General features: G+C 57.5%; 109 protein-coding genes (2 of these 109 cut by a window edge). 77 read left to right on the forward strand and 32 right to left on the reverse strand.

From position 1 onward, the window contains the following. Both BXY66_RS14610 and BXY66_RS14615 read left to right on the forward strand, forming a co-directional pair. Nucleotides 1-654, forward strand: the 3' portion of a protein-coding gene (locus BXY66_RS14610) for an ABC transporter permease (protein ID WP_132861133.1). Its footprint begins 84 nt before the window's first position; only the last 654 of its 738 coding nucleotides appear in the window; the start codon falls outside the window, past its left edge; it ends in the stop codon at nt 652-654. A gap of 178 nt (nt 655-832) precedes the next feature. Then, complete coding sequence (locus tag BXY66_RS14615; protein WP_132861134.1) at nt 833-2,146, forward strand: enoyl ACP reductase FabMG family protein; 1,314 nt, start codon at nt 833-835, stop codon at nt 2,144-2,146. A gap of 67 nt (nt 2,147-2,213) precedes the next feature. On the opposite strand, the gene BXY66_RS14620 is transcribed toward BXY66_RS14615, so the two are convergent. The 3 genes from BXY66_RS14620 to BXY66_RS14630 all read right to left on the reverse strand — a co-directional run bounded on the left by BXY66_RS14620 (nt 2,214) and on the right by BXY66_RS14630 (nt 7,266). After that, the gene (locus BXY66_RS14620) at nt 2,214-5,333 is read right to left on the reverse strand and encodes an efflux RND transporter permease subunit (protein ID WP_132861135.1); all 3,120 of its coding nucleotides are present in this window, start codon (nt 5,331-5,333) and stop codon (nt 2,214-2,216) included. Between the two features lie 5 nt (nt 5,334-5,338). Then, nucleotides 5,339-6,442, reverse strand: coding sequence for an efflux RND transporter periplasmic adaptor subunit (locus BXY66_RS14625; RefSeq protein WP_132861136.1), 1,104 nt, complete (start codon nt 6,440-6,442; stop codon nt 5,339-5,341). A gap of 74 nt (nt 6,443-6,516) precedes the next feature. Further along, a complete protein-coding gene (locus BXY66_RS14630; RefSeq protein ID WP_132861137.1) occupies nt 6,517-7,266 on the reverse strand; it encodes a hypothetical protein in 750 nt (249 codons plus the stop codon). 312 nt (nt 7,267-7,578) lie between these two features. Here BXY66_RS14630 and BXY66_RS14635 point away from each other — a divergent pair, with 312 nt between their 5' ends. Next, nucleotides 7,579-7,986, forward strand: coding sequence for a hypothetical protein (locus tag BXY66_RS14635; protein ID WP_132861138.1), 408 nt, complete (start codon nt 7,579-7,581; stop codon nt 7,984-7,986). A 49-nt stretch (nt 7,987-8,035) separates the two neighbouring features. Here the strand turns inward: BXY66_RS14635 and BXY66_RS14640 are convergent, their stop codons facing one another. Further along, a complete protein-coding gene (locus BXY66_RS14640; RefSeq protein WP_132861139.1) occupies nt 8,036-9,568 on the reverse strand; it encodes a hypothetical protein in 1,533 nt (510 codons plus the stop codon). A gap of 268 nt (nt 9,569-9,836) precedes the next feature. Here BXY66_RS14640 and BXY66_RS14645 point away from each other — a divergent pair, with 268 nt between their 5' ends. Beyond that, the gene (locus BXY66_RS14645) at nt 9,837-11,171 is read left to right on the forward strand and encodes a serine hydrolase domain-containing protein (RefSeq protein ID WP_132861140.1); all 1,335 of its coding nucleotides are present in this window, start codon (nt 9,837-9,839) and stop codon (nt 11,169-11,171) included. Nucleotides 11,172-11,389: 218 nt separating this feature from the next. Beyond that, nucleotides 11,390-11,923, forward strand: coding sequence for an outer membrane protein (locus tag BXY66_RS14650; RefSeq protein WP_165929196.1), 534 nt, complete (start codon nt 11,390-11,392; stop codon nt 11,921-11,923). 233 nt (nt 11,924-12,156) lie between these two features. Here the strand turns inward: BXY66_RS14650 and BXY66_RS14655 are convergent, their stop codons facing one another. Then, complete coding sequence (locus BXY66_RS14655) at nt 12,157-14,439, reverse strand: adenosylcobalamin-dependent ribonucleoside-diphosphate reductase (protein ID WP_132861142.1); 2,283 nt, start codon at nt 14,437-14,439, stop codon at nt 12,157-12,159. 180 nt (nt 14,440-14,619) lie between these two features. Between BXY66_RS14655 and BXY66_RS14660 the strand changes: the two genes are divergently transcribed. Together BXY66_RS14660 and BXY66_RS14665 are read left to right on the forward strand one after the other, a co-directional pair. Beyond that, nucleotides 14,620-15,051 carry a DUF1489 family protein gene (locus BXY66_RS14660; protein ID WP_132861143.1) on the forward strand — a complete coding sequence of 144 codons (432 nt, stop codon included), beginning with the start codon at nt 14,620-14,622 and terminating at the stop codon, nt 15,049-15,051. A gap of 126 nt (nt 15,052-15,177) precedes the next feature. Continuing rightward, nucleotides 15,178-15,633: a cupin domain-containing protein gene (locus BXY66_RS14665; protein ID WP_132861144.1), complete on the forward strand. Its 456-nt coding sequence runs from the start codon at nt 15,178-15,180 to the stop codon at nt 15,631-15,633. A gap of 44 nt (nt 15,634-15,677) precedes the next feature. On the opposite strand, the gene hisG is transcribed toward BXY66_RS14665, so the two are convergent. The 4 genes from hisG to BXY66_RS14685 all read right to left on the reverse strand — a co-directional run bounded on the left by hisG (nt 15,678) and on the right by BXY66_RS14685 (nt 19,862). Beyond that, a complete protein-coding gene (gene hisG / locus BXY66_RS14670; RefSeq protein WP_132861145.1) occupies nt 15,678-16,370 on the reverse strand; it encodes an ATP phosphoribosyltransferase in 693 nt (230 codons plus the stop codon). After that, complete coding sequence (locus BXY66_RS14675) at nt 16,367-17,452, reverse strand: ATP phosphoribosyltransferase regulatory subunit (RefSeq protein WP_132861146.1); 1,086 nt, start codon at nt 17,450-17,452, stop codon at nt 16,367-16,369. Before BXY66_RS14675 ends, hisG begins: the two co-directional genes overlap by 4 nt. Beyond that, a complete protein-coding gene (gene hisS, locus BXY66_RS14680) occupies nt 17,449-18,954 on the reverse strand; it encodes a histidine--tRNA ligase (protein ID WP_132861147.1) in 1,506 nt (501 codons plus the stop codon). Before hisS ends, BXY66_RS14675 begins: the two co-directional genes overlap by 4 nt. Nucleotides 18,955-19,058: 104 nt before the next feature. After that, a complete protein-coding gene (locus BXY66_RS14685; protein WP_132861148.1) occupies nt 19,059-19,862 on the reverse strand; it encodes a crotonase/enoyl-CoA hydratase family protein in 804 nt (267 codons plus the stop codon). Nucleotides 19,863-19,964: 102 nt separating this feature from the next. Here BXY66_RS14685 and BXY66_RS14690 point away from each other — a divergent pair, with 102 nt between their 5' ends. Further along, on the forward strand, nt 19,965-20,159 hold the full coding sequence (locus tag BXY66_RS14690; protein WP_132861547.1) for a SlyX family protein: 195 nt from the start codon (nt 19,965-19,967) through the stop codon (nt 20,157-20,159). A 45-nt stretch (nt 20,160-20,204) separates the two neighbouring features. On the opposite strand, the gene dnaE is transcribed toward BXY66_RS14690, so the two are convergent. Further along, nucleotides 20,205-23,726, reverse strand: a complete 3,522-nt coding sequence (dnaE, locus tag BXY66_RS14695; RefSeq protein WP_132861149.1) for a DNA polymerase III subunit alpha — start codon at nt 23,724-23,726, stop codon at nt 20,205-20,207. A 250-nt stretch (nt 23,727-23,976) separates the two neighbouring features. Here dnaE and BXY66_RS14700 point away from each other — a divergent pair, with 250 nt between their 5' ends. Genes BXY66_RS14700 through BXY66_RS14715 form a run of 4 tightly spaced genes read left to right on the forward strand, consistent with a single transcriptional unit; the run spans nt 23,977 to nt 30,335 of the window. Further along, nucleotides 23,977-26,232 carry a pyridoxal phosphate-dependent decarboxylase family protein gene (locus tag BXY66_RS14700; protein WP_132861150.1) on the forward strand — a complete coding sequence of 752 codons (2,256 nt, stop codon included), beginning with the start codon at nt 23,977-23,979 and terminating at the stop codon, nt 26,230-26,232. Continuing rightward, nucleotides 26,229-28,301 (forward strand): S9 family peptidase, encoded by a 2,073-nt coding sequence (locus BXY66_RS14705; protein ID WP_132861151.1) that lies wholly within the window; start codon nt 26,229-26,231, stop codon nt 28,299-28,301. Before BXY66_RS14700 ends, BXY66_RS14705 begins: the two co-directional genes overlap by 4 nt. 30 nt (nt 28,302-28,331) lie before the next feature. Then, the gene (locus BXY66_RS14710; RefSeq protein ID WP_132861152.1) at nt 28,332-29,489 is read left to right on the forward strand and encodes an FIST signal transduction protein; all 1,158 of its coding nucleotides are present in this window, start codon (nt 28,332-28,334) and stop codon (nt 29,487-29,489) included. A gap of 12 nt (nt 29,490-29,501) precedes the next feature. Beyond that, nucleotides 29,502-30,335 (forward strand): adenylate/guanylate cyclase domain-containing protein, encoded by an 834-nt coding sequence (locus BXY66_RS14715; RefSeq protein ID WP_132861153.1) that lies wholly within the window; start codon nt 29,502-29,504, stop codon nt 30,333-30,335. Nucleotides 30,336-30,340: 5 nt separating this feature from the next. On the opposite strand, the gene BXY66_RS14720 is transcribed toward BXY66_RS14715, so the two are convergent. Next, nucleotides 30,341-31,555: a DUF4331 family protein gene (locus tag BXY66_RS14720; protein ID WP_132861154.1), complete on the reverse strand. Its 1,215-nt coding sequence runs from the start codon at nt 31,553-31,555 to the stop codon at nt 30,341-30,343. Between the two features lie 516 nt (nt 31,556-32,071). On the opposite strand from BXY66_RS14720, the gene BXY66_RS14725 reads away from it, so the two are divergent. From BXY66_RS14725 to BXY66_RS14750, 6 genes are all read left to right on the forward strand, one after another. Next, nucleotides 32,072-33,619 (forward strand): ABC transporter ATP-binding protein, encoded by a 1,548-nt coding sequence (locus BXY66_RS14725; protein WP_132861155.1) that lies wholly within the window; start codon nt 32,072-32,074, stop codon nt 33,617-33,619. Beyond that, on the forward strand, nt 33,616-34,695 hold the full coding sequence (locus BXY66_RS14730; RefSeq protein WP_132861156.1) for an ABC transporter permease: 1,080 nt from the start codon (nt 33,616-33,618) through the stop codon (nt 34,693-34,695). Before BXY66_RS14725 ends, BXY66_RS14730 begins: the two co-directional genes overlap by 4 nt. Further along, nucleotides 34,695-35,090, forward strand: coding sequence for a hypothetical protein (locus BXY66_RS14735; protein WP_132861157.1), 396 nt, complete (start codon nt 34,695-34,697; stop codon nt 35,088-35,090). The genes BXY66_RS14730 and BXY66_RS14735 overlap by 1 nt, the downstream gene beginning before the upstream one ends. Next, nucleotides 35,090-36,010, forward strand: a complete 921-nt coding sequence (locus tag BXY66_RS14740) for an ABC transporter permease (RefSeq protein ID WP_132861158.1) — start codon at nt 35,090-35,092, stop codon at nt 36,008-36,010. The genes BXY66_RS14735 and BXY66_RS14740 overlap by 1 nt, the downstream gene beginning before the upstream one ends. Nucleotides 36,011-36,053: 43 nt before the next feature. After that, entirely contained in the window at nt 36,054-37,136 is a 1,083-nt protein-coding gene (locus tag BXY66_RS14745; protein ID WP_132861159.1) for a BMP family ABC transporter substrate-binding protein, read from the forward strand. 150 nt (nt 37,137-37,286) lie between these two features. Continuing rightward, nucleotides 37,287-39,086 carry an amidohydrolase gene (locus BXY66_RS14750; protein WP_132861160.1) on the forward strand — a complete coding sequence of 600 codons (1,800 nt, stop codon included), beginning with the start codon at nt 37,287-37,289 and terminating at the stop codon, nt 39,084-39,086. Here the strand turns inward: BXY66_RS14750 and BXY66_RS14755 are convergent. Then, entirely contained in the window at nt 39,083-39,583 is a 501-nt protein-coding gene (locus BXY66_RS14755; protein ID WP_132861161.1) for a TetR/AcrR family transcriptional regulator, read from the reverse strand. The two genes, BXY66_RS14750 and BXY66_RS14755, sit on opposite strands and share 4 nt — an antisense overlap. Before the next feature lie 87 nt (nt 39,584-39,670). On the opposite strand from BXY66_RS14755, the gene BXY66_RS14760 reads away from it, so the two are divergent. The 3 genes from BXY66_RS14760 (at nt 39,671) to BXY66_RS14770 (ending at nt 41,827) form a co-directional block, all read left to right on the forward strand. After that, on the forward strand, nt 39,671-40,141 hold the full coding sequence (locus tag BXY66_RS14760) for a DUF2269 family protein (RefSeq protein WP_165929197.1): 471 nt from the start codon (nt 39,671-39,673) through the stop codon (nt 40,139-40,141). Between the two features lie 11 nt (nt 40,142-40,152). Then, nucleotides 40,153-40,836, forward strand: a complete 684-nt coding sequence (locus BXY66_RS14765) for a DUF1295 domain-containing protein (protein ID WP_132861163.1) — start codon at nt 40,153-40,155, stop codon at nt 40,834-40,836. Nucleotides 40,837-41,245: 409 nt separating this feature from the next. Continuing rightward, nucleotides 41,246-41,827 (forward strand): VOC family protein, encoded by a 582-nt coding sequence (locus BXY66_RS14770; RefSeq protein ID WP_132861164.1) that lies wholly within the window; start codon nt 41,246-41,248, stop codon nt 41,825-41,827. On the opposite strand, the gene BXY66_RS14775 is transcribed toward BXY66_RS14770, so the two are convergent. Both BXY66_RS14775 and BXY66_RS14780 read right to left on the reverse strand, forming a co-directional pair. Next, nucleotides 41,824-42,057 carry a DUF6552 family protein gene (locus tag BXY66_RS14775; protein ID WP_132861165.1) on the reverse strand — a complete coding sequence of 78 codons (234 nt, stop codon included), beginning with the start codon at nt 42,055-42,057 and terminating at the stop codon, nt 41,824-41,826. The two genes, BXY66_RS14770 and BXY66_RS14775, sit on opposite strands and share 4 nt — an antisense overlap. A gap of 4 nt (nt 42,058-42,061) precedes the next feature. Next, nucleotides 42,062-42,757, reverse strand: coding sequence for an SDR family oxidoreductase (locus BXY66_RS14780; protein WP_425057076.1), 696 nt, complete (start codon nt 42,755-42,757; stop codon nt 42,062-42,064). A 99-nt stretch (nt 42,758-42,856) separates the two neighbouring features. On the opposite strand from BXY66_RS14780, the gene BXY66_RS14785 reads away from it, so the two are divergent. From BXY66_RS14785 to BXY66_RS14820, 8 genes are all read left to right on the forward strand, one after another. Then, nucleotides 42,857-43,711: a LysR substrate-binding domain-containing protein gene (locus tag BXY66_RS14785; RefSeq protein ID WP_132861166.1), complete on the forward strand. Its 855-nt coding sequence runs from the start codon at nt 42,857-42,859 to the stop codon at nt 43,709-43,711. 215 nt (nt 43,712-43,926) lie between these two features. Beyond that, complete coding sequence (locus BXY66_RS14790) at nt 43,927-44,631, forward strand: substrate-binding periplasmic protein (RefSeq protein ID WP_165929198.1); 705 nt, start codon at nt 43,927-43,929, stop codon at nt 44,629-44,631. Nucleotides 44,632-44,811: 180 nt separating this feature from the next. Then, complete coding sequence (locus BXY66_RS14795) at nt 44,812-46,536, forward strand: methyl-accepting chemotaxis protein (RefSeq protein ID WP_132861168.1); 1,725 nt, start codon at nt 44,812-44,814, stop codon at nt 46,534-46,536. Nucleotides 46,537-46,711: 175 nt separating this feature from the next. Next, nucleotides 46,712-47,650, forward strand: coding sequence for an aldo/keto reductase (locus BXY66_RS14800; RefSeq protein WP_132861169.1), 939 nt, complete (start codon nt 46,712-46,714; stop codon nt 47,648-47,650). Further along, nucleotides 47,647-48,723 carry an NAD(P)/FAD-dependent oxidoreductase gene (locus BXY66_RS14805; protein ID WP_132861170.1) on the forward strand — a complete coding sequence of 359 codons (1,077 nt, stop codon included), beginning with the start codon at nt 47,647-47,649 and terminating at the stop codon, nt 48,721-48,723. Before BXY66_RS14800 ends, BXY66_RS14805 begins: the two co-directional genes overlap by 4 nt. Then, nucleotides 48,723-49,382: a DUF938 domain-containing protein gene (locus tag BXY66_RS14810; RefSeq protein WP_132861171.1), complete on the forward strand. Its 660-nt coding sequence runs from the start codon at nt 48,723-48,725 to the stop codon at nt 49,380-49,382. Before BXY66_RS14805 ends, BXY66_RS14810 begins: the two co-directional genes overlap by 1 nt. A gap of 129 nt (nt 49,383-49,511) precedes the next feature. After that, entirely contained in the window at nt 49,512-49,850 is a 339-nt protein-coding gene (locus BXY66_RS14815) for a carboxymuconolactone decarboxylase family protein (RefSeq protein ID WP_132861172.1), read from the forward strand. A gap of 56 nt (nt 49,851-49,906) precedes the next feature. Further along, on the forward strand, nt 49,907-50,305 hold the full coding sequence (locus tag BXY66_RS14820; RefSeq protein WP_132861173.1) for an EF-hand domain-containing protein: 399 nt from the start codon (nt 49,907-49,909) through the stop codon (nt 50,303-50,305). A gap of 69 nt (nt 50,306-50,374) precedes the next feature. Here the strand turns inward: BXY66_RS14820 and BXY66_RS14825 are convergent, their stop codons facing one another. Further along, nucleotides 50,375-52,882 (reverse strand): GcvT family protein, encoded by a 2,508-nt coding sequence (locus tag BXY66_RS14825; RefSeq protein ID WP_132861174.1) that lies wholly within the window; start codon nt 52,880-52,882, stop codon nt 50,375-50,377. 178 nt (nt 52,883-53,060) lie between these two features. Here BXY66_RS14825 and panC point away from each other — a divergent pair, with 178 nt between their 5' ends. Together panC and panB are read left to right on the forward strand one after the other, a co-directional pair. Next, the gene (gene panC / locus BXY66_RS14830; protein WP_132861175.1) at nt 53,061-53,903 is read left to right on the forward strand and encodes a pantoate--beta-alanine ligase; all 843 of its coding nucleotides are present in this window, start codon (nt 53,061-53,063) and stop codon (nt 53,901-53,903) included. Continuing rightward, complete coding sequence (gene panB / locus BXY66_RS14835; RefSeq protein ID WP_132861176.1) at nt 53,900-54,709, forward strand: 3-methyl-2-oxobutanoate hydroxymethyltransferase; 810 nt, start codon at nt 53,900-53,902, stop codon at nt 54,707-54,709. Before panC ends, panB begins: the two co-directional genes overlap by 4 nt. A gap of 53 nt (nt 54,710-54,762) precedes the next feature. On the opposite strand, the gene BXY66_RS14840 is transcribed toward panB, so the two are convergent. Both BXY66_RS14840 and BXY66_RS14845 read right to left on the reverse strand, forming a co-directional pair. Continuing rightward, entirely contained in the window at nt 54,763-55,860 is a 1,098-nt protein-coding gene (locus tag BXY66_RS14840; protein ID WP_243694400.1) for an NAD-dependent epimerase/dehydratase family protein, read from the reverse strand. Between the two features lie 72 nt (nt 55,861-55,932). After that, a complete protein-coding gene (locus tag BXY66_RS14845; protein ID WP_132861177.1) occupies nt 55,933-57,024 on the reverse strand; it encodes an NAD(P)/FAD-dependent oxidoreductase in 1,092 nt (363 codons plus the stop codon). Between the two features lie 86 nt (nt 57,025-57,110). On the opposite strand from BXY66_RS14845, the gene BXY66_RS14850 reads away from it, so the two are divergent. Next, nucleotides 57,111-57,461: a winged helix-turn-helix transcriptional regulator gene (locus BXY66_RS14850; protein ID WP_132861178.1), complete on the forward strand. Its 351-nt coding sequence runs from the start codon at nt 57,111-57,113 to the stop codon at nt 57,459-57,461. Between the two features lie 78 nt (nt 57,462-57,539). Here the strand turns inward: BXY66_RS14850 and BXY66_RS14855 are convergent, their stop codons facing one another. The 5 genes from BXY66_RS14855 to BXY66_RS14875 all read right to left on the reverse strand — a co-directional run bounded on the left by BXY66_RS14855 (nt 57,540) and on the right by BXY66_RS14875 (nt 63,842). Beyond that, nucleotides 57,540-58,814: a serine hydrolase domain-containing protein gene (locus tag BXY66_RS14855; RefSeq protein ID WP_132861179.1), complete on the reverse strand. Its 1,275-nt coding sequence runs from the start codon at nt 58,812-58,814 to the stop codon at nt 57,540-57,542. 186 nt (nt 58,815-59,000) lie between these two features. Next, nucleotides 59,001-60,401: an FAD-binding oxidoreductase gene (locus BXY66_RS14860; protein WP_132861180.1), complete on the reverse strand. Its 1,401-nt coding sequence runs from the start codon at nt 60,399-60,401 to the stop codon at nt 59,001-59,003. 67 nt (nt 60,402-60,468) lie between these two features. Then, the gene (gene ggt / locus BXY66_RS14865) at nt 60,469-62,244 is read right to left on the reverse strand and encodes a gamma-glutamyltransferase (protein ID WP_132861181.1); all 1,776 of its coding nucleotides are present in this window, start codon (nt 62,242-62,244) and stop codon (nt 60,469-60,471) included. A gap of 41 nt (nt 62,245-62,285) precedes the next feature. Continuing rightward, entirely contained in the window at nt 62,286-62,852 is a 567-nt protein-coding gene (thpR, locus tag BXY66_RS14870) for an RNA 2',3'-cyclic phosphodiesterase (protein ID WP_132861182.1), read from the reverse strand. Nucleotides 62,853-62,855: 3 nt separating this feature from the next. Beyond that, nucleotides 62,856-63,842: a 2-hydroxyacid dehydrogenase gene (locus BXY66_RS14875; RefSeq protein ID WP_132861183.1), complete on the reverse strand. Its 987-nt coding sequence runs from the start codon at nt 63,840-63,842 to the stop codon at nt 62,856-62,858. Between the two features lie 96 nt (nt 63,843-63,938). Between BXY66_RS14875 and BXY66_RS14880 the strand changes: the two genes are divergently transcribed. Then, nucleotides 63,939-64,463 (forward strand): SH3 domain-containing protein, encoded by a 525-nt coding sequence (locus BXY66_RS14880; RefSeq protein ID WP_132861184.1) that lies wholly within the window; start codon nt 63,939-63,941, stop codon nt 64,461-64,463. 2 nt (nt 64,464-64,465) lie between these two features. Here the strand turns inward: BXY66_RS14880 and rpe are convergent, their stop codons facing one another. Next, nucleotides 64,466-65,149, reverse strand: a complete 684-nt coding sequence (rpe, locus tag BXY66_RS14885; RefSeq protein WP_132861185.1) for a ribulose-phosphate 3-epimerase — start codon at nt 65,147-65,149, stop codon at nt 64,466-64,468. Nucleotides 65,150-65,461: 312 nt separating this feature from the next. On the opposite strand from rpe, the gene BXY66_RS14890 reads away from it, so the two are divergent. From BXY66_RS14890 to BXY66_RS14980, 20 genes are all read left to right on the forward strand, one after another. Beyond that, on the forward strand, nt 65,462-66,229 hold the full coding sequence (locus BXY66_RS14890) for an urease accessory protein UreD (protein ID WP_165929199.1): 768 nt from the start codon (nt 65,462-65,464) through the stop codon (nt 66,227-66,229). A gap of 4 nt (nt 66,230-66,233) precedes the next feature. Continuing rightward, the gene (locus tag BXY66_RS14895) at nt 66,234-66,536 is read left to right on the forward strand and encodes an urease subunit gamma (RefSeq protein ID WP_132861186.1); all 303 of its coding nucleotides are present in this window, start codon (nt 66,234-66,236) and stop codon (nt 66,534-66,536) included. 17 nt (nt 66,537-66,553) lie between these two features. After that, the gene (locus BXY66_RS20505; RefSeq protein ID WP_165929200.1) at nt 66,554-66,721 is read left to right on the forward strand and encodes a hypothetical protein; all 168 of its coding nucleotides are present in this window, start codon (nt 66,554-66,556) and stop codon (nt 66,719-66,721) included. After that, nucleotides 66,718-67,026 carry an urease subunit beta gene (locus BXY66_RS14900; protein WP_132861187.1) on the forward strand — a complete coding sequence of 103 codons (309 nt, stop codon included), beginning with the start codon at nt 66,718-66,720 and terminating at the stop codon, nt 67,024-67,026. Before BXY66_RS20505 ends, BXY66_RS14900 begins: the two co-directional genes overlap by 4 nt. A gap of 28 nt (nt 67,027-67,054) precedes the next feature. After that, on the forward strand, nt 67,055-67,549 hold the full coding sequence (locus tag BXY66_RS14905) for a hypothetical protein (RefSeq protein ID WP_132861188.1): 495 nt from the start codon (nt 67,055-67,057) through the stop codon (nt 67,547-67,549). Between the two features lie 28 nt (nt 67,550-67,577). Next, on the forward strand, nt 67,578-69,317 hold the full coding sequence (gene ureC, locus BXY66_RS14910; protein WP_132861189.1) for an urease subunit alpha: 1,740 nt from the start codon (nt 67,578-67,580) through the stop codon (nt 69,315-69,317). Between the two features lie 150 nt (nt 69,318-69,467). Further along, nucleotides 69,468-69,695: a DUF1127 domain-containing protein gene (locus tag BXY66_RS14915; RefSeq protein WP_132861190.1), complete on the forward strand. Its 228-nt coding sequence runs from the start codon at nt 69,468-69,470 to the stop codon at nt 69,693-69,695. A 25-nt stretch (nt 69,696-69,720) separates the two neighbouring features. Continuing rightward, nucleotides 69,721-70,212, forward strand: coding sequence for an urease accessory protein UreE (ureE, locus tag BXY66_RS14920; protein ID WP_132861191.1), 492 nt, complete (start codon nt 69,721-69,723; stop codon nt 70,210-70,212). Then, nucleotides 70,202-70,843, forward strand: coding sequence for an urease accessory protein UreF (locus tag BXY66_RS14925; protein WP_132861551.1), 642 nt, complete (start codon nt 70,202-70,204; stop codon nt 70,841-70,843). The genes ureE and BXY66_RS14925 overlap by 11 nt, the downstream gene beginning before the upstream one ends. Further along, a complete protein-coding gene (locus BXY66_RS14930; protein ID WP_132861192.1) occupies nt 70,840-71,250 on the forward strand; it encodes a DUF3995 domain-containing protein in 411 nt (136 codons plus the stop codon). The genes BXY66_RS14925 and BXY66_RS14930 overlap by 4 nt, the downstream gene beginning before the upstream one ends. Before the next feature lies 1 nt (nt 71,251). Further along, a complete protein-coding gene (gene ureG / locus BXY66_RS14935) occupies nt 71,252-71,881 on the forward strand; it encodes an urease accessory protein UreG (protein ID WP_132861193.1) in 630 nt (209 codons plus the stop codon). Between the two features lie 104 nt (nt 71,882-71,985). After that, nucleotides 71,986-73,002 carry a C4-dicarboxylate TRAP transporter substrate-binding protein gene (locus BXY66_RS14940; RefSeq protein WP_132861194.1) on the forward strand — a complete coding sequence of 339 codons (1,017 nt, stop codon included), beginning with the start codon at nt 71,986-71,988 and terminating at the stop codon, nt 73,000-73,002. A 77-nt stretch (nt 73,003-73,079) separates the two neighbouring features. After that, on the forward strand, nt 73,080-73,715 hold the full coding sequence (locus BXY66_RS14945; protein WP_132861195.1) for a TRAP transporter small permease subunit: 636 nt from the start codon (nt 73,080-73,082) through the stop codon (nt 73,713-73,715). After that, nucleotides 73,708-75,135 carry a TRAP transporter large permease gene (locus BXY66_RS14950; protein ID WP_132861196.1) on the forward strand — a complete coding sequence of 476 codons (1,428 nt, stop codon included), beginning with the start codon at nt 73,708-73,710 and terminating at the stop codon, nt 75,133-75,135. Before BXY66_RS14945 ends, BXY66_RS14950 begins: the two co-directional genes overlap by 8 nt. Nucleotides 75,136-75,238: 103 nt before the next feature. Then, the gene (locus BXY66_RS14955; protein ID WP_165929201.1) at nt 75,239-76,210 is read left to right on the forward strand and encodes a TraB/GumN family protein; all 972 of its coding nucleotides are present in this window, start codon (nt 75,239-75,241) and stop codon (nt 76,208-76,210) included. Nucleotides 76,211-76,360: 150 nt separating this feature from the next. Beyond that, nucleotides 76,361-77,035, forward strand: a complete 675-nt coding sequence (locus BXY66_RS14960; RefSeq protein WP_132861198.1) for an energy-coupling factor ABC transporter ATP-binding protein — start codon at nt 76,361-76,363, stop codon at nt 77,033-77,035. Next, nucleotides 77,035-77,631: an energy-coupling factor transporter transmembrane component T family protein gene (locus BXY66_RS14965; RefSeq protein WP_132861199.1), complete on the forward strand. Its 597-nt coding sequence runs from the start codon at nt 77,035-77,037 to the stop codon at nt 77,629-77,631. The genes BXY66_RS14960 and BXY66_RS14965 overlap by 1 nt, the downstream gene beginning before the upstream one ends. Continuing rightward, nucleotides 77,600-78,274 carry a biotin transporter BioY gene (locus tag BXY66_RS14970; protein ID WP_341785813.1) on the forward strand — a complete coding sequence of 225 codons (675 nt, stop codon included), beginning with the start codon at nt 77,600-77,602 and terminating at the stop codon, nt 78,272-78,274. Before BXY66_RS14965 ends, BXY66_RS14970 begins: the two co-directional genes overlap by 32 nt. A 9-nt stretch (nt 78,275-78,283) precedes the next feature. Next, nucleotides 78,284-79,795, forward strand: a complete 1,512-nt coding sequence (locus tag BXY66_RS14975; protein WP_132861200.1) for an AMP-binding protein — start codon at nt 78,284-78,286, stop codon at nt 79,793-79,795. Beyond that, nucleotides 79,770-80,945 carry a thiolase family protein gene (locus tag BXY66_RS14980; RefSeq protein ID WP_207911336.1) on the forward strand — a complete coding sequence of 392 codons (1,176 nt, stop codon included), beginning with the start codon at nt 79,770-79,772 and terminating at the stop codon, nt 80,943-80,945. Before BXY66_RS14975 ends, BXY66_RS14980 begins: the two co-directional genes overlap by 26 nt. A gap of 76 nt (nt 80,946-81,021) precedes the next feature. Here BXY66_RS14980 and ilvD read toward each other — a convergent pair whose 3' ends face one another. The 4 genes from ilvD to BXY66_RS15000 form a co-directional block, all read right to left on the reverse strand. Then, nucleotides 81,022-82,875, reverse strand: coding sequence for a dihydroxy-acid dehydratase (gene ilvD / locus BXY66_RS14985; protein ID WP_132861201.1), 1,854 nt, complete (start codon nt 82,873-82,875; stop codon nt 81,022-81,024). Nucleotides 82,876-83,060: 185 nt separating this feature from the next. Beyond that, entirely contained in the window at nt 83,061-83,384 is a 324-nt protein-coding gene (locus BXY66_RS14990) for a DUF1801 domain-containing protein (protein WP_132861202.1), read from the reverse strand. Further along, entirely contained in the window at nt 83,377-83,781 is a 405-nt protein-coding gene (locus tag BXY66_RS14995) for a VOC family protein (RefSeq protein WP_132861203.1), read from the reverse strand. Before BXY66_RS14995 ends, BXY66_RS14990 begins: the two co-directional genes overlap by 8 nt. A gap of 50 nt (nt 83,782-83,831) precedes the next feature. Continuing rightward, nucleotides 83,832-84,617 (reverse strand): helix-turn-helix domain-containing protein, encoded by a 786-nt coding sequence (locus BXY66_RS15000; RefSeq protein ID WP_165929202.1) that lies wholly within the window; start codon nt 84,615-84,617, stop codon nt 83,832-83,834. 195 nt (nt 84,618-84,812) lie between these two features. On the opposite strand from BXY66_RS15000, the gene BXY66_RS15005 reads away from it, so the two are divergent. The 4 genes from BXY66_RS15005 to BXY66_RS15020 all read left to right on the forward strand — a co-directional run bounded on the left by BXY66_RS15005 (nt 84,813) and on the right by BXY66_RS15020 (nt 88,192). After that, nucleotides 84,813-85,556: a glycosyltransferase family 32 protein gene (locus tag BXY66_RS15005; RefSeq protein ID WP_132861205.1), complete on the forward strand. Its 744-nt coding sequence runs from the start codon at nt 84,813-84,815 to the stop codon at nt 85,554-85,556. Between the two features lie 79 nt (nt 85,557-85,635). Then, nucleotides 85,636-86,601, forward strand: coding sequence for a DMT family transporter (locus tag BXY66_RS15010; RefSeq protein WP_132861206.1), 966 nt, complete (start codon nt 85,636-85,638; stop codon nt 86,599-86,601). 62 nt (nt 86,602-86,663) lie between these two features. Further along, nucleotides 86,664-87,287 carry an HAD family hydrolase gene (locus tag BXY66_RS15015; protein WP_132861207.1) on the forward strand — a complete coding sequence of 208 codons (624 nt, stop codon included), beginning with the start codon at nt 86,664-86,666 and terminating at the stop codon, nt 87,285-87,287. Beyond that, complete coding sequence (locus tag BXY66_RS15020; RefSeq protein ID WP_132861208.1) at nt 87,284-88,192, forward strand: ornithine cyclodeaminase family protein; 909 nt, start codon at nt 87,284-87,286, stop codon at nt 88,190-88,192. Before BXY66_RS15015 ends, BXY66_RS15020 begins: the two co-directional genes overlap by 4 nt. A gap of 5 nt (nt 88,193-88,197) precedes the next feature. Here BXY66_RS15020 and BXY66_RS15025 read toward each other — a convergent pair whose 3' ends face one another. After that, nucleotides 88,198-88,824 carry a TetR/AcrR family transcriptional regulator gene (locus tag BXY66_RS15025; protein WP_132861209.1) on the reverse strand — a complete coding sequence of 209 codons (627 nt, stop codon included), beginning with the start codon at nt 88,822-88,824 and terminating at the stop codon, nt 88,198-88,200. A 174-nt stretch (nt 88,825-88,998) separates the two neighbouring features. Here BXY66_RS15025 and BXY66_RS15030 point away from each other — a divergent pair, with 174 nt between their 5' ends. The 3 genes from BXY66_RS15030 to BXY66_RS15040 are packed head-to-tail and all read left to right on the forward strand — an operon-like array spanning nt 88,999 to nt 91,253. After that, nucleotides 88,999-89,928: an AEC family transporter gene (locus BXY66_RS15030; protein ID WP_132861210.1), complete on the forward strand. Its 930-nt coding sequence runs from the start codon at nt 88,999-89,001 to the stop codon at nt 89,926-89,928. Between the two features lie 37 nt (nt 89,929-89,965). Beyond that, nucleotides 89,966-90,799 carry an S-formylglutathione hydrolase gene (fghA, locus tag BXY66_RS15035; protein ID WP_132861211.1) on the forward strand — a complete coding sequence of 278 codons (834 nt, stop codon included), beginning with the start codon at nt 89,966-89,968 and terminating at the stop codon, nt 90,797-90,799. 4 nt (nt 90,800-90,803) lie between these two features. Beyond that, complete coding sequence (locus BXY66_RS15040) at nt 90,804-91,253, forward strand: YaiI/YqxD family protein (protein WP_132861212.1); 450 nt, start codon at nt 90,804-90,806, stop codon at nt 91,251-91,253. 8 nt (nt 91,254-91,261) lie between these two features. Here the strand turns inward: BXY66_RS15040 and BXY66_RS15045 are convergent, their stop codons facing one another. Then, on the reverse strand, nt 91,262-91,798 hold the full coding sequence (locus BXY66_RS15045; RefSeq protein ID WP_132861213.1) for a PAS and helix-turn-helix domain-containing protein: 537 nt from the start codon (nt 91,796-91,798) through the stop codon (nt 91,262-91,264). Between the two features lie 95 nt (nt 91,799-91,893). Between BXY66_RS15045 and BXY66_RS15050 the strand changes: the two genes are divergently transcribed. The 17 genes from BXY66_RS15050 (at nt 91,894) to BXY66_RS15130 (ending at nt 112,995) form a co-directional block, all read left to right on the forward strand. Continuing rightward, the gene (locus BXY66_RS15050; RefSeq protein WP_207911337.1) at nt 91,894-93,186 is read left to right on the forward strand and encodes an acetylornithine deacetylase/succinyl-diaminopimelate desuccinylase family protein; all 1,293 of its coding nucleotides are present in this window, start codon (nt 91,894-91,896) and stop codon (nt 93,184-93,186) included. 26 nt (nt 93,187-93,212) lie between these two features. Beyond that, complete coding sequence (locus BXY66_RS15055; protein WP_132861214.1) at nt 93,213-94,688, forward strand: ABC transporter substrate-binding protein; 1,476 nt, start codon at nt 93,213-93,215, stop codon at nt 94,686-94,688. Between the two features lie 73 nt (nt 94,689-94,761). Then, entirely contained in the window at nt 94,762-95,169 is a 408-nt protein-coding gene (locus BXY66_RS15060) for a (R)-mandelonitrile lyase (RefSeq protein ID WP_132861215.1), read from the forward strand. Further along, complete coding sequence (locus BXY66_RS15065) at nt 95,170-96,117, forward strand: ABC transporter permease (protein WP_132861216.1); 948 nt, start codon at nt 95,170-95,172, stop codon at nt 96,115-96,117. It abuts the gene before it with no gap. Next, entirely contained in the window at nt 96,114-96,935 is an 822-nt protein-coding gene (locus BXY66_RS15070; protein ID WP_132861217.1) for an ABC transporter permease, read from the forward strand. The genes BXY66_RS15065 and BXY66_RS15070 overlap by 4 nt, the downstream gene beginning before the upstream one ends. After that, complete coding sequence (locus tag BXY66_RS15075; protein WP_132861218.1) at nt 96,932-98,536, forward strand: ABC transporter ATP-binding protein; 1,605 nt, start codon at nt 96,932-96,934, stop codon at nt 98,534-98,536. Before BXY66_RS15070 ends, BXY66_RS15075 begins: the two co-directional genes overlap by 4 nt. Next, the gene (locus tag BXY66_RS15080) at nt 98,523-99,971 is read left to right on the forward strand and encodes an aldehyde dehydrogenase family protein (protein ID WP_132861219.1); all 1,449 of its coding nucleotides are present in this window, start codon (nt 98,523-98,525) and stop codon (nt 99,969-99,971) included. The genes BXY66_RS15075 and BXY66_RS15080 overlap by 14 nt, the downstream gene beginning before the upstream one ends. 15 nt (nt 99,972-99,986) lie before the next feature. Next, nucleotides 99,987-100,730, forward strand: a complete 744-nt coding sequence (locus BXY66_RS15085; RefSeq protein ID WP_132861220.1) for an SDR family oxidoreductase — start codon at nt 99,987-99,989, stop codon at nt 100,728-100,730. A 156-nt stretch (nt 100,731-100,886) separates the two neighbouring features. Then, nucleotides 100,887-101,471, forward strand: a complete 585-nt coding sequence (locus BXY66_RS15090; protein ID WP_132861221.1) for an ANTAR domain-containing response regulator — start codon at nt 100,887-100,889, stop codon at nt 101,469-101,471. Then, the gene (locus BXY66_RS15095) at nt 101,468-102,646 is read left to right on the forward strand and encodes an ABC transporter substrate-binding protein (RefSeq protein WP_132861222.1); all 1,179 of its coding nucleotides are present in this window, start codon (nt 101,468-101,470) and stop codon (nt 102,644-102,646) included. Before BXY66_RS15090 ends, BXY66_RS15095 begins: the two co-directional genes overlap by 4 nt. A 256-nt stretch (nt 102,647-102,902) precedes the next feature. Next, nucleotides 102,903-104,267 carry a CmpA/NrtA family ABC transporter substrate-binding protein gene (locus BXY66_RS15100; protein WP_132861223.1) on the forward strand — a complete coding sequence of 455 codons (1,365 nt, stop codon included), beginning with the start codon at nt 102,903-102,905 and terminating at the stop codon, nt 104,265-104,267. 135 nt (nt 104,268-104,402) lie between these two features. After that, the gene (locus BXY66_RS15105) at nt 104,403-105,485 is read left to right on the forward strand and encodes an ABC transporter permease (protein ID WP_132861224.1); all 1,083 of its coding nucleotides are present in this window, start codon (nt 104,403-104,405) and stop codon (nt 105,483-105,485) included. 5 nt (nt 105,486-105,490) lie between these two features. Then, nucleotides 105,491-107,170: an ABC transporter ATP-binding protein gene (locus BXY66_RS15110; protein ID WP_132861225.1), complete on the forward strand. Its 1,680-nt coding sequence runs from the start codon at nt 105,491-105,493 to the stop codon at nt 107,168-107,170. A gap of 5 nt (nt 107,171-107,175) precedes the next feature. After that, nucleotides 107,176-107,601: a globin family protein gene (locus BXY66_RS15115; protein WP_132861226.1), complete on the forward strand. Its 426-nt coding sequence runs from the start codon at nt 107,176-107,178 to the stop codon at nt 107,599-107,601. Further along, a complete protein-coding gene (nirB, locus tag BXY66_RS15120; RefSeq protein ID WP_132861227.1) occupies nt 107,598-110,042 on the forward strand; it encodes a nitrite reductase large subunit NirB in 2,445 nt (814 codons plus the stop codon). The genes BXY66_RS15115 and nirB overlap by 4 nt, the downstream gene beginning before the upstream one ends. Continuing rightward, nucleotides 110,039-110,374 carry a nitrite reductase small subunit NirD gene (nirD, locus tag BXY66_RS15125; RefSeq protein ID WP_132861228.1) on the forward strand — a complete coding sequence of 112 codons (336 nt, stop codon included), beginning with the start codon at nt 110,039-110,041 and terminating at the stop codon, nt 110,372-110,374. The genes nirB and nirD overlap by 4 nt, the downstream gene beginning before the upstream one ends. Next, complete coding sequence (locus tag BXY66_RS15130) at nt 110,371-112,995, forward strand: nitrate reductase (RefSeq protein WP_132861229.1); 2,625 nt, start codon at nt 110,371-110,373, stop codon at nt 112,993-112,995. Before nirD ends, BXY66_RS15130 begins: the two co-directional genes overlap by 4 nt. A 4-nt stretch (nt 112,996-112,999) precedes the next feature. Here BXY66_RS15130 and BXY66_RS15135 read toward each other — a convergent pair whose 3' ends face one another. The 3 genes in view from BXY66_RS15135 to BXY66_RS15145 are tightly spaced (at most 1 nt apart) and all read right to left on the reverse strand, a layout consistent with a single transcriptional unit that may run on beyond the window. Continuing rightward, complete coding sequence (locus BXY66_RS15135) at nt 113,000-114,067, reverse strand: DUF1513 domain-containing protein (protein WP_132861230.1); 1,068 nt, start codon at nt 114,065-114,067, stop codon at nt 113,000-113,002. A 1-nt stretch (nt 114,068) separates the two neighbouring features. Further along, complete coding sequence (locus tag BXY66_RS15140; RefSeq protein WP_132861231.1) at nt 114,069-115,091, reverse strand: imelysin family protein; 1,023 nt, start codon at nt 115,089-115,091, stop codon at nt 114,069-114,071. Further along, a protein-coding gene (locus BXY66_RS15145) for a di-heme oxidoreductase family protein (RefSeq protein ID WP_132861232.1) crosses the window boundary here: on the reverse strand, nt 115,091-115,343 show its 3' portion. 1,235 nt of this gene lie beyond the right edge of the window; the window shows 253 of its 1,488 coding nt (coding positions 1,236-1,488); its start codon lies beyond the right edge, outside the window — the gene reads right to left on this strand; its stop codon occupies nt 115,091-115,093. Before BXY66_RS15145 ends, BXY66_RS15140 begins: the two co-directional genes overlap by 1 nt.

The following is a 115,343-nucleotide window of genomic DNA, read 5'->3' on the forward strand; positions in this document are numbered from 1 at the left end:
TTCATTCTTCCCGGTCCGGTGCAAGTTGCAGAAACGTGGTGGCAAAACCGCTTAGTGATCGCAGAACACACCTTGGTAACTGCAATGGAGGTGATGATCGGCCTCGCGATTGGCACAGCGCTTGGCATTGTCACCGCAATCCAGCTCGCCACATCCCGCGCGGCGCGGGTTTTGGTGCAGCCCCTTCTTGTCTTTACTCAAGCGCTGCCTGTTTTTGCCCTCGCACCAATCCTGACACTTTGGCTTGGCTTCGGCCTTTGGTCCAAAGTCGCCATGGCCGTATTGATCATCTACTTCCCTGTAACATCTGCCTTCTTCGACGGCCTCATGCGAACGCCACAAGGTTACTTGGATCTTGCCACAACCATGCAAGCCAACCCGCGGCGCGTCCTCTTGCACATCCGAATTCCGGCCGCCTTGCCGTCGCTGGCATCCGGAATTCGCCTCGCTGCCGTTTACGCGCCAATTGGCGCCGTGATCGGTGAGTGGGTCGGTGCTTCGAAGGGGCTCGGATATCTGATGCTACTGGCCAACGGCCGCGCAAAGACCGACTTGATGTTCGCGGCTATGCTGACGCTCGGACTTTTTTCGGTGCTGCTACATCTCGCGATCCGATTTGCCACACGCAACCTTGGCAAGCACGACTCCCAATAGAAAACCCGCCAAAGACCCGATTTCAGGGTCAAATTGTGCATTTCCGGCGATTCATCCGCCTCAAAAGGCGAAAGTTTCTTGGACTTGAGCGCCGATTGAAATAGGAGAGGCAAAAATTTAACAGCCAGACTACGGCAGATGCAGCCCAGAACGGGCGCGGCGCAACCGGAAGGCCAAAATGCAAACTTCGATCCCACTCACCTCTCGTCCCCAAAACACACTCTTCGGCCAAGGCGACATTTTTGTCTTGTTCGGTGAACTGTTCGGTCGTGGCTATGCCACCGGTTTGATTGACTCCGCCAAGGCGGCGGGCATGGAGGTGATTGGCATCACCGTCGGCAGACGGCAGGATGATGGGTCCCTGCGTGCCCTGACTGATGAAGAACTTGCAGAAGCCGAAACCAACCTCGGCGGTCGTATCATTAACATTCCGCTCATGGCTGGCTTTGACATGGATGCACCGGAGGGCGGCGCAACTCCGACTGACATGCTCAAGGACATGACCCTCGAGAACTGGCAGGACTACAAACTCGATTGGGCCGCCGTGGACAACTGCCGCAACATTGGCACGACACGCTTCAAAACCGCGCTGGATCAGGTTCTGGCAGAACTGCAGGGAATGATACCGGCTGGCCGCAACGTGTTTGTTGCGCACACAATGGCCGGAGGCATACCGCGCGCCAAGGCATTCATGGCCATTGCCAACCGCATTTACAAAGGCCGCGGTGCTCGACACCTGTCCAGCCAAGCGCTTCTGGACAGTGATCTGGGTAAACTCATTCTTCAGAACTTTGACGAGGTAACCGCCAACAGTTTTGGTCATCTGCTTGACCAATCTGCGGATTTGCGGACCCATGTCGAGGCTGGAGGCGGGCAAATCCGCTACACCGCATATGGCTATCATGGCACGCGTATTCTAATTGGCGGCAATTACCGTTGGCAGACCTACACCAGCTACACTCAGGGCTACGCAAAAATGCGCCTCGAAGGTTTTGCGCAGTCGGCATGGGACAAGGGGATCAAGGCCACAGTGTTCAACTGCCCGGAAATCCGGACCAATTCCTCTGACGTTTTTGCGGGCATCGAGCTGTCTTTGGTTCCGCTTCTTGAAGCCTTCCGGAAAGAAGGCGGCGGCGCGTGGGCCGATGCTGTTTGGCAGGAATGTCAGGCACTTCTAAAGGACGATGTGACGCTTGAGTCCATCCTTCAAACGGTTGGTGAGTACCAGCAATCCGACGCGATGCAGCCTTTCTATAACTTCGCAGAATGGCCAATGGCGAATTCTGCGGATCAGGTCGAGATGACCGTGGGTACATCGCAAGACATCGTGGCACTGCACAACGACCGCAAGGCGCTCGTCAGCGACGTTCTGAGCCATCATGTTGTGAACGCCACCGGCCAGTTGATCTTTGGCTCCGCCAGCCAGCCGGAAGGCCCGGTGCTTTGGCTGGACCACGATCTGGTCGCACAGCAACTGATCGCAACCAACTGACCACATCGGTTCTGACAAAAAAAAGGCCCGCTGAAAATTAGCGGGCCTTTTTTGTATGACCTGAACTTCAGGTGTGGGCAGTCAACGGATCTGGATCCGAAGACCGTTTTAGCAAACCACGTAGGCGCATAATCAGCACGTAGAGTGGCGCTGTGAAAACGGCCCCGATCAGAACGGCAGTCACCATACCGCCGAAGACCGCTTGACCAAGCGCCGCGAGCGCACCTGCGCCAGCACCGCCTGCGAGCACGAGAGGCGTGGCTCCCAGCACAACGGCCAAAGCCGTCATCAAAAGAGGCCGGAAACGCTGCTGCGCCGCTGTCTTGGCTGCGAGAACCAAGTCTTCTCCCGCATCCACACGCTTCTTGGCAACATCCACAATCAGGATCGCATTGCGTGCTGCCATGCCGATCATCAGCACCAGACCAATCTGTGTGTAAAGGCTAATGTCGCCACCAGCGGCCCACGTGTGCAGGAAGGTGCCCAGCAACGCGGTTGGAACAACCAGCAGGATTGCGAGAGGAGCAGCCCAGCTTTCGTATTGTGCCGCCATAATGAGGAAGGCAAAGAGCATTGCGAGCGCAAAGGCAATTCCTGCTGTGGAGCCGGCCTCAGTCTCTTGGTAAGTCTGTCCGGTCCACTCGAAGCTGAAGCCGTTTCCAAGTGCCGTCGAAGCAATCCGTTCCATCGCTTCGATCGCGTCACCAGATGAAAACCCTTCCGCAGGCTCGCCACTGATCACAACAGACCCATAAAGGTTGTAACTGGTCAATGTTTGCGGCCCTGTCACATCCTTCAGGTCAACAAGGGAAGAAATTGGCACCACCTCTCCGGTTTGGGCACGCACATAGGTGTTGCGCAGGTCCCCATCATCGTTGCGATACTCGGCGTCCGCCTGCACCATGACAGGCACACGTTTTCCGAACATCGTTATGTCGTTGACAAAGTAGCCACCCAGTTGCGCCTGCATGGTCGTGAACACGTCATCCACACGCACACCCGCCATTTTGGATTTAACACGGTCAAGATCCACGAACTTTTGCGGGACTTCCGCACGGAATGTGCTGAACCCATAGGCCAACTCCGGCGCCGCATTGATTTCTGCCAATACCACATCTAAAGCCTCCGCCATTTGAACAGGTGAACGACCTTGCGTGTCCTGCAGGACAAATTCGAACCCTGCCGAGTTGCCCATGCCAGGTATGGTCGGACTCTCGAAAGGCAGAACCAGCGCTTCATCGAAGGTCTCCAGTACAGCAGCCGTCTCGATGAATATTTCGCGCTGGCTTGCTTCCCTTTGGTCCCAGTGCTCCAACGCAACGATCATGATGCCTGCCGAAGGAACGGTTGCGCCCTCGAGCAAGGAGCCACCAGCCAGAGTGATCACGTCACGGACACCGTCTATCGCCCGTACCTCCGCAGCCATTGCATCGACAACCTCTGATGTCCGACCGACCGCCGCGGCGTCAGGTAGCTGGACTTCAACAAAGAACGACCCTTGATCTTCCGACGGCACGAAGCCGGTGGGCATGTTTGTCGCCAGCCCGTAAACCCCGCCGATGAGGCCTGCGTAGAGCACCAAGGCAAGCGGCAGTCTACGGGACAGGCAATCGGACAAGTTGACGTAACCCCTGGTGATCCAGTTCAGCATGTCGTTGAACTTGCGCAGAAAAAGTGGCGGCTGTTTGTGCTCCGCATCCAGAAGCAGCACACACAGCGCTGGCACCAAGGTCACGGCCACGATAGTGGAAATCAGAACCGCCATAGACAAAACAACGCCGAACTGAGCATAGATGATTCCCACCATGCCCGGCATCAGGGACACCGGCCCAAAGACCGCTAGAAGGACGGCGGCTCCCGCAATCAAGGGGCTACCAACGTTCTGCATCGCCTCAAGGGTTGCTGTGCGCACGTCTACCGCCTTCTCTGCCAAGACACGCTCCACGTCCTCCAACACGATGATGGCTGCATCGACCACAACACCGATCGCCAAAATCATGGCCAACAGGCTGATAAGATTGATCGAATATCCCAAAGCCAACATAACTCCGAAGGTCCCGACCAAGGACGGCGGAATTGTCGCCAACGGGATCAATGTCGCACGAAGGTTTTGCAAAAAGACATAGGTGACGGCGGTGACAAGAGCGACCGCAATAAAGAGCGTGATGATGACTTCGTGTATGCTCACCTCGACAAAGGTGGTGGCGTCATACGGCACGTCATATTGCAATCCTGCTGGGAAACTCTGAGAAACAGTCGCCATTGCATGGCGAACACCCTCGGCCACATCCAGAGCATTTGCCCCCGGTTGCTGATAGATCGCCAGCACAGCCGCGGCCTGCCCGTTCACCTTACCGACAGAGCCCGCGAACTCGGCGCCAAGCTCGAACCGCGCCACATCTGACAACATAAGGATTTTACCGTTGGGCTCAGCGCGCAGAACAATTTCAGAGAACTCGTCCGCATTGGCCATTCGGCCCTTTGTCTGAAGCGTATAGGTAAAGTCTTGGTCGGGCGACGGCGCCGCACCGATTGAGCCTGCCGCTGCAACAAAGTTCTGTTCACTCACTGCCGCAATCACGTCTTGTGCCACAACATCGTTGGCATGCATCGCAATCGGATCAAGCCAAATACGCGCGGCATAATCCTGAATGTTCATAATTTCTGCCTTGCCGACACCTGGTACGCGCAGCAGAGCATCGACCACATTGAGGCTCGCGTAATTCGCCAGAAACAGTTCTTCGTGATCGGCTTCAGATGTCACAGTCACAACTTGCAGAATTGTCGGGCTTTCCTTCTCAACGGAAATCCCCTGTCGCCGAACGTCTTCTGGCAGTTTTGGCAAAGCCTTGTTGACCCGGTTCTGTGTCAGGGTCTGGGCTTTGTCAGGGTCTGCACCAACCTTAAAGGTCACCACCAGCTGATAACTTCCATCATTTGACGCTGTTGATTTCATGTAAATCATGTCCTCAACGCCGTTGATTTCGCGCTCCAGAACAACGCCAACGGTGTCCTGCATTGTTGTCGCGTTAGCCCCTGGAAAAGTTGCCGTAACCACCACGTTTGGGGGTACGATGTCAGGGTACTGAGAAACCGGCATGATCGCCGCTGCCAACAACCCCGCGACAGTTACCACAATGGAAATGACGGCCGAGAACCGGGGGTGATCTGTGAAAAACTTGTACATAATCCCTATTCCTCAATGGGGTCGACCTGAGAGCCGGCGCCGATACGTTGCAAATTGCTTGTTGCGATAATTTCACCGGGGGTGAGGCCAGAGCGGACCAGCCACCAGCCATCGACCTGAGGTCCAAACTCAGCGTAACGCGGCTCCACAATGCCGTCCGTTGTTACGACCATCACGTATTGGCCTTGCTGGTCAGTTTGCACAGACTGCGCAGGCACAGCGAGGTGTTCCGCGCCGGCTTCCACAACTTGCACAACGCCAGCCTGACCATGCCAAAGCGTCTTGTCAGGATTATCAAAGATCACCTGAACTCCGACCGTGCCGGTCTTGGCGTCTATTTCGTTGGTCGAGGCCACTACCTCGCCTGGGAGGCCGTAGAGGGAGCCATCCGCCAACGTGAGGCTGACTTCGAACTCCACACCTTGCTCGGCCTGTTGCGTAAGTTGACGGTCAAGTTTTTCGTCGATGTGCACCCAGGCCCGCATCTGATCAATGACATTGAGCGTTCCCAACACAGTGCCCGGTGTTACCAGATCACCAATCGCGTTTCCGGCGCTTGCGACCACCCCGTTGTGTTGTGCTTTGACCACAGCACGAGACAGATCAAGCTCGGCCCGATCAAGCGTCGCTCTTGCGACGGCAGCATTGGCTTCGGCTTTGGCCAAATCAGCGCGGTATTGGTCGAGATCATGCTGGGCAATCCGTCCGGATTCCCCTAGGGTTTCTGCGCGTGCCGCACCAAGGCGCGCGAATTCCAAATCGGCTTCAGCAAGGGCCAAGGCCGCACTGGCCGCGTTTCTTGCGACCTCATAATCGATCGTGTCAATCTCGAAAAGCACGTCACCGGTCTTGGCAAATGTACCGGAATGCGCACGTTTGTTCAGGTGCCCTTGGACGCGCGCGATCATCTTGATGTGCTCATAAGCCCGCAGCTTGGTCGGGAACGTCAGAACAGGCGCTACGTCTTCGATCGCAACAGTATGTGTTTTGACGGGGATGCCCTCCGCGCTCGCGGACCCCAGGAAAACAGCCAAACATGACATCGTACCGGCAACCGTCGCCAGCACTTTGCGGTGTGCTCTGGGGGAAGTAGGGATATGAAAATTCATGGCGTTTCTCTTTTTGTGACAATGTGTTGGAGAAACCGAGGCCTTAGGCCTCGGCGCATAGCGCGTTCCGGAAATCAGTTTCCGAAGAAGTAGTTGATCGAGAATTTGATTTGTCCGTCCCAATCGCCCAAGGCATCGCGATAAACGGCATAGGCGCCGATGGAAGCATCAACGGCGCCACCGTTGCCCTGCACCATCGTTTTGCCGATCGAGACCCCTACCGGGACATTCCAACCGTTGGTCGCTGCCGGTCCGTTGTCGGTGTAGGAAATCGTGTTGTTGTAACCAACGTAGACACCTTCAGCGCTTGGCAGGTTGTAGAAAACGATGGGTTGAAAGGAAGTAACGGAGGTATTCTGCTCGTTCACCATGTGCGAGACAATACCGCCATAGGACCAGTTTCCGGCAAAACCGAACCCGACCGCCGCCGCCCCGATCGCGTTGCCTAGCCCGGCGATGGACTCATGAGTGCGAGTTTTGAGCGAAATCTGAGGGCCAAATCCGAACTTGAATCCGGTCTGGTTGCCCGGCACGTAGAAAGCTTGCAACACAACGTCGCCTACTCCGGCATCTTTGCCGAACTGCAGCGGCACAACCCCCCTCAGGATCAGGTTGCCGTTGTCGCCCTTGATTGTGTGCACAGGTTGCAGCTGAAACTGCGTACCGGACTCGGTCGCGGTGTTGTCTGTCATGATGGCCGTCACCGGTGCGAGCGGATCTTGCGCGTTGCGTGCTGCTTGGCATGCGTCGTCACAGCCATCGTCGGCAGAGGCCATAGATGCTGAAAGCAGTGCGGCAGTAAGAAGTGTGATTTTGCGTGTCATTGGTCTGACCTTGGTAAAGATGTTACATAATTTCATTCATGAGATGTGATTTTTCATCCCTCGAGGCAGAAATGTCGCCACTACTTCATCATTTCAAGAACAATTCATCAAAAAATCTGCATGGCTCCCATGTCAAATCGACATAACAAATTATACCACTGATTTTATTGACTTTTGTGAACTCGCTCACCCTTCTCTTCATTTTGAGGATGAACCCAGCCCCCTCTATTAACAGTAATTAACTGTATAATACCTACCACACCCGTTCCTCCTGACTATATCTTCATTCATACACATAGATGGAGAAATCATATGGAGCATCTTTCCCTGCTAGCAAAAGTCAGAAAACTCTACCCCGCGACCACCGCAGCCGGTCAGGACCTTGTCATGCGGGCAGCCGACCTTAGGTTGTGCCGAGGCTTGCCGTTGGCCGCGACGCCGCACCTCTTGACGGCGGCAAACCGTCGCTTCAACAGCGCATTGGAAGAAACCGCCCGTTGTGCTGCGAGAGAAACAAACGAGCACAATCCCGAAAACCTCATGAAATTTATTGCAGGTTTTCTGGCCAAAGTTGCCATGGTCAGCCCGCAATGGCACGAGGTGTTCCCCACAATCATCGACGCGATGTATCGCGCCAACTTCGCCACGCCTTCACTTTTTGAAAAAGCGATTGAAAGGGAAATTGGCATTGTCCCTGACGCCTACATCATCGCCGCATAAATAGGACAAAGCGCATCTCACCAGGTGCGCTTTCAACGTCTGAAAGGCGCTAAACGACCTTCAATGCACCAATCAATTTATCTGCAAGCGTCTGGTTGATCGGGAGAGACAAAAGTTGCTCTTCGAAGTCGACACCGTGTTGCGAAACCTTGGACAAAGCCTCTTGAGCAAGCCCTTTTTCTCCGGCCAAAGCATGTGCTGCCGCAATCATCAGCCAGTCGTTCGCGCAGTCTCTTGCATCAACGAACCGCAATTTGGTCGAGGCGTCTTCATACCGCTCGTTGGCAATATCCTCCAAAGCCAGAGTGATATTCGTCCAAACTGGCAAAATTGGGTTGTTTTCCGTTGCACGCCGGACCAGATCCGCCCCTTCTTCGGCCTTGCCTAAAATGGCGTACCAACCTCCTGCCATGGCGATCAACAAACTACCGTTGGGATTGACCGAAATCGCTGCATCGGACAGGCGATGAAACCGCGCCCGATCTTTTCTAAGCATTGCATAAACCGCTCCGGCAAACAGGGCTTCCTGCCCTTGTGGCGACAGTGACACAGCGCGTTCCGCGTGATCGCCGCCGGTCCGGAGAACTTCCTGCATTTTGAGGTCTCCGAACAAAAACCTGTCAAGGTACCCCAACGCCAGAAGCGCGTGGGCAAGCCCGCTTTTTGGATTTCCCTGCACCGCTTTGTCGGCGATGTCGACGAACTCTTTCAGGCTGTCCAGCCGGTTCCTCCGCAAGTGCCCATGAAACGCCAGTAGCGCCTCATAAACGCTCGCATCCGACTTATCACGACCCGCATACCGCGCTGCCAGATCATCCCCGACAACGCCGTAAGCATCCACCAATCGGGTGGCACATTGACGGGCGATGTCCTCTTGCACCGAAAAAGCGTCGTCACTGTCCACGGCGAGATCAAACCTCTCCGACCAGACCAGAAGGTTGTCATCTGTGCGCTTCAACTGCACAGTAATGCGCATTCGGGAGCCGGAATCGCGCACGTTCCCGCTCAGAAGGTAGTCACACTGCTGCAAAGCGGAAGCAGTTGCTGGCTGACCGTCGATATCTGCACCCGCGTCCCATCCGGAGTAAACGCGCAAGTTATCAAAACGGGAAAGCTCCATGGCGATCTCTTCGGGCAAACCCTGACGGTACAGTCCAGCCCGAGGTGTCTCACCCCCCTCAAAGTCCCGCACTCCGATCGACGGCATGGCCGAGAGAGTTGCTGGCGCCAACGAGACCGGCTTGTGAGCGACCTTGGCAAACACAGGACGGTATTGCCCCTTGGGAACATCTATTCGCAGCGTGTCCTGAGCACCCGCCGTCAAATAGTAATGTTCAATGGCTTTGCGCAGCTTGGTCGCCTCGATGCGGACAACCGGATCGTTGTTGGAATCAAAATTCCCGCCACGACCGAAAACGTCCATCGCCAAGGCCGTTCCGCGCAATTCCGCGCCTCGGCCTTCGAGCTCTTCGTTCACCAGATGCGAAAAAAACGTCTTCACACGCGGCCCCGCTGTAAAGTCCGGCGAGCCGACCATTCTTGAAAGCTGCGCCAGAATTTCCTCGGAAGCTATTTCCTGCACGTAACCCCTCCAAATGGGTCTTTGGCCCTAAGCAAGCCTAGGACGGCACCAGTTCAAAAACTATGCAACGAAACGCGCGACAAAGTCATCACGCAAGCGCGGCAAGTCGCCGTGCAACGATTTGGCGGTTAGAGCGCCATTTCCAACCCAGCGCAGCCTTACGGCTGGATACTGTAACCTACCGTTGATTACATCCAAACTGGTCACCAAACAGCGCAAGTAATGATCATCGAAACCGGGCGCGCACGCCCAACACCGGAGATCCATTATGACAAACGCGATTAATCTCACCCGCGTAACTACTGCACTGGCGACGGGAGCCCTGACCGCAATGATCGCTCTCGCACCCGTCGCTCACGCACAGGACCGCGACTATTCCACCCATCATGAACTCGGGTTGATGCAAGGCTTCCCACCGACCGCCGACAAGCAAGTGGACAAGAGCAATGCTCTGTTTGGCGTTCCGCACAACCGCTGGTCCTACCAGAATATGAATACCCTATTCCCGTCCGCTTCGATCTCCAACGCCCAGTACCCTGTCGATCTTGTGCGCGCCGTTGACGGCGGCATTGAACGCCTGGATGTGGCTCGCGAAGACGGCAGCAAAGTTGAATTCGACACCTATCTGAAAGAAACCTTCACAGACAGCCTGGTGGTCATCCAGGGCGACAAGGTTGTCTTCGAACGTTACCTGAACGGGATGAACGCCAACCAACCACACCAGATGATGTCTGTGACAAAATCCTTTGCTGGTCTTTTCGGATTGATGGCGGCTCATGAGGGACTGGTGGACGAGAACGATCCCGTGACCAAATACGTACCTGAGCTTGCAGAATCCGGCGCGTTTGGTCAGGCAACATTCAAGCACGCACTGGACATGACCGCGTCCATGGATTTTTCAGAAGACTACGCAGATCCGAATTCCGGCATCTCGGCCTATGCGAAGGTTTTGGGCTTGGTTGAAGCAACTGAGGAAGAACGTGTCGCAGAAACAATCTACGAATTCCTGCCAATGATGCAGAAAGATTCCGCCCACGAAAACGGCGAAATCTTCCACTATCAGACACCAAAAACAGATGTGGTGAACTGGGTCACCAACAGGGCCACAGGCGAAAGCTTCCAGAACAACCTGCAAGACAAGCTTTGGTCCAAACTCGGCACCGACGGAGAGACCTATGTCTTGCTCGACCGCAATGGCACTCTTTTTGCCGGTGGCGGCCTCAATGCGACACCAAATGACCTTGCCCGGTTCGCGACGATGATGCTTAACGACGGCGAATTCAATGGCCAGCAAGTTGTCGCCCCCGAGGTCATTCAGGAGCTCGCGGACGGCGGCAGCATCGAAGCTTTCACCAACGGCACCGAATCCAAAGGGGTTATGGGCGGCAATGACTGGAGCTACCGTGCGCAGTGGTGGGTACGCCACACCCCCGGTCACGAAGCTTTCTCGGCCATCGGTGTGAACGGGCAGTGGATCTACATTGATGTGGAACGTGACATCGCGATCGTCAAACAGTCATCCCAGCCGGAATCGTCCACAAACTACTTCGACGAATACAACATCAACGCCTTTGACCAGATCATCGGTCATCTGACGAAGTAATCGGCGAAAAAAGAGTTCGGTATCCCGGTGCCTGTCACAGGCGCCGGGCTTTTTTGTTCAAAGAACGTCGCTGGGGTTTTGCATGATCAAAGCCCCGCTCACCCAGCCCCAAAAATCGTTCCTTCAGATACCGTATGCAACCGTTGCCTACATCCCGCCGCCGAACATCAGCCGCTAAATCAATTTCACGAACCACAACTTCTAGAAAAGGCAAAAAAATGAACTACTCCTCCCTCAAATCCATGCGCGCCGCTGCGGTGGCCGCTTTGGTCGCGGCCAGCGCCGTGGTCGCTGGTTCGGCCCATGCCGACACTTGGGATGGTGCCTATTTCGGCTTCCAATTCGGTGCCGCAACAACTGACCTCAAGGACAATGACGCCGCTGGCTTGGCTGGATTGCAGGTCGGTCGCGACTGGCAAGTCGGCGACTGGGTAATGGGTGTCGGCCTCGATGCTTCTGCCATGAACGGTAAAACACTGGGCGATGACTTCAAGGCGCTCGGCCGCCTCAAGGTCCGCGGCGGTTATGACTTCGGCCGGACGCTCCTCTATGCCACCACTGGCGCAAGCTATGGCGATCACAACGTCCTGGGCCAAGACTTGGGTTACTTTGTCGGGATAGGAGTTGAACACAAGCTGACCGAAAATTGGAGCATCAGCGGCGAAATCGCCCAGCACAACTTTGGGAACTACAACGGGTCCGGCAAGTTGGAGCCAACCGTTGCCACCTTAGGAGTCAACTTCCGCTTCTAAGCAAGTGTCCTGCGCAGATGGCGTTTCAACTGCGCAGGACCGCCATTGCCACAACTAATTTCTCACCGGTTTTCAAAAGGCATTTTTCAACGACGTTTCACTCCAACAACGAAACGAACGCATTTTCATAATCATTTTTGGGGTCGCACTTTAGCGGGCATTCAAGACAGCCCCGCACAAAAAAAGCCCGCCGTTTTGCAACGGCGGGCGATTTTTTTAAGTCATCAACGTGCTTACCCGCACTTGCTGAACCCACAGCTGGGACACGTCATGCAACCTTCCACCATCTGCAAGCCATATTCGCCACAACTCGGGCACGGTTTGCCACGCGGAGCTTCTCCTACAGCCACGACTTCGGCCTGTGGATCGGACTTTAGCCCCATGCCTTCGCCTTCGATAAATCCGATCGCAATCATGTGGCGCTCAAGTACACCGCCAATGGCTGCCAGAATAGACGGGATGTACTTGCCTTCCATCCATGCGCCACCACGCGGATCAAACACTGCTTTCAGCTCTTCAACAACAAACGACACGTCACCACCACGACGGAACACCGCCGAAATCATACGCGTCAACGCAAGCGTCCATGCATAGTGTTCCATGTTCTTGGAATTGATAAATACTTCGAAGGGTCGGCGGTGGCCGTTGATGATCACATCGTTCACGGTCAGATAGATCGCATGCTCACTGTCCGGCCATTTGAGTTTGTAAGTCGCACCCTCAAGGCTCTGCGGACGCTCCAGTGGTTCGGACATATAGATGACCTCACCGCTGTCTGCCACGTGATCCGCGGGCTTCTCGCCCGGCGCATCCTCAGAGCTTTCAGACACAGCCAAAACGGAGCCGGTAACGTCGTTTGGACGATAGGTTGTGCACCCTTTGCAGCCGGTGTCCCATGCCTGCATATACACATCCTTGAAGTCATCAAAACTGATGTCTTCAGGGCAATTGATGGTTTTTGAAATAGAGCTGTCGATCCACTTCTGGGCTGCGGCCTGCATCCGAACGTGCGCAGCAGGCGCCAGCGTTTGCGCGTTCACAAAATAGCTCGGCAACTCCTTGTCGCCAAACTTGTCGCGCCACATCTGCACGGCATAGTCGACAACTTCTTCCTCGGTACGCGACCCGTCCTTTTGCAAAACTTTCCGCGTGTATGCGTAGGCAAACACCGGCTCGATACCGGAACTCACGTTGCCTGCATAAAGGCTGATCGTACCTGTCGGCGCAATCGAAGTCAGAAGCGCATTGCGAATACCGTGTTCGCCAATCGCCGCTCGCACATCTTCGTCCATGTCCTTGACCATACCACCAGCAAGGTACTTGTCCTTGTCAAAGAGCGGGAACGGACCTTTCTCTTTGGCCAGATCGACAGACGCGAGATATGACGCCCGCGCAATCGCTTTCATCCAGACCTCTGTCTGCTCTGCAGCTTCTTCGGTGCCGTACTCCAGACCCAGCATCAGGAGCGCATCTGCAAGGCCAGTCACACCAAGTCCAATGCGGCGTTTGGCCTGCGCTTCCTGTGCCTGAAGCTCAAGCGGGAACTTGGATGCATCCACGACGTTGTCCATCATGCGCACCGCTGTCGCGACCAGATCAGTCAAAGCATCCTGATTGAGTTCGGCATTGGCCTCAAATGGGTTGCTGACCAGACGCGCGAGGTTGATCGACCCCAGCAGACAGGCACCATATGGCGGCAGAGGCTGCTCGCCACAGGGGTTTGTTGCCGCGATCTCTTCAACGTAGTTCAGGTTGTTGCGCTGGTTGATACGGTCAATGAAAATCACACCAGGTTCAGCGTAATCATAGGTGGATTGCATGATCTTGTTCCAGAGATCGCGCGCTTCAACCGTGTGGTAGACCTTGTCACCAAAGGACAGCTCCCAGGGTCCGTCTGCCTTTACAGCTTCCATGAATGCGTCCGTCACCAGAACCGACATGTTGAACATACGCAACCGCGCTGGATCGGACTTTGCTGTAATGAAGTGCTCAATATCCGGGTGATCACACCGCATGGTTGCCATCATCGCACCGCGGCGGCTGCCTGCGGACATGATCGTGCGGCACATCGCGTCCCAAACGTCCATGAACGACAAAGGCCCAGATGCGTCCGCAGCAACGCCCTTTACGTCGGCCCCTCGAGGACGGATCGTGGAAAAATCGTACCCGATCCCGCCGCCTTGTTGCATCGTCAGCGCCGCTTCCTTCAGCATATCGAAAATACCGGACATGCTGTCAGGCACCGTGCCCATGACAAAGCAGTTAAACAAAGTCACCTGACGCGCGGTACCTGCGCCAGCGGTGATCCTTCCTGCGGGCAGGTATTTGAAATCTTCCAACGCCGCATAGAATTTGTCTTCCCATTTGGCCGGATCTTTCTCGACCTTCGCCAGATCGCGCGCAATCCTGCGCCAGCTGTCCTCCACGGTGATATCGATAGGAGTGCCATCGGCCTCCTTGAAACGATATTTCATGTCCCAGATCTGCTCGGCGATGGGGGCAGCGAAACGACTCATTCTAGATTCCCTGTAGGTTCAGCGCGTTATTGTGAAGAGGCTCCAATCTATAATGAATCGTTACGGCGACACAACTGCGAACCTCGGGGAAGGCACAAAGAAAGCACACCACTGGTTGCGGTTAGGCGCCCATCGCATACTATATAAGGCCTCACCTTGGGACGAATCTGTGGGCAAACTGTGGATAACTACATCAACCTCGTAAAACTCAGCGTCGGCACCGAAAGTGTCGAGAGCCTGACCGCATGGCAGCATATGCGTCGGCAGCAAATGCCAGACGTTTTGCCGCGCCACGTGACTCGGATGTGGCCCAAACGGGAACCGGAGATTCTCAACGGCGGATCGATTTATTGGGTGATCAAGGGCGTCATACAATGCCGCCAGAAAATCCTGCGTCTGGACGAGGTCCGAGGCGAAGATGGCATCCGCCGATGCGCCATCGTGTTGGATCCGGAAATCCACCGGACTGTGGCCGCGCCGAAGCGGGCGTTTCAGGGATGGCGGTATCTCAAGGTGGAAGACACTCCCGCCGACCTGCCAAAGTCTCGGGCCAACGATGACGCTCTACCGGATGAACTCAATCAGGCCCTGGCTGAAATTGGGGTTCTCTAAAGCGCCCCATAGCCCGTGACCTGAGCGAAAGACGCTCCTTACATTTTCGCACACAACCCTCTCTCGCATCGCAAATTTACACAAAAATTCACAGATGGCACTTTGTCTCCAATAAAGGAGACATCTATGCCCACCACCCACACAGCCTACAGCACAGCGGAAACCCTCGACTTTCCGGGGGCAATCACTCTGCGTATCCTTTTGACCGGAGATGACACCGGCGGCGCACAGGAGATTTTTGAGGACATCGTGCAACCGGGCGTGGGGCCGGGGCGCCACATCCACCATGATCAGGATGAAACCTTCTTCTTCCTTGAAGGCGACTTTGTCGTCGAGATCGACGGCGTTCTGCACACCATGTCGCCCGGTGACGTCGCATTCATTCCGCGTGGCTCGGTCCATGCCTTCAAGAACGTTGGAACAACCGAAGGACGCCTGCGCTACGTGTTTTCGCCTGCGCTGAAGATGGAAACAATGTTCCGTGCATTCCACGCAGCCGCTCAGAATGGCGAAATCGAGATGGACGAAATGGCACGCATCGCAGAGGAGAACGGACAGACCTTCGTCGGCCCGCCCCTCTGACACAAAGAGCGACAAAAGAACGCTGGGAAACGTTGGACTTGGACTTAAAGTTCCAACGTTTTCAAAACAGCTTTCATCACGCTGCGCTCTTCGTCCGTCATTTCGGCCACCCGACTGCGGAAAAGGGTCGCCTGCGATTGCAGAACCAACGCGTCATCCAAGATCTTCAGGTGGTTTGCGCGCAACGTGTCACCGGTGGATGTGATATCGGCAATCGCTTCGGCGGTCAGATTTTTCACCGTGCCTTCCGTTGCCCCCTGGCTATCGACCAGTTGGTAGTCGGCAACGCCGGCATCCATCAGGAACTCGCGCACAAGCCGATGGTATTTTGTCGCAATTCGCATGCGGAAACCGTGACGCGCGCGAAAATCGGACGCAGCAGCATCCAGATCATCCAAAGTGTCCACGTCCGCCCAACAACCAGGTACCGCAATGATCAGGTCGGCGTGACCAAAGCCAAGCTCTGCCAATTCCTGAACCTGCTGCTCCCACTGGCCCAGCTTTTCGCGGATCAGGTCGGTACCTGTCACACCCAGGTGAATCCGTCCTGCCGCCAACTCACGTGGGATTTCTCCCGCCGACAACAGCACCAGCTCAACGCCGTCAACGCCTTCCACGGCGCCGGCATACTCGCGGTCGGACCCCGTCCGGCTCAACTGCACGCCGCGCGCGCCGAACCAGTCAAAGGTCTTCTCCATCAGTCGCCCTTTCGAGGGAACACCCAGCTTGATACTCATGCCGCGTCCTCCAGGTTGACCAGAATGCCTGGGCGGATGACACCCCCGACTGCCGGAATTTCGCGACCTTGCCCCAAAACTTGGGTAAGGGCGTCGTACCGTCCTCCGGTGGCCACGGGCGGCAAGTCCGCCCGTCCCTCTGCATAAAACCCAAAGACAAAGCCGTCATAGTATTCCATCGAGGTCCGCCCATAGGATGCTTCGAAGTCGAGGTTCTCGACATCAACACCACGCGCGTCCATCGCCTCGATCCGGTCTCTCAGGCGATAGGCCGCTTCCGAGATCGCTGGCATATCCACGGCAAGATCACGAATGTGTTCCAACGCGTTGGGCACGGTCTCCCGCACATTCAGCAAGGTCTCGATCAAATCGACCTGCATCGCTGAAATCGGCTCTGCCTCGGCATCCGCCCGCAACCACTCGACGCGCGCCGAGACTTCAGCCTGCGTCCGAAGACCGATTTCGGGGAAACCGTGTTGCAATGGTTCTTCTGCGGACAAAAGTCTGACGCGGCTAGCCGGTGTTTCTGCCCGTCCGGAAAACCGGTCAAGAAGGGCCTTGAAACGACGCGGTCGCCAGATATGGCGCGCAAGGGCCTTCTTCCGCCGCTCTGTGGTTTCCAATCCGGCCACAGCCGCCGCGAGAATACCGATGTCGCCCGTTGCGGCCCGCACCGGAACATCTCCAAGCGCGTCTTTCACAACTGCGAACACTTCAGCGTCCGAAGCCGCGGGATTTTCACGGTCAAAGACTTCATAGCCGACCTGCAAATATTCGTTCGCGCGCGCCGCGTCATCCTCCTGGCGACGGAAGACTTCGCCTGCATAAGTATAGCGCGCAGGTTCTGCCCCATGCGTCATGTGCATCTGAACGACAGGCACCGTGAAATCCGGCCGCAACATCTGTTCGCCGCGAAGCGCATCAGAAGTCACATAGGCGCGCCCCCGAATGTCCTCACCATAAAGGTCCAACAAGGCCTCGGCCGGCAACAAGACCGGTGTCTCCACCGGAACCGCACCTGCAGCCTGAAACCGCGCGCTCAGCTCCGCCGCCCGCGCCTTGATCTTGGCTTTCTGGGTCATCCGTCCGCAGACCCCTCGACTTGCGACGCCAAAATTTCACGCACCTTGGCAACAAGCTCACCACGGCCAACTTCAAACTGGCTCGGCCGTTCTTTCCATTCCTCCAGAGTGGCGCTTTCCGCAATCTTGGCGCCAAGGATCAAGTCCTTGATCTGCACCACGCCGCGCTCTTTCTCGTCGCCACCCTCGATGACCGCCACAGGAGAATTGCGCTTGTCCGCGTATTTCAGCTGGTTGCCGAAGTTCTTCGGATTGCCGAGGTAGACTTCGGCGCGAATGCCTGCATTGCGCAGCTCCGCCACCATCGCCTGATAGTCTGCCATCCGGTCGCGATCCATCACTGTTACCACAACGGGACCAACGGATGTTCCGCCCATTCTGCCTTTTTCGCGCAGCGCAGCCAAAAGGCGATCAACGCCAATCGAAAGACCTGTAGCCGGCACAGACTGGCCTGTAAACCGCTTGACCAGATCATCGTACCGGCCACCACCAGAGACCGATCCGAACTGCCGTTTCCGGCCCTTTTCGTCGAAGATCTCGAACGTCAGCTCCGCTTCGAACACGGGTCCCGTGTAATACCCAAGCCCCCGCACGATCGAGGGGTCGATCTCGATCCGGTCACTGCCATAACCACCGGCAGCCAAAAGGTCACCGATCTGCTCCAGCTCGGCGATACCTTCTGCACCGACAGTCGAAGCGCCCACGGCCCCCCGCAGGTTCTCAAACGTCTTCGCGACATCGTCAGCCTTCGATGTCAAAAATGCGATCACCGGTTCGATCTGATCGTCGGACAGGCCCACACCGTCGATATAGGCGCCCGAGGCATCCAAACGGCCCTTACCGAGCAGCTCTCGAACGCCGCTCTCGCCAACCTTGTCGAATTTGTCGATGGTGCGCAGTACGTTGTCCTTGGCCGCTTGGTCCTCGCCAAGCCCCATAACCTCCAGCACGCCGTTCATGACCTTGCGGTTGTTTACCCGCACAAGGTAATCGCCACGCGGAATGCCTACGGTCTCCAACGTGTCCGACAGCATCGCGCAAATCTCTGCATCCGCCGCCATGGACGCCGTGCCAACGGTGTCCGCATCGCACTGGTAAAACTGGCGATATCGTCCCGGTCCCGGCTTTTCATTCCGCCAGACCGGCCCCATCGCGTAGCGGCGATAAGGATTGGGCAGATCGTTGCGGTGCTGGGCATAGACCCGCGCCAACGGCGCCGTCAGGTCATAACGCAACGCCATCCAGTCGCCCTGATCCTTCTCGTCAAATTCCTGCCAGGCGAACACACCTTCGTTCGGGCGGTCCACATCCGGAAGGAACTTGCCCAGCGCTTCAACTGTCTCGACCGCGCTGCTCTCAAGGGCTTCAAAACCGTAGCGATGATAAACCCCGGCGATCTGATGCAGCATTTCGGTGCGCTCAGTCACCTCAACACCGAAATAGTCGCGGAAGCCCTTTGGCGTGATCGCCTTGGGGCGTGGGGCTTTCTTCTGCTTGGCCATCGCTATGGTCCCTGTGAATTAATTACGCCTGTGCCTTTACCCAATGGGCGGCAGAGGGGCAAGGAAAGGGTTTGTAACACGCCTTGGATGCACCAGAAGCGGGGCTAGATATCCTTGAAATCTCCTCCGCGGCCCTTGCCAGAGGCAAACCGCGCGGCTCCCGCAGCGCCTTCCGCTGCGAAGGCCGCAAACGAAGCCCACTCTCGTCGCAATTCACGCGCCAGATTTTCCCCACTCATCCGCCCCGAAAGAAAGTCGGCCCGCATACAAGCCTGCGGGAACTGGACCAACGATTGAGCCAACTCCAAGGCGCCGGACAAAGCGAACCCTTTCGGACAAACGCGATCGGCCAAGCCCATTTGCGCGGCCTCGGCCGCATCAATGCCCCGTCCTGTCAGGATCAGGTCGTTGGCACGTCCCTGACCAATGATCCGAGGCAGCCGCACAGTTCCGCCATCAATCAACGGCACGCCCCACCTTCGGCAAAACACGCCCAGCGTGGATCCTTCCGCGACAACGCGCATGTCACACCACGCCGCAAGCTCGATACCTCCGGCGACCGCCGGACCTTCAATGGCCGCAATTACTGGCTTGGACAGCATCAATCTGGATGGGCCCATAGGCCCGACGATCTGTTCCGATTGTGCGTCTTGCCAGTTTTCGGGGATCTGGACCTTTGCAATCCAGTCACCGCCGTCTGCCACCGCTGCCGCCTTCAGATCAAAACCTGCACAAAAGTAGCCATCGGCACCGGTCAGGATCGCCACGTCCACGGCGTCATCCGCGTCAAACGCCTTGAAAGCATCGAACAGAGCCTGCGCCGTTACTGGATCCACCGCATTTCTTGCCTCGGGCCGGTTTATCTCCACAACCCGCACACGCCCTTCGTCCCGAATGTTCACAGTCATCACTGATCCTCCCTGCAACGATCACATAAGCCCGGCGCCAACTTCACAAGAAAAACCCCACGTCGCTTGACGCGCAGCGGCCTGACGACCTATCTGGACACCATGGAAAAACTCGAAGAACAGATCGCCCACCTGACACGCACCGTCGAGGAACTCAGCGACGTTATCGCCCGTCAGGACGGCGAAATCGCCTTGCTGACCCGCCGTGTGCAAATGCTGCTGGAACGCGAAGCCAGCCGCGAGTCCGATGGCGGCGGCGGTGTGGTCATGGGCGACGAACGCCCGCCGCATTACTGAGGCTGCGTCCAAGCTTAAATCGGAAGTGTGGCGCTCTTACCTGCCTCAGAACTCCTCCACCGCCATCACACCTTCAACAGATTTCAAAGCACCTTTGATCTGCGGATTGACAGGGAATCCGGCACCCGCATCGATTTCCACCTCGCCGGGCAACTCCATGTTGTTGAGGCAGAACATCACGGGTCCCTTTGGGGCTTTCGGGTTGGCTTCCTTGGCGCCTCGCAGGATGTTGGCCACCGGCACCACCGCAGAACTGTCATCAAGATAAATCTTGAGCCCCGAATTGCCTGCATCCGCCGCGATCACGTCCACCGGCGTCATGGACTGCGCCAGCAGCTTGAGCTGGTCGCTCTCCATCTCGGCTTTGACTGTGACCACCACTTTTGAGCCGGTTTCCAGATGCTCCCGACACTTTTCCAGCGTGTCCGAGAATATTGTGACCTCGTAAGCACCGGTCGGATCTGACAGTTGCGCAAAGGCAAACCGATTGCCCTTTGCGGACTTCCTCTCCTGCCGCCCGGAAACCCGACCGGCCAGCTTCGCGACCAACGGTCCGCCTCGTGCCTTTTCGGTCAATTCGTCAAGCGTGAGCACCTGCTTGCGCTTGAGGGCCGGCATATAATCTTCCAACGGGTGCCCCGACAGGAAGAAGCCAATCGCGCGGGCTTCCTCATCAAGTTTCTCTGCGGGCAGCCAGTCGCCCGCAGGCGACAAGCGCGGCTCGGGCAGGTCATCGCCTGCCTCGCCAAACAGGGACACCTGATCGCTGGCTTTCTGATCGTGGATCGCCGCGGAGTAGTTCACCAAGCCATCCAGGCTTTCCAGCACCCGCCGCCGGTTGTTGTCCAGTTGATCAAACGCGCCTGATCGGGCCAGCATTTCCAGTGGACGCTTGCCCACCTTTTTGAGATCAACCCGGCGGGCAAAATCAAACAGCGTCGCAAAGGGTTTGTCGACGCCATCCACCTTACGCCCTTCGGTGACCAGCTTCATCGCTTCGATACCGACGTTCTTCAGCGCACCGAGCGCATAGACCAGAGCTCCGTCGACCACCTTGAACGTCGCATCCGAGCGGTTCACGCAGGGCGGCACATAAGGCAACTTCAGCGCCTTCTTCACTTCTTCAAAGTAAACCGCAAGCTTGTCGGTAAGGTGAATATCGCAGTTCATGACACCGGCCATGAACTCGACCGGATGGTTGGCCTTGAGCCACGCGGTCTGGTAACTCACCACGGCATAGGCCGCCGCGTGCGATTTGTTAAAGCCGTAGTTGGCGAACTTCTCCAGAAGGTCGAAAACCTCACTGGCTTTCTTCGCCGGAACCCCGTTTTCGGCCGCGCCCTTCTCGAACTTCGGACGCTCGGCGTCCATCGCCTCCTTGATCTTTTTACCCATCGCACGACGCAACAGGTCAGCGCCGCCAAGTGAGTAGCCCGCCATAACCTGCGCGATCTGCATCACCTGTTCCTGATAAACGATGATCCCCTGCGTCTCTTCGAGGATATGGTCGATCAGCGGGTGGACGGACTCGATCTCCCTCAAGCCATTTTTGACCTCGCAGTAAACCGGAATGTTCTCCATGGGACCCGGACGATAAAGCGCAACAAGCGCAACAATGTCTTCGATACAGGTCGGTTTCATGCGCTTAAGCGCATCCATCATCCCTGTGGATTCCACCTGAAACACGGCCACGGTTTTGGCTGCAGAATATAGTTTGTACGTCGGATCATCATCCAGCGGGATCGCGTTGATCTCATTCACCGCACCTTCTGGCGGCTCGTAAAGTTGGGTGCCATCCGCGGCAATGTGAATATCGCGTCCGGAACTGAGGATCTGTTCAATGGCATTCTGGATGACTGTCAGTGTTTTCAAACCCAGAAAGTCAAACTTAACAAGCCCGGCCTGTTCCACCCATTTCATGTTGAACTGGGTCGCAGGCATGTCCGAGCGCGGGTCTTGGTAAAGCGGCACCAGCGCATCCAGCGGTCTGTCACCAATCACCACGCCAGCTGCGTGTGTGGACGCGTTCCGAAGCAACCCCTCGACCTGCATCCCGTATTTCAGCAACCGGTCCACAACCTCTTCGTTGCGGGCCTCTTCGCGCAACCGCGGCTCCTCTTTCAGCGAGTCCGCAATTGACATTGGTTTCACGCCCTCGACGGGGATCAGCTTGCTCAGCCGATCCACCTGCCCATAAGGCATCTGCAAAACCCGCCCGATGTCGCGCACAGCGGCTTTGGACAACAGCGCACCAAAGGTGATGATCTGCCCCACCTTGTCGCGGCCGTATTTCTCCTGCACGTAGCGGATCACCTCTTCTCGGCGATCCATGCAAAAGTCGATGTCGAAATCCGGCATCGAAACACGTTCCGGGTTGAGGAAACGTTCGAAGAGCAACGAATATCGCAGTGGGTCAAGGTCGGTGATCGTCAACGCATAGGCCACCAGCGAGCCCGCACCCGAGCCCCGCCCGGGGCCCACCGGAATGCCCTGATCCTTGCCCCACTGGATAAAGTCGGCAACGATCAGGAAGTAGCCTGGGAACCCCATTCCTTCGATAATACCAAGCTCGAAATCCAGCCGTTCCTGATACTCCTCTACAGACACCGCGTGCGGGATCACCGCCAAACGGGCCTGCAGACCTTCGTTTGCAATCCGGCGAAGCTCCGCGACCTCGTCATCCGCAAACTTCGGCAGGATCGGGTCCCGGCGATAGGTTGCAAAGGCACAGCGCTTGGCGATTTCTACTGTGTTCTCAATCGCTTCCGGCAAATCCGCAAACAGGGCAACCATCTCTTCCTGAGACTTGAAATAATGCTGCGCCGTCAGGCGCCGGCGGCCGTCCTGTTGATCGACATATGCCCCCTCGGCGATACAGATCAGCGCATCATGGGCTTCGTACATTTCCGTGTTCGGAAAATACACGTCATTGGTGGCCACGAGCGGAATATCCATGCCGTAGGCCATCTCGACAAACCCACGTTCCGTCAGCCTCTCAGCCTCGGGCTGACCGGTCTCTCCCGGGTGTCGCTGCAACTCGACGTAAAGCCGGTCCCTGTAAATCTCTTGGAAGCGCACCATCATGGCTTCCGCATCGGCCCGATGCCCCTGCTGAAGAAGGCGCCCTATGGGTCCGTCTGGTCCGCCCGTCAAACAAATCAGCCCAGCGCTGTGCGCGGCCAATTGCTCTATTGTCACCTGCGGTGCCTCGCCCCCGTCCTTGTCCACATACAGGCACGAACTCAGCTTCATCAGGTTTTCATACCCTTCTTCGCGCTGGCTCAACAAAACCACCGGCGCCGGTGCAGGCGGCTGCGTGCGTCCTGACGGATCATCGTGCGGCATTTTCACTGACACCTGACAGCCAACGATCGGCTGCACTCCGGCGCCCTGCGCGCCGACTGAAAACTCCAGCGCCGCGAAAAGGCTGTTCGTGTCGGTGATCGCCACCGCAGGCATGCCCATATCGGCGCACATGCCCGGCAGTTTCTTGGTCCGAACGGCACCCTCCAAAAGCGAGTATTCGGTATGGACGCGGAGATGAATGAATCGGGGTTGGCTGCTCATGCGCCCAAGCTATCCCAGCCCATCAGCCGAGGAAACGCCCGTTTCGCCACAAAGCGTCAAGTCACTGAATTAATGACAACAAAACGTCCAATTGATCCGGAAAGCCCAAAATTATGCACCGCAGTGCTTTTTGTGTTAACTTCTTCGCAATACCGGACAGGTTGCGCGCTTTTTACCAACCCGTTCTCCCCCGCACCGCGGTGGGAAAAAATTGCTTGCTTTATACATATTTGAACAGGGCGGACCGGACATGGACGACAGCCAGCATTCCTCGCATATCAAAACTATTCTTGAGAAGTTTCACCAGTACGCCAAAGACAACAACGATCTCGATCTGGCCAATTGCAAAGGCACCCAATCGCTTGCCGGATGGTTCATCGGTCCCATGGGAGAGAACGAAGACCTGATGACCCGTATGGCGCTCAAGGCGGTCCAAGCCAACAGCAACGCGCGCCGTGAATACGGCGACCAATGGGATGATCCGGTTTATGTCACCGACAGGATCAAGGCCGAGAAGGACTACAACGACACAGTTGCCGAGATCGAAAACCAGATGGACAAGATGCTCGGCTATCTGCACGGCTCGATCCCTCTGAGTAGCTACCGCAACCAATCTCACATGTATTGGGACTGCACCCTGCCCGGCTTCGCCGGCTACTTCGCCGCGATGCTGTATAATCAGAACAACGTCGCAGCCGAAGCCTCCCCCGTCACGACCCTGATGGAAATCGAAGTCGGGCGTGATCTGTGCCGAATGCTTGGATATGAAGTGCCCGAAGGCAACGAAAACCCCGACGGCACCCCGGTTCCGTGGGGACATATCACCTGCGACGGTTCCGTCGCAAACGCCGAAAGCATCTGGGCCGCCCGCAACCTGAAGTATCTTCCGGTCTCCTTGTCACAGGCGATCAAGGTTGACCCGTCCATGGCCGCGGCCAAGGACCTTGAGGTTCCTCTCCTGCAAGGTGGTTCCGCGAAGTTGACCGAACTCGACAACTGGAGCCTGCTAAATCTTGGTGTCGACACGGTCATCGGCCTGTCGCCCAAGCTGCAAGCAGACTTTGGCATCTCCTCTGACACCATCCAGGCCGTTCTCGAAAAATACTCGGTCCAAAGCATCGGCCTCGCGGACATGCACAGGACCTATCTGCGCGATGTCTCCGAACTGCCAATCATTCTGGCGCCTTCAACGGCACACTACAGCTGGCCAAAAGGCGCAGCACTAATCGGACTTGGCGCCAATCAGCTTCACAGGGTCCATGTCGATCTGGATGGCCGCATGGAAATGCAGGCCCTCCGCCAAAAACTGGATGACTGTCTCGAAGACAGGCGGCCGGTACTTGAAGTTGTCGCCGTCATTGGCACAACCGAGGAAAGCTCCGTCGACCCACTCGATGAAATGGTCAAAATCCGCGACGAGTACCGCAAAAAAGGCCTCGAGTTCACGTTGCATGTCGATGGGGCGTGGGGAGGCTACTTCGCGTCCATGATCCGCGAAGCCAAAGGCAAAGTGCTCGAAACCGAACCAGGCGCGACCCAGATTACCCCTGCCATGCACATGAGCAGCTACGTCAAACGCCAATACGAGGCCTTCCCGCACGCCGACACACAAACGGTAGATCCGCACAAGGCAGGGTTCATCCCCTATCCTGCGGGCTCGCTCTGTTATCGCAACGGGGCCATGCGCGACCTCATCGCCTTCACCGCCCCCGTGGTTTATCACGGCGGCGTTGATCCGACCGTCGGAGTCTACGGCATCGAGGGGTCCAAACCTGGGGCCGCTGCCGCAGGGGTCTATCTCTCGCACGCCGTCATCCGTCCCGACAAATCTGGCTACGGTAAACTGCTCGGCAAGTGCATCTTCAACTCCAAACGCCTCTATGCACAGCTGCTGGCTCTGAATGCGGATGAACAGCGTGTACGCGTTACACCGTTCCAACGCCTCCCGGCCGAAAAAGAAGGGAAGTCTCCAGAAGAGATCGAGGCGCAGGCGAACTTCATCCGCGAGCAATTCGTGCCGCGCCAGAACAATGACCTGCTGGCCTATCTTGCCGAAAACCGCAAAGCCAACGCACTTTTCCACGAACTGGGCTCTGATCAGAATATCGTCACCTATTCGCTGAACTTCCGCACAGCGGACGGTTGGAATACCGACGTGGATCTGATGAACGAATTCAACACGCTCATCTATCGCGCCCTGAGTATCAGCGAATTTGACGGTGGCGTTGTCCCCTCGGAAGGGATGTTTGTCACGTCCTCCAGCTTTGACGTGCCGACTTATGGTCAAACCTTTGTGGATCATTTCGGCGGCCGCGCCGGACTGACATCAACCAATGGCAAACCGATCAGCTTCCTTGTTTCAACAACACAGGACCCATGGGTTTCGGCCACGGCAGAAGACAACTATTTGCCCAAAGTCATTGCCAAGTTGGAGGAACAAGCGCTTAAGGCCGCCGCCGCTGTGATCCATAAACACGGTTTGACACCGCCGGAGCCCAGCGTATGACCGACAAGACGACGGAAAAATACGGCGCATGGGCGTCACCTATCGCGCCGCAAGCTTTGGTGGCAGGCGTCAAGAAATTCGAGCAAATTCAGCTAGATGACCTTGACATCTATTGGGTTGAGGGACGCCCGGACGAAGGCGGACGGTCGGTGGTAGTCCGCGCTGCGCAGGGTGAGATCGTCAGCGATGTTACCCCCCTCGGATACAACGCTCGCAGCCTCGTCAATTCGTACGGCGGTGGCGCCATGTCGGTCCAGGCCGGAACCGTTTGGTTCACCAATTTTGCCTCCAAGGATTTCCCTGACACCCACGATCAACGCATCTACGCGCTGCGCGACGGTCAGTTTCCGCAACCCGTCACCCCCAGACAGGACGCCCGTTTCTCAGACATGGTGCCAGACCACGATCGTGGCTTGATATATGCAGTGCAGGAACGCGGAGACACCAAACTGCACGGGCAGGCTCAACAGACTCTGGTCGCGCTTGACATGAACGGCAAAGCGCTCCCGCTGACAATCGCGGAAGGCAGCGACTTTTACGCTGCGCCCGCACTTTCGCCAGATGGCCGCCAGTTGGCTTGGATCACATGGGACTATCCTTCCATGCCTTGGGATGGCACACGTCTTCAGCTCGCCGATATTGATGAAGCCGGCAACGCCAGAAATATCCGCACAATCGGCGGCGCTCCTGCCAAACATGTCGACCCCGCCCTCAATCCGGTGCTGCAAAACGCCTTGCGGTATTCCGATGAAGCCATAGCTGAACCACGTTGGGGACCGGACGGAACGCTATATTGCGTGTCCGACAGATTGGAAATTGACGGCACCCGATGGTCAAACCTGCATCGCGTTGACGGCGAGAGCCTCACCGCCATCACCCGTGTCGCCGGTGATTTCACCAGCCCGCTCTGGCGATTGGGTGTATCGTCCTATGGATTCATCTCAGATCAGAAAGCGCTCTGCGCCTTCACCAGTGACGGTGTCTGGTCGCTGGCAGTCGTCGATCTGACCAGCGGAAACATGACCTCGGTGGATCTGCCTTATACGGCGATCTCACAGCTCAAGGTCGGCGACGGGTTCGCCGCTTTCGTTGGCGGCCGGTTTGATGGCCCCTCGGCCATCGTGCGTCTGGACACCGGCGACTTCAGCTTCCACGAGCTTCAAAGCGCCAGCCCCGACATGGACGCCAAGGTAAGAGCCTGTCTGGTGGCGCCTGAAACCATCAGTTTCGACGTAGAAAACCCCGACGGTTCCACCGCGCGCTCGCACGCATTTTATCACGCCCCCAGCAATCCGGGCTTCGAAGGTCCAGCCGACGAACGCCCCCCGCTGGTCATCGTAATTCACGGCGGACCATCCGCATCGGCCAGCGCCGCAGCCTCGCTGGACATAGCGTTTTTCACGTCGCGAGGCTTTGCAGTTCTGGACACCAACTATCGCGGCAGCACCGGCTTCGGGCGCGCCTACCGCCAAAGCCTCTACGGAGAGTGGGGTGTCGTCGATGTGGCCGATTGTGTTGCAGGCGCCAACTACCTCGTTGCCCAAGACAAGGTGGATCGCTACAGGATCGTGTCCCGCGGAGGATCCGCAGGCGGCTATACAACTCTTGCGCTGGCCACATTCGCCAACCTGCTCAGCGCCGGTGCCAGCTACTATGGCATTTCCGATTTGCAAATGATTGCTCAAGACACCGACAAGCTCGAGGCGTACTACGCACCCTTGCTCGTTGGACCTTGGCCCGAAGCGCAAAAAATCTACAAAGCCCGATCGCCGCTTTTCCATGCCGACGAGATTTCTTGCCCTCTCATCATCTTTCAGGGGCTGGATGATCCGGTCGTGCCACCGCCGCAAGCCCACGTGCTGATCGACACGATGGTCAAACGCAAGCTGCCTGTCGCCTGGGAGTTCTACAAAGGCGAAGGCCACGGCTTTAGGCAAAGCGCACATATCACGGGATCGCTCGAGGAAGAGCTTTCGTTTTACGGATCCGTTCTAGGGTTCACACCAGCCGGGCATCTCAAGCAGCCCGACATCAAGAACTGGCCTTTGGGGGACGAAGGCAACGATTAGGAAACTGCAAAATCATCGGGAGGGAAGGCCATGTTGAAAGTAGCGACAGGTTCAAGCGAAGAAACGGACAGCGTCGAAGCTTTTGAAGAAGCATATGAAATCGCAATGGAGGACCTCGGAGGCATGCAACCCAAGGCGGCGCTTGTCTTCGCCGGCATTGATCTCGACCTTTCGGTGGTCGCAGACGAGCTGCGAAAACAGCAGCCCGACATCGTGATTGCCGGATGCACCACAGACGGCGAGGTCGCAACGCCTGAAGGGTTCCTCGAGGACAGCCTCGTCATCACATTGTTTGCGTCCGATGACGTTTCCATTTCAGTCGGCATGGGCGCCAACGCCTCGTCCGCGCCGGAACAGGCGACTGCTGACGCGGTGGCTATGGCAAAAGCAGCGACCAGCGGAACGCCCGCACTTTGTATTGCAATGCCCGAAGGCATCGGCACCAACATCAACAGCATCGTCGAAGGGCTTCGCGATGCGCTCGGGCAGGATTTTCCGATTGTCGGTGGTGCCGCAGGTGACCAACTCCGCTTTCAGGGAACGCACCAGCTTTGTAATGATCAAATGGTTTCCGACGCTGTGGTGGTCATGTTGCTCTCAGGCGACATCACTGTCTCCTGCGGTGTATCAACGGGCTATACGCCGCTCGGATCGGTTCACAAAGTCACCAAGTCCGAAGGATCGGTTATCCAGGAAATCGACGGCCGTCCCGCGGTCGATCTCTACAAGGACTATGTGCAAGCGCAGTCGATCTTTTTCCCTCTCGCAGTGCATGTGCCCGGACGCGAGGGTTTCCTGCTGAGTTCACCGCAGCACTTTGACGAAGAGACCGGCGCAATTCACTTTGTAAATCCCGTTGCCGCCGACCGGGAGGTTCAGATCGCAACCGCGTCTCGCGACGAAATCGTCAGCGCCTCCAGAGCGGCGGTGCAACAGGCCTTCGACAGTTTTCCGGATGACCTTGTGCCAGACGCCGCGCTGGTGTTCTCCTGCGCCGGAAGACGGGCTGCTCTGGGCACGCGCACGGGTGAGGAATACGAAAGCTTCGAGGACATCATCGGAGGCGCGTTCCCCACGGCTGGGTTTTACACCTATGGCGAAATCAGCCCCGTTGGAAAGTCGGGAAAATCCCTGCCCCACACGAATGCATTCGTCGCAGTCTTGCTGGGATCCCCTTCCGCAAGCTAAGCTGGGGTCCGGATGGATCACTCAGACCGGACACGCCGCGCCGGTGACCCCGAACGCCGGTTGCGAAGACTTGAGAAACGCCTGAACAAATCCGAGATGCGCAGGGCCGAGCTCGAACATCTCATGGATGGCGGTCAGGCGTTCCAGCGTCGTGTCATTCAGGAAGTCGAAGACGCCAAGGCCGAAATCGAACGCCTCTATGAGTCTCTGTCGCTGGAGCAGGCCCGCACAAACCAGCTTCTGCGTTCCATTATGCCCGAGGCCGTAGCCGAAGAACTCAAGGAGCGCGGACGTGTCCGCCCCCGCCGAACAAAATCCGCGACCGTAATGTTTGCTGACTTTGTCAACTTCACATTACACACCGAAAACATGGATCCCGTCGCCTTGGTGCGCACTCTTGACCGCTATTACTCCGCTTTTGACGCGATCGCCGCGTCCCACGGGGTGGAGAAGGTCAAGACTATTGGCGATGCCTATATGTGCGTTGCGGGCAATCTGGCCGACGTCCAATCGTCGGAACACGCGGCACAGATGTGCCGCGCGGCAGTGGACATCATGAAAGCCGTCGCCGACTTGCGCAGCGAGGAAACCAACTGGTCAATCCGGATCGGTCTACATTCAGGCCCGATCTCCAGCGGCGTCGTCGGCTCTGAAAGGCTCAGCTATGACATCTGGGGAGATACGGTGAACACGGCGGCGCGCGTCGCAGATGCCACAGGCATCAACGAGATCTTTCTCTCCGAAAGCACACACGCGCTTCTGTCAGATGATCAAGGCACCACCTACCACGGTGAGGTCGAGGCCAAGGGCAAAGGCCTCGTGCGCCTCTATCAACTCATCACCTGACAGCACTAGTCCATGTAGATGGGGAACACAGGCTCCAGAAGGCTGCCCGGCTTGAACGCCTGCTCAATTGAAGGCGCCACATACGGGAAATTCGGGGAAAGACGTTGTGTACTGACGTGCGGCAGGTTCACCCCGTCGGCCGCCACTAGGAACGGGTTCACATCCTGAATGATCCAGTAGATAGCATCTTCGCGCAGGTTTCGCCCGTTGGGGTATCCCGGTGCACTGTTCGGGCTCCAATGGATCACATCCGGCAAATAAGAATCGACCATACCCGCGATATCAGCCGCGCTGACTTCAAGCTGTTCGAAGCGATAGCTGAGCTGAGTGCCATAGTTTTTGCGGTCGTCCTTCGGCGCCGTCGCGTTATAGGCATCGTTGAAATCGCCCACGGTCTTATACTTTGCGCGGTTGCGCGGCAGATAGTATTCGGGGTTATAACCGACAGGCGGATCAACAAAGAAAATGCCCTGCGTGCCAGCGCGCCCCATCCGGTCAACACCCTTGCCACTCTCGTCCGCAACGACAACCCAATACCGCAAATCCGTTTCCGCCAACTCCGGGACCTCCAGCACCACGAGTGTCATATCGGTACGCCCAAACGTCAGTTCAGCCGAGCCTTTCGCCGGCAACCTGTCGCCGCCCGCCAAAGCTTGCTTGATAGCCATGGCCGTCGGTGCATCGACTGTCAGAAAATCAAAAAAGAACGGGTCGCGGCGCGGTCCGACAAACAGCAACTCACCTTTGTCACCTTTGACGATCTCCAACTCACGATTGAGTTTGTTGCTCAGCCCTCCGCCCAGCACATCTCCGTTCCACATATTTGAAACCGCATCGGCGCCCGTGGCCCGACGCAACTCCAGTTTCTGTTGCTGGTTCTCGTTGGGAATATCTGTCGCGCGGACCTTGTAAGCGACATCCGCAACAAGATCGCCATCCAGATCGAGTTTGTAGATGTAGGTCAGCGACGCATCCAGCTTGATGTCGGCGGGCGCGTTGGTACCTTCCGCCCCGCTGCCTGACAGCGGGTTGACCGTAAAGGCCATCGTCAGCCCACCAGTCTGGGGCCCCTTGAAGATAAAAATATCGCCAATATCCGCTTCTGGATGCGCCTGAGTATAGGGGGAATCCTTATGATCGGATGCCAGCGCAGGCAGCACAGCCATCCCTCCAAATCCACCAAGAACAATCGCAACTTTAGAAATCAGTTTCAGTATCATTTCGTTCACTCCCAAGAACAAAAGCCGGTCCGGAACTCACTTAACCTAAGGGCACCCTATCAGACGAACACCCGCTTGAGGATTCAATTCGCATCCGCCTGAATTGCAGCGCCTGCCCTCGCCAGTGGCACATCCGTCTCAAGGCACAAACGGATTCGATAGAAGCAACCGGTCCCGCCGCAACCATCGGTCTGACAGCCTCCCCCCGACTCTTGGAGAGAGCATTGCCCGATGCCAGCTTCACGCACAAAAATTACGCACAAACTCACCGCTAAACTCTGCAAGACTTTCAACAATCCCTTGAAAGTCTTAAGGATGCGACCCTACCCAACCCCTTGTTTTGCATACCTCGGCACACAGCGCACGCCGCACACAAACGTCTCTGGCCCCCTTCCCCTCCCCAAGTTTATCTTGCAGTAACGCCCTGCCGCTCCCTAGGGTGAGCGCGCTCAAAGAACAGGCAAAACGCCTACAGGGCACCAACGCCGCCACACCAAGGGCTTGCAGGGGGACCACATGACCACACCGCTCTTGTCGATCAAGGGACTGACCAAAGCCTACCCGGGCGTGGTCGCCAATGACGACGTCTCTTTCGACATCGGTCAATCCGAAGTTCACGCGCTTCTTGGCGAAAACGGTGCGGGCAAATCCACGCTCGTGAAAATGATCTACGGTTTGGTAAAACCCGACAGCGGTACGATGACATGGCAAGGCCAGCCTTTCACGCCGACCGACCCCAAAACCGCGCGCGCATCAGGCGTCGCAATGGTTTTTCAGCACTTCAGTCTGTTCGATGCCTTGAAGGTGTCTGAGAACGTCGCACTTGGCATGGAAAACCCGCCGCCCATGCGCGACCTCGCCCGCCAGATTCGCCGCGTCAGCGAAACCTACGGCCTGCCTCTTGATCCGAACCGCATCGTAGGGGACCTGTCCGCCGGAGAACGCCAGCGCGTGGAAATCATCCGCTGCCTTCTGCAGGACCCTAAACTTCTGATTATGGACGAACCAACGTCGGTTCTGACCCCGCAAGAAGTTGATATCCTCTTTCAGACACTCAACAAGCTGCGCGACGAGGGCACATCCATCCTCTACATCTCTCATAAACTCGAAGAGATCCGCAAACTCTGCGACCACGCCACGATCCTGCGCCTTGGCAAGAACGTCGGCGAATGTGTCCCGGCAGAGACATCCGCCCGCGACATGGCGGAAATGATGGTTGGCGACACGCTGCAGACCCCGACCCGCACCACCGAAAAGACCGGCGATGTGGTTCTGGATGTTTCCGGCCTGACACTGGAACCTACAAATCCATTTGGCACCACCCTGAAGAACATCCATTTCACCGTCCGGTCCGGTGAAATCCTCGGCATAGGCGGGGTCGCTGGTAATGGTCAGGACGAACTGCTCGCCGCCTTGTCCGGTGAGGCCCTGACATGGCCCGACGCCGTCAAAGTCAAAGGAAAGGATGTCGCCAACCTCGGTCCGAACGCGCGCCGCGAGCGCGGTATTCTCTGTGCCCCCGAGGAACGCCTCGGCCATGCCGCAGCTCCGGACATGAGCCTCACCGAGAACGCGCTTCTGACGGGCGCGATCCGCGAAGGCCTCACCAACAGGGGGTTTGTGAACTGGTCCGCAGCCAACGATTTCGCCAAATCCATCATCAAACGCTTTGACGTCCGCACGCCTGGTACCCACGTCGCTGCCCGCGCCTTGTCGGGTGGCAACCTGCAAAAATTCGTCATTGGCCGCGAAGTAATGCAACGCCCCGAGGTGCTCGTGGTGAACCAGCCCACATGGGGCGTGGATGCGGCTGCCGCCGCCGCCATTCGCCAAGCTCTGCTTGATTTGGCCGCCGAAGGCGCCGCCATCGTGGTGATCTCGCAGGACCTCGACGAGCTTATGGAAATCTCTGACCGCTTTGGTGCTCTGAACGAAGGCCGCCTGTCCGATATCCGCCCGGCCGCAGGCCTGACCGTCGAGGAAATCGGCCTCATGATGGGCGGCGCACATGGCATGGAAGTCGCCCACGTGGGCGCGGAAGAACAAGAAGGAGCAGGCGCATGATCGCGCTTCAAAAACGCCCCACCCCGTCGCGCACCCTTTCGCTGGCAACGCCGGTGATCGCCGTGGTTATCACGATGATCGCGGGCGGCCTGCTTTTCACCGTTTTGGGAAAAAACCCGTTTGAAGCGATACGGACGATCTTCTGGGATCCTGTCTTTGGCGAGTTCGCCTTTTACTATCGCCCGCAGCTTCTGGTGAAAGCCGCCCCGCTGATCCTCATCGCCATCGGGCTGAGCCTCGGCTTCAAGGCGGGTATCTGGAACATCGGCGCCGAAGGCCAATACATCATGGGCGCAATTGTCGGCGCTGGTGTCGGCCTTGCATTCTACCCTACAGAAAGCCGTCTGATTTTCCCGTTGATGATCGTCGCGGGCGCACTTGGCGGCTGGATCTGGGCGATGATCCCCGCCTTGCTCAAGGTTCGCTTTGGCACCAATGAAATCCTCGTTTCGCTGATGCTGGTTTATGTGGCCGAGCAACTCTTGGCTTCCATGTCGCTTGGCCTTCTGAGAAACCCCGAAGGCATGGGCTTCCCCGGCTCGCGCAACTTCTCCGACTTCCCCGCCGCGTCCAGCTGGATCAACGAAGCCGCAGGCCTGCACTGGGGCATGGCCTTTGCCTTCATTGCGGTGATCTTCGCTTACGTTCTGCTGAACCGCCACATTCTCGGTTTCAACATCCAGCTGACTGGCGACGCCCCCCGCGCCGCCCGCTTTGCTGGCGTTAACCCCACCCGCCTTATCCTCTTCTGCCTCGGCACCTCCGGCGCGCTGGCGGGCATGGCGGGCCTGTTCGAGGTCTCCGGCCCCTCCGGCCAGATCAACATCGACTTCGCATCCGGTTACGGCTTCACCGCCATCATCGTCGCCTTCTTGGGTCGCCTGCACCCCGTGGGCATCCTGCTCGCGGCGCTCCTGATGGCGCTCACCTACGTCGGCGGCGACCTCGCCCAAGGCAACTTGGGGCTGCCTTCAGCCGCCATTCAGGTCTTCCAGGGCATGCTCCTGTTCTTCCTGCTCGCACTGGACCTGCTCACCAATTACCGCGTGGTGCTGAAAAAGAAGGGAGCGGCGTGATGCTCGAGCAGGAAGTGAAATTCAGCCCAAGGGACATCCTTGTCTGCGGCAGCTCGTATTGCTTTTGGCTTTTGGTGGGGTGGTTCTGGACGTGGCTCTTTCTTGGAGCAAACAGCTTCAACGCGTTACTCTTCCTCGTTTGTCTTGCAATCGTTTTTGGCCTGTCGGCCATCCCTCCAGCATTTCTCGGTTCATACCTGCGTCGGCTGTCTGAGCAACGCAAACGGGAGGAGACCTCCAACTCCGAAAACGCGGCGCTTTGTGAAAGCCATCGAGTCTTTGAAAAATCCAAGAAAAGGCTGGTCGCTGAGTTCTCAAAGCTCGGTTTCGCTATCGGTATGATTGGGGCAACAGCCCGCGCCTTCTATACAAATTTCTTCGGAGGAGCCGCATAATGGACCTTTCCGCAATCAACCCCGTCCTGCTGATCGCCTCCCTCATGGTCGCGGCCACGCCGCTCCTGCTGGCCGCCATCGGTGAACTCGTCGTCGAACGCGCGGGCGTGCTGAATCTCGGCGTGGAAGGCATGATGATCATCGGCGCCATCGCGGGCTTCGCGATCTCTGTCGAGAGCACGTCTCCAATGCTCGGCCTGCTTGCCGCCATGGTCGCAGGTGCCGTCCTGTCCCTGCTGTTTGCCTTCCTCACGCAGTTTGCGCTGGCCAACCAAGTCGCGTCGGGCCTTGCCCTGACCCTCTTCGGCCTCGGCCTCTCAGCGCTCATGGGCCAGTCCTACGTGGGTATCAAGCCGCCCTCCATGGCGAAACTCGACATTCCGGTGCTCTCGGATATCCCAGTCCTCGGCCCGATCTTCTTTTCCCACGATCCCGTGCTCTACTTCGGCATCGCGCTCACCGCCGCTGTCTGGTGGTTCCTCAAGAAATCCCGCGCCGGTCTCATCCTGCGCGCCGTAGGTGAAAGCCACGACGCCGCCCACGCGCTGGGATACAACGTGATCCGTGTGCGCGTGCTCGCCATCATGTTCGGCGGCGCCTGCGCCGGCCTCGGCGGCGCCTACATCAGCCTGATCCGCGTGCCGCAATGGACCGAAGGCATGACCGCCGGTGTCGGCTGGATTGCCCTCGCGCTGGTGGTTTTTGCCAGCTGGAAGCCCTGGCGCGTCCTGCTTGGTGCCTATCTTTTTGGCGGTATTAACGTTTTGCAGCTCAATCTACAGGCAGCAGGTATTGCGATTCCTGTGGAATACTTGGCAATGTCGCCGTATCTCATAACCATCCTCGTGCTGGTCATCATGTCTGCTGACAAAAGCGGCGCCCCCGCTTCGCTTGGCCGCACGTTCCACGCCTCGCAATGAGGCAAAACATAAAAAACTGCCACCAACAGGGGGATTACCCGAAATGAAACTGACCAAACTTCTGACAAGCGCCGCCGTTGCGCTCGGTCTGGCGACCACTGCCATGGCCGACGACCCGACCAAAGTGGGCTTCGTCTACGTTGGCCCCGTCGGCGACGGCGGCTGGACCTACGAGCACGACAAAGGCCGCAAGGCCGTTGAAGCCGCATTCGGCGACAAAGTCGAAACCACCTACGTCGAAAGCGTTCCGGAAGGCGCCGACGCCGTGCGCGTCATCACCCAGATGGCGCTGCAGGGTGCAGACCTGATCTTCACCACTTCGTTTGGTTACATGGACCCGACCATCGAAGTTGCGAAGAAATTCCCGAACGTAAAGTTCGAGCACGCCACCGGCTACAAGCAGGCTGACAACGTGTCCGTCTACTCCGCACGCTTTTACGAAGGCCGCGCGATTCAGGGCCACATCGCTGGTCACATGACCAAGACCAACAAAATCGGTTACATCGCATCCTTCCCGATTCCGGAAGTGATCCGCGGCATCAACTCTGCCTACATCCACGCCAAGAAGGTGAACCCGGACGTCGAGTTCTCCATCATCTGGGCCTACACATGGTTTGATCCGGCAAAAGAAGCCGACGCAGCCAAAGCTCTGATCGAGCAAGGCGCCGACGTGATCCTGCAGCACACCGACTCCACCGCACCGCAGGCCGCCGCTCAGGCAGCAGGCAACGTTGTGACCTTCGGTCAGGCATCTGACATGGGTGAATACGCACCGTTCCCGCGCGTCTCCTCCATCATTGACGATTGGGGCCCCTACTACGTAGCGCGCACCAAAGCAGTCATGGACGGCACTTGGGAATCCGTCTCCACATGGGACGGCATCGGCGCAGGCATGGTTGGCATCGGCGAAATCACCGACGCTGTACCGGCAGAAGTAAAAGCCTCCGCTCTGGAAATGGTCGCGGCACTGGCAGACGGCTCCTACCACGCCTTCACCGGCCCGCTGAACAAGCAGGACGGCACCCCGTGGCTGGCAGAAGGCGAAACTGCCTCTGACTACGGTGACGACGGTCTGGCAGGCATGAACTTCTATCTCGAAGGTCTGACCGCCGAGATCCCGAACTAAGTTCTGCTTCTGCAGAGATTGAAAGGCCCGCTCATTTGGCGGGCCTTTTTTTGTTGAGACGGCCAGCGGCCGGTCTTTCACACAAGCTTGCATTGACTCGGCAAACTGGCCGCCAGCAAACTTGGCGCATAGTTTTTCAGGATTTTGCCGATGACCCGATTTACCGCCGCACTCCTCAGCTTCGCCTTCCTGCCCGCCACGGCACTCTTTGCGCAAGAGGTCGCGGACACGATCTATTCCGGCGGGCCAATTCTGACCATGGACGACGCCACCCCACGCGCCGAAGCGGTCGCGGTTAAGGACGGGACAATCATTGCGGTCGGGTCGGCGGACGACGTTCTGGCGCACAAAGGCGAGACAACCGAACTGTTTGATCTGGACGGGCGTGCAATGATCCCCGGTTTCGTCGACAGCCATGGCCACGTGGTTATGGGCGGCCTACAGGCCCTTTCTGCCAATCTTCTGGCCCCGCCAGACGGCGAAGTTGTCGATATTTCGACGCTGCAGGACACCCTGCGCACATGGGTACGAGACAATCAGGCCACTGTAGACAGCGCGAACCTGATCGTGGGTTTCGGCTATGACCAGTCCCAACTTGCGGAACTGCGCCACCCCACAAAAGAAGATCTCGATGCGGTATCCAGCGATGTGCCGATCATCATCGTGCACCAGTCCGGCCATTTCGGCGCAGCAAACTCCGCGGCGCTTGCGGCTGCGGACGTGACCAGAACCACCCCGACACCACCGGGTGGTGTGATCCGGCTTGGAGAGGATGGCGCACCAAATGGTGTGCTCGAAGAAAATGCGTTCTTCCTCGTTCTCGGCAAGCTACTGGGCGGCATCGGCGAAGAGGGTTTCAAGGATTTTGCCCGCGCGGGCGCCAAACTCTGGGCCAGTTACGGCTACACCACGGCGCAGGAAGGCCGCGCCACACCGCAAGTTGCCCAGATTGCACAGGCCGTTGGTGCAGAAGGCGATCTGCCGGTCGAGGTCGTTGTCTATCCCGACGTTCTCGTCGATCGGGATTTCATTCTCGCGAACCAATCCGGCGACTATGTGAATGGCGTGCGCATCGGCGGTGCAAAGCTCACGATCGACGGTTCTCCTCAAGGGTTCACGGCCTTGCGGGACCGACCATATTACGACCCTGTCGGCGATTACCCACCGGGTTATGCCGGCTACGCAGCCGCCTCACACGAACAGGTCATCGATGCAATCGACTGGGCCTTTCAAAACAGCATTCAGATCCTCACGCATTCCAACGGCGAAGGCGCTTCGGACATGCTGCTCGCCGCTATCGCCGCTGCCGAAGACAAACATGGCCTCGCCGACCGCCGACCGGTTTTGATCCATGGACAGTTTCTGCGCGAGGATCAGGTTGCCGAAGCCAAACGCCTGAACGTTTTTCCCTCTCTTTTTCCCATGCACACGTTCTACTGGGGAGATTGGCACCGCGACCGCACCGTCGGCCCGATCAATGCAGAAAACATATCTCCCACAGGCTGGCTGCTGGAACGCGGCATGATGTTTGGCACCCACCACGACGCGCCCGTTGCCTTCCCTGACAGCATGCGCGTGCTTTCTGCGACCGTCACCCGCCGCACCCGTTCCGGCGACATTCTCGGCCCGCACCACCGCGTCGACGTCATGACTGCGCTCAAGGCAATGACGCTCTGGCCGGCCTTTCAGCACTTTGAAGAAGACAAGAAAGGCTCTCTCGAAGTCGGCAAACAGGCGGATTTCGTGCTGCTGTCGCAAGACCCCACAGCCATTGATCCCGAAACACTCGCCAGCCTGAAAGTCATGGTGACCATCAAAAAGGACGTGGTCATTCACGAAGCCGGTGATGGAGTAAAGAAAACCGATCTACTGGCGCCTATGGGACATCATGCGCTCGACGTCGCAGTTGCTGCACTTGGCGGAGCCCCGTTGGTCAAACAGTCGCGCTAGATCGCGTCTTCCGCGGTTATCTTGCCGCCGCTCAACGCATCAAGCAGCAACGCTCCCATCAGCTGCACCAGAACATCGCGGGCGCGTTCTTCGCCAACAACACTGGCCACCATCGCCTCATAGGTCTGCAGAGCAACGCCCATCGCAGCATCCGCCTGCACCTCTTCGCGCGACTTACCGCGCAAATAGTCAAACACCAGCGCCATCTCCGCCCCGAAGTCGACCTTCATCGCTTCGGCCAACGCGCGCAATCGTTCGGGCTCGGTCCCTTCGGGCGCAAGCCGCACTTCGGGCTCTTGCGCCATCATCGCCTTTGTCGCGGCCAGAAACAGAGCCTCCTTGGTTGGGAAGTAGTGATAAAGGGCGCTTTTGCTGACCCCGAGTTCCGTAGCCATCGCCCGCATTCCAACCGCGCCGTAGCCTTTGGCCGAAAATACCGTTGCAGCCTTTGCCGCCAGCGCATGCCGGTGTGCTTCGTGATCCACTATCTTGGGCATAAATCTATTCCGTCCACTTGGTCGAAAACCTTTGACACATCCACCCGACTCAGTCTAGAGCCGTTAATAGTCCAAGTGGTCGAAAAAATGATTGATACCTACTTCATCGCAAAATTCCTGCATTTACTTGCTATGACACTCATGCTCGGCGGCACGGTCATCAACGGGCTTCTGCACACACAAGCCCGCCGCGCTGCACCTGTTGCGGCGTCTCAGCTTCTTGTGGCGGTCATGCGGATCAACCGGCTTCTGATGTTACCAGCACTGCTCGCTCTGCCCTTGTCCGGTGTCTGGCTGATCCACCTCACCGGCAGCCAGGTCTCAGACCTTTGGATTCTTGCCGGGTTGATCTTCTCGGGTCTTCTTCTCCTGGCTTACGCTCTGGGACTGCGCATCGAAACGACGCTCCTGAACACAGCATTGGCCGCCCGCGCCACAAGCGCAGAAACGTTGCCAAAGCTTTACGCATCCCAATTTCGCTCCGCCGCGCCCATCGGTTTTTCCGCCCTTGCGGTCTCGCTCGCAGCGCTCACCGTCATGATCCTCAAACCGCTCTGAAAGCCTTCGGAATGCCTCACTCCCCAAAAAAGGGCGGCGTAGATCGCCGCCACGCGCCCTCCCTCGCGCCGAAACTCACTTTTGCCGGTCTGCACGCCGCAATCCTAGCGGCCTGCGCTTACCTGGCCTTTGCCGTCGATGTGCCTGATCCTACCCGCGCTGCCCTTCTTTTCGCTGCCACGGCGCTCTATTTCTCCCGACACCTGATCACACTCTTCGTGCTGCTCAAGCGGCGCGTGGACTACGCCGAGGCCATTGGCTTGTCCGCCTTCATGGCACTCTTTGAAATCGGGTTTTTACTTCTTGGCGCGGGTGTCCTGTCCGGTCAGGCAACTCCGTTGGGGCCGCCTGATTTGCTCGGCGTTACGCTCATTCTTGTGGGCTCTTACCTGAACACGGGCTCAGAGCTGCAACGCCATATCTGGAAAAAGGACCCAGCCCACAAAGGACAGTGCTACACCAATGGGCTATTTGGGCTGTCGATGCATATCAACTATTTCGGCGACACCGTGTTGTTCACCGGCTGGGCGCTTCTGGCCGCGTCATGGCTGGCGGCGTCGATCCCGCTGTTTGTCACCGCCGGCTTCGTCTTTTTCCACATACCGGCACTGGATGCCTATCTCGCGGATCGCTACGGGGACGCATTCAAGTCCTACGCCGCACGCACCTCGAAATTCGTGCCGTTTGTGTACTGACCAGTAAACCAAAGAGGGCACCACTTCGCGCGCGCCCGTTTCATCGACCCGTTCGGCAATGCATGTTGCGACCCCTCACCAGACCCTGCCTGAGGTAAATCGCCAAAGCAGGGGTTCAGCGGACAGCGGCCGTCAACAAACGCGAGTATTCTGCGTCACGTGTGTGATAGGCCGAAACTCTTTGGCAGCGCCAAAACAGACAGCAACCCCACCGCTGGCACCGCCCGCCCTCGGTCGCTTTTTACCGTTGAACCCGACGCCGACGTTTTGCAGACGCGATACCGACGTTTTGCAGACACCCATGTTTCTCAAAGCCCAACTCGGCACCAGCGCACAACACCTGCGCCCGCATCGCTGTTCGCGCAGGCGCAATTTAACGTTAGACTGGCTGCCAAAGAGGGAGACCACCATGCGCAAGATTCAAGCTCAAGGCGTCCACCACATCACCTTGACCGGTGCAGATCGCCAAACTTCCATCGACTTCTGGGAAGGTGTGCTGGGCATGCCATTCATCTTTGACCAGCCCAATCTCGATGACCCCGACGAAGGTCACTTGTACTTCGACCCCGGCGACGGGCGGCTGATCACGATCTTCACCAACGAAACCCGCACGCCCGATCCCCGACGCACACCAACCGAACCCGGTTGTGTGCACCACCTCGCGTTCAACATCAGCCGTGCGTCTTTTTTGCAAACTGTCGAACGCCTCGATGAAAGGGGGATCAAACATTCCGGTCCCAAAGACCGCGGCTTCATGGATTCGATCTATTTCACGGACCCGATGGGGCTTTTGATTGAACTGGCCTGCTACAAGTTCGAGCCTCCACTTGGCTGCTCACACGCCGACGTTATGATCCGCGCGCACCGCCTTCGCGTCGAGGCCGGCGACTACAATATTCAGGAAAAGCACCTCGCGGATGCCATAGAGGATCTGGTCCTTGAGCGGCAGGGATCACTATCGTCCAACCGCGACCCGGCCAATCCGTACTAAGCCGCGGCCATACCAGCCATCATCGCCGCCAATGCGATCGCGTGTATCAACATGATTGCGCGGTCGTTCCACATTACGCCTACGACAAACCAGCCCGTCAGACCGATCACGAAAAACCCCACATTCCAATATGTAAGACCAAAAGCCGTCGCCCCGCACCCGAGGATCTGCGCCACCGAGGCAGTCCATTTGACCACCCCGGAAACGTCCAGTTTCCTGATCGCCCCCATGATCTCAGAGGTGCCCTGTCAAACCGCCGTCGATGCGCCAATTCTGCCCTGTAACATAGGTGCCTTCACCGGCCAGATAACTCACCAGAGAGGCCACCTCACCCGCGGTGCCATAGCGTCCCATCGGGATACGCGCCTTGCGGTCGTCGGTCTCCGGCAAGCTATCTATGAAACCCGGCAAGATGTTGTTCATTCGTACATTCTCACCCGCAAATTTATCCGCGAACAATTTGGTGAAACTCGCCAATCCGGCGCGGAACACGCCACTTGTCGGAAAGAGCGGATCAGGCTCGAAAACGGCAAATGTGGAGATATTGACAATCGAACCGCCCCCTTGCTTGACCATAATCGGCGCAACCAACCGAGCAGGCCGAATGACATTCATCAGGTAGTATTCCATACCTAGGTGCCAATCCTCGTCGCTAATCTCCATGATGTCCCCTTTGGGGCCATGTCCCGCCGAGTTGACCAAGACATCGATGCGTCCCCATTTCTCCATGGCCTTGTCCACCAGGCCTTCCAAGTCTGCAGCGACGAGGTTTGAACCTGTGACGCCCACGCCACCCAGTTCTTCTGCCAGAGCCTTGCCTTTGCCCGAAGACGACAGGATCGCAATTTCGAAACCATCCTCGCGCAACCTTCGAGCTGCATCGGCTCCCATGCCAGACCCGCCAGCGGTGATCATTGCGACTTTGACCATGATTATCTCCTTTGATTTTGTGTGATCATGCCCAACCAACGGGTGCTTGACCAATCATGCTTTCTCGCCAAGACTGTAGAAAAACTACTGGCTTGTATGATGTTACCACCTAACCTCAACGCTCTCAGGATGTTCGATGCAGCAGCGCGGCACCTAAATTTTCGCCTTGCTTCAGAGGAGCTTAACCTCACCCAGGGGGCGGTCGCGCAACAGGTTCGCAACCTCGAAGAAAGCCTGAGAGTAAAACTTTTCTCTCGCCTTGCCCGCGGCCTTTCCCTGACAGACGCCGGAGCAACCTATCATGTTGAAGTCCGCAAAGCCTTGGACATCATAGATATTGCGACTGCCGACTTGCACCCGGCGCCGCGCGCTGTGACGCTCTCGCTACCGCCGTCACTGGCTGCCAAATGGCTCGTACCCCGCCTGACCGCGTTCACCGATGCATGCCCTGACATCACTTTGCGCACCCATGCCAGTGCCGAAGTCAGCGATTTGCGCCGCGACGGAATTGATCTCGCAATCCGCCAGGGCCCGATACCGAAAGATCCAGGAATGGTAATACGCAGGCTCGCAGACCTGAACCTGATCGCGGTTGCAAGCCCGGCCTACCTCGCGCCGCATTCCCGACCACAGCATTTGCCCGATTTCTCGGCTCACAAACTGATCGAGGACAGCCACGCTCACTGGCGAGCGCTTATGTCCGCAAACAGCCTGCCGAATCCGGCCTCCTTGCTCAGCTTTAATCAGACCGCCCTCGCCATTGACGCCGCCACCAACGGACAAGGGATCACCATTGCGCCGAAATTGCTGGTACAAGAAGCGTTGGAAACCGGCCTTCTCGAAACTGTCTGGACGCCACCTGCGAGCTTTGAGGCCTTTCACATACTGCATCCGAAATCCCGCCATCCCGCGCGGGATCAAGTCATTGACTGGCTGCTGCAAAACGTGTCCTGAAAACAAAACCGAATGCCTCAAGACGCAATCGAACGATCGTTCAAAAAAGAATCACTGGCCTCAATTCTCTTGGTTGATGTAGGAAAAAATCGCGTTTCTTTTCTGCAAAAACAATGCGCTACCGTCATGCGAGCAAAAAGCGACCGCGCAAGAAAACCTTTTCTTTAGGAGTTCAAAATAAGCCTCCCTTCATGACATTTAGAAGGAACGCTCAAATGATGAAAACACTCGCAGTTTGCGCCGCTCTCGCTCCAGCAGCAGTATTCGCGCAAGACGCTTCCCTGGACCTGTTCACGGAATCCTACGCGCCTTACTCCTACATGGAAGGCGACAAACTGACTGGCCACGCGGTCGATATCGTGACAGAAGCGCTGTCGCGCTCTGGCGTCGAAGCCTCCATGGAACTGACCAAATGGACACGCGCGATCTCTCTCGCCGAGAAAAAGCCGAACACCTGTGTTTTCACCACTGCTCGCACCGAAGAGCGTGAAGACAAATTCCAGTGGGTTGGTCCTATGTACACCTCCAGCGTATTCCTGGTGCAGCAGAAGGGCGCCAACGCCGACGTAACCGGCCTCGAGCAGGCTCTGACCAAAACCATCGGTTCCCAGTCCGGCGACTATACCGTTGGCCTGCTGGAAAAAATGGGCGCGACCAACATCGACCTCGCGGCCGACCAGGTGATGACCCTCAAGAAGCTGGAAGCAGGTCGTCTTGACTATGCAATCGTTCTGCAGGCAGCCGCCGAAGCAGCGACCGCAAGCGGCAAGCTGGAAATCGCGATGGAAGCCGAGCGCAGCGAGTTCTACCTCGCATGCTCCAAGACCACGGACGCTGGTCTGGTTACCAAAATGAACGACGCAATCGGCTCCATCGTAGCAGACGGCAGCCGCGACAAATTTGTGGCTGCGTACGAATAATCGCGCCAGTCGCATGACTTAGCCGCACCCTGCCAAAGCGCAGCGGTGCGGCCTCCCCAAATTTCGATCACCGCCCAGCCAAAAGCCACGGCAGGTTGTCAGACGGACAGGATTGTCCCCTCCAACCTCAGGCGACCTGGGAAAGACCGAGACCACGGGGTCTGCCTCAAGGAGGGCAAAATGAACGGTGAAAAGAAGCGGTTTTTGGGAAAATCGATCATGGGGCGCCTTTTGCTCCCGATCATCGCGTGCATCGCGATCTCCAACGCTGCCTACACAACGTTTTGGGTGAACAAACAAAGCTCGACGTTGGTAGACGCTTTTGAAAACGAACTTCAGCTGGCGCAGACATTTGTCGCACCGCCCATCGCGGCCGCCGTTTGGGATTTCAACTCCGACGCGGCAAACGGTGCCATTCAGGGCATCACACAGATGGACGACGCTCTGTTTGCTCAGGTGATCGTAGACGGCGACATCTTCGCAGAAGTTGCGGCCGAAGGCGCCGAAAACGAAAACTGGGCCGAAGGTATCGCCCAGATCCTGGAACTCGAGGACGCCAGTGCGCGCCTCGGCATCGGTTCCGTGGATTACATCAAATTTCCGATCGTGCACTCTGACGGCAGCACCGTTGCCCAGATGGTGCTCGGTTTCAACAACGGCACAATCGATGCAGTTGTTCAAAATCTCTATGTTCAGTCCATCATCACCGGACTTTTGATCGTACTGATCGTAGGTGCCATTGTGTACTTCTCTGCAGCCTCGGTAACCAAGCCTCTGGCGCGGATCGTGGAACGCATCGCAGCCCTGCGCGAAGGCGATCTGGACAGCGAAGTTCCTGGCGCGGACCGTCACGATGAACTCGGCCGTCTTTCCGGCGCTGTTAGCGAGTTTGTGGAAACCATGCGTGCCAACGCAGAACTGGAAAAAAACTCCAAAGCCGCCTCCAAAGAACAGGCCGAAGTTGTGGGTGAACTCGCCAAAGGCCTGAACCAGTTGGCCAAAGGCATGCTCAGCCACCGCATCACTGCGGAGATGAGCGATGACTACGTCATGCTACGCTCGGACTTCAACGAAACCGCGTCCGCACTGGATGATGTGATCGGTCGCGTCTTGTCCACGATCGACCAGATCGAACAACAGACGCACCAGATGGCAGACGGCACTCGCGACCTCGCAAAGCGCACGGAAAACCAGGCGGCGACGCTCGAAGAAACCGCTGCGGCCATCGGTCAAATCACATCCAGCGTGCAAACTGCGTCTGATCAGGCCAAGGAAGTGGAGACCACAGTTTCAGCCACCAAGGCAGAAGCAGAGCGTGGCGGCGACGTTGTCAAACGGGCTGTGGACGCGATGCGTGAAATCAAGGACTCCGCAGACCAGATTTCCGCAATCAACAGCGTCATCGAAGACATCTCTTTCCAGACCAACCTTCTTGCGCTTAACGCGGGCGTCGAAGCCGCCCGTGCAGGCGATGCCGGTCGCGGGTTCGCGGTTGTGGCCTCCGAAGTTCGGTCGCTGGCGCTGCGCGCTTCCACATCCGCCAGCGAAATCGGCGAGTTGATCGATACTTCCTCCGACAAGGTTGCCATTGGTGTGGAACTTGTGGACGAGGCCGGTCAAGCGATCGAAGCCATCGTGGACAAGATCCAAGATGTTTCTGCACTGGTCGTAAAGATCGCGGAATCCTCCAACGATCAGGCCACATCGATCACCGAGATCAACTCTGGCGTTTCTGATCTGGACCGCGTGACGCAGCAAAACGCCAGCTTGGTCGAACATTCCTCCGAGCAAGGTCGTGCGTTGCAAATCGCCGCCTCGGAACTGGCTGAACAAGTGGCAGCCTTCCGACCCTCCAAAAAGGCTCCCAAGAAGGTCCAAGAGGTCGAATTCCGCCGCTCGGCTTAATGCCTCGAAACACTCGTACGGTCGCGTCTTCTCCACCGGAGAGCAGACCATCGATCACATAATTCGGATTTGCCCGCCAGCCAATTGCTGCGCGGGCATTTCCTTTTCGAGCCTGATTACGTCGAAGCGAAAAGCGCCTCTTCCCACCTGCGCACAACCATGGCAACGTCTTGCCATGACACATCAAATCACCAGCCCCGATGGCACCCAAATCAGCCGCTTTGCCTTTGGTTGCATGCAGTTCGGGGGCACGGCCGATACACTGGCTTCCCAACGCATGTTCGAAGACTGTCTCGCAGCTGGCATTACACATTTTGACACCGCCTACGCCTATACAGGCGGTCAAAGCGAAGAGATTCTGGGGAAGCTGATCGTTCCGCATCGCGACCGCCTCGTCGTTGCAACCAAAGTTGGTTACGTCGGTGGTGCCAGTGCGCGGAATATGCGGACACAATTCGATGAGTCGCGCCGCCGTCTCGATATGGATCACGTGGATATTCTGTATCTGCACCGCTTCGATCCGGAAACAGAGCTGAGCGAGACGCTGGAGTGTTTTGCGGCCTTGAAGTCCGAGGGCAAAATCTCGCACGTCGGGCTCTCGAATTTTGCCGCATGGCAGGTGGTCAAGGCATCCTTCATGGCGCAATCCCTTGATATGACAATCGACGTGCTGCAGCCAATGTACAGTCTGGTGAAACGTCAGGCAGAGGTCGAAATCCTGCCCATGTGCTCCGACCTCGGCATTCTTCCTGCAACCTATTCACCACTCGGCGGAGGTCTGCTGACAGGAAAATACAGCAGCAAACAGGTGGATGGACGTCTTGCCACTGACGAGCGCTACGCCGCTCGATATGGTCAGGAATGGATGCACGACGCGGCGAGTCAACTGGCCGAGATCGCCGCCGAACTTGGAACCCATCCCGCAACCCTTGCCGTTGCCTGGGCTGCTCAGCACGACAGTGCGCCCAGCCCGATCCTTTCCGCAAGAAACACCGATCAGCTTGCTCCGTCACTGGCAGCGCTTTCTTTAGAAATGGACCGCGACCTCTATAACCGGCTGACTGAGCTCACCCCGACACCGCCTCCCGCCACAGACCGACTGGAAGAAGCATGATCGACTTTCTCGTTATCGGCGGCGGTATCGCCGGCACGTCCGCAGCAGCGCGTCTTTCCGAACTCGGCCAGACCCTCCTGCTCGAACGCGAGTCCTCACTTGGGTACCATGCAAGCGGTCGCTCGGCGGCTCTTTATGAATCCAATTACGGCCTCGCAAGCACAGTCGCGCTTTCAAAAGCCAGTTCCGATTTCTTCCACAACGCCCACGGCGGTTTCCTAAGCCCACGCGGCCTTATGTTCATTGCCGCACACGGACAGAAAGACGCGTTCGCCAAAGCCTGCGAAGAATTCCATGTAGACCCGATTTCCATCGATGCGGCTGTCGCCAAGGTTCCAATCCTGAACCCTGAAACCGTTGGTCAGGTGGCTTTTCACGAGGCAGCCTTTGACATCGACACCGACCGGATGATCCAGACTTTCGCAAAACAGGTGCGTGACAATGCCGGAACTGTTCTGACCGGTCAGGAAGTCACCGCGATCGCCCGCACCAAACGGGGATGGGACGTCACATCAAACGACGAAACCTACAGCGCAAAGATCGTTTTCAACGCGGCCGGTGCATGGGTCGACAGCATCGCAAGATTGGCAGGCGTCGAACCTCTCGGCTTCACCCCGATGCGCCGCTCAATGGCCCGAATCCCCGCGCCCGGCGGTCACGACCTGTCTGGATGGCCAATGATTCTGGATATCCACGAAACATGGTATGCCAAGCCCGACGCGGGAAGCCTGCTTGTGTCACCGGCCGAAGAGGACCCAATGCAACCCTTCGATGCCTGGCCGGACGACATGGTGCTCGCCGAAGGTATTGCGCGATATCAGGAATATGTAACCGAGGAAGTCACTCAGCTGACAGCCAGCTGGGCCGGTTTACGGACATTCTCACCCGATCGAAACTTGGTGCTCGGACCGTCAACCGAAGATTCAACCTTCTTCTGGGTCGCCGGTCAGGGCGGCTATGGCTTTCAGTCCGCACCCGCCGCCAGCCAATATGTCGCCGATCAGATCGCAGGTCGGGCGTCCGAACTCGACCAAAAAACTTGTGACGCCCTCAGCCCAGAAAGGTTCGCCTGATGCCACGCCGCCTCAACCTGCCCGACAGCGCTTCCGTTGCGACACCCGAAGAAGACGGAAAGCTGTTTGCACCGTCGGCCGCGCGCAACGTCGACGCAATCACAGCCTTGCTCAGCGAAATCGCACCGGCTCAAGGCAATGCGCTGGAGATCGCCAGCGGAACCGGACAGCACGTCGTACATTTCGCCAAGACCTTGCCCGATATTGATTGGCAACCCACAGAGGTTGATCCGTCCCGTCGTGCAAGCATCTCCGCTTATTTGGCTGAGGCCAACCTTCCAAATGTGTCGGCACCGATTGAATTGGATGCGACTGCGTCGGATTGGGGTATCAAACACGCCGGTCAGGACCTGATCACGCTCTGCAACCTGCTGCATCTGGTCAGCGAGACAGAAGCCAAAACCCTCGTGGCCGAAGCAGCCAGCGCGCTGGCACCCGGCGGGCTCTTGATGATCTACGGTCCCTTCAAGCGCGGAGACACTCTGACCAGTGATGGTGACCTGTCATTTGACGAAAGTTTACGCGCACAGGACCCCGAGATTGGCTACAAGTCGGATGAAACGGTACAAAGGTGGGGGGAAACTGCGGGGCTAACACGCCTTCCTCCGCGCGAAATGCCCGCCAACAATCTGGCTCTGCTGTGGCGAAAGCCGGTTTAAGGCTGCCAGTTTCCAGCGCTTTCCCGCCAAGTTAAATTTTCTCGGCCCACGCACCTTGATCTGATCTGCATCAAATACACATTCAGCAAATAGAATGTAATTCAGGTCAAAATCTTCAAGGAGCCTCTGATGAGCTGGACCGACAAAATCTCCGAAACACGTACCCAATTGCGCGGTTTGAACAAAGCCATCCCAGACACCGCCCGCGCCTTCGGCGCGCTTGGAAAATCCGTTAAGGAAGGCGGTGTTCTGGATCTGAAAACCAAAGAATTCGTCGCCCTTGGCATGGCCGTGGTCAGCCGCTGCGAACCCTGCATTTCGTTGCATTGCGATGCGCTGGTCAAAGCCGGCGCAACCAAAGAAGAAGTCTCGGATGTCTTGGCGATGTCCATCCAGATGGGCGGCGGCCCTTCTATGATGTACGCCGCCAAAGCGATGGAATGTTTTGAAGAACTGTCTGCGGGCTGACAAGCGAGCATTCCCAACATAAGGTTGGTCCGACTGAAGTTTTTTGGACTAGCCTTATGAAACCAACTCTGATTGCCGCCAGCATCATCGCCGGCGTCCTTGCCTTGCCCGCACACGCCGAAGATCTGTCCAAATGGGAATTCGGAATAAACGGCAATTTGACATGGGACGACGTTCAATCGCTGCGCATCAAAATCTTCGAAACCTTCGATGCCGACGGCGACGGGGCGCTAAACTCGGAAGAATACACCACTTTCGACAAAGCCCGCCGCGAAGCTGCGAACAACACTGACAGCTCGTTCCTTCTGCGCTCTGTTGACGGCATGAGCCGCCAATACATGGATGCAAATCTCGATGGCAAAGTCACCCGCGCAGAGATGGACCAAGCGCTCAATACGTGGTTTGCCTCTGTGGACAAAGACGCCGACGGTATCATCACCAAGGGCAACTTCTGACGAACGCCAACAACGCTTAAACACAAAAAGGCGGCCAATTGGGCCGCCTTTTTCTTTTTCTATGCAAATTTACCCGTCTTTGCGGATCGTCTCGTTTTTCGGATCATACGGGCTGTCGCAGGTCACGACTGCATCCCAAAGCTTGTCCTGAATTTTTACCCTCAGCTTGGTGCCTTCAACTGCCAAATCCGGCGTGACATATCCCATGCCGATGGATTTGCCGAAAGCCACTGAATAGCCTCCCGACGTCAGACGCCCGACACGCGTACCGTCTTCGGTATAAAGCGCCTCGCGGCCCCACGGATCCGCATCCTCCGGTCCGTCGATCAGCATCGTACAGCATTTCACACGCACGCCCTTGGCTTCCATTTCTGCTTTGCCGTGGAACTCCTTGGAAAGATCGATAAAGCGCGGAAGATCAGCTTCTGCGGGTGTCGCATCACGCCCCAGTTCGGTACCAAAGGCGCGATAGGATTTCTCCTGACGCAACCAGTTCTGCGCCCGAGCACCCACAAGCTTCATGTCAAACTCTGCACCCGCTTGGGTCAGCAGGTCCCAGAGATAGTTCTGCATCTCGATCGGGTGGTGCAACTCCCAGCCGAGTTCGCCGGTGTAGGCCACACGGATGGCATTGACCGGGCACATGCCCAGCTCGATCTGCCGCGCCGACAACCACGGAAAGCGCTTGTTGGACAAAGCGGTCGCTGGATCTGCATCCACGATCACCTTGCTCAACACATCACGGGATTTCGGTCCGGCGATGGCAAAAACACCCCATTGTGTGGTGACGTCCTGAATCTCGATGTAGCCGAACTCCTCCATCTTGTCCTCGGCGGCCTTGCGCAGGAAATCGGCGTCATACTCTGTCCACGCGCCAGCAGATACGAGGTAGTAGTTGTTCTCCCCGTTACGTACAATTGTGTATTCCGTGCGGGTCGTACCGTGGCTTGTCAGTGCATAAGTCAGGTTGATGCGTCCAACCTTGGGCAGCTTGTTGCAAGTGAACCAGTCAAGGAAAGCTGTCGCGCCGGGGCCTTTGACCACGTGTTTTGTAAAGGCTGTTGCATCGATAAGGCCAACGTTCTCACGGATCGCCTTAGCCTCCTCCACCGCGTATTCCCACCACTTGCCACGTCGGAACGAACGGCTGTCATGGTCGAAATTCTCGGGGGCATCAAGCGGACCATAATAGTTGGGACGCTCCCATCCGTTCACGAACCCGAACTGCGCGCCCAGCGCCTTCTGCCTGTCATAGGCCGGTGCTGTCCGCAGCGGGCGACAAGCTTCGCGCTCTTCATCCGGATGATGCAGAATGTAAACGTGCTCATAGCACTCTTCGTTCTTGCGCGCCGCGAACTCGGTGGTCATCCAGTTCTGGCTGTAGCGCTTGGGGTCAAGGCTCGCCATATCGATTTCGGCCTCACCATCGACCATCATCTGCGCAAGATAATAACCGGTGCCGCCTGCCGCCGTGATCCCGAAGGAGAAGCCTTCCGCCAACCACATGTTCCGCAGACCTGGTGCGGGTCCAACCAGAGGGTTACCGTCAGGCGTGTAGCAGATTGGCCCGTTGAAATCGTCCTTCAGGCCGCTCTCAGCGCAAGAGGGCACGCGCTCGGCCATTGCCATATACTGGTCTGCGATCCGGTCCAGATCGAGCGGGAACAGATCCGCACGGAAACTGTCCGGCACCCCGTGCTCAAAGCGCGCCGGCGCGCCACGCTCGTAAATACCGAGAATCCATCCGCCGCGCTCCTCACGGGCATAGGACTCGTTGTCGGCATCCCGCACAACCGGATGCTCGGGGTTGCCTGCCTCGCGCCATTTTACAAGCTCGGGGTCCTGGTCCATTACGATAAACGTATGTTCCACAGGGATCGCAGGCATCTTGATACCCAGCATCTTTGCAGTGCGCTGCGCGTGATTGCCGGATGCGGTCACCACGTGCTCGGCAGTTACAACCACCTGCTCGTCGCTCTCGATCAGGTTGCCGCCCTTCTCGACCATCTTGGTCAGCGTCACTTCCCACGCTTCGCCATTCCAATGGAACGCATCCGCCTGCCACTTGCGCTCGATCGCTACGCCGCGCTGCCGCGCACCTTTGGCCATCGCTTGAGTCACATCAGCGGGGTTAATGTAACCATCTTCAGTGTGATAGATCGCCCCCTTCAGATCGCCGGTCTCAATCAGCGGCCAACGCTGCTTGATGTCGTCCGGTGTCAGCCACTCATAAGCAACACCACAAGTCTCGGCGGTGGACGCATAGAGCATGTACTCGTCCATCCGGTCCTGCGTCTGAGCCATCCGCAGGTTGCCCACTACGGCGAAACCCGCGTTCAGCCCGGTTTCCTCTTCCAGTGTCTTGTAGAAATCTACCGAGTACTGGTGAATGTGGGTCGTCGCATAAGACATGTTGAACAGGGGCAGCAGCCCCGCGGCATGCCATGTCGAACCTGACGTCAGTTCGTCGCGTTCCACCAGCATCACATCGTCCCAGCCTGCCTTGGCAAGGTGATAGGCAATCGACGTGCCAACGGCACCGCCGCCAACAACAAGGGCTTTTACATTGGTTTTCATCGCTCCGGCGACTCCCCGCAAATTGGTCTTTGAGGGGACTCTAGCGAATTGGCACGAAATCGCACGGTCCAGCCGACGCTTGATATCGCAATTGCGACGTGACGTTGCCGCGAAAAGCCTTGCTGCACCGCAGCGGCCCCGCTACACACCGATGCACTTTATGGGGAGACGGGCGAAAATGCAGATTTGCCGCTCTGTTGCAGACTGCCGCGCCGCAATTGCCGCGCTGCGCGCCAAAGGCAAAACCATCGGCATGGTGCCCACCATGGGGTTCCTGCACGACGGGCACATGAGCCTTGTCGAAACGGCGCAAACCCACACTGATGCAGTGGCCGTCTCCATTTTTGTGAACCCGAGCCAGTTTGGCGAAACCGCCGATTTGGATGCCTATCCAAGGGACGAAAACCGCGACCTTGAAATGCTCGAAAACGCGGGTGTCGCTGTCGTTTTCATTCCCGAAGTAGAAACGATGTATCCGTCAGGGGACGAAACCATCGTCGAAACAACCCGTATGGCGAACATGCTGCACGGCCTCGTACGTCCCGGGCATTTCCGGGGTGTGACCACCGTCGTCGCGCGTCTCTTCAATATTGTTCAGCCCGATGTGGCCGTGTTCGGAGAGAAAGACTACCAGCAGCTTCAGGTCATCAAGCGTATGGTCGCTGACCTGCACATGCCTTTGACGATCATCGGCGCGCCAACCGTGCGCGAGGCCGATGGGCTCGCCATGTCTTCGCGAAACGTGCGGTTGACACCGGAAGACCGAACCGCCGCGCTGATCCTGTCACAGTCTCTGACCGCCGCTGAAGCCACCGCGACCGGCGCCACTGTTGCCGATCTACACAAAGTCATCGCGGACACAGTTGCCACCGAACCGCGCGCCACGCTCAAGGGTCTGGACATTGTCGAGGCCGAAACACTGAATACCATCGACGGACCACTACACGGTCCGACCGCCATTATGATCTCCGTTGCCTTCGGCGACATTCTCCTGATTGACCAAAGGGTTGTCACACCATGAGCAAACAAGTCCCCATCCGCCGCACCACGGTCCCGCAGATCGCAGCCCGCAAGGGCGGAGAACCAATTGTCTCGCTGACCTCCTATCACGCGCACACCGCCGCCATCGTCGACAAATACGCAGACTTCATTCTCGTGGGTGACAGCCTCGGTATGGTCATGCACGGCATGGAAAGCACCGTGGGCGTCCCTCTCGATTTGATGATCATGCATGGCAAGGCAGTGGTGCGCGGCACCCAAAAAGCACTCGTTGTCGTCGATATGCCCTTTGGCACCTACGAGGAAAGCCCTGCCGTAGCCTTCCGCAACGCCGCCAAAATCATGAAAGAAACCGGCTGTGGCGCGGTGAAACTTGAGGGCGGCAAACGCATGGCGGAAACCATCCGTTTCCTGACTGAACGCGGCATTCCCGTGATGGCCCACATCGGCCTGACCCCCCAATCCAGCCACGTCATGGGCGGTTTCAAAACCCAAGGCCGAGACGAAGACTCATGGGCGATCCACGAAGAAGACGCACAGGCCGTGTCGGATGCAGGCGCCTTTGCCATTGTGCTCGAAGGCATGGTCGAACCTCTGGCCGCCAAGATCACCAAACAAATCCCGATCCCCACCATCGGTATTGGCGCATCGGCGGATTGTGACGGTCAAATCCTCGTGCTCGAAGACATGCTGGGCCTCAACGAATGGACGCCGAAGTTTGTGAAAGTCTACGGAGACCTCGGCCCCGCCATCGAACTCGCCGTAGATCAATACGCCAAAGAGGTAAAAGACCGCTCCTTCCCCGGCGAGGACGAAGTCTACCGCTAAAGGGCTTTGGGTACTGGAGAGCCGAAAAAAGCCCGCCATTCGGCGGGCTTTTTCTATTTAAACGCTCCATCGGCGACCATCTTCGCCATCATGTCTTCCATGCTTTCCTTGAGGGGGCGATAACTCAGCCCCAGAGCAAGCTTGCCTTTGGTATTATCCGCCTTCCACGCCACATTCACATTGCGCGTAACCGTCTTCCGGCTAATCCCTTGCGATGGCCCTGCCAGCCAGACCAACCACTTCGGCATCGCCCGTTTCGGCAGCGGGTAATCTGCACCAAAGCGCCCTTCCAAAGCCTCCGCCATAGACAGGAAATCGGTGTTGTGAGCGGACACGATGTGGCGCCCTTCCGCATCCTCAACATACGCCGCAGCGAGATGCGCCTGCGCCAAATCGCGCACGTCGACCGCGCCAATCCCGAACCGCGGTGCTCCCATTTTCATGGAGCCACCTGCCAGCATCTTCACCAAAGCAAAGCTCTCTGAGGTCGGGCTCTTCTGAAGACTTGGCCCAACAACAAGCGACGGGTTCACAACAACCAGCTTCCATTGATCCTGCGCACCTGCGATCTCCCATGCGGCTTGCTCGGCAAGCGTTTTGGACAGGCTGTAGGGTTGATGTTCAAGCGACGCCGTCGTGTTCCAAACATCTTCGGTCAAAACGCCGTTCGGCGCATCCCGACAATCCGCAGCATCCGTGTATATCGCAGCACAACTGCTGGTAAGAACCACTCGTGAAACACTGGGAGTCGCCCGCGCCGTTTCCAACACGTTTCGCGTTCCTTCAACGGCCGGATCAATCAACTCTTTCTGCGGGTCCTTCACGCTGGTTGTGAATGGGGAAGCGGTGTGAAACACCACCCCGCATCCGTCCATCGCCTGTGCGTAGGATCCAGTCTCCAGCAGGTCCGCCGCAAAGAGTTTCAGCGTGCCCGCGCTCGCATCAGCAATTTCAGTCAGATGGGCGGTCTTGCCGCTATTTGATGGATCGCGCACCGCGGCGTGTACGGTCACGCCAGCTTCCAGCAAATCTTTGACGATCCAACCGGCCACATATCCGGTCGCGCCAGTGACCAGAACCGGTTTGCTTGTATCCACTTTGAATTCAGTGCCTGACATGTCGCCATCTCCGATTGTCGTTACGAGACACATTTCATATGTCCCGCACGAAAATCAAATGCAGATCGCGCCACTAGGCTTGCCGATTGCGCCAAGTGCACAGTCTTATTTAGCCCGTGCCGACATACCGAAAGCCTTGCGGTACTTCGGGATGAAAAGCTCCTTGCCTTTCATCATGCGGGTGATCCGATCTCCTACAGTCGTGAACAACCAGCTGTTGCCGACAATTGGCCCCAAGGGAACCAGGATGGGCGCTTTCTTCCAAGGGCTATAAGGCTTCAGCTTTTCAACCGTCTCACCAGCCACAAGCGCTTTCAATGTTTTTACCAGCCAAGGGTTTTGCCGAGCGGTTGCAACAATCGTCATACCGTCTCCGACATCCGCAATGTCGCCGGCAACAAATACGTTGGCATAGTCCGACGGCCGCAGCCAACCGTCGGTCCTGACCCGCCCCAAAGTGCCTTCTTGCACCCCGGGAAGGCTTTTTATCAGCGTGGCCTGCGGTCTGGACCCAATCACCGGAAAAATCATATCCCCCGCAATCTCAGACCCGTCCGCAAGGGTAACTGACCCTTCATACGGCTGATCCAAGCGCTGCAAATCCTGCACCCGCTGACCGAGAACAACTGTCACGCCAAGCTTTTTGAGCTTTCGTTCCAAATTTGCGCCCAACTTGGCGGGATACATCGGGAAAAGGGTATCGTCTGACGAAATCAGTGTGATTTTCTTCCCAGGCTGTGCCGAAGCGATCTCGCCGGCAAGTTCGGTGCCCACCGCACCCGCGCCCACAATCACCACGGTCTCCGCAGTCTTCAAACGCGCCGCAACATCGGCGCTGGTCTGCCTGAAATCCTCAATGCTGTCGCCCGCTGGTTTAAACGGCGCCGCATAAGTCGATCCCGTGGCAATAACGATGTAATCAGCAACATACCTGTCTCCATTTTCGACAGTGACCGCGTCCTCGGCAACCGAGACGGCGCGACCGCGCACAACCCGACCCGACTTAAGAAGGCCGTCATATGGCAGTATGATCTGCTCCAGAAGCTCCGGTTGAACCAGCGACCGGATCGCGGCGGGAGGCTGAACAAAGGCTTCGCGCTGTTCAATCAGAGTCACATCCGCGACTGCATCCAGTTTCTGCGCCACTTCAAACCCGACATAGCCCCCACCAACGATCACGATTTTCTTCTTGCCCATGCGGTCCCCCATTGCAGCAGTGTGTTGTCTTGGGTAGGTAACGCTGCACGATCACTGCAACAAGTACGGTCATTTAGGATACCGCGATGGAAATGCATCCGCCTGAGGAAAACTGCCGCATCGAAGCGCTCATTGGCGCTATTTCAGGCCGATGGAAATTGCTGATCATTTTCTGGTTGGCCCAAGGGGCCTGCCGTTTCAACCAGCTTCAACGCAATCTGGGGCGCATCACTCACCGGACGCTGACGCGCCAGTTGCAGGAGCTTCAGGAGGCCGGCTTTGTGTACCGAAAGGATTTCAAGACGATCCCGCCGCATGTGGAATACAGTCTCACACCTCTCGGCCAAAGCCTGATCCCGCTTCTTCAAGAAATGCACGATTGGGCTGCGGCCAACGCACACAAGCTTCCGGAAGAGCCACCCGCCAAGGCGAGCTAGACCGCATCAGCGCTCATTCTCAAATACAAAGACGCCCCGAACCTTGGCTCGGGGCGTCTTGAGATGACGAGTTTTCGCCTACAGCTTGGCTGCTGCGTCCAATATTGCCGGAACAATTTCGAGGAACAGCATGATGTTCATGCGCTCTGTTTCCGTCTGGGGATACCCGCCGTTCATGGCAATCACGACACCGGTTTCCGGTTCCACGACAAGAGTCTGGCCATGGATACCCACAAAGGTGAGGAACTTGTGACCTTTGATTTCGAGGACGCGAATCTGATCCTTGTACCAACCATCCGGCGCAATCGCGGCTTCCTTGCCCACTTTCCACGCTGCCTTGACCCGATCGTTTCCGTCCCAAAGCGCTTCAAGGAATTCAGCGGGAATGATCTGGTCACCTTGGTGGTTTTTGCCGCCATTGACGATCACCCGCCCCATTTTCGCAAGGTCGCGGGTCCGCATGTTCAGACCGCCTGACGCAACCGTCGCGCCGGTAGGGTCAGCCTGAAAATAAGCCTCGCCTTCCGCGCCAAGCTTTGTCCAGATTTTGTCTTGCATGTATTGCGCCAGACCCACGCCGGTCGATTTCTCGACAATCAGGCCAAGTATCTCTGTATTCGGATCTTGATACTGATAATGGGTACCCGGCTCGTACTTGCGGTCCTTGATGGTCACCAGATAGTCCTTGATCCCGACCAGACCGCTATCATTTGGACCGTTCCATTCCTGCGACTCGGTAAAGGCAGGGTCCCAACTCAGGAAAGGTGGCGTTTTGATATCCAGACCGGAGTTCATATCCGCCACGTCCTGAATAGACACTCCCTCAAAGGCCGTACCCGCAAACTCCGGCAACACGCTTTCAACCGGCGCCGACATATCAAGCTTGCCTTCGCTGGCAGCAATTCCCGCCAGAATTGCCGTGAAGGACTTGGTGACGGACATATCCAGATGGGTCGATTCAGGTGTCATACCTGTCCAGAAATGCTGATGCAGCAGGCGATCATCTTTCAGCACCACCATCGCGTGGTTTTTCAGCCGATACCGCAGCAAGGTTTCCAGATCATGCTCACCGTCCGCATCAAGCCCCCGCAGCGCCGTCAGATCCAACGTGCCCTGCTCGTCTTTCCACGCTTCAGGCGCCACCGCATCTCCGGGCGACACAACATAGTGGCGGGTGAAATGATAGGCATTCGGGAAAGTCACAGAGGCATGCTCCGCCGAGTCCCAGTTCTGCTGCGTCACGCCAAAATGCTCCATCTGATCCAGCAGCGCATCATTGACAGGTTTGAGATCGGAGGCGTTGACCACAGTTGCCGCAACAAGACAGCCGGTGATCGCGAGAGTTCTGAACATGAAAATGCTCCAATGGTTTACAATACTATGAAGTTGGTCAGGCCCACTCGCCGGGCGAGTGCAGCCGCCGTTGACGTCCAACAGATATGCGAACTTTGCCAAACGGCAAGAGCAAAAAGAAAATTTTTTTGTATTTTTTAGGGCCTCATTCGAAAATCTCGGATCAAAACCCGATTTAATACGAATTTATTCAAATATTTTTCCGGGATTCATGATACCATCCGGGTCCAATGCAGCTTTCACAGCTGCCATGACATCCACCGCGCCGCCAAGTTCCTTGCGCAGATAGGGTTTCTTGCCCTGTCCGATGCCATGTTCGCCGGTACAAGTTCCGCCCATGGAAATCGCCAATTCATTCAGCCAGCTGACATACCCTTGTCCCCTGGCGACTTCGTCCGCGTCATCCATGTCGATCAAGGGAAGCATGTGGAAATTGCCGTCGCCGACGTGTCCGACCACAGTTGAGATTAGCCCTAGTTCGTCGGCCTTCTCCTTCGCCGCGGTCACACATTCCGCCAGCCGGGAGATCGGCACGCAAACATCGGTGGACACCCCTTTCGCCCCCGGTCGCAACGCCAGCGCCGCCCAATACATGTCATGCCGCGCCTGCCAGAGTTTCGAGCGGTCTTCCGCCTTTTGAGTCCATTCGAACCCGCTTCCACCAAACTCTTCAGCGATATGGCCGAACATCTCTGCCTGCTCTGCCACACCGGTTTCCGAACCATGGAACTCAAGCAGCAACAGATGCTGTTCCGGCAAGGAAAGTTTGGAGTAGGCATTCGCCGCCTGCACAGCCAGACTGTCCAGCAGTTCGATCCGCGCCACCGGAATGCCGTACTGGATGGTTGCCATCACAGCCTGACAGGCAGCATCGATTGTTTCAAAAGAACACCGCGCCGAAGACATGGCCTCTGGAATACCCTGCAACTTGAGCGTGATTTCAGTGATGATCCCAAGTGTTCCTTCCGACCCGATCATTAACCGGGTGAGGTCATAGCCCGCGCTGGATTTCTTTGCGCGGGTTCCGGTGCGGATAACTTCTCCGGACGGCATCACCACTTCCAGAGCGAGAATGTTGTCTTTCATCGTGCCATACCGCACGGCGTTTGTGCCGCTCGCGCGCGTTGACGCCATCCCTCCCAGGGACGCGTTCGCGCCCGGATCAATCGGAAAAAACAGCCCCTGATCGCGCAGATGCGTGTTGAGTTGCTCGCGGGTGACGCCCGGCTGAATCACGCAGTCCAGATCCTCGGCGTGCACTTCCTTGATCGCATTCATATCTGTCAGATCGATACAGACGCCGCCGGCGGGCGCGTTTACGTGACCTTCCAGCGATGTCCCCGTGCCATAGGCAATCACGGGAACCTTGTGGGTCGCGCACACCGAAACGATATCGGAAACCTCTTGGGTCGATTTGGCAAAAATCACCGCATCCGGCGCCTGCGTTTCAATCCAGGTTGTCGTATGCCCATGCTGTTGGCGCATCGACTGCCCTGTGTGAAACGCTTCGCCAAACTGCTGCTTCAACACGCCCAGCGCTGCCGAAATTCCTTCTTCGTTGCGCGGCAGGTTCTCAGCAGTTTCCATATCGATCACTCCCCTCTCGATGCTCCGTCGAAAGGGGTAAGCCTCCACTCACGCAGGGTCAAGCAACCTACTGCCCGTAGGCAAGACCCTCGCGCCTGTTGTCCGCTCCGCCTTGCAATGTTTCGCCGATGGAAATCGCATGAACGCCACTGTTCAGATCTCGCACCTTGACTTCAAATCCGATCTCTTCGAGCGGATCTTTCATGCTGTCTTCCTCGACATCGAAAGTTCCGAACCGGTTCACCATATTTGGCAAATCGATCGCAGCCTGCACATCCAGCCCCCAATCGATGTGGGCGATGATGGTTTTGGCGACGTACCCGATGATGCGGCTTCCCCCGGGGCTGCCAACCACCAAAACCGGCTTGCCATCTCGCAGGACAATTGTCGGGGCCATCGATGAGCGCGGGCGCTTCCCCGGTTCCACTCGGTTCGCAACCGGTACTCCCTTGACGTGGGAACGGAACGAAAAGTCTGTCAGTTCGTTATTCAGAAGAAACCCGCGCGCCATTACGCGGCTGCCAAATCCATTTTCAATGGTCGTCGTCATCGACAGGGCGTTGCCATAGCTGTCGACAATCGAAATATGCGAGGTCGAAGGCTGCTCGAACGTTTCGCCATCCGCATAGTTCATTGCATGATCAAACTTTGGCTCGCCCGATACGACCTGCTCCTTCGTAAGTGCGGTGTCACTTTCCATCAGACGGGACCGCGACTTCAGGTATGGCCGCGCCAGCAGCCCCTCCACAGGCACCGGCACATAGTCACTGTCCGCCATGTACCGGCCGCGGTCTGCAAAAGCCAAACGTGACGCCTCTCCGATCACACGCATGGCCTCGACGCTATCCGGTCCCATACCTGCCAAATCAAAGTGGCGAGCCATTCCCAGGATTTGCCCTACGGTCAGTCCGCCAGAAGATGGCGGCCCCATGCCGCACACATCATGCTTCCGATAAACGACACAAACAGCGGGGCGTTCCTTCACCTGATAAAGCGCCATATCAACGTTGCTCAGAACACCCGGATTATCAGCCTTCCGCACTGCATCAACAATGTCGCCAGCTATCTCGCCCGTGTAAAACGGATCAGCGCCCTCTCGCGCCAATAGTCGCAGGCTGTTGGCGTACTCGAGGTTGAACAAAATTTCCCCTTCCGGAAGCGGCACACCGCCAGGCAGGAAATAGGCAGCCGTGGTGGGGTGCGAGGCCAGACGCTCAGAATCCCGCGCGACGGACGCAGCCATTCGGCGCGACACGGGAAAACCTTTCTCCGCATGACGGATCGCCGGTAGGAACAGTTCCGGCCAAGTGCTGCGTCCCCATTTGCGATGCGCGACTTCCATCAACATTGGCGTACCGGGAACGCCGACACTGCGCCCGCCAACCACGGCCTCGAAAAACTTCAACCGTTCGCCGTTTTCGTCCTGAAACAGTCGCGGGGTCGCAGCCATGGGTGCTGTCTCGCGCCCATCCAGAGTTGTGACCTTCCCGCTGGCCGCATCGTACCAGACCAGAAATGCCCCGCCACCTAAGCCGGAACTCTGCGGCTCAACCAACCCCAACACCGCCTGTGCCGCCACCATTGCATCTGCCGCGCTGCCGCCCTTCGCCAGAACATCAGCCCCTGCCTGAACAGCCAACGGGTGCGCCGCAGCAATCATCCAGTCCTGTGCTTCTGTGGGCTTGCCCGCCGCCTTGGCATCGGCTGCAACCTGCAGAGCCGTGGGAACCTGCACTCCAAGTCCGGTTTCGACCTCTGGCGCCACCCCGTCGGCCACGTCCTGCGCCCAACCCGCGGATCCAATGGCCAACGACATTACTAGTGCTGAAATCCTAAAATACATGGCAACGCTCCTGAAATACCCGAGTGCAGCTTAGTGCAGGATCAGAAGCCGTCAAACTCTCCGTCACCGAACACTTGCAGCGGATAATCGCACAGCACTTCGTGAATCGCTCCCGCGCTGGTTAAAGTCGATTGGAAAAGCGAAAAATGCGTGACCAGCAACGGGCCGATTTCCGACGTGCCCCCTCGAGAGATCGCCGCTTGGAGTCTTTCCGGGTTTTGACCACCATCCTTGAACCGCGCCAAAGTAACATGGGGCCTATACCGACGCGTTGCCGACGAAATACCGACGCGATGCAGACAGCGTTTTATGGCCTGTTGCAGATCCAGCAGCGCAGGTTCCTGTTCTGCCAGTACCGCCAGCGCGCGGCTGCGCACACCTCCAAAAAGGTCAACCCCCCTGAACCGCAGCTCGAAGGCCGGATGGCGCACCTCTTCCAGTTCTTCGTGAAGCGCTTCCAAGGCGCTTTCTGGCTGCTCATCCAGAAAGGCCAGAGTCAGATGCAGGTTGCCAGCTGGCACAGAGCGCCCCACCGCCAAACGTTCCTGCAGATCCAGAAAGCCATCCGCTTCCGACCCGCTCAGATCAATGGCAACAAAGGCGCGCAAGTGTCAGAGCATGGCCGGAACAACAAGATCCGGCGGACGGTGGCCATCGTCGAAAGTCTTGATATTAATGAGAACTTTCTCACCCATTTCAATCCGACCCTCTACGGTGGCCGAGCCCATGTGTGGCATGAGCACCACGTTTGGCAGACCGCGAAGGTCCGGATGGATTTCGGCACCATGCTCATAGACGTCGAGGCCTGCGCCAGCAATCTCGCCACTCTTAAGCATACGCACCATTGCATTCTCGTCGATCACTTCGCCCCGGGACGTGTTGACGATAACCGCACCCGGTTTCATCAGTTTGAGCCGCCGTGCATTCAGCAGATGAAAGGTTGACGGCGTGTGTGGGCAATTGACCGAAATCACATCCATACGCGCCAGCATCTGATCAAGGCTTTCCCAATAGGTGGCCTCAAATTGTTCTTCGATTTCAGGGCGCAATCGCTTTCTGTTGTGATAATGAATCTGCATGCCACAAGCCTGCGCACGACGCGCGACCGCAGTGCCGATACGCCCCATGCCAAGAATGCCAAGCCGCTTTCCACTGACCCGACCGCCAAGCAACGCAGTTGGCGCCCAGCCATCCCACTCACCGGATTGCATACGCATCAGGCCTTCGCCAATGCGTCGCGTCACGCCTAGTATCAAGGCAAGCGCCATGTCGGCGGTATCATCCGCAGAAACACCAGGCGTGTTGGACACAAGAACACCCCGTTGACGTGCAGACGCCACATCAATGTGATCAACACCCGCCCCGTAATTGGCAATCAGTTTCAACCGTTCCCCGGCCTGCGCGATAAGGTTGGCGTCGATCTTGTCGCTCAACGTCGGCACCAAAACATCTGCTTCCCGCATGGCTTCAGCCAACTGTTCACGGGGCATTGGCGTATCATCGTCACGCAGCCGCACGTCAAAGAGTTCGCTAAGCCGCGTTTCGACCGCTTCGGGCAAGCGTCGCGTCACGACAACACTCAGACGTTGCTTGGGCATAGATTGGCCTCCGGTCTTTCCAAATCAGCGCGTTGGTGTCACAGTGCCCCACACAATGACGGGGCACAAGAACCCCCGCGAGTTCCAGAGCAGAAAATGTCAGGCAAGATGTTTATCTTGGGTCGAAAATCGCTTGTTTTCATGGGCGCCGTGCTGATCGCAGCACTTACATCTGCCGTGGCGGCAGAGGAAAAACGCGGGCCGGTCACCAACTTGCCGCTGCCGCGTTATGTGTCGCTGAAGGCATCCAAGGCCAACGTACGGCGCGGCCCGTCCCGTACGCACCGGATAGATTGGGTGTTTACGCGCCGAAACATGCCACTTCAGATTACAGCCGAATACGAACACTGGCGACGCGTAAGAGATATAGAAGGCGCCGGAGGTTGGGTGCACTATTCCTTGTTATCCGGTGTGCGCACTGTGATCATCGAAGCCGATATGTTACCGCTCAAGGCACGACCTGCCGATAACACCCCTGTCACCGCACACCTCGAACTCGGGGTGATAGCCAGACTCGAAGAGTGCAACATTGATTGGTGCAAGCTCAATGCCAGCGGCTACAAGGGCTGGACGCTCAAGGAAAACCTGTGGGGTGTCACCCCCGACGAGATCCGCGACTGACCCTAGCCTGAGATGCTGTCTCGGATGGCTTTCATGTTCGCGCCATAGACTTCCGGATTGTCAACAGAACCGCCTTTGAAAACTGCAGATCCAGCAACCAGAACGTCTGCTCCGGCCTCAGCCACCAAAGGTGCAGTCTCCGGCGTAACACCGCCATCAATCTGGATATGAATCTCGCGATCGCCGATCATCTCCCGCACCCGACGCGTTTTCTCTACGCCAGAATGAATGAATTTCTGACCGCCAAAACCCGGGTTCACGGTCATCACCAGAACCATATCCGCCAGATCCATAACATGTTCGATGGCTTCAACGGGCGTTCCGGGATTCAGGGCAACACCAGCCTTCACGCCCTGTGCTTTGATAGCCTGCAAAGTCCGGTGGATGTGCGGCCCTGCCTCAACATGCGCTGTGATCATATCCGCGCCGGCCTCGGCATAAGCCTCGATGTAAGGATCCACCGGAGCAATCATGAGGTGCACGTCCATGAAGGTTTTCACGTGCGGGCGAAAAGCCTTAACAGCAGGCGGACCAAAAGTAAGGTTGGGCACAAAGTGCCCATCCATCACATCGACATGCACCCAGTCCGCCCCCTGATCCTCAATCGCCCTGATTTCCTGCCCAAAATTGGCGAAATCAGCCGAAAGAATGGACGGGGCGATTTTGATGGAGCGGTCAAAGGACATTGGGAGTTCCCCTATTTGAGGCAGGCGCGCGCGCCGATTCGACGTTGCGGGGAAAATGCGCCGCACCGCTTCAAAGTGCAACGGTCTTTCCCGGCGGCGCCCGTTTGCCGCGCGCCCAATTTTTAGGCGACTCCTCGAGGTAAACTCAGAAAACTGCCGATTTTTTCGTCTGTTAACTCAAAAACGCAGCGACCTGCCTGTTCATTAGGCAACAGCCCATCCACGATCTCGCAAGACCGAGTGGAGGGGACCATACCGGCCGTAGCGAACATATCAACACAGTCGCAACCGCGCGCCATTGGGCGCGCCCTTGTGCGTTCCAAGTTTCGGGATCAACAAAGCGTTCTGGATGATTTCCGCTTATCGGGATCGTCTCGCGTTTTGTTCCCGCATGGCCGTCGGGATTCTCTCGAAGCTGTCTTGCTCAACACGTCAGGCGGGCTTACCGGAGGAGATGATTTCCATACCGAAATAACCGCCGGCAAGGGCAGCCACCTGACGGTGACAACACAAGCCGCTGAGAGGGCCTATCGCAGCATCGACGAAAATGCGGCCAAGGTTCGCTCATCCATTTCGGTGGCTCCCGACGCGCGCTTGAACTGGCTTCCTCAGGAAACCATCATATTTGATGGCGCAAACGTTGACCGGACTTTGGATGTAGGTCTGTCAAAGGACAGCTGTTTTTTGATGGTGGAACCGATGATCTTCGGTCGCACCGCCATGGGCGAAACGGTTCATCAGGCGTCGATCAAAGACAAGATAAATATCCGTCGTGACGGGCGCATACAGTTTGCCGACAGGGTGAATCTGTCAGGCGACATCCAATCCCATCTGGACCGCCCCGCAATCGCCAATGGCAATCGTGCAATGGCCGCCCTCTTGTTCGCCGCCAATGAAGCTGAACGACATGTTGACCCGCTGCGCGCACTTCTGCCGCCTAACTGCGGAGTCAGCTTGATCCGTGAGGGCCTGATCTTTGCTCGCCTACTTGCCGAGGATGGACACTCTCTTCGCCAAATTCTCATTCCCGCGTTGCGTCACTTGCGCGGCGCTGAACTACCTCGAACCTGGATGCTCTGAACACATGCAACTGACGCCTAGAGAAAAAGACAAACTGCTGATCGCCATGGCGGCGGAAGTCGCCCGTAAGCGCCTCTCGCGGGGAGTTAAGCTTAACCATCCGGAGGCAATCGCGCTCATCACGGACGCCGTCGTAGAAGGCGCACGGGACGGCAAATCTGTAGCCGACCTCATGCAATCCGGCGCTCATGTGATCACGCGTGACCAATGTATGGAGGGCATCCCGGAGATGATCCACGAAGTACAGGTCGAGGCCACTTTCCCAGACGGCACGAAACTCGTGACCGTTCACAACCCCATTCGCTGACTGTTCAGGAGAACCCTATGCAACGTTTCGCTGTTTCCGCATTCGCAATCACCGCCGCAGCACCGGCGGCCGCCCACGAAGGCCTACACTTGCACCCCCACGCAACAAGTCCTGTCTGGCTTGGCCTAATGATTGGCGGACTCATTCTGGGCTGTGTTGCTCTCTGGGCGGGCTCCGGCAAATGATCCCCGGCGAGCTCTTCGCCGCCGACGGCGACCTTACGCTGAACGATGGTGCCGAGGTGACTACTCTCATGGTGGCCAATACCGGGGACCGACCTATCCAGGTGGGCAGCCATTATCATTTTGCGGAAACCAATCCGGCACTGGACTTCGATCGCGCTGCTGCCCACGGATTGCGCTTGGACATCGCCGCCGGCACGGCCGTGCGGTTCGAACCCGGGCAACGGCGGGAAGTGCCACTCATACCCATTTCTGGCGCGCGCCGCATTTTCGGCTTCAACCAAAAGGTTATGGGGCCTCTCTCATGACCTGATTTTCAAAAAGGAGACTTCAATTATGACCCCTGTCACGACCCCGTTTACGGCCTCGCTCAGCAGCTTCCTTCTGATGTCGCGTATGGTTGAGCGACAAATGCGCACCAACCACGCGATGACCCGTGCAGCGCTCGCCTTTCTTACGCCGTATGCTCCCTCCGAGCCGACCGCGGTTGCGTCCGTCGGGAAATCCAAGTCTCCGAAGAAAACGGTCTCGAAAGCAGCGCCAAAAGCGGCCGTGGGAAAGAACAAGTCAAAACCGACAGTGAAGCCCGAAGAACTGGTATTCAAATCTGTTGCCCCAAAGACTACCGGGCGGAATCCAGAGGAAAAGCCAAAATCCGTGGCGCGCAAAGCGCCTCCTGCGAAGTCGGCACCAGAAATTGTCGCCAAAACAACCGACGCGCCAAAAGTAACAACAGTCGAACCAGTGACTCGCAAACGCACGCGGCAGCCATCCAAGCCGCCTGCGATGCCCAAAGCAAAAAAGACAACCAAGGCCAAAAAGCCCAGCTGATCTGCTCCCACTCAAGAGAAACCACACGATGCCTGCAAAAATAACCCGCTCCGACTACGCTGCCATGTTCGGCCCAACCGTTGGCGACAAGCTGCGCCTTGCCGACACTGAACTGGTCATCGAGGTCGAACGTGACCTTACCGCAGAAAGAGCGGGAGCAGGCGACTCTCTGGCTTACGGCGAAGAGGTCAAATTCGGCGGTGGGAAAGTGGTCCGGGACGGCATGGGCCAAGCCCAGACCACACGTGCTGAGGGTGCCGTAGACACGGTCATCACCAACGCGTTGATCGTAGATCACTCGGGCATCTACAAGGCAGACGTAGGTCTCAAGGATGGTCGTATTGCAAAAATCGGTAAGGCGGGTAACCCGGATACGCAACCGGGTGTCGACATCATTGTCGGGCCCGGCACAGAGGCCATCGCTGGCGAAGGCAAGATATTGACCGCAGGCGGATTTGACAGCCACATCCACTACATTTGCCCGCAACAGATCGAGGACGCCTTGCATTCGGGGCTAACCACCATGTTGGGCGGCGGAACCGGCCCGGCACACGGAACGCTCGCAACCACCTGCACACCCGGTCCTTGGCACATCGGGCGCATGCTGCAATCTGCGGATGCTTTTCCGATGAACCTCGCTTTTGCAGGCAAGGGCAACGCGTCGCTTCCGGCCGCTCTGGAAGAACAGGTCAAAGGCGGGGCCTGCGCACTGAAACTGCACGAAGATTGGGGTACAACGCCTGCCGCAATCGATTGCTGCCTATCGGTCGCGGACGACATGGACGTTCAAGTCATGATCCACACCGATACTCTCAATGAATCCGGTTTTGTCGAAAATACAGTTGCGGCAATGAAAGGTCGCACGATTCACGCCTTTCACACCGAAGGCGCGGGCGGAGGTCACGCGCCCGACATCATCAAGATTTGCGGTGAAGAGCACGTCCTGCCGTCGTCCACCAACCCAACCCGACCATTCACCGTCAACACAGTAGACGAGCACCTCGACATGCTGATGGTTTGTCACCATCTCGACAAATCGATCCCCGAAGACGTGGCCTTCGCCGAAAGTCGTATCAGGCGGGAGACAATCGCCGCAGAAGACATCCTTCATGACATGGGCGCCTTCTCAATCATCGCGTCGGACAGTCAGGCCATGGGCCGTGTCGGCGAGGTGCTGATCCGAACATGGCAAACTGCCGACAAAATGAAGAAACAGCGCGGTCGTCTACCCGAAGAAACTGGAGAGAACGACAATTTCCGGGTGCGCCGCTATATCGCAAAATACACGATCAATCCCGCGATCGCGCACGGACTCAGTCATCAGATTGGATCGATCGAGGAAGGCAAGCGCGCCGACCTCGTGCTTTGGAATCCGGCTTTCTTCGGAGTTAAGCCTGAAATGGTTCTGATCGGCGGCTCTATTGTCTGTGCACAGATGGGCGATCCTAACGCTTCCATTCCAACGCCTCAGCCGGTCTATTCAAGACCCATGTTTGGTGCGTATGGTCGCGCGGTCGAAAATTCCGCTGTTGTATTTGTATCCGAGGCAGCGCAGGCCGAGGACATTGGCGCCAGCTTGGGCCTCGCCAAGCAAACACTGGCGGTCCAGAACACGCGCAATATCGGAAAATCGGACTTGAAACTAAACGATGCTACGCCAGAGATCGAAGTGCATCCGGAAACCTACGAAGTACGCGCTGATGGCGAATTGTTGACCTGTCAGCCAGCCGAGGTTTTGCCGATGGCACAACGTTATTTCATGTTCTGAGGGTGTCAGCAGGCCTTGGTAACACTTTGGAAATGCTGCATTGCAGCGACCGCAACACAGCTATGACGAAAGCCACACTACACATGTCAACCATTCTGACGCATATCAGTAAGCGAGGGAGGACCAGAGTTTTTACAAACGAGGTTCGAAATGGCACTGACCGATACGACACACTCCGCAGCCCCGATTTCGCTGGGCAAAATCGTTGCAGCACCGTTCCATGCGATCGGCCGCTTCTTTGTAGCGATCATGGAAAACAACAGCCGCATCCAGCGCGTCGACGCTCTGAATGCAATGACCGACGAGCAACTCGCGGAACGCGGAATTCGCCGCGAAGACATCGTGCGCCACGTTTTCGGCGACTACATGCACATCTGATCGGGTGGGCCACCGGAGGTGCGGCATGACTGCACTGCCAACCGCCCGCTCCTATCACAGCCACGCGCACGCCCCGTCATCGGGGCGTGTGGCCTTGACGTACGAAGACCGATTTCTTCGCCGCAAAACCTTGCAGCTCGAAGACGGCAGCCGCATCCTTGTTGATTTACCGAAGACAACCTCACTCGATCACGGTGGGGTTTTGGTGATGACCGATGGAGCGGAGATCACCGTTTCAGCAGCTCCTGAAGAGTTGATGGCGATCACCGCGGACGATCTAACACGTATCGCCTGGCATATCGGCAACCGCCACACACCGTGCCAAATTGAGTCAGATCGTTTGCTCATTCAACCAGACCACGTGATCCGGGAATTGCTTGCACTGCTCGGCGCCACTGTTACCGATGTAACAGAGCCATTTACGCCCGAGGGTGGTGCCTATGGCCACGGTCGCACACACGGCCATGACCACAGCCACCCACACGCCCATGACCACAGCCACGATCATGACCACTGATCCGGTTCTGACGCTTACTCAATGGCTTTCGCCGGCCTTTCCGGTGGGCGCATTCACCTACAGCCACGGATTGGAACATCTCGTCGCAACCGGCACTGTGACGAATGCGGCAACCTTCTTCGAATGGCTGACTGACACGCTTCGCCACGGCGCTGGCCGAAGCGATGTGATCCTGCTTGCTGCTGCCTTTAGGGCGGACACCGCTGAACTGCAGGAGATCGACGACCTCGCTCGCGCACTCGCTCCGAGTTCCGAACGCCTCCTTGAAACGGGACAGCAGGGCAGCGCTTTCTCCCGAACTGTCGCGGCCATTCACAATATTGACTTGCCGGCGCTGACATACCCTGTCGCGGTCGGGCATGCTGCGCGCTTACAAAACCTTCCGTTGGAAGAAACGGCCCGATTGTTCCTGCACGCCTTTGCCGCCAACCTGACATCTGCTGCGACGCGGCTCGTTCCGCTTGGACAGACCGAGGCACAGGCTGCGCTCTTACGGTCAACTCAGCTTTGCAAAGACATTGCTGCCACCGCGATTACCGAAACAATTGACGACATTGCCTCAACCACATTTGCTTCCGACATTGCTTCTATGAACCATGAAACGCAGTATTCGAGGCTTTTCCGCTCATGACCGTGATCGCGACGCTACTTTCAGGGGCGCTCTTGATACCGGCTGCCCTGCACCTCTTATGGGCAATCGGCTTTTGGTTTCCTATCAAGGATGAAACGGCATTGGCCCGCGCGACGGTCGGTGCCAAAGGCATTACCCGCATGCCCCCAGCGATTCCATGCGCGGTTGTCGCGATGGCTCTGTTGTTTGCCGCCATCCTGCCTCATGTTCCAGCTTTTCCATTGCAAAGCCTAATGATGAGTGGCGCAGCGGCCGTCTTTCTGCTGCGCGGCCTGATCGCTTACACGCCATTCTGGCGGAAGCACTTCTGCGAAGAGCCTTTCGCATCGCTTGACCGCCGGTTCTTTAGCCCGCTGATCCTCGCAATGGGCGTAGCTTTCCTAATCTTACGACTTCAAGGAACCTGATATGTCTTCACCCAATGGCCCTCTCCGCATCGGCATCGGCGGTCCCGTCGGCGCTGGAAAAACCACGTTGACGGCCAACCTGTGCCGAGCGCTACGCGACAAGCTGTCCGTGGCCGTCGTAACCAACGATATCTACACTCGTGAAGATGCCGAAGAGCTGATGCGTCAACAGGTCTTGCCACTTGAACGCATAAAGGGCGTCGAAACCGGAGGCTGCCCCCACACAGCCATTCGCGAAGACGCCTCGATCAACCTTGCCGCAATCGACGAGCTCAATAAGGAAATACCTGATCTGGACATCATCCTGATTGAAAGCGGTGGCGACAATCTGTCTGCCACTTTCAGTCCCGAACTGGCAGACTTGACTATCTACGTGATCGACACTGCCGCTGGGGAGGAGATACCACGCAAAGGCGGCCCTGCTATCACCCGTTCCGACATTCTGATCATCAACAAAACCGACCTCGCCCCCTATGTGGGGGCAAGTCTCGAGGTGATGGAGCGTGACGCCAACAAAATGCGTGGAACGCGTCCGTTCGTTTTTGCCAGCCTTCGCAGTGGCAAGGGATTGGACGCCATTCTTCCTCTGATCGGCGAAATCGGCGGTGTTCCGGAACTCATGGCAAGCTAAACGACGCCACGCGCATACGACCAAATTCTTACTACCCAGCGGCTTTCCGCTGGGTTAGGCTCCCTCTGTGAAACGGCGCCAAAGCCGTTCAATGGGAGGATATCATGAAGAAATTTTTAGGCCGCACCGCTGCGGCTGCACTCACTTTGGCCTTCGCCACCGAAGCAATGGCCACCGAATGGAACGTATCTCTTTGGGGCAAGCGCCGCGCTTTCACCGAGCATGTTGAAAAGCTTGCTGAACTGGTGAGCGAAAAAACCGGCGGCGAGTTTACGCTGAATATCTCGTACGGCGGCTTGTCAAAGAACCGCGAAAACCTTGACGGCATCTCGATCGGCGCATTTGAAATGGCTCAGTTCTGCGCTGGCTATCACCGCGACAAGAACCGTGTGATCACCGTTCTCGAACTGCCTTTCCTTGGTGTGTCCAACCTTGCCGAAGAAGTGGCCGTCTCCAAAGCGGTCTATGCGCACCCCGCAGCCACCGAGGAAATGGAACAGTGGAACGCCATGCTGCTGATGACGTCACCGATGCCGCAGTACAATCTCGTCGGCACTGGCGAGCCCCGTGACACGCTTGCGGAATTCGACGGTATGCGCGTTCGTGCAACCGGCGGCCTCGGCAAAGCTTTCGAAGCGGTTGGTGGGGTTCCGACCTCTGTGACTGCGACCGAAGCTTATCAAGCGATGGAAAGCGGCGTTGTTGACACCGTGGCCTTTGCCCAGCACGCGCACCTGTCGTTTGGCACAATCAATCAGGCCGACTGGTGGACCGCCAACCTCAACCCCGGCACCGTGAACTGCCCGGTTGTTGTCAACATCGACGCGTATGACGCGCTGTCCGATGACCATCGCGCAGCTCTCGACAGCTCCGTTGACGAAGCTCTGGCGCACTACGTTGCAAACTACGGCACCCTTCTGGAGAAGTGGGACGGCGTTCTCGCCGAAAAAGGCGTTGAAAAAGTCATGATCGAGGACTCGGTGATTGCCGAGTTTCGTGCAAAGGCAGCCGATCCGATCCGTGCGGCATGGATCGCAGACATGGAAGGCCAAGGACTGCCGGGTCAGGAACTCTATGATCTGGTTGTAAAAACCCTCGAGGATCATCGCGCGTCCAACTAAACGCTCCGAACTCCGAAACGGCCCCGACCTCGCGCGGGGCCGTTTTCACATACGAAAAATGACATGGGGGAATGCACATGGCCAACAGCGCCGCCGTGCTTGAAGACGACAGCCTGCTTTCGCGGCTGGACCGTCATCTGCTTAAACTGGAAACCTTCTTTGCCCTGCTCAGCGGTCTCGCGGTCTTCAGCCTCATGTTCCTCGCCGCTTATTCGGTTGGCGGTCGGAAATTTTTTGCTTCTCCCCTGTCGGGCTACGTGGATTACATCGAAACGCTCATGCCGCTGATCGCAGTTATGGGCATCGCCTTTGTGCAGCGAGACGGCAGCCATATCCGAATGGACATGGTCATCGGGCAGCTAAAAGGCCGAGCCCTTTGGGGTGCAGAGTTGCTTTCGGTGGTCCTGATTTTGCTGTTGATGATCGCCCTCACAATGGGCAGTTGGGCCCATTTCGAACGGTCCTTTGATTGCGCCCGTCCACTCTGCTCGCGCGACAGCTCCATCGACATTGGCATCCCGATCTGGCCGTCGAAATTGATTGTGCCGGTCGCATTTTTTGTAATGTGCCTTCGCCTTGCCATTCAGGTCATTGGATACGGCCGCGCCTTCTTCCTAAATCTGCCCGCGCCCGTAGCCGTGCCACTTGTTCAAACCATCGAGGAACAGGCCCGCGCTGAGGTTGATCACCTCGGAGGGACGCCCAATGGATAACATCACAATCGGCCTCTGGGTGACCGGTGGTATGCTCGTACTCGTGGTGCTTGGCATGCGCGTTGCCTTCGCGGCGGCATTGGCAGGTTTCATCGGTCTTGTCTGGATTTTCTGGGCCAAATTCGGTTACGCGCCTGACAAACTCCTCTACTGGAACGAGCGGCGTGAAATTTGGGATGGGGCGCTTGGGAAATCCATCGCCATCGCAGGTTCGGTGCCGCACTCCAAAGTCTCGTCACAGGCCCTCAGCCTCATTCCGACTTTCATTCTGATCGGCTATCTCGCCTACCACGCCAAACTCACCACAGCCCTGTTTGAGGCCGCCAAACGCTGGATAGCCTGGGTCCCCGGTGGCCTTGCCGTGTCTACAGTTTTCGCCACCGCCGGTTTCGCCGCAGTGTCGGGCGCATCGGTGGCAACTGCTGCCGTCTTTGCCCGTATCGCGATTCCGGAGATGTTGAAATCCGGTTACAACAAGCAGTTCGCGGCAGGCGTTGTGGCCGCAGGCGGCACTCTTGCCTCACTGATCCCGCCCAGTGCGATCCTTGTGATTTACGCAATCATCGTGGAGCAAGACGTCGGTAAGCTGCTATTGGCTGGCTTCATACCGGGCGCATTTTCCGCCGTGATTTACGGCGCGATGATCGTGGGAATTGCCGTTATTTTCAAAACTGTCGGACCGCCGGTCACGGGGTTCACATGGCGCGAGCGCTTCGCTTCCCTGCCGCCAGCCTTGCCTATTGTGGCTGTCGTCGTGATCATCATCTTCTTTGTCTACAATCCTTTCGGGGACGCTTGGGGTACCCCGACTGAAGGCGGAGCGGTGGGCGCATTTATCGTTTTCTTGATGGCGCTGTATCAGGGGATGCGTTGGAAAGAACTAAAGATCGCGCTTCTGGACACGGCCAAACTCACAGTGATGATCTTTACCATTATCTGGGGGGTCTTGATCTACGTGCGCTTCCTTGGGTTTGCCGATCTGCCCGGTGCGTTTTCGGACTGGATCACGTCGCTGCAAATGTCGCCTTGGCTGATTCTGATCTGCATCCTTTTGGCCTATGCGGTCCTGGGCATGTTCATGGACGCCATCGGAATGCTCCTGCTGACATTGCCGGTTGTCTATCCGGCCGTGATGGCCCTGAACGGCGGTGAGGCTGTAACGGCTGCAGAAAGCACTTTCGGGATGAGCGGCACCATGTGTGCAATCTGGTTTGGCATTCTGGTGGTCAAAATGGCCGAGTTCTGTCTGATTACACCACCAATCGGGCTGAACTGCTTTGTAGTGGCCGGTGTACGCGATGATTTGACCGTGCAGGACGTTTTCAAAGGTGTGACACCGTTCTTTATCGCGGATGCCATCACCATCGCTCTGCTTGTGGCGTTCCCCTCGATTGTGCTCTGGCTGCCATCCTTGGCATGACAACCCAAGGTCATGAAGGTCACAGTTGAGGCACGCGTCGCGTGTGTCTATTGGTGTGTGCATGAAGACAAAATCTGCACTACCCCGACTGCTCGCGGCCTTCATGGCTTTTTCGCTTCTAGCAACACTTCCAGATACTGCCTCGGCCTATTGCAAGGGCAAGGACCTGCGCAAATCGATCAGCAAAGCTGATCGCGCAAAATTTGCTCAACAAGCAGCGCGTGTTCCGTTTTCCAAAGGCATCATTTGGGAAGCCCGTAAAGGCGATCAGGTGATCCATGTCGTCGGCACCCACCACGCAGGGGACGGTCGTCACCGAAAGGTCGTCGCCGATGCGACCAAGTTCCTGAAGAACGCAGACCTTCTGATGCTGGAAATCCGCATCCAGGACATTCAACCTCAATGGGAAGCCATGCGGGAAGACGGTCGCGCCCTCTTCCGCACCAGCGGCCCTGGCATGAGCCAGCTTATGCGCAAAGACCTCTGGGAAGACCTGAGCTTCCGCATGCAGCTATATAATATGTCGCCCAAACAACTTGATCGCATTCAACCTTGGTTCATCTCAGGCGAGGTCATCAACGGCGATTGCGACCCGTTTGCTTGGAACCGGACCAAGGGTCTGGATGCCCGTCTTGAGAGAGTTGCCGCCTCCAACAGAGTGCCGACAATGGGTCTCGAAACTGTTGAGGAAAGCCGGAGAACAATTGCGGCGGAACCTATTCGGAACCAGGTGCGTTGGCTTGAACTGAACATGCAAAGCAAAGCGGCTATCGCGGATATGTCCACAACGCTGCGCAATGCCTATTTCGCAGACGCATTGGTAGAAGGCCTATTGATAATGGAAGCCTTCATGTTTCGCGATCTCAACGTGAGCCGCAAGGAGGTTGCGCGACTGCAACGCAGCCACGACAAATACATCCTTGATGAACGTAACAAAAATTGGATGCCGCGCATCCTTGCACGCAAGGAAAAACGCATCATGGTCGCAGTTGGCGCGGCACATCTGCCGGGGGAGTATGGCATTTTGAACCTGTTGCACAAAAAGGGCTACACCCTGACCATGGTGGATCGCTGACAACCGCGCCGGCACTTTGAAAGCATGGCCATTGCGGGTTCGGTCAGCTCCGGAAAATACCGGGTGGCGATCATCCAACGCCTTCAACCGGCGCACCATTTGCGTTATTAGCCCCCAAACCGCCGGCCCCGACAGTTTTCAGGGACACCCATGATCGAACTCAAGAATGTCAGCCTCTCCTTTGGCGAACACCCTGTGCTGCACGATATATCGCTCTTGCTATCAGAGCATCGCATCGCGGTGATCGGAGCCAACGGGTCCGGCAAGTCTTCATTCGCGCGCTTGCTCAACGGGCTGGCGGTACCCTCGGCTGGCACCGTGTCCGTCGACGGGCATGACACGCGCAAGAACGGCAAGGATGTCCGCGCCCGCGTCGGCTTTGTTTTTCAGAACCCTGACAACCAGATCGTCTTTCCCGTGGTCGAAGAAGACCTCGCCTTTGGCATGAAGAATCTCGGCTTGGACAAAGCGACAATCGCCTCGCGCACGACTGAAATTTTGAAACGCTACGACATGGAACACCTGCGCGAACATCCCGCACACCTCTTGTCTGGTGGACAGAAGCAGCTTTTGGCGATCTCAGGTGTTCTTGTCATGAACCCCGCCTATGTGGTGCTGGATGAGCCCACAACCTTGCTGGACCTGCGCAACAAACGCCGTGTCACGCGCGCTCTCAACGCGCTGGACCAGACCCTGATTCACGTCACCCACGATCTCGACCAGATCGCTGATTATGACCGGGTTATAGTCATCGATGAAGGCCGCGTGGTCTGCGACGACGCACCCAGCAAGGCGATCCCATTCTATCAGGAGCTCATGGCCTGATGCTGGACCTTTACACCCCTGGCACGTCGATCCTGCACCGGATGACCCCGGGGCCGAAAATGGCCGCGCTCGCCATTGGCGCCACGGCGCTTTTTCTTCAGGGAAGCTTGCTGATAACGGCTGTCGCTATAGCCTTTATCCTAAGTCTTTACGCAGTCGCCCGAATTCCATTGAAGACCGCACTCAACCAGATTCGCCCCTTGTTCTGGATCTTTGCTTTGTTCTTTGCTGTACAATGGTATTTCTCCGGCATCGAACTTGCTGTCTATGTGGTCTTGCGCCTTGCTGCGCTTATCCTCCTGGCCAGCCTCGTTACGTTGACCACGCGCTCCAGCGACATGATCGACAGCCTGACACGCGCCCTCGTATTTCTGAAACCCCTCGGCTTGAACCCCGAAAAAATTAGCTTGGCAATTTCGCTCGCCCTCCGCTTCATACCGGTCTTGGGGCGCATCACCGCCGAAGTGCGTGAAGCGCAGAAAGTGCGCGGTCTGGAACGCTCTGTCATTGCAGTTGCCATGCCGGTCGCGATCCGCGCCATCAAGATGGCGGACGAAATTTCGGATGCCATCGAATCTCGAGGATATCGTTCCTAATCCGGCACCGTTAGCGCTGATCGAACTTGTTCCCGCCTCACGCGTTTTCTACGCGACGCCGAACTCCGCTGATGCGGAAACGGAACTAAGAACTGGGGACACACTTATGAACACCAAAGACATCGTCTACATCGCGCTTTTTGCAGCGTTGACCGCAGCTCTCGGGCTCATGCCACCAATCTCCTTTGCCGGTCTTGGCCTGCCTCCGATCACCGCTCAGTCGCTCGGCGTCATGCTGGCAGGCGCAGTACTCGGCGCAAAACGGGGCGGCCTCGCGCTTCTTTTGTTCATTGTGCTGGTTGCAGTTGGCCTGCCTCTGCTTGCAGGCGGTCGCGGCGGCTTTGGCGTTTTGCTGGGCACCTCCGGTGGCTTCCTTTTGGCATGGCCCGTCTGCGCCTTCATCATTGGCTATTTGGTGCACAAGAATGCTGACGCCAACATCTGGGTAACGGGTGGTCTGATTGCCTTTGGCGGCATCCTCGTAATGTACACGATTGGCATTCCGTGGATGGCCTTTGTCGGCAACCTGGGTCTCAACAAAGCACTTGGGATCATGGTGGCATATGTCCCCGGCGATCTGGTAAAGGTGGTTCTGGCGACGGTGATCGCCCGCGGTCTGCGCCGCGCCTACCCCAACCTCTAGAGGACGCGCTTGCCGCTACGCCACGCAATAGAACATCATGCCCGCCAGCGCCCCGATGCGCTGGCGGTCTCCATTTCCGGCAAGGCTCTGGACTACGCCACGCTTTTCCAGAAACTGCGGCGCTTGCACGGTGCGCTTGTGTCTCTACCGCATCGGCATCGCGGCGAGCTATCGCTGCCCTCCAATGCCCGGCTTTTTGCGGTTTCAACAGGCAATCACTCGGCCGCGGCAACGCTGTTACCCGCCGCATTGGCGACCCCTCACGCGGTCATGCTGCTCGACCCGCAATGGCCTGCAGCCCTGCAACAACGGATGCTTGCAAAGCTGCCGCCCGACGTCGTCTTCTGCCTCTCGACACAGACCGCTCTGATCGAAGCCGCCGAACGCCTCTCGATCCCCGCGATCACAGTCGACACCGATGCGTTCGAGACCTTTCTTGCTGCGCCAGCCGATCTGCCACTGACCAATCCGCGTGATACATTCATGGTGGGTTTCACTTCCGGCACGACATCAGAGCCCAAAGCGTTTGCCCGCGCGCGTCACAGCTGGCGCGCGTCACTTGATGCCTCCCGTCTTGCATTTGCGCTCACCGAGCAAAGCCACACATTTTCTCCGGGGCCGCTTGCCCACGGCATATCGCTTTATGCACTGGCTGAAACTCTGGAACTCGGGGCAGCGTTTCATACCATTGAGCGCTTCGACCTCGCCGACGCGCACCGCGCAATGGAAACCACACGCCGCATCGTCGCCGTGCCGTCCCTTCTATCCGCGCTTTGTCACGGCGCGTCTCAAGAACAGGTCGTCGAAATCACGACGGCCGGCGCCAAACTCGATCCGTCCCTGCTGACAAAGGCCCGCGATTTCTTCCCGCGCGCACGCATCCACGAATACTACGGCGCCTCGGAACTTGGCTTTGTCAGCCTCAACACGCACGGCCGCAGCAGTTCCTCTGCGCCTGCCAACTCAGTTGGTCGCCCCTTCCCGCATGTTGAACTTTCCATTCGCGAGAACGGCGCTGAGGTCGCTCAAGGAAACCCCGGCACCATTTTTGTACGAGGCGATCTGGCAATTGAAGGCTACCTCTGGGGTGGACGAAATTCCGGCTTCCGTCGCGAAGGTCCTTGGGCCACGGTCGGAGACCTCGGCAAACTGAACTACGACGGTTCGCTGACACTGCTTGGACGCGAGGGCGGGATGGTTATCACCGCAGGGCACAACGTCTACCCTCAGGAAATCGAAAGCGCCCTTACTGAAATCCCCGGTATCACGGGTGCACTCGTTCTCGGACGCACTCACCATTCACGCGGGCAGGAACTCGTAGCCCTCCTTCAGGGCGATGTCCCTCTTGAGGAGATCCGCAGCCAACTTGCAATCCGTTTGCCGCGCTACAAACTGCCGCGTCGCTTCTTCCGCCTCGCCGACTGGCCGCTTACCAGCTCCGGCAAACCCGATCGGACGATGCTTCTGAATTGGCTTGAAGAAAAGGACGTGCGCCTTGTCCCGCTTCACCCTGCCACCTGATCGCCAACCCGTCATCATCTCTGCCAGGCGCAGTGCCATTGGCCGCGCGCGGGGCATGTTCGCAAATCTCGACGTCGAGGACCTTGCCGCACCCGTCATGCAAGCCGCCATCGCGGATTCAGGTATTCACCCTGCAGAGATCGACGAAGTGATCCTTGGCAATGCCGCTGGTCCTGGTGGCAACATCGCAAGGCTTTCCGCTCTACACGCGGGATTACCCATGAGCCTGCCTGCGATCACCGTCGACCGCCAGTGTGGTTCAGGCCTCGAAGCCGTTTGGCAAGCCTGCCTACGCGTTGCAACGGGATCCGCGGATTGCGTCCTCACAGGCGGTGTCGAAAGTCAAAGCCGCGCGCCTCTTCGCACCCTGCCCGCCTCCGGAGTGCTGCAGGAACACAGCTACGCAAGAGCGCGGTTTAGCCCGGAAACTCTGGGGGATCCGGAGATGGGAGAGGCGGCAGACACTGTGGCGGCGCAATATGGCATCTCGCGCGCCCGTCAGGATGCCTTCGCCCTGCGCTCCCAAAAACGTGCGACAAAAGCCCGATCCAACGGCGCATTTAGTGACGAAATCGTACCCATTGCGGGTCAAAGCATTGATGAGTGTGTGCGCCCTGACATGACCGCAGACCGTTTGGCTCGACTACGCCCCGCGTTTGACAAGGACGGGACCGTGACGGTCGGCAACGCCTGTCCTTTGAACGACGGTGCCTGTGCTCTGGTCGTGACCTCCGCAGCCAATGCCCGTGCGCTGGGTCACAAGGTTGGTCTGGCCTTCCTTGATGCAGCCGCGGCTGGTGTTGACCCGAACTTGCTTGGCATCGGGCCTGTTGCAAGCACCCGCAAACTCCTGAAGCGCGATTCCGCTTTGGATATCGCTGACGTGTCACATCTGGAATTCAATGAAGCATTCGCTTCTCAAGTCCTCGCCTCACTTGATGCGCTAGGCATATCCGAGGAACTGCCAAACCTCGAAGGGGGAGCCATCGCTCTTGGCCATCCGTTTGGCGCATCCGGCGCCATTCTCGTGACCCGCCTGTTTTCCCAACTGGTGCGCCGACCTGCGCCAGAAAACTCGCTCGCAATGGCAATGATCGGTATCGGTGGCGGTCAGGGTATCACGGCGACTTTTGCACCGACTGCGCTCTAGCGCACCGCCGCGCCTCCCTTGAACGCAAACGGGACCGCCAAGCGGTCCCGTGCAAAAGCGTTTTGTTTGCTACGCCTCAATCGTCGTCTTCATCCAGCATCCGCACCGCGCCCAGCGAGGCGTTCGAGACATGCTGAGCATAGACTTTCAGCGCTTTGGACACAGCGCGCGGCCGTCCCTCCGCTTTCCAAACCTTCTTGTCGGCCTGCGGGTGGTTGGCGCGACGTTCCGCCAGGACCTCTTCGCTCACATCCAGATGGATGGTGCGGTTGGGCACCGAAATCTTGATCTTGTCACCATCTTCAACAAGGCCAATCACGCCTTTCTCAGCCGCTTCCGGTGACGCGTGACCAATGGACAGCCCAGCGGTGCCGCCAGAGAAACGACCATCAGTCAAAAGCGCACAGGTCGTGTCGAGCTTCTTGGATTTCAGATAGGCCGTCGGGTAGAGCATTTCCTGCATGCCAGGCCCGCCCTTCGGTCCTTCATAGCGGATCACCACCACAGAGTAAGGCTGCACTTCGTTCTGTAGAATTCCGTGCATCGCGTCTTCCATGCTCTCGAACACCTTTGCAGTGCCCTCGAATTCGTACATTTCCTTGATTACGCCTGCTGTCTTCAGGATACAGCCCTGCTCCGCAATATTGCCGAACAAAACGCACAGTCCGCCCTCTTCGGAGTAGGCGTTTTCAAAGTCGCGGACGCAGCCGTCCTCGATATCGAGGTCAAGCTCGGTATACATACGCGACTGGCTGAACGCCTGCGTGGTGCGTACGCCGCCCGGAGCCGCGATGAAAAGGTCACGCGCCTCGTTGCCTGCGCTCTCACGCCGAACATCCCATTTGTCGATGAACTCGCCGACTGTTTTTTCGTGTACAGTAGCGCAATCACGGTGGATTTTTCCTTCACGATCCAGTTCGCCCATGATCCGGGCAATACCCCCGGCACGGTGAACATCTTCCATATGATACTTGGGTGTAGACGGAGCCACTTTGCACAAATGAGGTATTTGACGGCTCATTCGGTCCATGTCCGCCATGGTGAAATCCACGCCGCCTTCGTGCGCAATAGCCAGCAAGTGCAATACCGTGTTGGTCGAACCGCCCATCGCAATGTCCAGCGCCATGGCGTTTTCAAACGCCTTGAAGTTGGCGATACCACGCGGCAAGGCGGTTTCGTCACCGTCCTTGTACCAGCGTTCACAAAGTTCGATGATCTTGTGGCCCGCTTCCTCAAACAGACCACGTCGCTTGGAGTGAGTGGCCAACAAAGATCCGTTGCCCGGCAACGCCAGTCCGAGAGCCTCGGCCAAACAGTTCATTGAGTTCGCGGTAAACATCCCAGAGCACGAACCACACGTCGGACAGGCCGAACGTTCCAGCTTGTCGACCTCTTCCATGCTGCGGTCTTCGTCAGTGGCGCCCACGATTGCGGTCACAAGATCGGCTTTGTGCTCGCCATCTTTCAGGATCACTTTGCCTGCTTCCATCGGGCCGCCGGACACAAATACAGCCGGAATATTCAGACGCATCGCCGCCATCAGCATTCCGGGAGTGATCTTGTCACAGTTGGAGATGCACACCAGCGCGTCGGCACAATGCGCGTTCGCCATATACTCCACAGAGTCGGCGATCACTTCGCGGGACGGTAGCGAATAAAGCATCCCGTCGTGCCCCATCGCGATGCCGTCATCCACCGCTATCGTGTTCATCTCTTTGGCAACACCACCGGCTTTTTCAATCTCCCGTGCCACCAGTTGGCCCATGTCTTTCAGGTGCACGTGACCGGGAACAAACTCGGTGAACGAGTTGACCACCGCCACAATCGGCTTGCCAAAGTCCTCGGTTTTCATACCCGTCGCACGCCATAGCGCACGCGCGGCGGCCATACGACGGCCAAAGGTCGAGGTCTTGGAACGAAGATCGGGCATCTTTTGCTCTCCTGCGGATGGCGAAGGCGCCCCATGCGGCGCCCCATTCATGTCTGGTCCGAACGGGTGCCACTCATATGGGGAATTTGCAAGAGAGTCTGGAAATTTTGTTGCTCAAATGGCCGCGATTTCCTTGCAGATCAATCGCCCAAGGCCGCCACCGCGCAATTGCTCTCTTTCGAGAATCAGCCCAACGCGACGGCTTGCGCCAAAAATCCGGCCACTTCCTTGCGGGAAACATCACAAAGTGTACGCAACTTGATGTGCCGCCGCGCTTTACCTTTGCCCTCCAGGTGCTTCCCCGGATCATGCAGTTGGGCGCCCTGAGAAAACTCGAAGGACACATGCGCGCGGTAGGTGAAATACCCGCCCACTGAAGTTGCCGCTATGCCTGGCTCCCGTTCTAGAATTATGCCGCCATACATCGCCCGCGCAAACAGATCCGGTGCGACCTCAGCGATCATGGCCTCCAGCGCATCTACAACTTCGGCCTGCGTACTCTTATCCATCGCTGGTCTTAGCCGGCATGGGCGTTGCAATTTCGACCAGACATCCGTTCAGATCTCGCACGTAGGAAAGCTCTTGTCCCCAAGGCATTTCATGCGGTTCCTTCACCGCAACGCAGCCATGAGATACAGCGCGGTCGAATGCCGACTTCACATCTTCAGTGACAAAACAAACCTCCCAGCCAGCGGGGCGTGCTTCCCGCCGATTTCGCGAAAACGTAACCTCACCCAACTCAACGGCCTCTTCCGCTGAGAACGACAGGATCGTCACACCCGTGTCCATTTCGGCGTAGAGACGGCTCTCGTGCATGAAGCGCTGCTTCAGTCCAAATGCGGTTTCATAGAATGCAACCGTGGCCGGTACATCCGCGACATAAATGATCGTATATCCAAGTTTCATGTCGACAAACTAAGCGGCTAACGCAGCCGGTTCTTGAACAATTCGGACATTCAGATCGAGTCACCCAAGAAACCGACACCGGACACATCTGGCAGGATTAGGTCATCCGGTAACGTCCCCGGTGCCTTGCCTGCAAACCGCCTCACCGCGCGTGTCAGATGTGCCTGATCCGCATATCCTGCATCAATCGCGGCCGCACTCAGGGAAAGTCCCCCTCGCATGGTCAACCATAACGCTCGATGGAACCTGACAACACCGACGTAGGTCTGAGCACTCAGACCGACCGACCCGAGGAACAACCTGCTGAGGTGCCGAACACTGACACCAACTTCCCTGGCAAGCGCCTCGACCCGAACCTGCCCGCCGGTTTCGTGAACGCGCTGCAAGGCAGCCGAAACGCGCTGGTTAACGGGCCGCTCCAGAAAGCCAGCGGTTGCAGCCTCCAAAACCGTTCGCAATTGCGTTTCTTCAGGTTGAGCAAGAAGAATATCCGCCAAGTCCGGCACCATTTCCAAGGCTTCATCATTCATCAACACCGCTTCTCGTGCGTCGACGATTTTTCTGCCCCACAAGTTTGCACCCTGCTCAGGGCGCAGCCGCACGCCAACCCATGAATCCCCTTCGTCGAACTCTATCTCATAGGGTTCAGTCGCCGGTCCCGTAACAACCGGAGTAATCGAACGAGATTCTTCGTTTCGGTACCGCACAATCACGTCGCACCGCCCGTCAGGCAAGATCACGGAACTCCCGGACGTTGTGGCGTGATAGGACCAAACGGCCTCCGCATTTCCGCGATCACTTCGCGGCGCGACGGCCTCAAAATATCCAGTCGGCACTCTGCTGTCCTCACTCGAAGGCATTCGAAAATGACGCTGCGGTCCAGTCAAATATGAGCCTCTTCAAACACTTGTCCGAACTGAACCACCCCCCTACTGTGTCACCGAATAGCCATCGGGACCACACTCATTTCAACGCAACCTGCCATACCACGTTCCATCTTCCAGACATGGAAGACCAAGGACATCACAAAAATGGATCGCCCCATGCGGCGTTGGGTGCTCTCGTGGCAGAAACAGAACCCCGACTGGCACGTCGCCTTCTCCGATGACGACGACTGTCGCACATTTGTATGTGACATTTTCCCGGAATTTCTCGCCACATACGATGCGCTGAACGTCATCGAACGCTCCGATCTTTGGCGAGTTCTCATCATTCTCCACCATGGCGGGCTCTATACCGACGCCGACACAGTCTGCCGAAAACCGATATCGGACTGGATCGACAGCAGCGACGAGGCGGTCATCGGCATTGATGGCGATTACCTGAACAGGTTTCCCGACTGGAAACCCGGGGGCCACGTGAAATCCGGCGGCGCCTACAACCTGGATCTATGGTGGAAAGACAACATCGTTGCCTTTTCCAACTGGACCTTTGCATTTGCTCCGGGGCACCCCATTCTCGCGGAGACTGCTCGTCGAATAGAAATCAACGCCGGTGACCCGTTTTTTGTCGAAGACCATCCGGAGTGGACAATCAAGAAAACCGGCCCCGGTGTGTTCACCGATGTGATCTATGACTGGCTGGAAGACCGTGGCCACTCTGCCCCCGATATCGTTCGGCATCTGCGCAAGGAGCGCGCAATCGTGATTGACGGTGTCCGCTTCGTTGACCGTCCGTCTTTTCACAGGCGTGAAGTCAAACACTTTGGCATGGGAAGCTGGAAGACCCTCACCATTCTGCACGCATGGCGCAGGCTTTCACGTCACTGGTACTAGCGTCCGGTTTCGAAAATTTCTTCGCCTCATGTCGTTTTCCCACTAGACGACTCGGGGAAAATCGCGCCCCAGTGAACACATGTTCAGCCACATCTCAAATCGCATTCCCCTTGGGCCTTTGTCCGCGCTGATCGCTGTATTTTTCTTTTCTCTGAACGACGCAGCTATCAAGTTTCTGTCCGGCGATTATGCGCTGCACCTTATTGTCCTGTTTCGCTCGGTAATCGGCCTCACCATTCTTCTGCTCGTGATTGTCCCGTTTCAGGGCGGCCTGCAGGTACTGCGAACCAAACGGTTGGGCATGCATCTGTTGCGTGGACTTTGCGTGGTCGCTGCCAACACCACATTCTTTCTCGGCCTCGCAGTACTTCCACTGGCTGATGCGATGGCGGTATTTTTCGTCTCGCCGCTTCTGATCACCGCGTTTTCCGCTCTCCTGCTCGGAGAAAAAATCGGCCCGCGCAGAATGATCGCCGTGGTGGCCGGCCTCATTGGCGTGCTTGTCATGATCCGACCCGGTGCCGGTGATTTCAACGTCGCTCTACTATTTCCGTTTTCGGCAGCTTTTGCTTACGCAATGCTGCATGTCTTGACGCGTAAAATCGGCAATACCGAAAGCGCTGCCACAATGTCAGTCTACATCCAGATCGTCTTTGTAGTCGTTTCGAGCTTTGTCGGCCTCACACTCGGCCACGGCCAATTCGCAGGCTCCGGCCACGAGATTTTCGACTTTCTTCTGCGCGCCTGGCATTGGCCTGCCGCGAGCGACTATTGGATTTTGGCTCTACTTGGCGTCGCCTCAGCAATGGGCGGCTTCTTCATCTCTCAAGCATATCGCTTGTCGGAGGCTTCCCTGATTGCACCGCTGGAATACGTGGCGATGCCTATGGGTGTAGCGTTCGGGGTGGTGATTTTCGGAGAGTGGCCAACTCTCACAACTTGGATTGGCATGGTTCTGATCATCGGCTCCGGCTTGTTTGTCTTCTGGCGCGAAGCACGGTCCAACAGCGACACAGGACCGGACAGACCGCGCGCGCGTCGTTAACTCTTTTCACCCGAGCCCGACCCGCTTAGGGTCGCCCTGACCAACGCGCGCAAGGGCAGACCATGACTGAAATTCAGGCCGTCGTTTTCGACATCGGCAATGTGCTTATCGAATGGCAACCCGAAAACTTCTATGACCGCACCGTCGGAAAGGCTCGCCGCAAAGCGTTTTTTGCGGACACAAATATTCACACCCATCATGCCCAAATCGATGCAGGCGCTTCCCTGCCCGGCATGATCGAAAGCCTGATCCCGCGCTATCCTGAATACGAACCTGAATTGCGGATGTGGAACGATAACTGGAATGACCTCGCCGCCCCTGCGATTCCCCACACTGTGCGCTTGCTGAACGCGCTCGCTGACAAGGGTACGACCCTCTTTACACTCACTAATTTCGGCCACGACAATTTTCCGCTGTCGCAGGCTGTCTATCCGTTTCTGAAACGGTTTGATCGTGAGTATGTCTCCGGTCGCCTGAAAATGATCAAACCTGATCCTGCAATTTATGCGCACGTTGAAAAAGACAGCGGCATCCGGCCGGAAGCGCTTCTGTTTGCCGACGACCGCCCGGAGAACATCGACGCGGCCGCCGCCCGTGGATGGCAAACCCATCTGTTCAAGGAACCACAAGCCTGGGCCGACCGGCTGGTTGCCGAAGGATTGCTCAGCGTAGAGGAAGCCAAATGACAACGATCATCCCCTTCGCCGATGGAGAGAAAAACCTCGACTGGCTCGGTCTCACCGACGCCATCGCCGCAGGCCACAGCCTTCCCAAGGCCGAAATTTCCGACAGTTTTCTTTATCGCGGCAAGGACACGTTGTTGCAGCGGCAGGCATGGATCGACGGGCTTGGCATCGCCGTTAAATCCGCAACCGTCTTCCCCGAAAATCCTGCCCAAAACATTCCGATGATCCACGGGGCCGTGACACTCTTCGACGACGCCCATGGCGTTCTTGCAGCTCTTCTTGATTTTCATCTTGTAACCAAGTGGAAGACCGCGGGCGACAGCCTTCTCGCTGCGCGCCGACTGGCACGGCCGAACAGCTCAAAAATCCTGATTGTTGGCGCAGGCACCGTTGGCCGAAACCTGCATGCAGCCTACTCGGCTGCCTTTCCCGACGCCCGTTTCACCGTCTGGAACCGCACGCAAGCGAACGCCGAAAAAATGGCAAGCGAACTGGACGGTCTCTCTGTGGCAACCAATTTGGAACAGGCCGTTGGCGAAGCCGATATTGTGACGTCCGCCACAATGTCCACCGAGCCGACCCTGCGCGGCGAGTGGCTGCAACCCGGACAACACGTTGACCTGATCGGCGCCTATCGACCTGACATGCGTGAAACCGATGACACAGCCCTGAAACGCGCGCGCATCTTCGTCGACAGCTTCGATACGACGCTTGATCACATCGGGGAACTCAAGATACCCATCGCCAGCGGAGCCATTGCGCGCGGCGACGTCATTGCGGACTACTACGACCTGAAGGCTTTTGTCCGTAAAACAGATGATGAAATCACGCTGTTCAAAAACGGCGGCGGCGCGCATCTGGACTTGATGACCAGTCGCTACATTTTGGATCGGTTCAAAGGCTGATCGCGTCAGTCGGATGTCACGCCGTAGCGCGCCATGAACATTTCGACGGCGCCATCCACGACCCGGTCGATTTCTTCCTGCGTAAATTCGGTCTGCACACCGGTCACCAGCCGCAAAAAGAGTCCGGCTTTGCACAACTCTGGAAACTGATCTGCTGCCAGCTCTCGATCCTCGACCACAACTTCGCCGCGCGCTTCTGCAATCTCGAGAAACTCGCACATTCGCTCGATCAGGATTTTGGGCCCCGTCTCGAAAAACTGCTGGCCCAACTCAGGGAAACGTTCCCCTTCCGCCACGCAAACGCGGAACATGTTGCGTCCAAACTCGCTTAGTACGATCTGCAAAAGACCGCGCCCGACCACCCCGAGAACCTCGGCGACCGGCTGTTCAACATCAACTGCGGCCTCAAGTGTTTCGGCCTGTCGTTCACATTCAACACGTGCCACTTCCATGAACAGAATTCGCTTGTCCGGAAAGTAGCTGTAAAGCGTGGCCTTCGAGACCCCAGCGCGACGCGCAATGTCATCTACCCCAATGCTTTCGAACCCGTGCGCCATAAATAGATCCCGCGCGCTCTCCAGCACTTGATCGTATTTCCGCCCTTTGCGGATGATCGGGGATTGATCGTTCATGAACCTGGGTACTGCCTTGGCATACATCGCATTACCCAAATATAAACTGCTCGGTTCAGTTTCATCAAGGGCCGAAGCTTTCCGGCACTGGTCCGCCATCGCAAGACGTCCCCGCCGCCCAAAACCCAAACGTTGGCGTTTGCCCCCGCCGCCTCCCGTGATAGGCATGCTCACATGCTGCCGATCTTTTTAAAGACATTGCCGTTTTTTGCGATAATCGGGCTCGGATATTGGGCCGGACGTACGCGGTTTTTTTCGGCCGAGGCCACGGCCTATCTGACAAAGTTTGTTTTCTACTTCGCACTTTCGGCAATGCTGTTCCGCTTCGCGGCAAACCTCAGCCTTTCCGAGGTTCTGAACTGGCGTCTGATGGGCGGCTACCTCTGGGGCTGTGCTGTGGTCTACGGCATCGCCACAATCGTCGCCTACCTGCGAAAGCAAGACATCGCCACCACCGCAGTGGAGGCCCAATGTGCCGTGATCGGCAACACGGGATTCCTGGGTGTTCCGATGTTGACCCTTTTGATGGGACCAGCCGCGATCGGGCCTGTGATGCAGCTTCTCGCAGTGGACCTGATTGTCTTTTCAAGTCTGATCGTCATTTTGATCACCGGCAGCCGGGACGGGCGCATGAGCCTTGGAATTCTCCGGACTGTTGCCGGCGGCTTGATCCGCAATCCGATGATCGTCGCCATTTCGCTTGGCTTCATATGGTCTGCGCTGGAAATTCCGATACCGGCCCCCATGAACGAATTTCTCGCCATTCTTGGCGGTGCCGCAACGCCCGGAGCGCTCTTTGCGATTGGTGCATCGCTGGCGACCAAATCCGCCGAGCGTGTAAGCGTCGCGATGTGGCTTAGCTTCTGTAAACTGGTCCTGCACCCGATTGCAGTCGCGGTTGCAGTGCTTTGGCTTTTCCCTATCGATCCCTATTCCGCCGCCGTGGTTATCGCTGCATCCTCCTTGCCCGTGGCAGGCAACGTCTACATGCTGGCTCAGCACTACGGTGTTGCGCCGCATCGTGTTTCTGCCGCGATCCTGTTTTCCACCGCTTTCAGCATCGGAACAGTCTCGGCTGTGATTGCATGGGTCATGCAACTCTGACATCGTGGCCACAAGCCATTCGGTCAGGGAGACTAACATGCAAATCATCTCGGAAAACCGTGCCTTCGGCGGCACGCAGGGCGTCTATATGCATCAATCGCATTCGACCCACTGCGAAATGACTTTTGGCCTGTTTCTCCCCGAAGAAGCCCAGCACACGCCTGTTCCGGTTCTCTGGTACCTCTCCGGGCTGACCTGCACTCATGAAAACGCAATGGTCAAAGCCGGCGCGCAACAATGGGCTTCCGAGCAGGGTATTGCACTGGTCTTTCCGGACACGTCTCCGCGTGGGGATGACGTGGCCGATGACGACGCTTACGACCTCGGAAAGGGCGCCGGCTTTTACGTGAACGCAACCCAAAAGCCATGGGCACCGCATTTTCAAATGTGGGACTACATTGCCGAAGACCTGCCTTCCATGCTTCAGGAAGAGTTCCCCTTGGACATGAGCCGGCAATCCATAATGGGCCATTCGATGGGCGGTCATGGCGCACTGACCCTGGCAATGGGTCTGTCCGGTCGCTTTAAATCTGTATCCGCCTTCGCGCCGATCACCAATCCGACGGCATCTGATTGGGGCCGCAAACAACTCGGCGCTTATCTGGGTGCCGATGAAACCACTTGGGCGGCACATGACGCAACGGTGATGATGCGCGAAAAAGGTTTCGATGGCCCCCTGTTGGTCGACACCGGCACCGACGATCAGTTCATCGACCTCCTGAAACCGGAAGCCCTCGCCGCAGCAGTTGCCGAACGCCGACAGGAAGCCACATTGCGACTGCAGAAAGGCTACGATCACAGCTACTTTTTCGTGTCGACTTTCATGGAAGAGCACGTTGCCTTCCACGCAGAAGCTCTCTACGCGGACTGATCAAGTGGCCATTTACGTTGATGCAGACGCCTGCCCGGTTAAGGCGGAGGTAGAGCGGGTTGGCACCCGACACAAAGCGCGCATGTATGTGGTCTCAAACGGCGGCTTGCGCCCATCGCAGAATCCGCTGGTGGAAAACGTTATCGTCCCCGAAGGCCCTGACGTGGCCGACATGTGGATTGCAGAGCGGGCGACCACTGGCGACGTCGTCGTAACCGGAGACATTCCATTGGCAGCGAAATGCGTCGAGGCAGGCGCGCGCGTTCTCAAGCACAACGGTGAAGCCCTGACCGCAGCCAACATCGGAAACGTACTGGCCACACGCGATCTTATGGCTGACCTGCGCGCGGCTGATCCTTTTCGGCAGGGCGGCGGCAAGGGCTTCTCCAAAGCTGACCGCAGCCGCTTCCTCGACGCGCTTGAACGCGAACTTCGCGCGGCTGCAAGAGACTAGGCGCCGCCTCAGCCACCAATCGTAAGATGCGCGAGCAACTCCGCCGCGTTTCTCACACCAAAACGCTTGAGCAACCGCGCGCGCACGTCTTCAACCGTGCGCGGACTGAGCCCAAGCTCGCGCGCGATTTCCTTGCTGGTCTGCCCACGCCCTAAACCGCCAACCACCTGTCTTTCCCTTGGGCTAAGCGATACAGGCGGACCATCGTGAATCACCGCAAAACTCATCACCAGCCGCGCCAATGGATCGGCTGGAGTCAGCGTTTGCGCGCGAAACCGGCACCAGATCTGGCCGCCGTCGGCCCGCCGCATCATTCGCTCGTCGCTGTACGCATTGTCTTTCCGCAGAGGCGCCAATCCGATGTCGCGCACTTGTTCGAACTCTTTTGCCGTGTCGTACAAGAGCCGAAACGACTGCCCAATCAGATCAGTGCGGTCATACCCCAACATCTCTGCGAAACTGCGGTTGCAGGCACGGATAACTCGATGTTCCGTCATCACGATGCCAACAGGCGCCGCCTCATATGCCACCGTGTCCCAATCCATAGAACCCTCCAAGAACCGTAATCCTACGGTATTGATACCGTAGCCCGACGCAAGTCATCCTGAGGCATCTCTTTTCCCTGTTTCGCGAGTGCGCCATGTCCGTCGACACAGAACGCCTGATGACCCGCATCCAATCCATGCGTGACGAGCTGATCCAGCTGACCCAGGACCTTATCCGTATCCCAACTTTGAACCCGCCGGGAGAGTGCTATCGCGATATCTGTGACTACCTCGACACACGCCTGACCCGCCATGGCTTTGACACTCAGCTGATCCGGGCCCATGGCGCCCCCGGCGACAGCGACAAATACCCGCGCTGGAACGTCATCGCCCACAAATCCGGCCATCATCCCGGCGAATGTGTGCATTTCAACAGCCACACCGATGTCGTCGAAGTCGGCCACGGTTGGACCCGCGATCCGTTTGGCGGCGAAGTTCACGAGGGCAAGATTTATGGCCGGGGAGCCTGCGACATGAAAGGTGGCTTGGCCGCTTCCATCATTGCGGCCGAGGCGTTTCTGGCAGAGTTCCCCGACTTTCACGGGTCAATAGAAATATCTGGCACCGCCGACGAAGAGTCCGGCGGATACGGTGGGGTCGCTTATCTTGCCGAGCAAGGTTTCTTTGCACCCGAACGCGTGCAGCACGTCATCATTCCCGAGCCTCTCAACAAAGACCGCATATGCCTTGGTCACCGTGGCGGTTGGTGGGCAGAGATCGAGACGTTCGGTGAAATTGCCCACGGCTCCATGCCATTCCTCGGGGACTGCGCGGTGCGGCACATGGGAGCTGTTCTCGACAAGTTCGAAACAGATCTTTTCCCCGCCATGGCGGCACGGCATACGGATATGCCGGTCGTTCCCGAAGGTGCACGTTCTTCAACCATGAATATCAATTCGGTTCACGGGGGCCAACCGGAACAACCCGAAGACTACACCGGTCTGCCGGCGCATTGCGTTCCCGATAGTTGCCGCATCGTGATCGACAGGCGGTACTTGGCGGAAGAGTCCCACGCGCAAGTTTCCGGAGAGGTTCAGAAACTGCTGCAGGACCTCGCCGAAAACCGGGAAAACTTCCGCTTTGAAATGCGCGAACTCAATCATGTCGCTCCGTCGATGACCGATCGAACTGCACCCGTTGTGTCCACAGTGGACCGGGCAATCAATGACGTTTTAGGCAAAGCGCCCGACTACGTCGCCAGTCCGGGAACTTATGACCAAAAGCACATAGACCGGATCGGACGCCTCAAAAACTGTATCGCCTACGGACCCGGAATCCTTGAGTTGGCGCATAAACCGGACGAATATATCGGTATTGACGACATGCTCGACAGTGCAAAGGTCATGGCCCATAGCCTGACCCAACTGCTTTTGCCGATCGACGAATAACAACAATACATTCAGGGAGAGAGACTATGAAATACCGCACACTCTTGATGGCCAGCACCCTGCCAATCGCGCTTGCAACCGCAGCCGGCGCACAGTCAGACATCACCGTCGCGTTGCAGCTTGAACCGCCGCATCTTGACCCCACGTCCGCCGCTGCTGGCGCAATAGACTCGGTGCTCTATTCAAACGTCTTCGAAGGCCTGACCCGCTTTGCATCAGACGGCGCCATCATTCCGGGTCTGGCGAAAAGCTGGGACATTTCTGAAGACGGTCTGACCTATACATTCATGCTGAACGAAGGCGTCACCTTCCATGACGGCACGACCTTGGATGCCAAAGACGTGCAGTTCTCGCTTGATCGCGCCCGCGGTGAAGACAGCGCGAATGCACAAAAAGCGCTTTTTGCCAGTATCTCCGATGTGGCCGTAGTGGACCCTCTGACCGTCAAAGTCACCTTGTCCGAACCAAACGGCAACTTCCTTTTCAATATGGCTTGGGGGGACGCAGTGATCGTGGCTTCCGAGAGCGTTGCCGACATCAAGACGAACCCTGTTGGAACCGGCGCTTTCAAATTCTCCAACTGGGTTCAGGGCGACAAGATCGAACTCACTCGCAACTCAGAGTACTGGGGCACGCCCGCTGTACTGGAAAACGTAACTTTCAAGTTTATCTCCGATCCTACAGCAGCTTTTTCGGCCATGATGGCAGAAGACATCGATGTCTTCGCCGGCTTTCCGACCCCGGAAGCCCTGCCTCAGTTTCAGGCTGATCCCCGTTTTCAGGTGATTGTCGGAAACTCCGAGGGTGAAACCATCTTGTCCACCAACAACAAGATGCCCCCGCTGGACAACGTCAACGTACGTAAGGCCATCGCCCACGCCATCGACCGACAGGCGATCATCGACGGTGCGATGTTTGGCCTCGGTACGCCGATTGGTACGCACTTTGCGCCCCATCACCCGGATTATGTCGACCTGACAGGGAACTCCGCTTACGATCCGGAGTTATCAAAGCAACTGCTCGCCGAGGCAGGCTTTCCAGACGGGTTTACAACCACACTCAAGCTGCCCCCGCCCTCCTACGCACGCCGCGGAGGGGAAATTATCGCGGCGCAACTTGGCGCGGTGGGCATCAAAACCGAGATTTCCAACGTCGAGTGGGCACAATGGCTCGAACAGGTTTTCCGCGGCAAGGACTATGGCCTGACCATCGTGAGCCACACTGAACCGTTCGACATCGGCATCTATGCGCGGCCCGACTACTACTTCCAGTATGACAATCCTGAATTCCAACAGGTCATGGAAACTTTGAACAAGGCGACCCGCCCGGCAGAACGCTCCGCGCTTCTGGTGATAGCGCAAAAAATGATCTCTCAGGACTATGTGAACGGATATCTGTTCCAGCTTGCCTTCCCGACCGTGGCCAAGGCAGGGGTTCAGGGTCTCTGGGAAAATGCGCCGACGCAGGCGACCGATCTGACCGCTGTTAGCTGGTCCAACTAACACTCCCGGCGCCGGCGGACCATCGGGACCCTTCCCCGACCCGCCGGCGTTCAGTCATCGCAAAGGTGCGACCATGCTTGAATTAACTCCCGCAGGAACCACTCCAAGCCGCAAAGGCCCGGCAGAGTACTTCTCCGGCAATGTCCGACTCGACGTGATTTCGGAAAGCCGCCCGCCGTCGCAGGTCTTTGCCGCGCGTGTCACGTTTGAACCCGGGGCCCGAACCGCTTGGCACACGCACCCTGTGGGTCAGATTCTTCACGTCCTGTCCGGCTGCGGCCTCATTGCCTTGCGCGGTGAAGCCCCGCGCGTGATCCGACCGGGTGACAGCATCTGGATCGAACCCGGCGTCGAACATTGGCATGGGGCCGGACCTGAAACCGGGATGTGCCACATCGCCATTCAAGACGTAAGGGACGGCTCCGGCGCGGATTGGCTCGAACACGTCACCGACGAAGACTACCTCACGCCTCCTGCCTAAATGCTGCGCTACGCTCTCAAACGCCTGCTTTCCCTGTTCATCAGCCTCGCCATCGCTTCGGTGGTGATTTTTGCGGTGATCGAGATAGCGCCCGGAGATCCGGCAAGCTTTATGCTCGGCATGAACGCCCAGCCTGATACCGTTTCGGCTTTGCGAACGGAACTTGGCCTCGATGTCTCAAAGAGCCAGCGCTACGTCAATTGGGTTGGCGGCATGCTGAGCGGTGACTTTGGCACGTCCTACACCTATCGCACACCTGTGGGCGAGATGATCGCAGATCGCATCTGGGTCAGCCTGCCCCTTGCGCTATATGCATTGACGCTTTCTACGCTGATCGCCTTTCCTGTCGGGATTTATGCCGCTGCCAACCGCGGCAAGCCCGGCGACATGGCGGTCATGGGGGCCACACAACTTGGCATCGCAGTGCCGAATTTCTGGTTTGCCATGATGTTGGTACTCATCTTTGCCATCAACTTGCGCTGGTTCTCGGCCGGTGGTTTTGCGGGTTGGGACAAGGGCTTTGGCGCTGCCATGAAATCCCTCACCTTGCCTGCCATCGCTCTTGCCCTCCCCCAATCTGCCATTCTCGCACGCGTCATGCGTTCTTCCCTGCTCGACATACTCGGCGAAGACTTCATGCGCACCGCCCGTGCCAAGGGACTGACCCGCCGGCAGACACTGTTCCGGCACGGCCTACGCAACGCACTTATACCCGTGCTGACGATCATCGGCATGCAATTCGCGTTCCTTCTCGCCGGCGGCATTATCATCGAGCAGGTCTTCTTTCTGCCCGGACTTGGCCGCCTGATTTTCCAAGCCATCTCCGCACGGGATCTCATTGTTGTTGAAAGCGTGGTGATGCTGTTGGTGTTTTTGGTCATCATGGTCAATTTCGTGGTTGATCTGGCCTATGCCGCCGTCGATCCCCGCCTGAGGTCCCGCACATGAGCCTCTCTCGCAACATTATCCTCGGCGGCATTCTCTGCGCACTAATTCTCGCCGCCGCGCTTCTGAGCTTTTTTTGGACCCCGTTTGACATCACGCAAATGGACATCCCCAACAAACTGCAAACGCCGTCGACGTCCCATTGGTTTGGCACCGATCATTTTGGCAGGGACATCTTTTCCATGATCATGGTCGGCGCACGCACCTCTTTGGCGGTGGCACTAGTGGCCGTTGGCATAGGCATGGGGGCCGGTATTCCTTTGGGCCTGTTTGCAGCAGCCAACAAAGGTGGCTGGATTGACGAGTTGATCATGCGCGGCAATGACCTGATATTTGCCTTCCCCAGTCTTGTCATAGCGATCCTGATCACTGCGGTTCTCGGCCCGGGCGCCATCAATGCGATCATCGCTATCGGCATCTTCAACATACCGGTTTTTGCGCGCCTCACGCGCGCTGGGGCGCTTCCTTTGTGGCAGCGCGAATTCATCCTCGCCGCACGGGTTGCAGGAAAGTCATCAGCCCGCATCAGCGCAGAACACATCCTGCCAAACGTTGCCAACCTGCTCATTGTACAAGGCACGATCCAGTTCTCCCTCGGCATCCTTGCAGAAGCAGGACTGAGTTATATCGGCCTCGGCGCACAGCCCCCGACGCCTTCATGGGGCCGCATGCTGGCGGATGCGCAAACCATGGTCGCCTTTGCACCGCATCTGGCCTTGGTGCCCGGGGTCGCCATCATTTCGGCTGTACTCGGTCTCAATCTTCTCGGCGACGGCCTGCGCGATTACCTCGACCCCAAAATCAGGGTGATGCGCGCATGACATTGCTCTCGGTAGAAAATCTTCATGTTGCGATCGGCCCACTGCAAATCTTGCGCAATGTGACATTCTCCATCGCCCTGGGCGAGATCGTTGCCGTCACCGGAGAAAGCGGTTCCGGAAAGTCCATGACCGCACTCTCTGTCATGCAACTTCTACCGGACACCGCATCCACAGGAGGCCGGATCCTGCTTCAGGACCGCGACCTGCTGGGTCTGAGCGAGCCTGATCTTTGCGACATCCGTGGCAACGACATTGGCATGGTGTTTCAAGAACCCATGACCGCGCTCAATCCTGTGAAGACCATTGGCGATCAAGTTGCGGAGACCATTCTCGTCCACTCCTCTGCTAACCGCCATGAAGCCCGCGTGCAGGCCGCTGCCATGCTCTCCCGTGTTGGCCTGCCTCAAGATCGCTTTCCACTCACGCGCTATCCGCACGAACTCTCAGGCGGCCAGCGTCAGCGCGTCGTGATCGCCATGGCCATCGCCCGCCGCCCGCGCCTGCTGATCGCGGACGAGCCGACCACGGCCCTCGACGTCACCACACAGGCCCGCATCCTCGACCTGCTCAAGGATCTCGTGAACGAGTTCGACATGGGTCTCTTGATGATCACCCACGATCTCGCTGTTGTCGCCGATCTTGCACACCGCATCATTGTCATGCGCCATGGAGAAATCGTTGAGCAAGGCGATACACATCACTTGCTTGCGAATATGCGTCACCCTTACACAAAAGCCCTGTTCGAAGCCTCGTCCCATCGCGTCGACTTACCGCCGCCGCAAGACGGCCCTATCCCGATCCTCTCGGTGGATCGAGCGACGCGCGATTATCCACAACCACGGACCCGCCTTTTCGGCAAACGCGAATACACCCGTGCCGTGAATAACGTGTCATTTGACATCCATCACGGGGAACGGGTCGGGCTGGTTGGTGAATCCGGTTGCGGAAAATCCACACTGACACGTGCAATCCTTGGTCTTGAGCCGCTGCAATCTGGTTCGATAGTCGCCTTTGGTACGACCGTCTCACCCGAGATGCCCGCCGCAGCCCGCGCAAAAACACAGGTCGTGTTTCAAGACCCCTATGGCAGCTTTAACCCACGTCACCGCGTTGCCAGAATCCTGACGGAACCATTCCATCTTGATCCCGGCGCGCCCAAGGGCAAAGCACTAGACAATGCCATCGCCGCTGTCCTGCAGGACGTAGGACTGGCCCCACAGGACGCCGCCAAATTTATCCACGAATTCTCCGGTGGACAGCGCCAGCGGATCGCTATTGCCCGCGCCCTGATCACGCGTCCCGAGCTTATCATCTTTGACGAAGCAGTCTCCGCGCTTGATGTCTCGATCCGCGCCCAAATCCTCGACCTGATCGCCGAGCTTTCCCGCCGCCACAACCTCGCCTACTTTTTTATATCCCACGACCTCTCTGTCGTGCGCACGGTCACCGACCGCGTTCTTGTCATGCAGGCAGGCGAGATCGTCGAACAGGGCGACACAGACGCCGTCTTCTCCAACCCGCAACATCCCTACACGCGCAGCCTGATCGCCGCTGCGCCGGTCCTGCCTGATCTCAAGGAACTCGAAAATGCACCTGCCTGATCTCCCGTTTGCGCCATCGCTCTGCCTGATCGGTGGGCATTGGGTCCCCGCCCAAGGCAACGAGACACTCGATTTGACCAATCCGTCTGACGGTTCCGCCCTTGCAGCAATTGCGCGCGGTTCATCAGCAGACGTCGATGCCGCGGTGGCAGCGGCCCACGCTGCCCGCGCGGGTATCTGGGGGAAAACCACCGCCGCCGAACGCGGGCGCATTCTGACCCGCATCGGCGAACTGGTGAAAGAAAATGCCGACACTCTTGCCCTGCTTGAAGCGCTTGATGTCGGCAAACCGTTGACGCAGGCCAGAAACGATGTCGTCGCGCTGGCACGCTATATGGAATTTTACGGCGGAGCCGCTGACAAGGTGCACGGTGAAACCATCCCATACTTGGACGGCTACACCGTTTACACCCTGCGCGAACCCTTCGGCGTAACCGGTCATATCGTGCCATGGAACTACCCGATGCAGATTATCGGTCGCTCGGTGGGCGCCGCGCTGGCGATGGGCAACGCCTGCGTCCTGAAACCCGCCGAGGAGGCCTGCCTCACCGCACTGGCCTTCGCTGACCTGGCCATGCGAGCCGGCCTACCAGAAGGGGCCCTCAACGTTGTGCCTGGTCTTGGTGCCGAGGCCGGCGCGGCGCTTGCAGGCCATGCCGACGTGCAACACATTTCCTTTACGGGCTCGGTGAACACGGGCCGTCTCGTACAATCCGCTGCGGCGCAAAACGTGGTGCCGGTGACTTTGGAATTGGGAGGGAAGTCCCCGCAACTGGTATTTGCTGACGCCGACCTCGACGTAGCTTTGCCATTTCTTGTGAACGCCGGCGTCCAGAACGCGGGCCAAACCTGCTCCGCGTCTTCCCGCATCCTTGTGGAACGCTCAGTCTATGACGAAGTCACGACGCGTATGTCCTCTGCCTACGCCAGCATGCGGGCTGCTCCTGCCATCGAAGACGCGACCCTAGGCCCGCTCATCTCCGCGCGCCAAAAAGAGATCGTGAAAGGCTTCCTCTCCCGAGGTGCCGACCTGAACACAGTTGCGCAAGGCCAAATCGCTACCGACGCCCCCGGCCACTACGTCGCGCCTACACTCTTTGCCGATGTCTCACCGGACCATTGTCTGGCCCAAGACGAAATCTTCGGCCCCGTACAAGTCCTGATCCCCTTCGACACCGAAGAAGAAGCCTTAGCGATCGCAAACAGCACAAAATACGGCCTCGTTGCTTCGGTCTGGTCCCAAAACGGGGCCCGCCAGATGCGTCTCGCCAAGCAGCTTCGCGCGGGACAAGTCTTTCTCAACAACTATGGCGCTGGCGGTGGTGTGGAGCTGCCGTTTGGAGGCACCGGCCACTCCGGTCACGGCCGTGAGAAAGGCTTTGAGGCCCTGTTCCATTTCTCCCAACTCAAAACCGTCGCCGCGCTGCACGGATAACCAAAGGACCACAGCATGCGTCTTGAAAACAAAACAGCCATCGTTACCGGCGGCGCTCAGGGCTTCGGCGCGGGCATCGTAGACAAATTCCTGGCCGAAGGCGCGTCTGTGCTGGTGGCCGACATCAACGGCGACGCCGCCGAAAGCAAGGCCAGCGAACACCCGAATGCGCAGGCAACGCAGACCGATGTCTCCGTCCGTGCCAGCGTGGAAGCCATGGTCGACACAGGTCTGAAAAACTGGGGCCAAATCGACATTCTGGTGAACAACGCGGGCGTCACACACCTGCCAACACCCTTGGAAGAGGTCACGGAAGTGGATTTCGACCACGTTTTTGCCGTGAATTGCAAATCCATTTACCTCACCGCGCAGGCTTTGGTGCCGCATATGAAATCCCGAGGACAGGGCGCGATACTGCATGTGTCATCCACCGCGGGCCTCTCTCCGCGCCCCAATCTCAACTGGTACAATGCCTCCAAAGGATGGGTGAACACCGCCACAAAAACCATGGCTGTCGAGCTTGCGCCGCATGGTGTTCGTGTGAACGCATTGAACCCCGTCGCAGGCGAAACGCCCCTCCTGAAGTCCTTTATGGGCGAAGACACACCCGAGGTACGTGCCAAATTTCTTTCCACGATCCCCCTTGGGCGCTTTTCGCAGCCCGAGGACATGGGCAACGCCGCTGCCTTCCTTTGTTCGGACGAAGCTTCCTTGATCACAGGCACACTGATGGAGGTCGACGGCGGCCGCTGCATTTGATTTTGCACTTGCAGCATTTTGCTGCTCTCAAATTCGGCAGGTGCGGAAATTTCGCCCAATAATTAGGCAAACACCCAATTGCTCTCATGACGACTCTGGTCCCTGCACCGCTTGCCCCGATACGAAAGGGGCAAGCCACTCCCGCAGGATCCAGCCGTGCCAGACAAGCTATCTATCCTCATCGTCGAACCGGACAAAACCCGCGCTGAAGCGATCATCGACAGCCTGGCAGAAACTGGCGATCACCATATCCGTGTCTTGTCAGGGTCGACCGGCCTCGCCCGATCTGTGGCCGAGCTCAACCCCGATCTGGTTCTGCTGGACATGGCCAACCCGAGCCGGGACGCCATCGACGCGCTCACCCTCGCTTCATCGCCACTCGAGCGCCCAGTCGCCATGTTCGTGGACCGATCCGACGACAGCCTGACCAAAGCCGCCATCGAAGCAGGCGTGTCCGCTTATGTGGTGGACGGCATGCAACCGGATCGCATCAAACCCATTCTGGACGCCGCCATTGCGCGGTTTCACATGTTCTCTCGCATGCGGTCAGAGCTCGAAGCCACCAAACGCGCGCTCGAAGAACGCAAGATCATCGACCGTGCAAAAGGCATTCTTATGCGCGCCCGAAATATGAGCGAAGACGAAGCCTATGCCCTCATCCGGAAAACCGCGATGAGTCAGGGTAAGAAAATCGCTGACGTTTCTCAGGCCCTTGTGACCGCCTCGGAGTTGCTGACATGAGAACGCTTCCCCTGTCGGTTGGCTTCATGCCTCTCGTTGACGCGGCCCCACTCATCGTCGCTCACGAGCTTGGATTTGCCGAAGAAGAAGGTCTCGCCCTCAATCTTCAAAGCGCGCCAAGCTGGTCAACCCTGCGCGACCGTCTCATCTTGGGTCAAATCGAGGCTGCTCACATGCTGTCTCCAGTGCCAGTTGCTATGGCACTTGGGCTCGGCGGGTTGCCCACGCAGCTCGATGCATTGTCGGTTTTATCTATTAATGGCAATGTCATAGGCATCTCAAACGCCCTTGCAGATCAACTTTCGAATGCGGCAAAAACACCTGACTTTCTGGACGCAACGGCAGCAGGGCAAGCGCTCGCCGGATTGAAAGCTCCCCTGCGTGTAGGGGTGCCTTTCCCATTCTCCATGCACGCAGAATTGCTGCATTACTGGCTCGCGGCCTCAGGCCTGAACACCGCACAGGCCCTCGATGTGCGCACAATCCCTCCGCCCCTTATGGCGGACGCGATTGCCACGGGCGAGGTTGACGCCTTTTGCGTGGGCGAACCCTGGGGATCAATCACTGTAGAAAACGGCGGCGGTGCACTTTTGCTTCCCGGCGCCGCCATCTGGCAGTTTGCACCGGAGAAAGTTCTGGCCGTGCGGCGTGACTGGGCCAACGCCGAAGACGACCTGACCGGACGGCTTATGCGCGCGGTCTGGAAGGCGGGACGCTGGCTTGGCCAACCCGACAAACGAACGACCGCAGCGGACATACTCGGCTGGCCAGAATATCTCGGCGTTTCAACCGAGATCATCGAACGGGCCTTCTCGGGCGATCTTTTGATCAACGCCCGTGGCAAGTCCCGCCACGTTCCCCGCATGATGGAGTTCTATGACGGCGCAGCCACTTTCCCATGGAAAAGCCAGGGCGCATGGATAGGGGCACGCATGGCCGCCCGTTTCGGCCTGGATCGCGCAGCATCCGCAACAAAGGCCGCAGCTGTATTCCGCTCCGACCTATATCGCCGCCATCTGGGACCTTTGGGTGCGGATTTGCCTGCCGCCAGCAAAAAACTCGAAGGCGCGCTCAGCGGATCCACAACAGCGGCAACCGACTCGGGCCACCTGATTCTTGGCCCTGACCGGTTCTTTGATGGTCAGGTTTTCGACCCAAGCCATCCTGAATGCTGAAAAATTAGGCAATCATCCTGACCTTTGCGGCAGCGCAGCATAAATCGTGCTTATCACGCTTGCCCGCAGCCTGACTCCACTGCCTTATGGTCTCAAGTTCGGAGCAAGGACGCTCCGACAAACTTCTTCCCCGATGCAGGGGAATACCTGAGCAAAGCCGCTTGATCTGTCGCCGTATCCTCCTCCCTCGGCGCCAATCAGCGGCTTTTTTCATTTCCGCCCATTTCCTCTCCCTGGGCATACGAAAGGACAGAGAATGAAACGCATCGCCTCCATACTCGCGGCAACCACGATGCTCGCCAGCCCCGCGCTCGCGGAACTTGAACTCGAGAAGGACGAACTCACCTTCGGCTTTATCAAATTGACCGATATGGCCCCCCTCGCCGTCGCTTACGAGCAAGGCTACTTCGACGACGAAGGTCTGTTTGTAACGCTCGAGGCACAAGCCAATTGGAAAGTCCTGCTGGACGGCGTCATCGACGGGCAATTGGACGGTGCGCACATGCTCGCGGGCCAACCTCTCGCCGCCACCATCGGCTACGGTACAGAGGCGCACATCATTACCCCATTCTCCATGGACCTGAACGGCAACGGCATCACCGTCTCCAACCAGATTTGGGAAGAGATGAAACCGCACGTTCCGCTGATGGACGACGGACGCCCCCAGCACCCAATTTCCGCATCCGCGCTCAAGCCGGTGGTTGAAAAATACACGTCCGAAGGCAAGCCATTCAACATGGGCATGGTGTTCCCTGTCTCCACCCACAACTACGAACTGCGTTACTGGCTCGCCGCCGGTGGTCTGGAGCCGGGGTATTACTCTCCGGAAAACATCACCGGCCAGATCGGCGCCGACGTTCTACTCTCGGTAACCCCGCCGCCGCAGATGCCAGCCACAATGGAAGCCGGCACCATCTACGGTTATTGCGTGGGCGAGCCGTGGAACCAGCAAGCCGTGTTCAAAGGCATCGGTGTGCCAGTGATCACCGACTATGAACTCTGGAAAAATAACCCTGAAAAAGTATTCGGGCTGAATGCCGAGTTTGCTGAGAAATATCCAAACACCACTCTGGCCGTGACCAAAGCGCTGATCCGCGCCGCAATGTGGCTTGATGAAAACGACAACGCCAACCGCGAAGAAGCGGTGAGAATTCTCAGCCAGCCTGAGTATGTGGGCGCGGATTATGACGTGATTGCCAACTCCATGACCGGCACCTTTGAATACGAAAAGGGTGACAAGCGTGAGGTTCCGGACTTCAACGTTTTCTTCCGCTACAACGCGACCTATCCCTTCTATTCCGACGCTGTTTGGTACCTGACCCAGATGCGCCGCTGGGGCCAGATCGCCGAAGCCAAGCCAGACAGTTGGTATGACGAAGTGGCCAAATCCGTTTACAAGCCCGCGATTTATCTCGAAGCCGCCCGCCTGCTCGTCGATGAAGGTCTTGCCAATGAAGCGGACTTCCCTTGGGACAGCGACGGCTACAAGGCGCCGACACCATCTGAGGACATCATCGACGGCATCGCCTACGACGGCAAAGCCCCGAATGCTTATCTCGACAGCTTGCCAATCGGCCTGAAAGGCGACCAGCGCGTCGTCGGCACCGAGATCCAAGGCTAACGAACACTCCCTCGGGGTGGCGGGCGGAGCATCAGCGCCCCCGCCATTCCGGCCAATCCTGCACAGTCGGAACGCCGACGCGATACCGACGCAATACAGACAAGCCAATTCAGCCCGACGGCCAAGGACTCAGCCATGACCACTATCGACCCGCAATCCATTGCAGATGAAGAGCGCGAAGCCCGCCGCGCACGCCTCTTCACACGCATCAACAAGGCCGACGCCTGGTTTCAGGTCCTCGGCCTCAGCTTCGTCACTCCGGTTCTGAAAGCCGCCGCAGGCGATAATCCCAAAGCACAAGCCGCGGAAATCTGGCGGTTGCTTGGAGTACCACTGCTGGCAATCGCGGTCTTTCTGATGCTGTGGGGCAGCCTTGCTCCACGAGTGCAAACCTCGCTTGGCGCCGTTCCCGGCCCGAATGAGGTCTGGACCGAAGCCGTTCTTTTGCACCAAGACGCACAGGCCAAAGCCGCCAAGGAACAGAAATTCTACGAGAGAGTAGAGGCGCGCAACCAAAAGTTCATCGACAACGGTCAGCCCGAAAAAGTCAAAGACATCAAGTACACAGGTAGCCCGTCCTACTACGATCAGATTTGGACCTCGATCAAAACGGTCTTTTTCGGCTTCTTGATCGGCTCCCTTATCGCCATTCCTCTCGGCATTCTCGCTGGCCTCAGCCTCTACGCCAACGCGGCGATCAACCCGCTGATCCAGATTTTCAAACCGGTGTCGCCGCTTGCATGGCTGCCGATCGTGACGATGGTTGTTTCAGCGACCTACACCGTCGACGACGGCCTCTTCAGCAAGTCTTTCCTGACCTCTGCAATCACCGTAACCCTATGCTCTCTTTGGCCGACACTGATCAACACCTCCCTGGGTGTAGCTTCTATCGACAAGGATCTGGTGAACGTCTCGAAGGTTCTGAAGATGAACACCTGGACCAAAATCACCAAACTGGTACTGCCTTCCGCCTTGCCCCTGATCTTCACCGGCCTGCGTTTGTCGCTCGGTGTTGGCTGGATGGTTCTGATCGCCGCCGAAATGCTCGCCCAGAACCCCGGTCTTGGCAAGTTCGTGTGGGATGAATTCCAAAACGGCTCGTCCAGTTCCCTCGCCAAAATCATGGTTGCGGTTTTCACAATCGGCATCATCGGCTTCCTGCTCGATCGTCTGATGTACGCAATCCAGTCACTCTTCACCTTCAGCGCAAACCGGTGATCCCAATGAGTGTTCTGAAATTCGAAAACGTCTCCAAGAGCTTCGGCGAAGGCACTGCCAAGACCGACGTTCTGAACAACATCAACCTTGAGGTTCAGGAGGGCGAGTTCCTCGTGCTCTTGGGCTTCTCCGGTTCGGGCAAGACCACTCTGATCAACCTTATGGCTGGGCTGGAAATGTCAACCGAAGGCAATGTGACCTTTAAGAACAAGCCGATCACGGCACCGGGTCCAGAGCGCGGCGTGATATTCCAGTCTTATTCGCTGATGCCTTGGCTAACTGTAAACGGTAACGTACGCCTCGCGCTCGATAGCGTGTTCCCCAACATGCCGAAGGCCGAGAAAGAGGAACGCGTCGCCCATTACATCAAGATGGTCGGCCTTTCCCACGCTTCTTCTCGCCGGCCTGCAGAGCTGTCTGGTGGCATGCGCCAGCGTGTGAACGTCGCACGCGCACTTGCGATGAACCCCGAAGTGCTGCTTCTGGATGAACCGCTCTCTGCTCTTGACGCCCTCACCCGCGCCAACCTCGCGGACGAGATTGAGGCGATCTGGTCCGCGGAAAAGAAGACCTGCGTTCTCATCACCAACGACGTGGACGAAGCGATTATCCTTGCTGACCGCATCATCGCGCTGAACCCCGATGGCACTTTGGGGCAGGAGTTCAAAGTCGACATCCCGCGCCGTCGTGACCGGATGGAAATGAACCACCATGAAGGCTTTAAGAAGCTACGCGCCGAAGTCACCAAATATCTCATGGATGTAGGCATCGCCGCAAAGGCCGAGGGTAAAAGGGTGTTGCCTGATGTGACCCCGATTCACGGCGTACCGGCGGCCGTGAAAGATGCACAGAAGGGTTTGATCGACCACAACTTCCTCGACTTCTCGCAGCTCCACAAAATCTACCCCACCCCCAAAGGTCCGCTCACCGTGGTCGAAGACTTCGATCTGAAGGTACAGCGCGGCGAATTCATCTCGCTGATCGGCCACTCCGGCTGCGGCAAATCCACGGTTCTCACCATGGCGGCGGGTCTCAACCCGATCTCCAAAGGTGGTATCCGTCTGGATGGTCGCCACGTCGAGGGGGCTGATCCGGAACGCGCCGTTGTGTTCCAATCTCCAAACCTTTTTCCATGGCTCTCGGCCAAGGAAAACGTCGCCATTGGCGTGGACAAAGTCTACCCCAAGGCCTCCGTGGGTGAACGTCAGGACGTCGTCGAATACTATCTGGAGCGCGTAGGTCTCGCCGATGCGATGGACCGCCCGGCGCATTCCATGTCCAATGGTATGAAGCAACGTGTTGGTATCGCCCGCGCCTTCGCCCTCAGCCCCAAACTCCTGCTGCTGGACGAGCCTTTCGGTATGCTCGACAGCCTCACCCGCTGGGAACTTCAGGAAGTCCTGATGGAGGTGTGGGACCGTACGAAAGTGACCGCGATCTGCGTCACCCACGATGTCGACGAGGCAATCCTTCTGGCGGACCGCGTGGTCATGATGACGAATGGCCCGCAGGCGACCATCGGCAAAATCGTCGACGTCGACCTGCCTCGCCCGCGCACCCGCAAGGCGCTGCTCGAACATCCGGACTACTACCGCTACCGCCAAGATGTGCTCGATTTCCTCGAAGAATACGAGCACGGTGCGAAGCCAAAGGCCAAACCGGCCAAGGCCATCGCAGCGGAGTAGAAACGATGAACGACACCCAGATCACATTGGTACAGAACAGCTTTGAAAAAGTGGCGCCAATCGCGCCTCAGGCGGCGGAAATCTTCTACGCCCGCCTCTTTGAAATCGCCCCCGAGGTTCAGCCGCTTTTCAAAAGCGACATGGCCGAGCAGGGCGCAAAGTTGATGACCACTCTGGGCGCCGTCGTCAAAGGGCTGAGCGATCTGGAAAAGATCGTGCCAGTTGCGCAAAACCTCGCTGTGGCCCACGTGGGCTACGGCGTTACACCTGACCATTATGAACCTGTGGGAGCAGCGCTGCTCCACACGCTCAAGACCGGGCTGGGCGACGATTTCGACGCTGAAACCGAAGCTGCCTGGACAACCGCATACACGACCCTCGCGGACGTGATGAAAGACGCCGCCTATGGCGGATCATCAGGACAGACATGACGCAAAAACTAATCATTATCGGGGCCGGGATGGCCGCGGGCCGCGCGCTCGAACATCTATTTGATGTTGCCCCAGACGCTTATGACGTCACCCTCTTCAACGCAGAGCCGCGCGGCACCTACAACCGGATCATGCTTTCTCCGGTGCTGTCGGGCGACAAATCCTTCGAAGAAATCGTCACGCACACGGCAGAATGGTACGAGGAAAACGGCGTCACCTGCCGATTTGGCGAGAAAGTCGTCAACATCGACCGCGCCGCCCAGACCGTGACCTCTGACAACGGCGACGTGCTGGACTATGACAAACTCATCATCGCCACCGGTTCCAATCCGTTTATCATTCCTCTGCCGGGCCATGATCTGGACGGTGTGATCGCCTACCGCGATCTGGAAGACACCAACACCATGATTGCCCTTGGCGACAAACCGGATGCCAAGGCAGTCGTCATCGGCGGGGGGCTCTTGGGCCTCGAAGCCGCCGCAGGCCTGGCGCTACGCGGCGTCGACGTAACGGTCGTGCACATCATGGGCCATCTCATGGAACGACAACTCGACGAAGCCGCCGGCTATCTGCTGCGCAAGGCACTTGTGGACAAGGGTATCACGGTTAAATGCTCCGCCAACTCCAAGGAAATCCTCGGCGAGAACGGTAAAGTCAAAGCGCTTCTACTGGACGATGGCACAGAATTGCCCTGCGACCTGCTGGTAATGGCCGTGGGTATCCGTCCCTCGACCGCGCTTGCGACCGAGGCTGGTCTCGCGACCGGTCGCGGCATCCATGTGGACGACCAGATGGTCACCTCTGACGAAAACATCCTTTCGCTTGGCGAATGCGTTGAACACAAAGGTGACGTTTTTGGTCTCGTCGCTCCGATCTTTGATCAGGCCAAAGTCATCGCCAAAACCCTCGCTGGCGAAGCGGCTGCCTTTGTTAACAAAGAAGTCGCCACCAAGCTCAAAGTCACCGGCTGCGATCTCTTCTCGGCAGGCGATTTTGCAGATGCCGAAGGCCGCGAAGACATCGTGTTCCGCGATCCGGCCCGCGGCGTCTACAAACGCCTCGTCATCGAAGAAAACCGCATCGTCGGCGCCGTAATGTATGGCGACACGGCAGACGGCAATTGGTTCTTCGGTCTGATCAAAGACCGCGAAGATATTTCAGAGATGCGTGACACTCTCATCTTTGGTCCTGCCTACCAAGGGGGAACCGACTCGGACCCTATGGCAGCCGTTGCAGCCTTACCGGCTGACGCAGAAATCTGCGGCTGCAACGGCGTATGTAAAGGTCAGATCGTGGAAGCCATCGGCAATGGCGCCACAACACTCGATGATATCAAGGCAACAACCAAGGCCTCCGCGTCCTGCGGCACCTGCACCGGCCTCGTTGAGCAGGTTCTCGCGGTCACACTCGGCGATGACTTTGTAATGCCAGCGGCCAAGTCTGTCTGTGGCTGCACCGACCTCACCCATGAGGACGTCCGGCGCCTCATCAAGGCGCAGGAACTCAAAAGCCAACCCGCCGTCTGGCAAGAGCTTGGCTGGTCCACACCGAATGGCTGTCATGTCTGCCGCCCCGCGATCAATTACTATCTTCTGGCCGATTGGCCGCTGGAGTATCAGGACGACGCGCAATCCCGTTTCGTGAACGAACGAAACCACGCCAACATCCAGAAAGATGGCACCTACTCTGTGGTGCCACGTATGTGGGGCGGGATCACTACGCCTGATGAATTGCGCGCCATTGCAGATGCCGCTGACAAATACGCCGTTCCGACCGTCAAGGTTACGGGCGGCCAACGCATAGACCTACTGGGTGTGAAAAAAGAGGACTTGCCTGCGATTTGGTTCGATCTCAATCAGGCCGGTCTGGTCTCGGGCCATGCCTACTCCAAAGGCCTGCGAACCGTCAAAACCTGCGTTGGATCTGATCACTGCCGCTTCGGCACGCAGGACTCAACGGGCTTGGGTGTCAAACTGGAAAAACACCTTTGGGGAAGTTGGACCCCGCACAAACTGAAGCTCGGCGTTTCCGGCTGCCCCCGTAATTGCGCCGAAGCCACTTGCAAGGACATTGGCGTGGTCTGCGTAGACTCTGGCTACGAAGTCTCCGTCGCTGGCGCAGCGGGCATGGAAGTGAAAGAAACCGAACTGCTCTGCAAAGTCGCGACAGAGGAAGAGGCCATCGAAGTAATCTCTGCCATGACGCAGGTTTACCGCGAGAACGCCAAGTACCTCGATCGCATTTGGAAATGGGTCGACAAGGTAGGCCTCGATTGGGTCAAACAACAGGTCGTTGATGATCTGGAGAACCGCAAAGCCCTTGCTGAACGTTTCGAGGTTTCCCAATCCGTCTACCGCACCGACCCTTGGGCCGAACACGCCGCAGAAAAGGCCGAAACTTATCGTCCGGTCGCCAATCTCACACTGGAGGCAGCAGAATGAACTGGGTCGATATTTGTTCCGTCACCGACATTCCTCTGCGCGGAGCGCGCATCGTGAAAACCGCTGTCGGTTGTGTCGCCGTCTTCCGCACGGACGACAATGAGGTCTTCGCCACCTCCGACCGTTGCCCTCACAAGGGGGGGCCGCTTTCCGAAGGCATCGTTCACGGCAAAAAGGTCACTTGTCCTTTGCACAACTGGGTTTTCTCGCTGGAAACCGGTGAGGCTCAGGGCGCAGACGAAGGGCAGATCGCAACCTTCGCAACGCAAGTCGTCAACGGACGGGTGATGCTGGATGCATCCGAGCTGACCACCGGAGTTGCCGCGGAATGACTCAACAACCCATCTGTACTACCTGCCCGTATTGCGGCACCGGTTGTGGTGTTCTTGCCTCAATTGACGGTGCAGTTGGGTTGAAGGTGAAAGGCGACCCTGACCATCCTGCAAACTTCGGCCGTCTCTGCTCAAAAGGCTCCGCCTTGGGAGAAACAATAATTCCAGACGGTCGGTTGCATACGCCTCAAATCAATGGACAACCTGCGAGTTGGGACGCCGCGCTTGATATGGTGGCAGACGCGTTCAGCACAACGATCGCCAAACATGGCCCCGACTCCGTTGCCTTTTATGTTTCTGGCCAACTTTTGACTGAAGACTACTATGTCGCGAACAAGCTGATGAAAGGCTACATCGGCTCGGCAAATATCGACACCAATTCAAGGCTTTGCATGGCGTCGACGGTCGCGGGCCAAAAGCGCGCATTCGGTACGGACACCGTCCCCGGCACGTACGAAGATCTGGAGTTGGCTGATCTTGTCGTTCTCACTGGCTCCAACCTCGCGTGGTGTCATCCCGTGCTCTACCAACGCATCGTAGCAGCCAAAGCCGCACGCCCCTCGATGAAGGTGGTCGTGATTGACCCCCGTCGCACAGCGACCTGCGATCTTGCAGATATGCACTTGGCGCTCAAACCGGGAACGGATGTGGCGCTGTTCAATCACCTGCTGAATCAGATTAATGACCTAGGCGCAGTTGACGCCCAGTTTGTCTCGGCTCACGTTTCGGGTTTCGCCGATGCGCTTGATGTTGCCAGCGCCACTGACGGTTCGGTCACGGGTTTGACCGACAGTGAACTCGCTGCATTTGCCGCGCTTTGGATAGGCACCGAAAAGACAGTCACTGTTTTCTCGCAGGGCATCAATCAATCCGACCATGGCGCGGACAAGGTCAATGCAATCCTGAATTGTCACCTCGCAACTGGCCGCATCGGTAAACCAGGCTGCGGACCGTTCTCAGTCACCGGACAACCCAACGCCATGGGCGGTCGCGAAGTCGGCGGGCTGGCAAATATGCTCGCGGCGCATCTCGATATCGAAAATGCCACGCACCGGGACGCAGTCCAGACTTTCTGGTCATCTCCTACGATGGCCAAACACCAAGGCCTCAAAGCCGTGGACATGTTTCAGGCTATTTCAGAGGGCAAAATCAAGGCCCTATGGGTTATGTGCACAAACCCGGTGGTGTCGCTGCCCGACGCAGACGCCGTCAAATCTGCGATAGCCGGATGCGATTTTGTGGCCGTATCTGATCTTTCCGCCACCACCGACACTGCCGTTTTGGCCGACGTCGTATTGCCCGCGACCGGTTGGGGCGAAAAAGACGGAACCGTTACCAACTCTGATCGCACAATAAGCCGCCAACGCGCCTTGATGTCTCCCACGGGCCAAAGCCGCCACGACTGGGAAATTATCTCGGATGTTGCCCGCCGCATGGGGTACGAAGGCTTTGACTACGAAACACCGGCCCAGATTTTTCGAGAACATGCGCAATTGTCCGGCGTAGCTGCAAACCAGGGCAAGGATTTCGACATTTCTGGCTTGGCTGGAATTTCGGATGCGGATTTTGAAGCTCTTCAACCGACGCGCTGGCCGGTGCGAGCGAACGGAGCGAAGAGCGATCGTTTCTTTGCGGACGGAGGCTTTTTTACGCCCACAAAGCGCGCAAACATGCTGCCCGTTTTGCAACCCGCACCAAAAGAACAACCCGCCGCTTTGCCGTATAGGCTGAATACGGGCCGTATCCGTGATCAGTGGCACACGATGACGCGAACCGCGCTGGCGCCGCGTCTGAACCAACACTACGGCGAACCGTTTCTGGAACTGCACCCAGAGGATGCACTTGCACTGGGCTTGCGCCCCGCAGACTTGGCGCTCGTCGAAAGCCTTTACGGCACCACAATACTTCGTGTGTTGGTCACGGATCGCGTCGCCCCCGGCTCCGTTTTCGCCCCGATCCACTGGACAGGTGAAACTTCGAGCGCGGGGCGGGTGTCTGTGCTGGTTCCCCCAAGTACCGACCCGACGTCTGGACAACCCGACAGCAAAGCCGCACCCGTAGCAATCAAACCATACGCTGCCGAATGGTATGGTTTCGCGGCCTGCGAGACGGACTTCACTCCATCCACCGAGTATTGGGCAAAAGCCAGATCCACTACCGGTTGGCGGGTCGAACTGGCAGACAAGTCCGCTCCTGACGATTGGCAAGAGTACGCACGCGCACTGTTTGGCATAAACGACGCGCAAATCAGCAGCGTCACAGATCCGGCCCGAAACATCGCCCGCGTCGCCCTGCATAAGAGCGGAAAGTTGATTGCGGCACTTTATGCGGCATCCACTCCGGTCAGCGTGTCACGGAATTTTGCGTCCGAGCTTATCGGGACCGATGGACATGGAGCTCTTGCCGGACAAGCTGGCGCCAATCAACCGGATCCTGGTGCCACGGTCTGCGCCTGTTTCAATGTTGGGGTGAACACCATCCTGAGCGCCATCGAAAGTGACAAACTGATGAGCGTTGATGCCATTGGTCAGGCGCTTTCGGCTGGCACGAATTGTGGGTCCTGCAAGCCTGAGTTGGCAGCGATATTGAATAGTGCTCTCAGCCGTGCAGCTGCGGAGTAACGCCTCAAATCTTCACGAGGTGATTGTCAAATGCAAGCTTGTGATGCGCGGCAATTTCTTCCTGTATACCGACCACGTGGCCGGTCCCCGAAGTAGCCATCATCCCCATACCCGCGCCACTGATACCGCAGACATCAGCAGCGCCAATCGCGCCAAGGAACACGCCTGATGTCGCGTTGAATCGCTGCACAAATCCACCCCTTGGGCTCGAAATGGCCAGCCACGCACCGCTGCCGCAATACGCTACGCTCCCGGCATAGCCTTTCATCGCAAGGTGCGGCGCTTCGGGAGCGGCACAGAAACGCGCCTCTTCTCCTAGCCGATGCAACCCAACCAGCGGTGGCGAGTCCCAAACCTCGCCCTGCCATTGCATGGCAAAAGCCACCTGTCCGGACAGGCCTATTGCAAGATGGCGTACCGAGTTCAGGTGCCAGGCATCTTCCAACTGCACGCGTTGCACAACGCGGCCTTCGCCATCAAGGTACGTCAGGTTCGGGCGCATGTGCTGCAAGTTCAGCTTTTCGCGACCCGTAGACGGGTGCGTATGGATCCCGCCGTTTGCGACAGCGAAAAGGTCCTTTCGCGGCAATCGCAGAATTTCGTGCGGCCCAACGCCACCCGATGAAAACTCACCGATCCGTCGATACCCGTTGGCAGTGTCCCAAACACCGATGACACCAGCGGCACCATCAAAATTGTTCTCGGTTGTGTAAAGCAGGTTGCCATCTTTCGAGAACACCCCGTGGCCGTAAAAGTGCCGACCCGCAGGCGATTCCAAATGCGCCAGAACTGACCCGTCGTTACAGTCCAGCACCACAGCATAGGTTCCCGGTCGCCTTGCAAACGCGACTGCCTCTGCTCTTTCTGGATGCCCTGCAGCCGCATGGCCCCGAGCAGGCAAGGGCACCTCAAAGGCTATTGAGCCATCGCCCCGCAATCCGACAAGCACATAACCACCGTTCGGTCGCCGCGCAGCGCTTAGGTATTTTGGATTGCCAACAGACGCCCAACCACGGGCAGGTATGATCCCAGCGGCGATGGCGCCTGCCAAAAATCTCCGCCGAGACGTCATCTCAATCCCCGTCCAACGCATTAAAACCAATACTCACATCCAACACGGCAACCAATTCGCTCACGGCTGTTTCCCTTAAACCATACACATATTGCTGTAGGTTTTCGATTTTCAAGCGGCCAATAGATTCCGACACACCGGCAAATACAGGATCGTCAAAGTTCGCATTGGCAAGCGCAGTGTCAAATTCGGATGCAATCCGTTCTGCCGCCGAAGTCTCTCCTGCCAAAAGTGTGGCCAAATCACCTACTGCCTCCAAAGACAGTATCACATGACGCAATGAGCGCTCCGAGCGCCATGCCTCTGCGCGTTTCGGGCGCGGCCGATCAAACGTTCCCAATGGCCGCGCGAGCCGCGCCTCGTCCGTGAATTGCAACCCTGTCGACACGGCTTTCACCAATTCACCAGCCGCCTCTTTGGACGATCTGTAGGTGCCAGTGGCTGACGGTCTCAACATTTCAGCAGCAAAGACGTCGGTCCAATCCGCATAAATAGCCTCTGCACGAAAGGCGATCCCCTCTGCAAGGTTGCGAATGAGGGAACAGCGATAGGAGGCTTCTCCCATATCCCAAAAAGCTTCATCAAACAGAAGGTATTCAAGCGCATAGAATCCCTGAACTGCAATGCTTTGTTGCATAAGGTCTTCGGCCGATAGCCCCGCAGGAGATTCTCCCGTGATTAATCCGGAGAGCGCTTTGGGCGTCTTGCCCCGCGTGTCTGGCCAAAATGCCACCCCATAAGCACGGTTCTCAACCTCGCTAGGACCAAACCGCAAATGGCTGATCCGCACCCAATCATCAAATGCCGTGTGAAACGCATTTCGCAAGGTCTCGCTTTTGGGATCACATGTGTGTTCAGCCGCTTTTGACAATGCGCCTGCCGTAGAGGCAAACCGAGCAAAGCCTGGCACGACATGCTGCGACACCGCGACCTCAACACGTTCTTCAATATCTATGGACTGCGCTTCCGCTTGCGCCGCGATCCCGAGGATCAAGAAACCCAGCAGCGCCAAAATACGGGCCATCACAAACTCTCCAGAAATGCCAGCAAAGCCGCACGATCTTTGGGTGTCATCGCCACCACTTTTTCCTGTGACACCGCCGCTTCGCCGCCATGCCACAGAATGGCTTCCAAAACCGTGCGTGCGCGCCCGTCATGTAAATATCCTTGCTGGCCGCCCACCTGCTCCACCAGACCAAGCCCCCAGAGAGGCGCGGTACGCCATTCGCGCCCACTTGCGAGGCCATCGGGACGACCGTCCGCCAATCCATCTCCC

It is taken from the genome of Shimia isoporae (genome assembly GCF_004346865.1).
Classification (GTDB): Bacteria; Pseudomonadota; Alphaproteobacteria; order Rhodobacterales; family Rhodobacteraceae; genus Shimia; species Shimia isoporae.

Coding starts and splice junctions, on each gene's coding strand:
- BXY66_RS14675 (WP_132861146.1), bottom strand. CDS start 17,452: ATGACCCAGAAAGCCAAGATCAAGGCGCGGGCGGCGGAGCTGAGCGCG.
- BXY66_RS14905 (WP_132861188.1), top strand. CDS start 67,055: ATGACCCCTGTCACGACCCCGTTTACGGCCTCGCTCAGCAGCTTCCTT.
- BXY66_RS14730 (WP_132861156.1), top strand. CDS start 33,616: ATGATCGCGCTTCAAAAACGCCCCACCCCGTCGCGCACCCTTTCGCTG.
- BXY66_RS15135 (WP_132861230.1), bottom strand. CDS start 114,067: ATGACGTCTCGGCGGAGATTTTTGGCAGGCGCCATCGCCGCTGGGATC.
- ilvD (WP_132861201.1), bottom strand. CDS start 82,875: ATGCCCGATCTTCGTTCCAAGACCTCGACCTTTGGCCGTCGTATGGCC.
- BXY66_RS15020 (WP_132861208.1), top strand. CDS start 87,284: ATGACAACGATCATCCCCTTCGCCGATGGAGAGAAAAACCTCGACTGG.
- BXY66_RS14930 (WP_132861192.1), top strand. CDS start 70,840: ATGACCGTGATCGCGACGCTACTTTCAGGGGCGCTCTTGATACCGGCT.
- BXY66_RS15070 (WP_132861217.1), top strand. CDS start 96,114: ATGAGCCTCTCTCGCAACATTATCCTCGGCGGCATTCTCTGCGCACTA.
- BXY66_RS14715 (WP_132861153.1), top strand. CDS start 29,502: ATGGATCACTCAGACCGGACACGCCGCGCCGGTGACCCCGAACGCCGG.
- BXY66_RS14845 (WP_132861177.1), bottom strand. CDS start 57,024: ATGGGCAAGAAGAAAATCGTGATCGTTGGTGGGGGCTATGTCGGGTTT.
- BXY66_RS15140 (WP_132861231.1), bottom strand. CDS start 115,091: ATGGCCCGTATTTTGGCGCTGCTGGGTTTCTTGATCCTCGGGATCGCG.
- BXY66_RS14755 (WP_132861161.1), bottom strand. CDS start 39,583: ATGCCCAAGATAGTGGATCACGAAGCACACCGGCATGCGCTGGCGGCA.
- BXY66_RS15060 (WP_132861215.1), top strand. CDS start 94,762: ATGCTTGAATTAACTCCCGCAGGAACCACTCCAAGCCGCAAAGGCCCG.
- BXY66_RS14820 (WP_132861173.1), top strand. CDS start 49,907: ATGAAACCAACTCTGATTGCCGCCAGCATCATCGCCGGCGTCCTTGCC.
- BXY66_RS15130 (WP_132861229.1), top strand. CDS start 110,371: ATGACTCAACAACCCATCTGTACTACCTGCCCGTATTGCGGCACCGGT.
- hisS (WP_132861147.1), bottom strand. CDS start 18,954: ATGGCCAAGCAGAAGAAAGCCCCACGCCCCAAGGCGATCACGCCAAAG.
- BXY66_RS14860 (WP_132861180.1), bottom strand. CDS start 60,401: ATGGAAACTGCTGAGAACCTGCCGCGCAACGAAGAAGGAATTTCGGCA.
- BXY66_RS14790 (WP_165929198.1), top strand. CDS start 43,927: ATGATGAAAACACTCGCAGTTTGCGCCGCTCTCGCTCCAGCAGCAGTA.
- BXY66_RS15115 (WP_132861226.1), top strand. CDS start 107,176: ATGAACGACACCCAGATCACATTGGTACAGAACAGCTTTGAAAAAGTG.
- BXY66_RS14795 (WP_132861168.1), top strand. CDS start 44,812: ATGAACGGTGAAAAGAAGCGGTTTTTGGGAAAATCGATCATGGGGCGC.
- BXY66_RS14725 (WP_132861155.1), top strand. CDS start 32,072: ATGACCACACCGCTCTTGTCGATCAAGGGACTGACCAAAGCCTACCCG.
- BXY66_RS14925 (WP_132861551.1), top strand. CDS start 70,202: ATGACCACTGATCCGGTTCTGACGCTTACTCAATGGCTTTCGCCGGCC.
- BXY66_RS14970 (WP_341785813.1), top strand. CDS start 77,600: ATGCCATCGAATCTCGAGGATATCGTTCCTAATCCGGCACCGTTAGCG.
- BXY66_RS14620 (WP_132861135.1), bottom strand. CDS start 5,333: ATGTACAAGTTTTTCACAGATCACCCCCGGTTCTCGGCCGTCATTTCC.
- dnaE (WP_132861149.1), bottom strand. CDS start 23,726: ATGAGCAGCCAACCCCGATTCATTCATCTCCGCGTCCATACCGAATAC.
- BXY66_RS14900 (WP_132861187.1), top strand. CDS start 66,718: ATGATCCCCGGCGAGCTCTTCGCCGCCGACGGCGACCTTACGCTGAAC.
- BXY66_RS15110 (WP_132861225.1), top strand. CDS start 105,491: ATGAGTGTTCTGAAATTCGAAAACGTCTCCAAGAGCTTCGGCGAAGGC.
- BXY66_RS15085 (WP_132861220.1), top strand. CDS start 99,987: ATGCGTCTTGAAAACAAAACAGCCATCGTTACCGGCGGCGCTCAGGGC.
- panC (WP_132861175.1), top strand. CDS start 53,061: ATGCAGATTTGCCGCTCTGTTGCAGACTGCCGCGCCGCAATTGCCGCG.
- BXY66_RS14940 (WP_132861194.1), top strand. CDS start 71,986: ATGAAGAAATTTTTAGGCCGCACCGCTGCGGCTGCACTCACTTTGGCC.
- BXY66_RS14740 (WP_132861158.1), top strand. CDS start 35,090: ATGGACCTTTCCGCAATCAACCCCGTCCTGCTGATCGCCTCCCTCATG.
- nirD (WP_132861228.1), top strand. CDS start 110,039: ATGAACTGGGTCGATATTTGTTCCGTCACCGACATTCCTCTGCGCGGA.
- BXY66_RS14950 (WP_132861196.1), top strand. CDS start 73,708: ATGGATAACATCACAATCGGCCTCTGGGTGACCGGTGGTATGCTCGTA.
- BXY66_RS15005 (WP_132861205.1), top strand. CDS start 84,813: ATGGATCGCCCCATGCGGCGTTGGGTGCTCTCGTGGCAGAAACAGAAC.
- BXY66_RS14630 (WP_132861137.1), bottom strand. CDS start 7,266: ATGACACGCAAAATCACACTTCTTACTGCCGCACTGCTTTCAGCATCT.
- BXY66_RS15015 (WP_132861207.1), top strand. CDS start 86,664: ATGACTGAAATTCAGGCCGTCGTTTTCGACATCGGCAATGTGCTTATC.
- hisG (WP_132861145.1), bottom strand. CDS start 16,370: ATGAGTATCAAGCTGGGTGTTCCCTCGAAAGGGCGACTGATGGAGAAG.
- ureE (WP_132861191.1), top strand. CDS start 69,721: ATGACTGCACTGCCAACCGCCCGCTCCTATCACAGCCACGCGCACGCC.
- BXY66_RS14735 (WP_132861157.1), top strand. CDS start 34,695: ATGCTCGAGCAGGAAGTGAAATTCAGCCCAAGGGACATCCTTGTCTGC.
- BXY66_RS14815 (WP_132861172.1), top strand. CDS start 49,512: ATGAGCTGGACCGACAAAATCTCCGAAACACGTACCCAATTGCGCGGT.
- BXY66_RS14965 (WP_132861199.1), top strand. CDS start 77,035: ATGCTGGACCTTTACACCCCTGGCACGTCGATCCTGCACCGGATGACC.
- BXY66_RS14880 (WP_132861184.1), top strand. CDS start 63,939: ATGTCAGGCAAGATGTTTATCTTGGGTCGAAAATCGCTTGTTTTCATG.
- BXY66_RS15100 (WP_132861223.1), top strand. CDS start 102,903: ATGAAACGCATCGCCTCCATACTCGCGGCAACCACGATGCTCGCCAGC.
- BXY66_RS14955 (WP_165929201.1), top strand. CDS start 75,239: ATGGCTTTTTCGCTTCTAGCAACACTTCCAGATACTGCCTCGGCCTAT.
- BXY66_RS14700 (WP_132861150.1), top strand. CDS start 23,977: ATGGACGACAGCCAGCATTCCTCGCATATCAAAACTATTCTTGAGAAG.
- BXY66_RS14685 (WP_132861148.1), bottom strand. CDS start 19,862: ATGACTGTGAACATTCGGGACGAAGGGCGTGTGCGGGTTGTGGAGATA.
- BXY66_RS14805 (WP_132861170.1), top strand. CDS start 47,647: ATGATCGACTTTCTCGTTATCGGCGGCGGTATCGCCGGCACGTCCGCA.
- BXY66_RS15105 (WP_132861224.1), top strand. CDS start 104,403: ATGACCACTATCGACCCGCAATCCATTGCAGATGAAGAGCGCGAAGCC.
- BXY66_RS14770 (WP_132861164.1), top strand. CDS start 41,246: ATGCGCAAGATTCAAGCTCAAGGCGTCCACCACATCACCTTGACCGGT.
- nirB (WP_132861227.1), top strand. CDS start 107,598: ATGACGCAAAAACTAATCATTATCGGGGCCGGGATGGCCGCGGGCCGC.
- BXY66_RS14765 (WP_132861163.1), top strand. CDS start 40,153: ATGCCTCACTCCCCAAAAAAGGGCGGCGTAGATCGCCGCCACGCGCCC.
- BXY66_RS14960 (WP_132861198.1), top strand. CDS start 76,361: ATGATCGAACTCAAGAATGTCAGCCTCTCCTTTGGCGAACACCCTGTG.
- BXY66_RS15075 (WP_132861218.1), top strand. CDS start 96,932: ATGACATTGCTCTCGGTAGAAAATCTTCATGTTGCGATCGGCCCACTG.
- BXY66_RS14840 (WP_243694400.1), bottom strand. CDS start 55,860: ATGTGTCTCGTAACGACAATCGGAGATGGCGACATGTCAGGCACTGAA.
- BXY66_RS14780 (WP_425057076.1), bottom strand. CDS start 42,757: ATGGTCAAAGTCGCAATGATCACCGCTGGCGGGTCTGGCATGGGAGCC.
- BXY66_RS15050 (WP_207911337.1), top strand. CDS start 91,894: ATGTCCGTCGACACAGAACGCCTGATGACCCGCATCCAATCCATGCGT.
- fghA (WP_132861211.1), top strand. CDS start 89,966: ATGCAAATCATCTCGGAAAACCGTGCCTTCGGCGGCACGCAGGGCGTC.
- BXY66_RS14625 (WP_132861136.1), bottom strand. CDS start 6,442: ATGAATTTTCATATCCCTACTTCCCCCAGAGCACACCGCAAAGTGCTG.
- BXY66_RS14825 (WP_132861174.1), bottom strand. CDS start 52,882: ATGAAAACCAATGTAAAAGCCCTTGTTGTTGGCGGCGGTGCCGTTGGC.
- BXY66_RS14810 (WP_132861171.1), top strand. CDS start 48,723: ATGCCACGCCGCCTCAACCTGCCCGACAGCGCTTCCGTTGCGACACCC.
- BXY66_RS14945 (WP_132861195.1), top strand. CDS start 73,080: ATGGCCAACAGCGCCGCCGTGCTTGAAGACGACAGCCTGCTTTCGCGG.
- BXY66_RS15030 (WP_132861210.1), top strand. CDS start 88,999: ATGCTGCCGATCTTTTTAAAGACATTGCCGTTTTTTGCGATAATCGGG.
- ureC (WP_132861189.1), top strand. CDS start 67,578: ATGCCTGCAAAAATAACCCGCTCCGACTACGCTGCCATGTTCGGCCCA.
- BXY66_RS15095 (WP_132861222.1), top strand. CDS start 101,468: ATGAGAACGCTTCCCCTGTCGGTTGGCTTCATGCCTCTCGTTGACGCG.
- BXY66_RS14690 (WP_132861547.1), top strand. CDS start 19,965: ATGGAAAAACTCGAAGAACAGATCGCCCACCTGACACGCACCGTCGAG.
- BXY66_RS14850 (WP_132861178.1), top strand. CDS start 57,111: ATGGAAATGCATCCGCCTGAGGAAAACTGCCGCATCGAAGCGCTCATT.
- BXY66_RS14875 (WP_132861183.1), bottom strand. CDS start 63,842: ATGCCCAAGCAACGTCTGAGTGTTGTCGTGACGCGACGCTTGCCCGAA.
- BXY66_RS14760 (WP_165929197.1), top strand. CDS start 39,671: ATGATTGATACCTACTTCATCGCAAAATTCCTGCATTTACTTGCTATG.
- BXY66_RS14800 (WP_132861169.1), top strand. CDS start 46,712: ATGACACATCAAATCACCAGCCCCGATGGCACCCAAATCAGCCGCTTT.
- BXY66_RS15045 (WP_132861213.1), bottom strand. CDS start 91,798: ATGGATTGGGACACGGTGGCATATGAGGCGGCGCCTGTTGGCATCGTG.
- ggt (WP_132861181.1), bottom strand. CDS start 62,244: ATGTATTTTAGGATTTCAGCACTAGTAATGTCGTTGGCCATTGGATCC.
- BXY66_RS15025 (WP_132861209.1), bottom strand. CDS start 88,824: ATGAACGATCAATCCCCGATCATCCGCAAAGGGCGGAAATACGATCAA.
- BXY66_RS15080 (WP_132861219.1), top strand. CDS start 98,523: ATGCACCTGCCTGATCTCCCGTTTGCGCCATCGCTCTGCCTGATCGGT.
- BXY66_RS14775 (WP_132861165.1), bottom strand. CDS start 42,057: ATGGGGGCGATCAGGAAACTGGACGTTTCCGGGGTGGTCAAATGGACT.
- BXY66_RS14750 (WP_132861160.1), top strand. CDS start 37,287: ATGACCCGATTTACCGCCGCACTCCTCAGCTTCGCCTTCCTGCCCGCC.
- BXY66_RS14745 (WP_132861159.1), top strand. CDS start 36,054: ATGAAACTGACCAAACTTCTGACAAGCGCCGCCGTTGCGCTCGGTCTG.
- panB (WP_132861176.1), top strand. CDS start 53,900: ATGAGCAAACAAGTCCCCATCCGCCGCACCACGGTCCCGCAGATCGCA.
- ureG (WP_132861193.1), top strand. CDS start 71,252: ATGTCTTCACCCAATGGCCCTCTCCGCATCGGCATCGGCGGTCCCGTC.
- BXY66_RS14720 (WP_132861154.1), bottom strand. CDS start 31,555: ATGATACTGAAACTGATTTCTAAAGTTGCGATTGTTCTTGGTGGATTT.
- BXY66_RS14995 (WP_132861203.1), bottom strand. CDS start 83,781: ATGAAACTTGGATATACGATCATTTATGTCGCGGATGTACCGGCCACG.
- BXY66_RS14855 (WP_132861179.1), bottom strand. CDS start 58,814: ATGTTCAGAACTCTCGCGATCACCGGCTGTCTTGTTGCGGCAACTGTG.
- BXY66_RS14615 (WP_132861134.1), top strand. CDS start 833: ATGCAAACTTCGATCCCACTCACCTCTCGTCCCCAAAACACACTCTTC.
- BXY66_RS14665 (WP_132861144.1), top strand. CDS start 15,178: ATGCCCACCACCCACACAGCCTACAGCACAGCGGAAACCCTCGACTTT.
- BXY66_RS14915 (WP_132861190.1), top strand. CDS start 69,468: ATGGCACTGACCGATACGACACACTCCGCAGCCCCGATTTCGCTGGGC.
- BXY66_RS14655 (WP_132861142.1), bottom strand. CDS start 14,439: ATGAGTCGTTTCGCTGCCCCCATCGCCGAGCAGATCTGGGACATGAAA.
- BXY66_RS15055 (WP_132861214.1), top strand. CDS start 93,213: ATGAAATACCGCACACTCTTGATGGCCAGCACCCTGCCAATCGCGCTT.
- BXY66_RS14705 (WP_132861151.1), top strand. CDS start 26,229: ATGACCGACAAGACGACGGAAAAATACGGCGCATGGGCGTCACCTATC.
- BXY66_RS15065 (WP_132861216.1), top strand. CDS start 95,170: ATGCTGCGCTACGCTCTCAAACGCCTGCTTTCCCTGTTCATCAGCCTC.
- BXY66_RS20505 (WP_165929200.1), top strand. CDS start 66,554: ATGCAACGTTTCGCTGTTTCCGCATTCGCAATCACCGCCGCAGCACCG.
- BXY66_RS14895 (WP_132861186.1), top strand. CDS start 66,234: ATGCAACTGACGCCTAGAGAAAAAGACAAACTGCTGATCGCCATGGCG.
- BXY66_RS14650 (WP_165929196.1), top strand. CDS start 11,390: ATGAACTACTCCTCCCTCAAATCCATGCGCGCCGCTGCGGTGGCCGCT.
- rpe (WP_132861185.1), bottom strand. CDS start 65,149: ATGTCCTTTGACCGCTCCATCAAAATCGCCCCGTCCATTCTTTCGGCT.
- BXY66_RS14645 (WP_132861140.1), top strand. CDS start 9,837: ATGACAAACGCGATTAATCTCACCCGCGTAACTACTGCACTGGCGACG.
- BXY66_RS15010 (WP_132861206.1), top strand. CDS start 85,636: ATGTTCAGCCACATCTCAAATCGCATTCCCCTTGGGCCTTTGTCCGCG.
- BXY66_RS14710 (WP_132861152.1), top strand. CDS start 28,332: ATGTTGAAAGTAGCGACAGGTTCAAGCGAAGAAACGGACAGCGTCGAA.
- BXY66_RS14990 (WP_132861202.1), bottom strand. CDS start 83,384: ATGGATAAGAGTACGCAGGCCGAAGTTGTAGATGCGCTGGAGGCCATG.
- BXY66_RS14785 (WP_132861166.1), top strand. CDS start 42,857: ATGTTACCACCTAACCTCAACGCTCTCAGGATGTTCGATGCAGCAGCG.
- BXY66_RS14635 (WP_132861138.1), top strand. CDS start 7,579: ATGGAGCATCTTTCCCTGCTAGCAAAAGTCAGAAAACTCTACCCCGCG.